This window comes from Enterobacter cloacae complex sp. 2015409, from assembly GCF_041365315.1.
Lineage (GTDB): Bacteria > Pseudomonadota > Gammaproteobacteria > Enterobacterales > Enterobacteriaceae > Enterobacter > Enterobacter pseudoroggenkampii.
This window is the reverse complement of the sequence record NZ_JBFTVM010000004.1, coordinates 57,053-169,298: the sequence shown is the minus strand read 5'-3', so window position 1 is coordinate 169,298 and position 112,246 is coordinate 57,053. Positions and strand designations below refer to the sequence as shown.

The window sequence follows — 112,246 nt, the reverse complement described above, 5'->3', positions numbered from 1 at the left end:
CGCAGCGTCATCAGCAGCTGCAGGACCAGTGGCACCTTTACTGCAACTCGCTGGTTCAGGGCATTACCCTCTCGAAAGCGCGTCTTCACCACGCGATGAGCTGCGCGGCACAGGGGGATATGAGCTTTGTCCTGTTCGGCCATTTCACCATTAACGTGACCCTGGCGGATAACTTCAACAGCCACACCATTGAGTACCACCTCGAGACAAAAGACGGCGAAAAACAGTGTATTGCGAAGGCGCAGCTGATGGCCGACGGCATGGTGGACGGCCACGTCAGCAACCGCGATCGCCAGCAGGTGCTGGAGCACTATCTGGAAAAAATCGCGCCGGTCTATAACGGCCTGTACGCCGCCGTTGAACGCGATCTCCCGGTCAACCTGAAGCAGCTGATGGACGGAAATACCTCAGCTAACGTGGCCTGACCCTTGCGTGTCGAGAAGTGTCGACAAGACAGTTTTTCGTCAAAAATGACTATCACCAGAGGATGACCCGGTGAACCGTTTTGTAATTGCCGACTCGACGGTCTGTATTGGCTGTCGAACCTGTGAGGCGGCGTGTTCGGAAACGCATCGCCTGCATGGGCTGCAGTCCATGCCGCGCCTGCACGTCATGCGTAATGAAAAAGAGTCTGCCCCGCAGCTCTGCCATCACTGTGAAGATGCTCCCTGCGCGGGTGTCTGCCCAGTGAATGCCATCACCCGTGTTGATGGCGCTGTCCAGCTGAACGAAAGCCTGTGCGTAAGCTGCAAGCTGTGCGGCATCGCCTGCCCGTTTGGCGCGATTGAATTTTCCGGCAGCCGTCCGCTGCACATTCCGGCGAACGCTAACTCGCCAAAAGCCCCGCCTGCGCCACCGGCTCCGGCACGCGTAAGCACGCTGCTGGACTGGGTGCCCGGCATCCGCGCCGTGGCGGTGAAGTGCGACCTGTGCAGCTTCGATGAGCAGGGTCCGGCCTGCGTGCGCACCTGCCCGACTAAGGCATTGATTCTGGTTAACATTCGCGACATCGCCCGTACCAGCAAGCGTAAACGCGAGCTGACCATCAACAGTGATTTTGGCGACCTTTCTCTGCTACAGGCGCTTAACGAGGGGGCGAAATGAACGCGGCAATGATGATTACCAGCGCGGTAGCCTGTTTTACTGCCGCCGCTGTTCTGGCGCTGATCTTCTCATTCCATAAAACCCTGAGCGGCGCGATCGCCGGGATTGGCGGGGCGGTCGCTAGCCTGATGACGCTGGCGGCAGGCGGCGTTGTCCTGCTCGGCGGCCAGTCCGCAGAAACCGTGATGCCGCTGATTCGGCACACCGTTGAGATCACGCCCCTGAACGCCATCTGGCTGGTGACGTTTGGTCTGTGCGGGCTGTTTATCAGCCTGTTCAATATCGACTGGCACCGCCACCCGCACGCTAAAGCCAACGGCCTGCTGGTCAATCTGCTGATGGCGACGGCGGTCTGTACCGTTATCGCCAGCAACCTCGGCGCGCTGGTGGTGATGGCGGAAATCATGGCGCTGTGCGGCGTGTTCCTGACGGGCTGCAGCGCCTCCGGCAAGCTGTGGTTTGCGCTGGGACGCCTGGGGACGCTGCTGCTGGCGCTGGCCTGCTGGCTGGTGTGGCAACGCTTTGGCACGCTGGATTTCTCTGCGCTCAACGGGCATCCGCTGGGGAATGACGTCTGGCTGCTGGGCGTTATCGGCTTTGGCCTGCTCGCTGGCATCATCCCGCTGCACGGCTGGGTGCCGCAGGCGCATGCGAATGCCTCCGCGCCCGCCGCCGCGCTGTTTTCGGTGGTGATGATGAAAGTGGGTCTGTTCGGAATTTTGGCGATTACGCTGACCGGCGGACAACCGCCGCTGTGGTGGGGCGTTGTGCTGCTGATCGCCGGAATGATTACCGCGTTCGTCGGCGGCCTGTACGCGCTGATGGAGCACAATATCCAGCGTCTTCTGGCGTACCACACGCTTGAAAATATCGGCATCATCCTGCTCGGTATTGGCGCGGGCGTAACCGGGCTGGCGCTAAATCATCCGGCGCTAATCGCGGCCGGTTTTATCGGCGGTCTTTATCACCTTGTTAACCATAGCCTGTTTAAAAGCACCCTGTTCCTCGGGGCGGGCAGCGTCTGGTTCCGCACCGGCCATCGGGATATCGAAAAGCTGGGCGGGATTGGCAAAAAGATGCCGGTAATTTCACTGGCGATGCTGGTCGGGCTGATGGCAATGGCCGCGCTGCCGCCGCTGAACGGCTTTGCCGGGGAGTGGGTGATCTATCAGTCCTTCTTCGCGCTCGGTCAGAGCGATCTCTTTATCGCGCGTTTGCTCGGCCCGCTGCTGGCGGTCGGGCTGGCAATTACCGGGGCGCTGGCGGTGATGTGCATGGCGAAAGTCTACGGCGTAACCTTCCTCGGTGCGCCGCGCACCCGCGAAGCTGAAAACGCCTGTTGCGCACCGTTGTTGATGGGCGTGAGCGTGGTCGCGCTGGCGCTGTGCTGCATCGCGGGCGGCGTCGCCGCACCGTGGCTGCTGCCGCTGCTGGGCAACGCCATTCCGCTGCCGCTGACCGTGGCGAATACCACCGTCTCTCAGCCTATGATCGCGCTGCTGCTGATTGGCGCACCGCTGCTGCCGCTCGTCCTGATGCTGTTCTTCAAACGCGACAGGCTCACCTCCCGCGCGCGCGGTGCGGCGTGGGCCTGTGGCTACGAACACGAACAGTCGATGGTTATCACCGCCCACGGTTTCGCCATGCCGGTGAAGGAGAACTTCGCCGCCGTGCTGAAGCTGCGCCACTGGTTGAATCCGGTGGCCTGGGTACCCGGCTGGCAGAGCGCCGCTGCGCCCGCGCTGTTCCGCCGTCTGGCGGTCATCGAGCTGGCGGTGCTGGTGGTCATTGTGATTTCACGAGGAGCCTGACATGAGTTTGTTACTGGCAATTCTTCAGGCGCTGGTGCTGTTCGCCGCCGCGCCGCTGCTGTCGGGCATCACGCGCGTGGCGCGCGCCCGGATGCACAACCGTCGCGGGCCTGGGGTGCTTCAGGAGTACCGCGATCTCTTCAAACTGCTTTCTCGTCAGAGCGTGGCGCCGGATGCCGCAGGCTGGGTCTTCCGCCTGACGCCGTTCGTGATGGTGGGCGTGATGCTCACCATCGCCACCGCGCTGCCGGTGGTGACGGTGGCTTCGCCGCTGCCGGCGCTCGGGGATCTGATTACGCTTATCTACCTCTTTGCCATCGCCCGTTTCTTCTTTGCGATTGCGGGCCTCGACACCGGGAGCCCGTTTACCGGCATCGGCGCCAGCCGCGAGGCGATGCTCGGCGTGCTGGTTGAGCCGATCCTGCTGCTGGGGCTGTGGGTCGCCGCGCAGGTGGCGGGTTCCACCCACATCAGCTTTATCACCCACACCGTTTACCACTGGCCGGTGGCGCGTTCAATCCCGCTGGTGCTGGCGCTGTGCGCCTGCGCGTTCGCCACCTTCATTGAGATGGGTAAACTGCCGTTCGACCTGGCGGAAGCCGAGCAGGAGCTGCAGGAAGGACCGCTCACCGAATACAGCGGCTACGGCTTCGCGGTGCTGAAGTGGGGCATCAGCCTCAAGCAGCTGGTGGTGCTGCAGATGTTTGTCGGCGTCTTCTTCCCGTGGGGGCAGATGACGCACTTCTCCGCGGGCGGTCTGCTGCTGGCCGTCGTGGTTGCCGTCCTCAAGCTGCTGGTCGGCGTGCTGGTCATTGCCCTGTTCGAAAACAGCATGGCGCGTCTGCGTTTTGTGGAAACGTCACGCATTACCTGGGCCGGTTTTGGTTTTGCATTTTTAGCGTTCGTCTCCTTGCTGGTGGCGTGATTAAAGAGAGTGTTTATGTCTGAAGAAAAGAAAGGTCAGCAGTATCTCGCCGCATTGCATCAGGCTTTCCCCGGCGTGGTGCTGGAGGAGTCCTGGCAAACCAAAGACCAGATCACCGTCACCGTAAAGGTGAACTATCTGCCAGAAGTGGTGGAGTTTCTCTACTACCGGCAGGGCGGCTGGCTGTCGGTGCTGTTCGGTAACGACGAGCGCCAGCTGTGCGGCAATTACGCGGTGTACTACGTGATGTCGATGGAGCAGGGCGAGAAGTGCTGGATCACCGTGCGCGTCGAGGTCGACCCGAATAAACCGGAATACCCGTCCGTCACGCCGCGCGTGCCCGCTGCCGTCTGGGGCGAGCGTGAAGTGCGCGACATGTATGGCCTGGTGCCGGTTGGTCTGCCGGATGAACGCCGTCTGGTGCTGCCGGACGACTGGCCGGACGAACTCTATCCGCTGCGCAAAGACAGCATGGACTACCGCCAGCGTCCGGCCCCGACCACCGACAGTGAAACCTACGAATTCATCAACGAGCTGGGCAGCAAGAAAAATAACGTGGTGCCGATCGGCCCGCTGCACGTCACTTCCGACGAGCCGGGCCACTTCCGCCTGTTCGTCGACGGCGAAAACATTATCGACGCCGACTACCGCCTGTTCTACGTCCACCGCGGCATGGAAAAGTTGGCGGAAACCCGCATGGGATATAACGAAGTCACGTTTCTTTCTGACCGCGTCTGCGGCATCTGCGGCTTCGCCCACAGCACCGCCTACACCACCTCGGTAGAGAACGGCATGGGGATCGTGGTGCCGGAACGCGCGCAGATGATCCGCGCCATTCTGCTGGAGGTGGAGCGCCTGCACTCGCACCTGCTGAACCTCGGCCTGGCCTGCCACTTCGTCGGGTTTGACTCCGGGTTTATGCAGTTCTTCCGCGTGCGCGAAGCGTCGATGAAGATGGCGGAGATCCTCACCGGGGCGCGTAAAACCTACGGCCTGAACCTGATCGGCGGGATCCGCCGCGACCTGCTGAAGGACGACATGATCCAGACCCGTCAGCTGGCGCAGCAGATGCGCCGCGACGTGCAGGAGCTGGTGGACATGCTTCTCAGCACGCCAAACATCGAGCAGCGCACCGTCGGCATTGGCCGCCTTGACCCGGAGATCGCCCGCGACTTCAGCAACGTCGGCCCGATGGTGCGCGCCAGCGGGCACGCCCGCGACACGCGTGCGGATCACCCGTTCGTCGGCTACGGCCTGCTGCCGATGACCGTGCACAGCGAGCAGGGCTGTGACGTCATCTCGCGGCTCAAGGTGCGCATCAACGAGGTGTTCACCGCCCTGAACATGATCGACTTTGGTCTGGACAACCTGCCGGGCGGCCCGCTGATGGTGGAGGGCTTCACCTACATCCCGAACCGCTTTGCCCTTGGCTTTGCCGAAGCGCCGCGCGGGGACGATATCCACTGGAGCATGACCGGCGACAACCAGAAGCTCTACCGCTGGCGTTGCCGCGCGGCCACCTACGCCAACTGGCCAACCCTGCGCTACATGCTGCGCGGTAACACCGTCTCTGACGCGCCGCTGATCATCGGCAGCCTCGACCCGTGCTACTCCTGCACCGACCGCATGACCGTAGTCGATGTGCGCAAGAAGAAAAGCCAGGTGGTGCCGTACAAAGAGCTTGAGCGCTACAGCATCGAGCGTAAAAACTCGCCGCTGAAATAAGGACTCGCCATGTTTACCTTTATCAAAAAAGTGATCAAAACGGGCACGCAGACCAGCAGCTATCCGCTGGAGCCGATGCCGGTGGATAAAAACTTTCGCTGCAAGCCGGAACATAACCCGCAGCAGTGCATCGGCTGCGCGGCCTGCGTCAACGCCTGTCCGTCGAACGCCTTAACGGTGGAAACGGATCTCAAAACCGGCGAGCTGGCCTGGCAGTTTAACCTCGGGCGCTGCATCTTCTGCGGCCGCTGCGAGGAGGTCTGCCCGACGGTCGCCATTCGCCTGTCGCAGGAGTACGAGCTGGCGGTGTGGAAGAAAGAGGACTTCCTGCAGCAGTCGCGCTTTGACCTGTGCAACTGCCGCGTCTGCAAACGCCCGTTCGCCGTGCAAAAAGAGATCGACTACGCCATCGCGCTGCTGCAGCACAACGGCGACGCCCGTGCGGAGCATCACCGCGAAAGCTTTGAAACCTGCCCGGCGTGCAAGCGTCAGAAGTGCCTGCTGCCGTCCGACCGTATTGATATCACCCGCCATATGAGAGAGGCCAGCTGATGGAAAACCTACTGGGCCCGCGCGACGCTAACGGCATTCCGGTGCCGATGACGGTGGACGAATCCATCGCCAGCATGAAGGCGTCGCTGCTGAAAAAAATCAAACGCTCCGCCTACGTCTACCGCGTGGACTGCGGGGGCTGCAACGGCTGCGAGATTGAGATCTTCGCTACGCTGTCGCCGCTGTTTGACGCGGAGCGCTTCGGCATCAAAGTGGTGCCGTCCCCGCGTCATGCGGACATCCTGCTGTTCACCGGGGCCGTCACCCGCGCAATGCGCTCGCCCGCGCTGCGCGCCTGGCAGTCCGCGCCGGACCCGAAAATCTGCATCTCGTACGGCGCCTGCGGCAACAGCGGCGGCATCTTCCATGACCTCTACTGCGTCTGGGGCGGCACCGACAAAATCGTGCCGGTGGACGTCTACATTCCGGGCTGTCCGCCGACGCCCGCCGCCACGCTGTACGGCTTTGCGATGGCGCTCGGCCTGCTGGAGCAGAAAATCCACGCCCGCGAGCCAGGCGAGCTCGACAACCAGGCTGCGGCCATTCTGCACCCGGACATGGTGCAGCCGCTGCGGGTGAAGGTCGATCGCACGGCGCGCAGGCTGGCGGGCTATCGCTACGGCCGTCAGATTGCCGACGACTATCTGCGCCTGCTGAGCCAGGGCGAGCATCAGGTCGCACGCTGGCTGGAGGCGGAAAACGATCCGCGCCTCAATGAGATTGTGGCGAACCTGAACAGCATCGTCGATGAGGCGCGTATCCGATGAGTGAAACGGTGGTGTTCAGCCAGCTGAGCCGTAAGTTTATTGATGAGAACGATGCCACGCCGGATGCGGCGCAGCAGGTGGTCTATTACAGCCTGGCGATTGGGCATCACCTCGGGGTGATTGACTGCCTGGAGGCGGCGCTGAGCTGTCCGTGGTCCGAGTATCTGGCGTGGATCGCCACGCTGGAGGAGGGCAGTACGGCGCGGCGCAAAATGGAGGGCGTGCCGAAGTACGGCGAGATCGTGATCGATGCGAACCACATTGCGATGCTCGCCAACGCCTTTGACGCGGCGCTCGGCAGGCAAACCCCCGGGCAGCAGGCGTGGAGCAAAACGTTGCTCGGCATGCTGCATGATATTCATCAGGAGAGTGCCATCTACCTGATGGTGAGGAGATTACGTGACTGACGTTTTACTGTGTGTCGGCAACAGCATGATGGGCGATGACGGCGCGGGTCCGCTGCTGGCGGAGATGTGCGCCGCGAACCCACAGGGCAGCTGGGTGGTGATTGACGGCGGCAGCGCGCCGGAAAACGACGTGGTCGCCATCCGCGAGCTGCGTCCGGACAGGCTGTTAATCGTCGATGCCACCGATATGGGACTCAACCCCGGTGAGATCCGCCTGATTGACCCGGACGACATCGCCGAGATGTTTATGATGACCACCCACAATATGCCGCTGAATTATCTGGTGGATCAGATCAAAAGTGACGTGGGCGAGGTGCTCTTTTTGGGGATTCAGCCGGACATTGTCGGGTTTTATTACCCGATGACGCCGCCGGTGAAGGAGGCGGTGGAAGTGGTGTATTCACGGCTTGCGGAGTGGGTTGGGGACGGGGATTTCTCCCGGCTCTGAGCAGTGCCGGGTGGCGGCTTCGCCTTACCCGGCCTATCAAACCCATCTCCCTCTCCCTGTGGGAGAGGGCTGGGGTGAGGACAACAGGCTATTCGAGATCCGCCCCGTTACTCGCAATCACCTTCTTATACCACCAGAACGATTTCTTGCGTTTGCGCTCCAGCGTGCCGTTCCCGGCGTCGTCGCGGTCGACGTAGACAAACCCGTAGCGCTTGCTCATCTCCCCGGTTGAGGCAGAGACAAGGTCAATACAGCCCCAGGTGGTGTAGCCCATCAGCGGCACGCCGTCCTCAATCGCGTCGCCCATCGCGCGGATATGCTCGCGCAGATAGCTGATGCGGTAGTCGTCGTTAATCTCGCCGTTTTCATCAACGACATCTTTCGCTCCCAGGCCGTTTTCCACCAGGAACAGCGGCTTCTGGTAGCGGTCGTACATCATGTTCATGGTGATGCGCAGGCCGAGCGGGTCGATGCCCCAGCCCCATTCGCTCACCTGAATATGCGGGTTGCGCAGGGATTTGACGATGTTCGCCGCATTGGTATTGTTCGCGTTCATATCCGCCGAGGCGCAGCGCGAGGCGTAATAGCTGAACGAGACAAAGTCGACGGTGTTTTTCAGAAGTAGATCATCGCCCGGGTCTTTCACAATCACCACGCCTTTCTCGCGGAACACGCGGGCAGAATAGGCCGGATAGCTGCCGCGCGCCTGCACGTCGATAAAGAACAGGTTCTCGCGGTCTTTCTCCAGCGCCATCCACACGTCTTCCGGCTTGCAGGAGTACGGATAGAAATTTCCGCCCGCCAGCATGCAGCCGACCTGGTTTTCCGGGTTCACCTCGTGAGCAATTTTAGTCGCCAGCGCGCTCGCCACCAGCTCGTGGTGCGCGGCCTGGTATTTCACCTGATCTTCATTTTCGCCTTCCTCAAACACCAGCCCCGCGCCGGAGAACGGGCTGTGCAGCATGATGTTGATTTCGTTGAAGGTCAGCCAGTATTTCACCAGCCCGTTAAATTCCTCAAAGCAGGTGCGGGCATAGCGGGCAAAGAAATCGACCATCTTACGGTTGCGCCACGAGCCGTACTCCGTCACCAGGTGCATCGGCACGTCGAAGTGGCAGAGCGTTACCAGCGGCTCGATGTTGTACTTTTTGCACTCTTCGAATACCGCGCGGTAGAAGGCAATACCCTCTTTGTTCGGCAGCGGTTCGTCGCCGTTCGGATAGAGGCGGCTCCAGGCGATCGAGGTGCGGAACACCGTAAAGCCCATCTCCGCCATCAGGGCGATGTCTTCTTTATAGCGATGGTAAAAATCAATCGCCTCGTGGCTCGGGTAGAATTCGTCGTCACGCAGCGAAAAACGCTTTTCCTTACCGAGCTTCACCGCCAGGCGGTTCGCGCCGTGGGGGATCATATCGACCGTTGTCAGCCCTTTGCCGCCCTCACGGTAAGCGCCTTCACTCTGGTTGGCGGCAAGCGCGCCGCCCCATAAAAATCCTTGTGGAAAAACAGACATTCTTACCTCGCTTTCAATTTATGCTTTTGCTGCGTTGTTCTGTACCGGTGCGGTCTGCAGGGCGCGCGCTTTTTCGGCGTCGTCTTCGACCGGAATATCCTCAAAGCCCAGTATCAGGGTCAGAACAAACGACAGCACGACTGCCAGACCCATCACGCCAAACACCCAGACGATGGTCATCGGGTTCGCCGGGTCGAAGAACTGTACGCTGGTAAACAGCCCCGGTGCCGCCATCGAGTGGCTGGCAAGACCCGCGATACCGGCAACCGCGCCGCAGATAAAGCCGCTGATCAGGCTCGCGATCAGCGGACGTTTCAGACGCACCGCCACGCCGTACAGGGCCGGTTCAGAGATCCCCGCCATGATGGCGGAGGCCGCCGCCGCCAGCGCCGTCTGGCGCAGATCCGGGTTTTTGGTTTTCCACGCCACCGCCAGCGACGAACCGCCGAGCGACAGGTTGGCGCCAATTTCCGACGGCATCACCATCCCTTCCTTGCCCGTCTCGGCAATGGTCTGAATGATGGTTGGCGTAAACACGCGGTGCATCCCGGTCATGACCAGCAGCGGCCACAGCGCGCCCATGATGGCCACGGAGAGCCAGCCCAGATAGCCGTGAATGGTGTAAACCAGCGCGGAGATGGCGCTACCGATCCAGATGCCCAGCGGCCCAATCAGCACGATGGCGAGCGGGGCGGCAATCAGCACGATCAGCATCGGCTTGAGGAAGTTTTTGGTTACCGCCGGGGTGATGCGATCCACCCAGCGCTCGATGTATGACAGGCACCAGGTCATCACCAGAGCCGGGATGACGGTGTAGGTGTATTTCACCGCCGTCACCGGGATAAAGGCGAACTCAACGTGTTCGCCCTGCGCGGCTTTCGCCATCAGCTCGATAAAGCTCGGGTGCACCAGCACGCCCGCAATGGCGATGGCCAGCGACATGTTGGTTTTGAACTTCACCGCCGCCGAGGCCGCCACCATCAGCGGCAGGAAGAAGAACGCGCCGTCGCCGATGACGGTCAGAATAGTGAGCGTCGGCGCGCCTTTTGGCAGCACGCCGGTCATCTCAAGGATCATCGCCAGCAGCTTGACCATTGAGCCGCCGATGATCGCCGGGATCAGCGGGGACATGGTGCCGATCAGCGCGTCGAGGATCCCGGCGCCAATGCGACGCAGCGTCAGCTTTTGCGGGCCTTCCGGTACGGCAGGCTGCAGGCTGGTTGGCAGCAGGCTCACCACTTCGCGGTACGCCTGCGAAACGGTGTTGCCGATGATGACCTGGCACTGGTTGTCGGTGCGCACCACGCCGAGCACGCCGCTGATGCTTTTCAGGCGCGCGGTATCGGTAAGGCTTTCGTCTTTCAGAACGAAACGAAGTCGCGTCATGCAGTGGGTGACGGCGACGATGTTCTCTTTGCCACCCAGCGCGCTGACAACGTCGTTCGCCAGCGCAGCGTAATTTTTGGCCATCGGATGTGATCCTGTTATCGTTGTGAGAAATGTAGGAAACCGGTTCCACATAATCATCATGAGTTTCTTTTGATGAAACAAGATCGCTTTTTGACCATTTTTTTATTTCGTGACGACGATCACCAGCAGGAGCCAAAAGCGTGATTTCACCGCTGCGACAATTTTTCTGCAGTGCAGTACACTGCGCTCCATCAGATGCAGACGGAATAACAACATGACCACGATGCTTGAAGTGGCGAAGCGGGCAGGCGTTTCGAAAGCCACGGTGTCCCGGGTGCTGTCGGGAAATGGCTATGTCAGCCAGGAGACCAAAGACAGGGTTTTTCAGGCCATTGAAGAGAGCGGCTATCGCCCAAATTTGCTGGCGCGCAACCTGGCGACCAAACGTACCCAGACGCTGGGCCTGGTGGTGACGAACACCCTTTATCACGGCGTCTACTTTAGCGAGCTGCTGTTTCACGCCGCGCGCATGACGGAAGAGAAAGGGCGGCAGCTGATCCTCGCGGACGGCAAGCACAGCGCGGATGAAGAGCGCGAGGCGATCCAGTATCTGCTCGATATGCGCTGTGACGCGGTGATCATCTATCCGCGTTTTCTGAGCGTGGAAGAGATGGATGAGATCGTCGAGAAGTGCGAGCAGCCCATTATGGTGCTCAACCGCCGCCTGCGTAAAAACAGCAGCCACTGCGTGTGGTCGGATCATAAAGCCTCCAGCCAGGACGCGGTGTCACAGCTGATTGCGAAAGGGCATCGGGAGATCGCCTTTATCACCGGCTCGCTGGATTCTCCCACCGGGGTTGAGCGTCTCTCCGGCTATAAGGACGCGCTGGCGCAGCACGGTATTCCGCTGCGCGAGGGGCTGATTGCGCAGGGGAAGTGGAACCCCGCCAGCGGCGCGGCGGCGGTGTCCGAACTGCTTGCTCGCGGTGAACGCTTTACGGCGCTGGTGGCGAGTAATGACGACATGGCAATTGGCGCCATGAAGCAGCTGCACGACAGCGGCGTAGCCGCACCGGACGCGGTGTCGGTGATCGGTTTTGACGACGTGGCCATCGCGCCTTACATTGTGCCGTCGCTTTCCAGCGTACGCATCCCGGTAACGGAGATGATCAAAGAGACCATCAGCCGCCTGATCTTCATGCTCGACGGCGGTGAGTTTAAATATCAGCAAATTTTCTCCGGCGAGCTTGTCCTGCGCGACTCGGTTATTGACGGCCCGCACCGCTGATGTCGACAGCTGTCATCGTCATAAGTGACGATGACAGCACCGCTTTAATTTTTAAAATCAATTAAAATCAATAAGTTAATTATTGGCACGGTTTATGAATATCTCCGGGCATAACTGTAATGCTGGAGAAGCAGATGAACCGTTTTATTATGGCCGATGCCAGTAAGTGTATTGGTTGCCGTACCTGTGAAGTGGCGTGCGTGGTTTCCCATCAGGCGGAGCAGGACTGCGCGTCGCTTACCCCTGACACGTTTTTGCCGCGCATCCACGTCATCAAAGGCGTGAATATTTCCACCGCCGCCATCTGTCGCCAGTGCGAAGACGCACCGTGCGCCAACGTCTGCCCGAACGGGGCGATTAAACGCGAGAAGGGCTTTGTGCACGTGATGCAGGAGCGCTGCATTGGCTGCAAAACCTGCGTGGTCGCCTGCCCGTACGGCGCGATGGAGGTGGTGGTCCGTCCGGTGGTACGCAACAGCGGTATGGGACTGAGCGTGCGCGCGGACAAAGCCGAAGCCAACAAATGTGACCTGTGCTACCACCGCGACGCCGGCCCGGCCTGCATGGAAGCCTGCCCGACGCACGCGCTGGTCTGCGTGGATCGCGACAAGCTTGAGCAGATGAGCGCCGAAAAGCGGCGTCGCGCGGCGTTCGACACCTCGTCATCGCTGCTGTTCTGAACCGTATGAGCAGCAACGGCGTTCAGCTGCGCGTGCGCGGCAAGGTGCAGGGCGTCGGGTTTCGTCCCTTCGTCTGGCAGCTGGCGCAGGCGCTTCAGTTGACCGGTGACGTCTGCAATGACGGAGAGGGCGTGCTGGTGCGCCTCGTGGGTAATGGGGGGGCCTTTACCGCGAGGCTGCATCAGGACTGCCCGCCGCTGGCACGCATTGACCGCGTGGAAGCGCAGCCGTTTACCTGGGCGCACGTACCGGAGGACTTTACCATCCGCCACAGCGCGGCCGGGACGATGGACACCCAGATTGTGCCGGATGCCGCCACCTGTCCGGCGTGTCTGGCTGAGATGTGCGACCCACTCGAACGCCGTTATCGCTATCCGTTTATCAACTGCACCCACTGCGGGCCGCGGTTTACCATTATCCGCGCCATGCCCTATGACCGTCCGGCCACGGCAATGGCGCCGTTCCCGCTCTGTGGGCCGTGTGAAGCCGAGTACCGCAATCCTGCCGACCGCCGTTTTCACGCCCAGCCGGTCGCCTGCCCGGACTGCGGGCCCGCGCTTACGTGGCGTGCGGGCGACATGACTGCTGAGCGCGAGGCTGCTCTGCGCGCAGCGGTAGCGATGCTGAAAAGCGGCGGTATAGTCGCGGTTAAAGGGCTGGGTGGCTTTCACCTCGTCTGTGACGCGCGTAACCCGCAGGCGGTCGCGACGCTTCGGTCGCGCAAGCAGCGGCCCGCGAAGCCGCTGGCGGTGATGATCCCGCATGCGGATGACCTGCCGGAGACGGTTCAGGCGCTGCTATGCTCACCCGCCGCACCCATTGTGCTCACGCCAAAAGCCTGGCTGCCCGCGTTCCCGGAAGGTATCGCGCCCGGTCTGGATTCCGTGGGCATCATGCTTCCTGCGAACCCGCTGCAGCACCTTCTTATGATGGACTGCCAGCGACCGCTGGTGATGACTTCCGGCAACCTCAGCGGCAGGCCGCCTGCCATCAGTAATCAACAGGCGCTGGATGAACTGGGCAACATTGCGGACGGCTTCCTGCTGCACAATCGCGATATTCTTCAGCGGATGGACGATTCGGTGATGGATCGGGACGGCACGATGCTGCGCCGGGCGCGCGGTTTTGTGCCGGATGCCATCACGTTGCCTGCGGGATTCGAGAATATCCCCGCCATGTTGTGCACCGGTGCGGAGATGAAAAACACCTTCTGCCTGGTGCGTGGCAACCAGGCGGTGCTGAGCCAGCATTTTGGCGATCTCGGTGACGAGGGTGTCGAAGCGCAGTGGCACGGCGCGCTCTCGACGATGCAGGACATCTATGCCTTCCGTCCTGAGCGCGTGGTGTGCGACGCCCATCCGGGGTACCGTGCGCGCCAGTGGGCGCAGGCGCAGGGGCTGCCCGTTGAAACCGTGCTGCATCATCACGCCCACGCGGCGGCGTGCCTGGCCGAAAACGGCTGGCCGCGCGATGGCGGAGATGTTATCGCCCTGACGCTGGACGGGATCGGCATGGGGGAAAACGGCGCGCTGTGGGGCGGGGAGTGCCTGCGTGTCAACTATCTCGAGTGCGCGCATTTAGGTGGCTTGCCTGCCGTTGCGCTGCCGGGGGGCGATCTGGCGGCGCGGCAGCCGTGGCGCAACCTGCTCGCCCAGTGTCTGGCGTTTGTCCCTGACTGGCAGCAGTACCCGGAAACGCGCGCGGTACAGCGTCAGAACTGGCCGCTGCTGGCGAAGGCTATCCAGCGCGGCGTCAACGCGCCGCGGGCGTCGTCGTGCGGTCGCCTGTTTGATGCCGTCGCCTGCGCGCTGGGTATCGAAACCCAATCCTGGGAAGGTGAAGCGGCCTGCAGGCTGGAAGCGCTGGCGGCACAGTGCAACGGCGTCGAACACCCGGTTACGCTGTCGGTGGAAGACTTCGCGCTTTTCTGGCAGCAGTGGCTGAGCTGGCAGGCAGAGCCCTGCGAGCGCGCGTGGGCGTTTCACGACGCGCTGGCAAAAGGGCTGGCGGAGCTCGCTGCGTTCCATGCCCGGCGCTTATCGCTGTCGACAATCTGTCTCAGCGGCGGTGTGTTGCACAACCGTCTGCTGCGCGCGCGCCTGCGTCATTACCTTTCTGACTTTACGCTTCTTTTTCCTTCGCGCCTGCCCGCAGGTGACGGAGCGATCTCCTTCGGGCAGGCGGTGGTCGCCGCTGCCCGGTCATGTTTACAAAGGACTAAAAATGTTACGACTGTTACGCAATGAACCTCGCGCCGCGCTCCTGCTGCTGGCTCTGGTAATGGCAAACCTGCTGGCCTGGGGATGGGCATGGCACACCTTTAGCGGCAGCACGGCGCTGATGGCGGCAAGTCTGCTGGCGTGGTGTTACGGGCTGCGACACGCGGTGGACGCTGACCACATTGCCGCCATTGATACCGTGACGCGTAAGATGATGCAGCAGGGCAAACGCCCGTCCGGCGTGGGGGCGTGGTTCTCGCTGGGCCACTCCACCATCGTGGTGCTGGCCTCCATTGCCATCGCCGCTACAGCCACGGCGTTTCAGAAAAACATGGAATGGTTCCACGAAACTGGCAGCCTGATTGGTACCGCCGTTTCCGCGACCTTCCTGCTGGCGATGGCGCTGGTGAATATGGTGATCCTGCGCGGCGTCTGGCGCAATTTTCAGGCGCTAAAACGCGGCAGGCCCGTGCAGGGCGACATCACGCTCCCTGCCCAGGGAGGCGTCATGAACTGGCTGTTTGGCAAAACCTTCCGCCTGGTGAATAAAAGCTGGCAGATGTACCTGGTCGGTTTCCTGTTTGGCCTCGGCTTTGACACGGCCACCGAGATTGGCGTGCTGGGGATCTCTGCCGCCAGCGCCTCCAGCGGGATGTCGGTGTGGTCAATCATGATCTTCCCGGCGCTCTTCGCCAGCGGCATGGCGCTGGTGGATACCCTCGATAACCTGCTGATGGTCGGTGCCTACGGCTGGGCGTTTAACAAGCCGCAGCGCAAGCTCTATTACAACATGACCATCACCGGCACCTCCGTGGTGGTGGCGCTGTTTATCGGCGGGCTGGAAGCGCTGGGTCTGCTGATGGATAAATTTGCCCTCAGCGGCGGCGTCTGGGATCTGATTGGCGCGGTAAACGACAACCTGGGCAACGCCGGGTTTGTGGTGGTCGGGCTGTTCGTTGCCTGCTGGCTGATCTCCATGGTCAACTACCGCTGGCGCGGCTACGACGCGCTGGTGGTGCGATCCTGAGCAGGGGGTAGCCAGGCGCGGGTAAAATCAAGCCAGCCGCTGGCGGTCAGCACAATGTCCTGCACGTTTTCCAGGGTGTTAAGACGGTAGCGGTAGTGGAAAAGCGGCGTACAGGCGCCGCTTTCCAGCAAGGAATGAAAGAAGGAGGGCAGGTGATTATTCAGGGTCTCCTCACTTTCACAATAACCCATCAGTTTCTGCTTCTCTTCTTGCCAGGTGTCCTCGCCTAAGGCCGTGGCCCACGCAGGCTCATCAAAAAACCACTCCACCAGGGCAAAGCCTGGCAGTTCACCCGCCAGATAGTCACCCAACAAAAGATCGGCCTGATCCAGCGCGTTATGACCATGCCACTCTTCGCGATCTTTCCATTTCACCGTCACGTTGCAGCTGTGCTTTTTCAGGCGCGCGCGCAGAATATCGGCCAGTTCGCACAGTTCAGGTGTGTGGTAGCAAACCAGCGAAAGCGTGGCGGGAAGCATCGTTTCCGAAGCCTGCGGGTATTGCGGTGGTGTCAGGCCTGGCAGTATTTCCGTTTGGGTTTCTAAATCATCCCGATGGAGAAACTGTTGATGAGTCATGCTCTGAATTTCCTGACGTAGCCAGGCCGCAAGCGGCTCGGGTAACCTTGCGTTTACCATTAGCCAGGCGAATCCGCCGCTGGTGGACGTTACCGCTGCCTGCGCATTTTGTCCTTTCCCGACGGTGATCCACGCCGGCTTTTGCGCCTCCGTACGGGTTCGCCAGAACTCTATCGCATGCAGTAGCGGATGGGCAGCAAAATACCAGGGCTGGCGCTCCAGGCGCAGGTAGTGAGAATGGTGGTGCGCAATGGCAAAGGGCCCGGCACCGATGTCCGGTTGCTGTGGATGTGGCAGGCGGCATACGTGGTGCGCGAGACGATGCGCCAGCATCGCATCGGGGACGGTCAGCTGTATCTCCAGACACCAGGGGGCAATAAGCAACGCCCTGCAGACGTGAGTCAGACCGGCATTGCGTGCCGGATCGGCCAATACATGTTGCAGCGCAATGAGGATATCTTCATCGCTGATAGCTTGCCCATTGTGCCAGTGCGCACCGCTGCGCAGGTAAAAACGCCAGCGGCGTTTGTCTTCGTTGAATTCCCAGTGATGGGCTAGATCAGGTACTGGATGCGGCTGACCGGGCATATAGCGCGTTAATCCCGCGTGTACGGCGCAAATAATGTGCTGCTCAGCGCGACGACGCTGAAGCGCCGGATGAAGCGACGTCAGTGGACGATACCAGGGAATACGCAGGGTTGGCTGGTGCTTAAGCCACTTTCCACCTAAAAAGGGTGTGATGATGTGATGCAGGCTGGCTGGATCGCCATCAGCCAGCTGCAGCGCGCTCTGGTAATCCCCCTTCTCCAGGCAGGCGTGCATCAGAGGGGCGCTGAGTTCGCTGGTGGTTGTCAGGCAGTGCAAGATGGCGCGATGTCCCCGTCCCGGCTGAGCATTCCAGCTTAACCATCCGCTCTGCGCCAGCTGGCGCAACAGGGTACGTGCATGACGTTCACTGCACAGCGCCACCTCGGCGACTTCAGCAATAGTCGTCGGCTTTGGCTCTGCGCCATAGTGTTGATAAAGCCGTTGATACTGAAGGATTTTCTGAAGCTGGCGCATGTCGACGTACCCAGGATAAAAGGTGGATGGTGAGAGTGTAGGTTTTTTTGCGGAATAATTAAGGTCTGGATTGATAAAGTGTTCCGGTTTTGTTCCCCCTCCAGGGCGGAGAGGGAACCGGATTATGCAGCGTCAGATTTCAAGCTGTGCCCGAATCTTTAGCGCAATGCTTTCTGCCTGCGGGCCCAGAATAACCTGCGCATTCTGCGTACCCATTTTGAGAATACCTTTCGCGCCCAGGGATTTCAGCACGGGCTCATCCAGCACGCTGTTATCAACGAGCGTCAGGCGCAGGCGGGTAATGCAGGCATCGACAATCCTGAGGTTGTCTTTGCCACCCAGTGCCGCGATGTATTGTGCGATGGCTTCGCTTTGATCGTCAGAGTTACCCGCTACAGCCTCGTCGTCTTCGCGGCCCGGCGTTTTCAGCTTAAAGAAGCGGATCGCGAAGGTAAATACGACAAAGTAGATCGCGAAGAACAGCACGATCAGTGGGATCAGGATCCACGGCTTAGTAGCCAGTCCCCAGTTGAGAACGAAGTCGATAAGCCCGGCAGAGAAACCAAAACCGTGCAGTACGCCGAGGCTGTTGGTGATCACCATGCTCACGCCCGCCAGTACCGCATGCAGCGCATACAGAGCAGGGGCAAGGAACAGGAAGGAGAACTCGATGGGCTCGGTAATGCCGGTCAGGAAAGCGGTCAGAGCCACAGAAAGCAGCATCCCCCCTACGGTAGCGCGACGTGCTTTCGGTGCGGCGAAATACATCGCCAGCGCGGCACCCGGCAGGCCTCCCATAAAGATCGGGTAAGCCCAGGCCATGTAAACGCCTGCATGCGGGTCACCGGCGAAGAAGCGGTTAAGGTCGCCACGGGTCAGGTCGGTTGCAATCTGCGTGATGCTGGAACCGTCAATACCCGGTACAGCACCGCCAACCACCAGCCCTTTTACCACGTCAGGGGCCAGACAGATATTGTGTACGGCGCTGGCGGCATCGTAAGTCACTTTCAGGCAGTCGCCGAGACTAAACCAGAAGACGGAGTGCAGAATGTAATGCAAACCGAAGGGGATTAGCGCGCGGTTCAGGACACCATAAATAAACCATCCCGGTTCGCCGCTGCGAGAGACAAACAGGCTGAAGGTATCAATACCGTGCTGCACGGAAGGCCAGACATACCCGCAAATCCAGGCGATGAACAGGCAAATAAGCCCGGTTACGATCGGCACCAGGCGTTTGCCCGCAAAGAAGGCGAGAAAGTCCGGAAGTTTGGTGTTTGAGAAACGGTTGTAGCAGTGACCCGCGACGACACCGGCAATGATCCCGGCGAAGAAGGACATGTTAATGGATGAGTTTATGACGGCCGTGGCTTTGGTAAGCACCAGAAAACCCACCGCCCCTGCGAGGGCTGCAGCACCGGCGTTGTCTTTTGCCAGACCAATGGCGATCCCTAAGGCAAACAACAAAGGTAGACTGTCAAAGATACCGCCACCGGCGCTGGCTATAAACGGAATATTAAAAACATCAGGCTGCCCGAGGCGTAATAATATCGCTGCAACGGGCAGGGTGGCGATTGGCAACATCAGGGCTTTACCCAGACGTTGCAGATAACTAAATGCGTTCATGAGAGTGGATTCCAAAAAGGACTTAATTCACGACGAAAAATAACACCTTTTATTTTAATGCGAAAGTCCCTGTAATAAAAATGTGATGCGGAATAAATTAATTTTTATTATATTTTATCAGCGAATTGTTCACGGCATAAACAATGATGAAGTAACTAATTTGTTCCGGTTTTAACCTGGTCGTGCTTCAGTTATCACGTTTACTCACCGGCATCATCAGTTCTCGCAGGCGCTCTATGCGCGCCTCCGGGCTGAGGTAGAGCCAGCGAAACAAAATATGTTCTGATTTTTTAGCCTGTTTAAAATAGGCGGAAAGGTAGTTGAGTTCTTTGCTAAAGGTGGTCATGGGATGTCTCCGGCTAATGGGTCTATTTTTAGGATAAGCCGAAAACAGGGAATAAAACAGGCTGGTGTTTATCAGGTGTTCCGTATTTAAATATTGATGGATGTTATGGTTAAGGGATTAATGGTGATGATTTATCTTATTTGTATTTATGTCCTGAATAGAATTCGCAAAAAAAAAAGCCCCGGGACATCGGGGCTACGGATAATATAATCCAATGGTTAAGTGAGCGTGGCAAGAGATTACGGGTTACGCGGGCAGCGATTTCAGCAGAGCGAAAGCCTCCTTCATCCGATCTTCGCTAACCACAAAGGCGCGTACCTGACCTTCTGCGTCAGAGCCGCGTGCAACCATTCCGTGAGGTTCAATGGCAATCTGCCAGCTCAGATCCATGCGCTGCGTCTCCCCCGCAAGATGTAACGGTAACTCTGGCGTTTTAACCTTCACCAGCATGGCGGGGAGTTTCAGCGGTGCGCTGCCGCCGAGCAGGTTTTTCGCCAGATACATGGCGCTCAGCTGTATCGGCTGCAGGAAAGGCAGCACCTGACCGTTGATTTCAGCGCAGTCGCCTAACGCGTAAATATCGGGCTGCGTGGTTTGAAGGTAGCTATTTACCTTCACGCCACGGCCTGTTTCGGCGCCTGCACGATGCGCCAGCGCAGTTTCCGGGCGCAGGCCCGTCGCCGCGATAACCACATCCACCTCAATGCTGCGGCTGCGGTCGAGCGTGGCACGAATACCGCCTTCGGTTTTGCGCAGGCTTTGCAGCTGCGATTTCAGCAGCAGATGCACCCCCATGTCGGTCAGACGATGCTGTAAGCGACTGCTTACTTCTGCGGGCATCAGCGCCGACAGAATGCTCGCCGCATGGTCGACCAGGGTCACCGATTTGCCCGCCCGGCAGAAATCCATCGCCAGCTCGGTGCCGATCAGCCCCCCGCCGACAATCATTACCCGCTGTGCGTCGCGAAGCGCCGTTTCGCTGGCCTGATACGCCTGCTGGCTGTTGAGGGTGAGCATCAGCTCGTGCCCCTCAATCGGCGGCACGAAAGCAGAGGCACCCGTGGCGAGCACCAGCCTGTCGTACTGCCAGGTCTTCTCTTTTGCTTTCACCACGTGGGCGGCGGCGTCGATATCGGTGACCCAGGTGTACGGGAACAGGCGCAGGTTAAACTGCTCTGCAAACTCCCCCGCCGTCTGGCGGGTGAGTTCTTCGGCGCGCTGATTCTGGCTGATGACGTGGCTTAGATCAGGCTTGTTGTACTCGTCCATGCTGTCGGCGGCAATCACCGTCAGCGGCACGCTGGCATCCTGCTTGCGGATGTTTTTCACCAGCTGACGGGCGGCAAAGCCCGAGCCGATGATGACGATACCGTTGCTCATTTTGCCTCCGTACCCAGTTCGTCAAAGACGTCCTTACCGAGGGAACATTCCGGGCAGAGGAAATTGTCCGGCACGTCGCGCCACGGCGTGCCCGGGGCAACATCCTGCAGCGGTTCGCCCAGGTCAGGATCGTAAATCCACTGGCAGACGCTGCACTGCATGCGCGGGCCGAGATCGGCGGCTGCCGCGGCGGCACAGGCGCAGGCTTCCTGCTGTTCGGGTGCATTTGCCGCCACTTCCGGCAGCGGAGCGAGCGCCCACTGACGGGCAATGTCGCGGCCGTGCTGGCGACAGATCTCCAGGGCGTCGATATCCGGGCGCCACTTGGCCTTCAGGCTCATGGACATCTCAAAGCCCGCATCCTGTAAGCGGGTGGAGAGACGGTCTACCGCGCCGCCGCTCCAGCCGTGGGAGCCAAAGGCGCTGGCGCGCTTGTTGCGAAAGCGCAGGCCGGTCATCTCTTCTACCAGACCGGCAATTTTCGGCATCATCACGTTGTTCATGGTGGAGGTGCCCACCAGCACGCCCTTAGAGCGGAACACGTTGGTTAACACCTCATTCTTATCGCTGCGCGCCACATTGAAGATTTTCACCGCCACGTTCGGGTCCACTTCGTTGATGCCCTGGGCAATGGCGTCCGCCATCATGCGGGTGTTGTTGGACATGGTGTCGTAGAAAATAGTGATGCGGTCTTCCTGATAGTCCGCCGCCCATTTCAGGTACAGCTCGACGATCTGGGTCGGGTTCTCACGCCACACCACGCCGTGGGAGGTGGCAATCATCTCCACCGGCAGGTTGAAGCCGAGGATTTCGGTGATTTTTGGCGTGACCAGGCGGCTGAACGGGGTAAGGATGTTGGCATAGTACCGCTGGCACTGCTCGAACAGCTCTGTCTGATCCACTTCGTCATTAAACAAACGTTCGTCGCAGTAGTGCTGGCCGAAGGCGTCGTTGCTGAACAGCACCGCGTCACCGGTCATGTAGGTCATCATGCTGTCCGGCCAGTGCAGCATCGGGGTTTCCACGAAGATCAGCTGCTTGCCATTACCGATATCCAGCGCGTCGCCGGTTTTCACGGTGTGGAAGTTCCACTCCGGATGGTGGTGGTGGCCGTTGATCGAGTCGATGGCGTTGGTGGTGCAGTAGACAGGTGTGTTCGGGATGTAAGACATCAGCTCGGTCAGCGCCCCGGCGTGATCTTCTTCCGCGTGGTTGATGATGATGTAATCGATGGCGTCGAGATCGATTTCGCTGCGCAGGTTCTGCACGAACTCGCGGCTGAACTTGTGATCGACGGTATCGATCAGCACGTTTTTTCCTTCGCGGATGAGATAGCTGTTGTAGCTGCTGCCGCGCAGCGTTTTGTATTCCGTCCCGTGGAAATCGCGCACTTCCCAGTCACGTTGACCGACCCAATGAATGTTATTTTTAACCAGAATAGACATAGCAACCTCTACGTGATACAGCATTTTCAAATAAGATGGTTTGCTTATATCAAGTTGCGTGCCAACTTTTAATTTGTTGATTTTAATTAATTAATATTTTTATGATCCGTAATGGGTAGTCATTATGACTATTCAACACAGTGTCACTATGACAATATGCATTGTCAAAATGACAGCGAGGCAGACATGAGCTTTTCCGTAGACGTGCTGGCGAAGATCGCCATTGAGCTGCAAACCGGTATCGGCCATCAGGACCGCTTTCAGCGGCTGATCTCCACGCTGCGCCACGTGCTGGCGTGCGACGCCTCGGCGCTGCTGCGCTACGAAGGACGGCAGTTTATTCCCCTGGCGATCGACGGGCTGGCGAAGGACGTGCTCGGACGGCGCTTTACCCTTGAAGGCCATCCGCGTCTGGAAACTATCGCCCGCGCGGGTGACGTGGTGCGCTTCCCGGCGGACAGCGACTTGCCCGATCCGTACGACGGGCTTATTCCCGGCCAGGAGAGCCTGAAGGTGCACGCCTGTATCGGCCTGCCGCTGTTTGCCGGGCAAAACCTGATTGGGGCGCTGACCCTCGACGGCCTGTCGCCGGACCAGTTCGATACTTTCAGCGATGAAGAGTTGCGCCTCATTGCGGCGCTGGCCGCCGGGGCGCTTAACAACGCGCTGCTGATTGAACAGCTGGAGAGCCAGAATATTCTTCCCGGCAGCCCGGCGGCGTTTGAGCAGATAACGCACACAGAGATGATTGGCCTCTCGCCGGGCATGGCTCAGCTCAAAAAAGAGATTGAGATTGTTGCCGCGTCCGATTTGAACGTGCTGATCTTCGGGGAGACCGGCACCGGCAAGGAGCTGGTGGCGAAATCCATTCACGAAGCCTCGCCGCGCGCGATTAACCCGCTGGTGTACCTCAACTGCGCCGCGCTGCCGGAGAGCGTGGCGGAAAGCGAGCTGTTTGGTCACGTTAAGGGAGCGTTTACCGGGGCCATCAGCAACCGCAGCGGCAAGTTTGAAATGGCCGATAACGGCACGCTGTTTCTGGATGAGATTGGTGAGCTTTCCCTTTCGTTACAGGCCAAGCTGCTGCGCGTGCTGCAGTACGGCGACATCCAGCGCGTGGGGGATGACCGCAGTCACAGAGTGGACGTTCGCGTGCTGGCGGCGACCAACCGTGACCTGCGTGAAGCGGTGCTGGCCGGGCAGTTCCGCGCCGACCTGTTCCACCGCCTGAGCGTGTTCCCACTTACCGTGCCGCCGCTGCGCGAGCGCGGGGACGACGTGGTGCTGCTGGCGGGCTATTTCTGCGAGCAGTGCCGTCTCCGGATGGGGCTTTCCCGCGTGGTGCTGAGCCCGGGGGCGAGGGCGCATCTGTTGAGCTACGGCTGGCCGGGCAACGTGCGCGAGCTGGAGCATGCGATCCACCGTGCGGTGGTACTGGCGCGGGCGACGCGCTCGGGTGACGAAGTGGTGATCCACGCGCGGCATTTTTCGCTGCAGGATGAAACCGCACCGGCTGTCGTGCAGGCGGCGCCAGAAATAGCGAATGAAAATCTGCGTGAAGCCACGGAGACGTTTCAGCGTCAGATGATTACCCGCGCGCTGGAGCAGAATAACCGTAACTGGGCGGCGTGCGCCCGGGCGCTGGAGATGGACGTCGCCAACCTGCACCGGCTGGCGAAGCGTCTCGGACTGAAGGGTTAGATAATCCCGGCCTGATAGAAATCCTGCAGGTTGATGGCACCGCACAGTCTGCCGGCGTCATCCACCACCGGCGCGGCGGTGATTTTGCGCTTCATCAGCACCTCTTTGGCTTCAATGGCGCGGCTCTCGGCGTTCAGCGTCAGCCCGCCCTGGGTCATGGCGTCCGACACTTTGGTTTCCAGCTTGCCGCCGCCCACCAGCCAGCGGCGCAGGTCGCCGTCGGTGAACACGCCTTTGACGTACCCGTCGTCATCGCACACCGCTACCAGCCCCAGGCCGGTGCGGCTCAGCTCCAGCATCGCGTCCATGACGCTGGTATCGAGTTTGACCTGCGGAATAGCATCGTCGGTGCGCATCAGGTGGTGAACCTTGTTGAGCAGGCGTGCCCCGAGCGCCCCCGCCGGATGCGAGCGGGCGAAATCTTCTTCGTTAAACCCACGCGTCTGCATCACCGCCATCGCCAGCGCGTCGCCCATCATCAGGGTATTCACGGTGCTGGAGGTCGGGGCGAGGTGCATCGGACAGGCTTCACGCTCAACGGAAATATCCAGCGTCGCTTTGGCGGCCAGCGCCAGGGGCGAGCGGGATTTCCCGGTCATCGCCAGCAGGGCGACCGATTTTTCCTGCAGACGTGGAATGATTAGATCCAGCTCTTTCGCCGAACCGGAGTAGGAGATAAACAGCATCACGTCGCGGCTCTCAATCATTCCCAGATCGCCGTGCAGCGCCTCTGCAGGATGCACGAAGAAGGCCGGGGTGCCGGTGCTGGCCAGCGTCGCGGCAATCTTTTTGCCGATGTGACCGGATTTACCGATGCCCGCCACGATCACTTTGCCTTCGCAGTGGATAATGGTGTTGGCGGCACGGACAAAATCCTCGCCCAGACGTTCCGGCAGGCGGCTGGCTTCCTGCAGCTCCAGCATCAGCGTCTGGCGGCCCGTTTCTAACAGAAAATCACTCATCTCTCTCTCCGGTTACAATCACGTCGATGCCTTTCTCTTCCAGCGCTTTCCTGAACGCCGGGTCGATACCCGCGTCGGTAATCAGCTTATCAACGCTTTCCAGGCTACAGACAATGTTGGGGCTTTTGCGGCCAAACTTCGACGAGTCTGCCATCAAAATTACTTCCCGCGCGGCGTTGCACATGGCTTTACTGACGCTGAACACCTCGTTGAACGTCGTAACGCCCGCGTTCAGGTCGATGCCGTCGGTGCCCATGAATAGTTTATCAAAGCTGAAGTGGTCGAAGGCGTTCTCCGCCAGCTGGCCGTGAAATGAGGCGGATTTTTTGCGAAAGGTGCCGCCGGGCATCAGGATGGTCTGCTCGCTGTCGAATTCCGACAGGGCGTTGACGATGTGCAGGCTGTTGGTCATCACCGTGATGTTGTTAAAGCGGCTGAGCAGCGGGATCATCTGCAGGACGGTACTGCCGGCATCCAGAATGATGGAGTCGCCATCGTGGATAAATTTTACGGCGGCTTCGGCAATCAGCGCTTTCTGGTGGGTATTGATCAGCGTTTTGTGATCGATAGGCGGGTCCGCTTCATCCTTATTGAGCACCACGCCGCCGTAGGTTCGAATGACGGCGCCAGAGTTTTCGAGCAATACCAGGTCCTTGCGTATCGTCGTGCCGGTGGTGTCAAAGTAGTGGGCCAGATCGTCTACCGAGCATTTTCCCTGCTTTTGCAGATGCTCAAGAATGGCCGCCTGGCGCTGACGAGGTTTCATAGGCGCTTCGTTCCTTAGGTTGCGAAATGATAATTTCGCAAGTCTATATCTTTCACAACGAAATTATCCATGTTTCAGATTAAGCGCTAATGATAGTGCATTCTGACAGAGTGGATCATGGGGAAAGATCACATCAGGCTGCAATTCCTGCAACGAAATGCCGTTAATTGCCTGGATTTTCACCGGACGGGCAAAGACGGTCATGCCGCGCATGAGCAGTGAATCGCAGACGTTATTGTTTTCATCCAGCGCAATAGCCACGACGACGCGTGGTTTAAAGCGTCCGCCGGAACGTCCGACGCCCACGCGGCCTTTCTGACACAGGGCATCAAACGCGCGGTTAAACTGGTGGATTTGCCAGCCGCCGAACGCCATCTGGCAGAGCCAGGCGAGGGCGGCGACGGTGATGAGTGCGGTGACCATATCGGCTCCTTATTGTATTCCCTCTCCCTGTGGGAGAGGGTTAGGGTGAGGGCATCAGGCCGCTCGATCAGAACATGACCTGCCCACCGGTGATGTTAATCGACTGTCCGGTGCAGTACGAGGCTTTCGGGCTGGCGTAAAACAGCAGCATATTCAGCACGTCCTGATAATCGCACCCGCGCTTCAGCGGCACTTTATCGATGTAGTACTGCTCCACCTCTTCCGCTTTGATGCCAAGCTTGGTGGCGTACTGCGGCAGCAGGGACTGGAACATCGGCGATTTCAGCAGGTTGCCCAGCATCAGCGAGTGAACGGTAATGCCGTATTCGGCCAGATCCAGCGCCAGAGACTGCGTCAGCCCCACGCCGCCAAACTTCGCCGCGCTGTAGCCGGAGTTATGCTTGCTGCCCACTTTCCCTGATTTTGAGTTGATCTGAATGATGCGCCCCTGAATGCCGTCGCGGATCATCAGACGGGAAAACTCGCGGGCGCAGAGGAAATAGCCCACCAGATTCACCTGCAGCGAGCGGTCAAAATCCCCCAGTTCGAAATCGCTGATAAAGGCCGCTTTCGCAATCCCCGCGCTGTAGACCAGCAGATCGGTACGCCCAAAAATCTCGTCCACGCCGCGGGCCAGCGCCATCACGCTTTGCTCGCTGGTGGCGTCGGCACCAAAGCCATACGCCATCCCTTCGCCAAACTCGGTGTTAATGGTGTCCGCCACGCGGGCGGCTTTTTCACTCTGAATGTCCACTACCGCCACGCGGTAACCTTCTGCGGCAAGCCCACGGCAGAGGAACTCGCCTAAGGTTTGTCCCCCACCAATGACAACGGCAACCTGACTCATGTGTTTCTCCTTAATTACGCAACAAATTTTAACGTGCAGCCTGGGGTGACAGCCTGCGGAACCGGACCATCAACGTGAACCGTGCCGGGATACTCCGCCTGCGGCTGGCCGTCGAAACGCAGGGTGATGTGGCCCAGCTCGCGCAGGTTTTGTTCAGCGACGTCGCCGACGGCGGTGACGGCATAGCGTGCCTCGCCCAGCTCCAGCTGGCTTCCTGCCTTCAGCTCGCCCTTCAGCTCGCCGTGGCAGTGGATAAAGCAAAACTCTTCGATATCCGCAGGCGCCCCTTCGCGGAAGGTGATTAGCATCTGGTCGCTCAGCGCGTCGGCCGCGCTCTGGCCGATGCGGGTAATGGTGGTCTGGTAAATCACGGTCATCGCAGGAACCTCTTATTGATAAATAAAGCCGGAGACAAACCAGGCAATCAGCACAGTCGGCGCGCCCGTCAGGAAGCGGCTGACCAGCACGGACGGCACGCCCACGCGCACGGTGTCCTGGCGCGCTTCCGCCAGCGACAGCCCCACGGGGATGAAATCGCACGCCGCCTGGGCGTTAATGGCAAACAGGGCGGGCAGGGCGAGGTGCGGAGGGATGTTCCCCAGACCAATCTGCACGCCAATCAGCACGCCGATGACCTGGGCAATCACCGCGCCCGGGCCGAGGAACGGCGACAGCAGCGGGAAGGAGCAGATCAGCGCCAGCGTTACCAGCCCGAGCGGGTGGCTGGCGAGCGGGGCGAGGCCGTGGGCAATCCAGTCGCCCAGGCCGGAGGCCATAATGATGCCGATCAGCGCCGAGACGAACGCCATAAACGGCAGAATGGTCTTCAGCACCGTGTCGATGGTGTCGCGCCCGGACTGGAACAGCACCGCCACGGCGGAACCCATGCCCATCCCGACCTTCGCCAGCAGGCCGTCGCTCTGCTCGGTGATTTTCTTGCTGGTGTCGTACTCGCGCGGGGCCGCTTTTTGCGGCGCGGGGTTGCCATTCACCAGCGTGATGTTGTCCTCCTTCACGCCTGAGACATAAATGTCTTCAAGAATGTACTGCGCCAGCGGGCCGGATTTTCCGGTGGAGTGAATGTTCACCGTCGGAATGCGGCGCTTCGGGTAGATGCCGCAGCGCAGCGTGCCGCCGCAGTCGATCACCGCCACGCCGATTTCCGCTTCCGGCGGTTCCCCTTCCTTGAAGCCGTCGACCGCTTCCCAACCGGTTAGCTCGCGCAGCCTGTCGACGATCGCCGGGCGCGTCCCCGCGGTGATGTAAACAATCTTTTTGCCTTCGGTGGCGTCGAACTCCAGCGGGCCGCCCCAGCCGCCCGTGCCTTTCTCAATGCGGATCCGGTTCATGCTGTGGCTCCTGAAAGATGGACTTTCTGTTCAAGCTGGATGCCCATTTTTTTCTCAAAAATGGCGGTGGTGAGGTCCGTCACCCAGCCGCGGAAAAAGTTGGTGACCAGGCCGACCAGCAGGTAGCTCACCGCCAGCGGGCCGAGCGGCAGGCCAAGCGTGGTGAGACCGCTGGCGATCCCGAGGTAAACAAACAGCTCGCCGGGGTTAATGTGCGGGAACAGGCCGTTCATCGAATGGCAGCTGTAGGAGGCGGCTGCGTAATAGCTCGGCTTGTACTTCTCTGGCATAAAGCGACCGAGGCTTAAGGTCATCGGGTTGCAGAACACGAAGGTGCCGATAAAGGGCAGTATCAGGTAGCGGGACAGCGGATTCCCGGCACAGCGCTGGGCGAAGCGTTCAATACGCTGCTGGCCGATAAAGTTGATCAGCGCGTTCATGATCACCAGCAGGCTGATCAGCAGGGGCAGGATCCCGGTCACCATGCCGGTGAACACTTCTCCGCCTTTCTGAAACAGCCCGATGAACCACTCGGCGCCGTGGGTGATGGTTTCTATCATTCTTCTCTCCTGTGGGGCGTTTGTTTTTGTCTATCTGCGGCTAATAATAATCACTTTGAAAGGTTTTAAAGTGTTAGTTAGATCTCACAATGAAAGAAAAATAGATTATTTTGAAAGTTAATTGGAGTGGTGAATGATTTTCGGTGTAAAAAAGCGCGGATTTGCGTGGGGGAGGTGCGTACCGCTTCCTTGAGGTGTTGCGGATGCTTTACCATACTGGGTTCTTATCGAACCCGTTAAATGGATGTCTCATGTTCAAGCGTCGTTATGCAGCGCTGTTGCCTGCGCTTATTCTGCTGTCTGCCTGTAGTAGCAAACCTAAGACCGAAGCCGTTCAGCAAACGGCGGGCGCGCCTTCCGGAGGATTCCTGCTGGAGCCGCAACACAATATGATGCAGATGGGCGGCGACTTCGCGAATAACCCGGCGGCCGAGCAGTTCATCGATAAAATGGTGAGCAAACACGGCTTTGACAGACAGCAGCTGCACGAAATTTTGTCTCAGGCCAAGCGTCTGGACTACGTGCTGCGCCTGATGGACAGGCAGGCGCCGACGGCCCAGGTGCCGAGCGGGCCAAACGGCGCGTGGCTGCGCTATCGCAAACAGTTTATTACCCCGGACAACGTGCAAAACGGCGTGGTGTTCTGGAATCAGTATGAAGATGCGCTCAACCGCGCGTGGCAGGTGTACGGCGTACCGCCTGAAATCATTGTCGGGATTATTGGCGTGGAAACCCGCTGGGGCCGCGTGATGGGTAAAACCCGCATCCTGGATGCGCTGGCGACGCTCTCCTTTAACTACCCGCGCCGCGCGGAGTATTTCTCTTCCGAGCTGGAAACCTTCCTGCTGATGGCGCGCAACGAGCAGGACGATCCGCTCGATCTGAAAGGGTCGTTTGCCGGCGCGATGGGCTACGGCCAGTTTATGCCGTCGTCCTATAAACAGTATGCCGTCGACTTTAACGGAGATGGTCACATCAACCTGTGGGATCCGGTGGATGCCATCGGCAGCGTGGCGAACTACTTCAAAGCGCACGGCTGGGTGCCGGGCGGCCAGGTGGCGGTGCAGGCGAACGGTCAGGCGCCGGGGCTGGAAAATGGCTTCAAAACCAACTACAGCATTTCGCAGCTGACCGCGGCAGGCTTAACGCCAACGCAGCCGCTGGGTAATGCGCAACAGGCGAGCCTGCTGCGTCTGGATGTCGGAACGGGCTATCAGTACTGGTACGGCCTGCCGAACTTCTACGCCATTACCCGCTATAACCACAGCACTCACTATGCGATGGCGGTGTGGCAGCTGGGGCTGGCTGTATCGCAGGCCCGCGTGCCGGCGGCGTCACCGTTTAGTCAGTAAGCTGCTCCGACGGGTAGGCCGGGTAAGGCAACGCCGCCACCCGGCATGGCGGCGCGCACGGTGCGGCCTGATGCCCTCACCCTGACCCTCTCCCACGGGAGAGGGAAGTTTTGCAGAAACATTTCGCCACACTCCCTTTTAAACCCTCCATTTACATCTTAACCGTCTTTCATTATTGTTATGTTATAACATTTAATGCGGTATCGACATGTCAACGTCCCTTTTTTCTCTGTCTGCTCTGGTTCGGCTTTTGCTGGCGCTGGTGCTTGTTGTCTTTATCGGGCTGGCCGTGCGCTGGGCGGTGGCATTGCCATGATCGTGATGAATGAACTGGTCGCGGGTTATGAACGCCTGCCCGTTACGCGACCCCTCTCGGGCACGATTGAGCGCGGAAGCATGACCGCCATTATCGGCGCTAACGGCTGCGGGAAATCCACGCTGCTGAAAACGCTGGCGGGATTTATCCCGCCCGTCAGCGGTGGTTTCCGCTGGCAGGGTAAGCGTCCGGTAATCGGCTGGCTGGCACAGCGTCACGCGCTGGAGGCGCAGTTTCCGCTGACCGTACAGGACGTCGTAAGCATGGGCTGCTGGCCGGGCATTTCGCTTTTCTCCGGGTTTCGTCGCGAAACGCGGCTGCGCATTGCCAGTGCGCTTGAGCGCGTTGGGCTGGCATCCATGGCGTTATCCACCATTGATGAACTCTCCGGCGGTCAGTTTCAGCGCATGCTGTTTGCCCGCGTCCTGGTGCAGCAGGCGCCGCTGGTGATGCTGGATGAACCCTTTACCGGGGTCGATGAGGCCACCTGCAACGTGCTGATGGATGTGATGCTGGAGATGTATATGCAGGGGCAAACGCTGCTCGCGGTACTGCACGACAGCGAGCGCGTGTCGCGCCATTTCCCGCAGACGTTGCGGCTGGATGCTGACGTTCCCCAGTGGAAAACCGAGCGGGTGAGGGTGGCATGATCTGGCATCTCTTTTTTCAGCCGTTTATTGAGTACGGCTTTATGCGTCGCGCGCTGGTGGTTTGCCTGGCGCTCTCCGTCAGCACTACCGCGCTTGGCGTGTTTCTTCAGCTGCGCCGGATGAGCCTGATGGGCGATGCCCTTTCTCACGCCATTTTACCGGGTGTTGCCGTGGGCTATTTGCTCAGCGGTATGTCACTGCTGGCGATGAGTATCGGCGGTTTTATCGCGGGAATTACCGTGGCGCTGCTGGCCGGCCTGGTCAGTCGCCGCACGCCGCTGAAAGAAGATGCCAGCTTTGCCGGGTTTTATCTTGGCTCACTGGCGCTGGGGGTCACGCTGGTGTCGCTTCGCGGGTCGAATGTCGATCTGCTGCATCTGCTGTTTGGCTCCATCCTCGCCGTGGACAACGACGCCGCGCTGTTTGTCACGGGCGTGTGTATGTTCACCCTTATCGTGCTGGCAATGTTTTATCGCGGACTGGTTACCGAAGCGTTTGACACCGCCTGGCTACAGGTGAACGCCCGCTGGCTGCCCGGCCTGCTGCACGGACTGTTTCTGGCGCTGCTGGTCCTTAACCTGGTGGCCGGTTTTCAGGTGCTCGGCACGCTGATGGCCGTCGGGCTGATGATGCTGCCGGCCGTGGCGGCACGATGCTGGGTACGCACGCTACCGGCGTTACTCCTGATGGCGGGTATCAGCGGTATTTTCTGCGCATGGCTGGGGCTGAGCCTTTCCTGGGCGATGAGTCTACCGGCCGGGCCATCCATTGTGCTCACCGCCAGCGCGCTGTTCTTTATTTCCATTTTATTGGGTACGCGAAGCAGGCTCGCTGGCAGTCTGCGGGCGTATTTTTAACGCAAGGGGAAACGATGAAACGTACAGGATTAGTAGTGGCGCTTGCGCTGGGGATGATGTCGCACGGCGTGATGGCGAAAACGCTGAATGTGGTCACCAGCTTTTCGATACTGGGGGACATCACCCAGGAGGTGGGCGGTGACCATGTGAAGGTGACGACGCTGGTCGGGCCGGACGGCGATCCGCATACCTTCGAACCATCGCCGAAAGACAGCGCGGCGCTGAGCAAGGCCGATGTGGTGGTGGTGAACGGTCTGGGGCTGGAAGGCTGGCTTGACCGTCTGGTAAAAGCCTCCGGATTCAAGGGGCAGCTGGTGGTGGCTTCAGCCGGGGTGAAAACCCACACCCTGGAAGAGGACGGCAAAACCGTCACCGATCCGCACGCGTGGAACAGCGCGGCAAACGGGGCGCTCTATGCACAAAATATCCTGAACGGGCTGGTGAAAGCAGATCCGGATGACAAAGCCGCGCTGGAAGCCTCCGGTAAACCGTATATCGCGCAGCTTAGCCAGTTGGATAACTGGGCCAAAACGCGCTTTAGCCAGATCCCGCCGGCGAAGCGTAAAGTGCTGACCAGCCATGACGCGTTCGGCTATTTCAGCCGCGCCTACGGCGTGACGTTTATGGCGCCGCAGGGGCTGTCGTCTGAGAGCGAAGCCAGCGCGGCGCAGGTCGCTGAGATTATCAATCAGATCAAAGCCGACGGCGTAAAAACCTGGTTTATGGAAAATCAGCTCGATCCGCGTCTGGTTAAACAGATTGCGTCGGCGACGGGCGCGCAGCCTGGGGGCGAACTTTATCCGGAAGCGTTGTCGGCAAAAGGTGGGGTGGCAGACACCTACGTTAAGGCGTTTCGCCACAATGTGAACACTCTCGCTGACAGCATGAAATAACCTTTCCACCGCCGGTGCGTCCGTACCGGCTTTTTTCTGAAGCCCCCTCGTAAAACCTGAAGTGCATCCCCACATCTGACGAGAAAGTGCTATCTTGTGCAGCACGTTTTTCTGATGCCTGGAGCGAGAATGACTGACCATGAATTGATGCAGCTTAGCGAGATAGTGGGCCTTGCGCTGAAGCAGCGTGGCGCGACAATCACCACTGCGGAGTCCTGCACCGGCGGCTGGGTGGCGAAAGCGATTACCGATATTGCCGGCAGTTCCGCCTGGTTTGAACGCGGTTTTGTGACCTACAGTAACGAAGCTAAAGCACAGATGATTGGCGTGCGCGAATCCACGCTGGAACAGCACGGCGCGGTCAGCGAACCGGTGGTCATCGAGATGGCGATTGGTGCGCTCAAAGCGGCGCGGGCCGATTACGCGATTTCCATTAGCGGCATTGCGGGCCCGGACGGCGGCAGCGACGTGAAGCCTGTTGGCACCGTCTGGTTTGGGTTCGCCACGTCCAAAGGGGAAGGGATCACCCGCCGGGAGTGCTTCAGCGGCGATCGCGAAAGCGTGCGTCGTCAGGCAACCGTTTATGCGTTAAAAACGCTCTGGCAACAATTTCTACAAAACACTTGATACTGTATGACCATACAGTATAATTGCACCAACAGAACAGAAATCCACGGTGAAGCACAGTCGCTTCTCCCGGCATGACAGGAGTAATAATGGCTATCGACGAAAACAAACAGAAAGCGTTGGCGGCAGCACTGGGCCAGATCGAAAAGCAATTCGGTAAAGGCTCCATCATGCGCCTGGGTGAAGACCGTTCCATGGATGTGGAAACCATCTCCACCGGTTCGCTTTCTCTGGATATCGCGCTGGGCGCTGGCGGTCTGCCTATGGGCCGTATCGTAGAAATCTACGGGCCAGAGTCCTCCGGTAAAACCACCCTGACGCTGCAGGTGATTGCCGCGGCACAGCGCGAAGGTAAAACCTGTGCGTTTATCGATGCCGAGCACGCGCTGGACCCTGTTTATGCCCGCAAACTGGGTGTAGATATCGACAACCTGCTGTGTTCTCAGCCGGACACCGGTGAGCAGGCGCTGGAAATTTGTGACGCGCTGGCGCGTTCTGGTGCCGTTGACGTTATCGTGGTCGACTCCGTTGCCGCACTGACGCCAAAAGCCGAAATCGAAGGTGAAATCGGCGACTCTCACATGGGCCTCGCGGCACGTATGATGAGCCAGGCGATGCGTAAGCTGGCCGGTAACCTGAAGCAGTCCAACACGCTGCTGATCTTCATCAACCAGATCCGTATGAAAATTGGTGTGATGTTCGGTAACCCGGAAACCACGACCGGTGGTAACGCACTGAAATTCTACGCCTCTGTCCGTCTGGATATCCGCCGTATCGGCGCGGTGAAAGAGGGCGAGAACGTGGTGGGTAGCGAAACCCGCGTGAAGGTTGTGAAGAACAAAATTGCCGCGCCGTTCAAACAGGCCGAGTTCCAGATCCTCTACGGCGAAGGGATCAACTTCTTCGGTGAGCTGGTTGACCTGGGCGTAAAAGAGAAGCTGATTGAAAAAGCGGGCGCCTGGTACAGCTACAACGGTGACAAGATTGGTCAGGGTAAAGCGAATGCCATCTCCTGGCTGAAAGAGAACCCGGCTGCGGCGAAAGAGATCGAGAAGAAGGTACGTGAGCTTCTGCTGAACAACCAGGACTCCACGCCAGATTTCGCGGTTGATAGCGCGGATGCTGAAGAAACTAACGAAGACTTTTAATTCTTTCGTTTAACAATGAAGGGCTGCTGATGCGGCCCTTTTTGCATTTCTGAATCAGCAGGTTTTTTATGAGTGAACCGACAACACGTCGACCCGCGTATGCACGCCTACTGGATCGCGCGGTGCGCATCCTGGCCGTTCGTGACCACAGTGAACAGGAGCTGCGGCGAAAACTGTCGGCACCGGTGATGAGTAAAAACGGCCCGGAAGAGATTGATGCCACTGCGGAAGATTATGACCGCGTCATCGCATGGTGCTATGAGCATCGCTATCTTGATGACGAGCGTTTTGCCTCGCGGTTTCTCGCCAGCCGTGGCCGCAAGGGATACGGGCCCGCGCGCATCCGGCAGGAGCTAAACCAGAAAGGGGTGGCCCGGGAGTCCATCGAAAAAGCGATGCGCGAATGCGACATTGACTGGTGCGAGCTGGCAAAAGAGCAGGCCATTCGTAAGTACGGCGAACCGCTGCCGCGTGAATTTTCAGAAAAAGTCAAAATCCAGCGCTTTTTGCTCTACCGCGGCTTTCTGATGGAAGATATTCAGGATATCTGGCGTAATTTTGCCGATTGAACGCATGCGGGATTTTACTTCCCACTAAAGAAAACTTATCTTATTCCCACTTTTTCCAGTAGCTGGTCTGTCCAACGGTTTACCGATACAGGCTGGCTACGACATTTCGTTAGCTTGATTTCAGGATAATTATGAGCAAGAGCACCGCTGAGATCCGTCAGGCGTTTCTCGATTTTTTCCATAGTAAGGGACACCAGGTTGTTGCCAGCAGCTCCCTGGTACCGAACAACGATCCGACTCTGCTGTTTACCAACGCCGGGATGAACCAGTTCAAGGATGTGTTCCTTGGTCTCGACAAGCGTAATTATTCCCGCGCCACAACCTCACAGCGTTGCGTGCGTGCGGGCGGTAAACACAACGACCTGGAAAACGTCGGTTACACCGCGCGTCACCACACCTTCTTCGAAATGCTGGGTAACTTCAGCTTCGGCGACTACTTCAAACACGATGCCATTCAATATGCGTGGGAACTGCTGACCGGTGAAAACTGGTTCAACCTGCCGAAAGAGCGTCTGTGGGTTACCGTCTATGAAACCGATGACGAAGCCTACGAAATCTGGGAAAAAGAAGTCGGGATCCCGCGCGAGCGTATTATTCGCATCGGTGATAACAAAGGCGCGCCATACGCGTCTGACAACTTCTGGCAGATGGGTGATACCGGTCCTTGCGGCCCGTGCACCGAGATCTTCTACGATCACGGCGACCACATCTGGGGCGGCCCTCCAGGCAGCCCGGAAGAAGACGGCGATCGCTACATTGAGATCTGGAACATCGTCTTCATGCAGTTCAACCGTCAGGCCGACGGTACGATGGAGCCGCTGCCGAAACCTTCCGTTGATACCGGTATGGGTCTGGAGCGTATTGCCGCGGTACTGCAGCACGTTAACTCCAACTATGAGATTGACCTGTTCAGCACTCTGATCAAAGCCGTTGCCGAAGTGACCGGTGCGACCGATCTGAACAACAAATCGCTGCGCGTTATCGCAGACCACATTCGTTCCTGCGCGTTCCTGATTGCCGACGGCGTTATCCCGTCGAATGAAAACCGTGGCTACGTGCTGCGTCGTATCATTCGTCGTGCCATCCGTCACGGCAACATGCTGGGCGCGAAGGACACCTTCTTCTATAAACTCGTTGGGCCACTGATTGGCGTGATGGGTGCTGCCGGTGATGAGCTGAAACGCCAGCAGGCGCAGGTAGAGCAGGTTCTGAAAACCGAAGAAGAGCAGTTTGCGCGTACACTGGAGCGCGGTCTGGCGCTGCTGGACGAAGAGCTGGCGAAACTTAAGGGCGACACGCTGGATGGCGAAACCGCTTTCCGCCTGTACGACACCTACGGCTTCCCGGTTGACCTGACGGCGGACGTTTGCCGCGAGCGCAACATCAAAGTTGACGAAGCGGGCTTCGAAGCCGCGATGGAAGAGCAGCGTCGTCGCGCGCGCGAGTCCAGCGGTTTCGGTGCAGACTACAACGCGATGATCCGCGTTGATAGCGCGTCAGAATTCAAAGGTTATGAGGCGCTGGAACTGACCGGCAAAGTGACCGCCCTGTTTGTTGACGGTAAAGCTGTGGACAGCATCAGCGCGGGTCAGGATGCGGTGGTCATTCTGGACAAAACGCCGTTCTATGCGGAATCCGGCGGTCAGGTTGGCGATAAAGGCGAGCTGAAAGGCAATGGTTTCAGCTTCAGCGTCAGCGACACCCAGAAATACGGTCAGGCGATTGGTCACCAGGGCAAACTGGTTTCCGGTTCTCTGAAAGTGGGCGAGGGCGTCCAGGCTAACGTGGATGAAGCTCGCCGCGCGCGCATTCGTCTGAACCACTCAGCAACCCACCTGATGCACGCTGCCCTGCGCGACGTACTCGGTACTCACGTTGCACAGAAAGGTTCTCTGGTTAACGACAAAGTGCTGCGTTTCGACTTCTCGCATTTTGAAGCGATGAAACCGTCTGAAATCCGCGCGGTGGAAGATCTGGTGAACGCGCAGATCCGTCGCAACCTGCCAATCGAGACCCATGTCATGGATCTCGAGGACGCGAAGAAAAAAGGTGCGATGGCGCTGTTTGGCGAGAAATATGACGACCGCGTTCGCGTGCTGAGCATGGGCGACTTCTCTACCGAGCTGTGCGGCGGTACGCACGCCTCGCGCACCGGTGATATCGGCCTGTTCCGCATTGTTTCCGAGTCGGGTACGGCGGCAGGTGTGCGTCGTATTGAAGCGGTGACCGGTGAAGGTGCGATTGCCAGCCTGCATGCGCAGAGCGATCAGCTGCACGACATCGCGCAGCTGCTGAAAGGCGATAGCCAGAACCTGGGCGAGAAAGTGCGCGTTGCGCTGGATCGCACGCGTCAGCTGGAAAAAGAGCTGCAGCAGCTGAAAGAGCAGGCTGCGGTGCAGGAGAGTGCAAACCTCTCCAGCAAGGCTGTAGACATTAAGGGCGTCAAACTGCTGGTCAGCGATCTGGCGGGCGTTGAGCCTAAGATGCTGCGTACTATGGTCGACGATCTCAAGAACCAGCTTGGTTCGACCGTTATCGTGCTGGCGACAGTGGCAGAAGGTAAGGTTTCTCTGATTGCGGGCGTCTCTAAGGATGTGACTGACCGCGTAAAAGCAGGGGAACTGATTGGTATGGTCGCTCAGCAGGTGGGCGGCAAGGGTGGCGGTCGTCCGGACATGGCGCAAGCCGGTGGTACGGATGCGGCGGCACTTCCTGCGGCATTAGCCAGCGTTGAAAGCTGGGTAAGCGCGAAACTGTAATAACTACAAAGCACAAGCAGACGCCATAGCGGTAACGTTATGGCGTCTTGTTCACTGTGCTATCGATAACGATAAAGTCAGGTTGAGTTTGTGTATATCGGCTAAACTTACGTTTAACAGAATGTGATGCCGTGACTGCTTACACTTTACGTGTTTGTCATCGCTTACTTTTTGGCGTTATATGATGGATAATGCCGGGATACAAGAGACCCGACTCTTTTAATCTTTCAAGGAGCAAAGAATGCTGATTCTGACTCGTCGAGTTGGTGAGACCCTCATGATTGGGGATGAGGTCACCGTGACAGTTTTAGGGGTAAAGGGTAACCAGGTACGTATTGGTGTTAACGCTCCTAAAGAAGTATCTGTCCACCGTGAAGAGATCTACCAGCGTATCCAGGCTGAAAAATCCCAGCAGTCCAGTTACTGATATTGTCGCGTCTCGCTGTCGGGCGAGACGCAACCCTCCCGCTATTTTTCCTGCTCAACGTTACCGTTTAATTTCAACGCTCTCTTTTTAACCACTCCGCTACCCTTATCTCGTCCCAACACTGTCCTTTCTGCATCAGTTTTCTGTGAAGATGTCTGCAAAATCCGCTTATAAAACACCCTCTTTGCGGCTTTTACATGCGAATTGCGTGTGATTTGTGCAAACGATAAAAGCTTTTGGAAAATTGTTTGACTTATAAGTCCCAGAAAGTAATATATGCGCCACGCAGCGACGAGAAGCTCTTAACGAGTTCCTCGAAGCACTCGAAAGAGGCGTTGTGTGGTGAGGTGGCCGAGAGGCTGAAGGCGCTCCCCTGCTAAGGGAGTATGCGGTCAAAAGCTGCATCCGGGGTTCGAATCCCCGCCTCACCGCCATTTTGCATCCGTAGCTCAGCTGGATAGAGTACTCGGCTACGAACCGAGCGGTCGGAGGTTCGAATCCTCCCGGATGCACCATCTATTACTTCATATTGCTTTAGAAGTGATATGAATATCGAGCAGTACAGTAGTAAATCCCGATGCATCCGTAGCTCAGCTGGATAGAGTACTCGGCTACGAACCGAGCGGTCGGAGGTTCGAATCCTCCCGGATGCACCATTTACTATTTCTGAAAGCAGTACCCTGATGCATCCGTAGCTCAGCTGGATAGAGTACTCGGCTACGAACCGAGCGGTCGGAGGTTCGAATCCTCCCGGATGCACCATATTCTCCGAGATAATAGCCACGCTGTTGTTTCAAGGTCTGCGGGTTAATCGCAAGCACCAGGGAGGATAACGTTGCTTTAGCAACGGCCCGAAGGGCGAGGCGCAGCCGAGTAATCCTCCCGGATGCACCATTTACTGTTTCTAAAAGCATTTCCCGATGCATCCGTAGCTCAGCTGGATAGAGTACTCGGCTACGAACCGAGCGGTCGGAGGTTCGAATCCTCCCGGATGCACCATCTTCTCCTTCTTTGTTTATTCCTTCGACGTTCCGTCAGCAATCACACTCTCTGTCAGCGACAAAAACCACCATTTACGATAAAGTAATGCTTTGTTAATCGGTTAGTGAGAGCACGATGTACGCACAGTATGACGGTTTGATCTTCGATATGGATGGTACTCTTCTGGATACCGAACCCACGCATCGTCAAGCCTGGACCGACGTCCTGGGCCGCTACGGTATGCGTTTCGACCTTCAGGCGATGATCGCCCTCAACGGCTCCCCAACCTGGCGTATTGCACAGGCCGTGATTGAACTGAATCAGGCCGATCTCGACCCGCACCTGCTCGCACGCGAAAAAACCGATGCGGTAAAAGCCATGCTCTTAGATACCGTACGTCCTTTGCCGCTGATTGATGTGGTAAAAGAGTGGCACGGGCGTCGCCCGATGTCGGTGGGGACGGGCAGCGAAAGCGCGATTGCAGAGGCATTACTCAACCATCTTGGCCTGCGCCACTATTTTTCTGCCGTGGTCGCCGCCGATCATGTTAAACATCACAAGCCCGCACCGGACACCTTCCTGCTCTGCGCAGAATTAATGGGCGTCCCTGCGGCAAAATGTGTTGTGTTTGAAGATGCCGATTTTGGTATCCAGGCCGCGCGTGATGCCGGAATGGATGCGGTGGATGTGCGCTTACTGTGAGTGACGCACTGTCACTCGCCTCATTATTCGCCAGCAGTTTTTTAAGCGCCACGCTGTTACCGGGCAATTCGGAAGTGGTGCTGGTGGCGATGCTGTTGTCCGGCGTGAGTCAGCCCTGGCTGCTTGTATTAATAGCAACAATGGGTAATAGCCTTGGAGGGCTGACTAACGTTATTCTTGGGCGTTTCTTTCCGCTGCGCGAAAAATCGCGCTGGCAGGAAAAGGCAGTCGGCTGGCTAAAACGCTATGGCGCTGCCACGCTGTTATTAAGCTGGATGCCTGTAATAGGCGATTTACTGTGTCTGCTGGCGGGATGGATGCGCATCTCCTGGGGACCGGTGCTCTTTTTTTTGTGCCTTGGCAAGGCGTTGCGCTATGTTCTCGTGGCGTGGGCAACACTACAGGGTATGACGTGGTGGCACTAATTGGTGGAATGAATACGCGACCTTCAATCGTCAACCATTACAATTATGCTGAGTAACATTACTTTGACAGGCGGGAGGTCAATTTGATCCCGGACGTATCTCAGGCGCTGGCCTGGCTGGAAAACCACCCTCAGGTATTGAAGGGTATTCAGCGTGGTCTTGAGCGTGAAACGCTGCGCGTTAACGCGGACGGCAGTTTAGCGACGACGGGTCACCCGAAGGCGTTAGGCTCGGCGCTGACACATAAATGGATCACAACCGATTTCGCTGAAGCGCTGCTGGAGTTCATCACCCCAGTAGAGGGTGATATTGATCATATGCTGACGATCATGCGCGATATCCATCGCTACACCGCGCGCAACATGGGCGACGAACGTATGTGGCCCCTCAGCATGCCGTGCTATATCGAGCAGGGGCAGGAGATCGAGCTGGCGCAGTACGGCACGTCAAATATTGGTCGGCTGAAAACGCTCTACCGTGAAGGGCTGAAAAACCGCTACGGCGCGTTGATGCAGACCATCTCTGGCGTGCACTACAACTTCTCGTTGCCGATGGCTTTCTGGCAGGCGAAATGTGGTGAAACGGATAAAGACGCGATCTCTGAAGGCTACTTCCGCCTGATCCGCAACTACTACCGTTTCGGCTGGGTGATCCCGTATCTGTTTGGTGCCTCCCCGGCGATCTGTTCTTCGTTCCTGCAGGGGAAACCGACCACGCTGCCGTTCGAGAAGACCGACTGCGGAATGTACTATCTCCCGTACGCCACCTCTCTGCGCCTGAGCGATCTCGGTTATACCAATAAATCGCAAAGCAATCTCGGTATTACGTTTAACGAATTGCACGAATATGTGGCAGGATTGAAGCGGGCGATCAAAACCCCGTCGGAAGAGTACGAGAAAATCGGCCTCGAAAAAGACGGCAAGCGCCTGCAAATCAACAGCAATGTGCTGCAGATTGAAAACGAGCTGTATGCGCCTATTCGTCCTAAGCGCGTAACCCGCAGCGGTGAAACCCCGTCGGATGCGCTGCAGCGCGGCGGGATTGAATACATTGAAGTGCGCTCGCTGGATATCAACCCGTTCTCACCGATTGGCGTTGATGAACAGCAGATTCGCTTCCTGGATCTGTTTATGGTCTGGTGCGTGCTGGCGGATGCGCCGGAAATGAGTTCAGACGAACTGCTCTGCACCCGTACAAACTGGAACCGCGTGATTCTGGAAGGGCGTAAACCGGGTCTGACGCTGGGTATCGGCTGCGAAACGGCACAGTTCCCGCTGACCACAGTCGGCAAAGATCTGTTCCGTGACCTGAAGCGTGTTGCCCGGACAATGGACAGCATCGACGGCGGAGAGGCGTATCAACTGATCTGCGACCAGCTGGTGGAATGTTTTGATAACCCGGAACTGACGTTCTCAGCGCGCATTCTGCGTTCTATGATTGATCAGGGCATTGGTGGTACGGGGCGTTCACTGTCGGCGGAGTACCGTGAGATGCTGATCCAGGAGCCGTTAGAAATCCTGAGCGAAGCGGATTTTGTAGCGGAACGCGATGCGTCCGTTGTGCGTCAGAAAGAGGTTGAAGCGGCGGATACCGAGTCGTTTGAGGCGTTTCTGGCGAAGCAGGCTTAAGCAGAAAAGAAAAAGGCCACATCGCTGTGGCCAAAATATACATCTCTGAATTCAGGGATGATGATAACAAATGCGCGTCTTTCATATACTCAGACGCGCATTCTGTAGAAGAGTTCAGTTTATTTTAAAAAAAATCACTATCGGAGGTGACGTATGCCGTTATTAGATAGCTTTACTGTCGACCATACCCGTATGGAAGCACCTGCAGTCCGCGTGGCGAAGACCATGCACACCCCGCACGGCGACACGATCACCGTCTTCGATCTGCGTTTCTGCGTGCCAAACAAAGAAGTGATGCCGGAGAAAGGCATTCATACGCTGGAACATCTGTTCGCCGGCTTCATGCGTGACCACCTGAACGGCAACGGCGTTGAGATCATCGATATCTCTCCGATGGGCTGCCGTACCGGTTTCTACATGAGCCTGATTGGCGTGCCTGATGAGAAGCGCGTCGCGGATGCCTGGAAAGCGGCGATGCAGGACGTGCTGAAGGTGAAAGAGCAGAACCAGATCCCTGAGCTGAACGTTTACCAGTGCGGTACCTACCAGATGCACTCTCTGGAAGAAGCGCAGGAGATCGCGCGCCACATCATCGAGCGTGATGTTCGCGTGAACAGCAACGAAGAGCTGGCCCTGCCGAAAGAAAAACTGCAGGAACTGCACATCTAGTGCACCTTTTCCCTCTCCCTCAGGGAGAGGGTAGGGTGAGGGTGGTTTAATTCCATGACCACAACCGCAACCTTCTCCTTTACCCACCGTCCCCTCGTTCCGTTCGCCCATGATTACGCTCATGGTGACAGCGAGCCGTGGCATGAGCACGACTGCGCACAGCTGCTGCACACCCTGAGCGGCGTGGTACGGGTGGATACCGCATCGGGCTGTTGGGTTGTGCCTCCCGGTCGCGGCGTCTGGCTGCCTGCGGGCACGCAGCATTCCCTGCGCATTACCGGCAACGTGGCGGCGCGAACGCTATTTATCGATCCGCTGGCGCGGGCCGATCTCCCGGCCACCTGCCAGATCGTGCAGATCGCGCCGCTGCTGCGCGAGCTGATCCTCGTCTCCCTTGCTTTACCTGAGTCGTACTCACCCGGAAGCCGGGATGAGCGCGTCTATGAGCTCATTCTCGATGAAATCCGCACTATGCCGGTGCTGCCGTTTCACCTGCCGGAGCCGGAAAGTGAGGCGTTACGTCGCCTGTGCCTGCAAATCCGGCAAAGCCCGGGTGAAAGCTGGAGCAGCGCGCAGGCTGCGAGCGTGATGAACATGAGCGAGCGCACCCTGAACCGCCATTTTCAGCAGCAGACGGGATTAAGCTATGGAGAGTGGCTGAGAAGGGCGCGCCTTCTGGAAGCCTTAGTGCGGCTGGCGCAGGGCCAGCCGGTATTGCGCGTGGCGCTGGATCTGGGCTACGGCAGCCACAGCGCCTTTACGGCGATGTTCCGCCGCGTGATGGGCGTCTCCCCCAGCGATTACTTTAAGAACGACTGACGGCGTTAAAGAGCGCCTGAAGCGACGCGCGCGCTACGTCGCTGTCAATGCCCACGCCCCAGCGGCTGCTGCCGTCCTGGAACAGGCAGCGGATGTAGGCCACCGAGCGGCTGTCGCTGCGCTCGCCTAACGTATGCTCGTGATAATCCTTAATCACGAACGGGGCGTTGACCCAGCGGCTCAGGCCGTGAGCGGCGGCGGAGAGCAGACCGTTACCCTGACCTTCCAGCTGACGCGTTCCCCCCTGCGTAGCGATGCTTGCCGTCAAACGCAGCTGGCCGTCCTGCTGGCTGTCGCTGCGGTAGGATTGCAGCGCATAGTGCGGCGTGGCCACCAGGCCGTAGCGGGTGCGGAACAGCTGCCACAGTGCATTCTGCGTCATCTCTTTTCCATGGCGATCGGTTTCCTGCTGCACGTGCTGGCTAAAATCCTGCTGCAGGGCGCGGGGCAACTTCAGACCATGGTTCTGTTCGATCAGCCACGCGCTGCCGCTTTTTCCTGACTGGCTGTTCACGCGGATCACCGCTTCGTAGGTGCAGCCAATATCCTGCGGATCGACAGGCAGGTAGGGCATCTCCCAGCGATCGCCAGGCCTGCGGGCATCAAAGCCTTTTTTGATCGCGTCCTGGTGTGAGCCGGAGAAGGCGGTATAGGCCAGCCGTCCTGCCCACGGATGGCGCGGATGCACCGGCAGCTGATTGCAGGTTTCCACCACTTCCACCACCCGGTTCATATCGCTAAAGTCCAGATTCGGGCTAACCCCCTGGCTGTAGAGGTTCATTGCCAGCGTCACCAGGCAGACGTTGCCCGTACGTTCCCCGTTACCAAACAGACAGCCCTCCACGCGGTCAGCCCCCGCCATTACGGCCAGCTCCGCGCAGGCGACGCCGGTACCGCGGTCATTATGCGGATGCACGCTGATGCAGACATCGCGGCGGCGGCTAAAGTGGCGACAGAAGTACTCGATCTGGTCGGCATAGACGTTCGGCGTGCTCACTTCGACGGTGGCGGGTAAGTTGATCACCATTGGCCGTTCGTCGCACGGCTGCCAGATCTCCGCGACGGCTTCACAAATCTCCAGCGCAAACTCTGGCTCGGTAAAGCAGAAGGTTTCCGGGGAGTATTCATACTGCCATCGGGTGTCCGGGTTCTCTTCACACAGCTGACGAATAAGCCGCGTGGCGCGCGTCGCCAGCTCGACGACTTGCGCTTTCTCCATGCCGAACACCAGGCGGCGGAACAGCGGGGCTGTGGCGTTGTAGAGATGGACGGTGGCCTGCTTCGCGCCGCGCAGGGATTCAAAAGTGCGATGGATGAGATCTTCCCGTGCCTGAGTGAGCACCTGAATCGTCACGTCATCCGGGATGCGGCTCTCTTCAATCAGCTGGCGAACAAAGTTGAAATCCGTCTGCGAGGCGGAAGGAAAAGCGACCTCGATCTCTTTGAATCCGCAGCCCAGCAGCAGGTCCCAGAACTGCAGCTTGCGCGCGCTGTCCATCGGCTCGGCAAGGGCCTGGTTGCCGTCGCGCAGGTCGGTTGAGAGCCAGCGCGGCGCGCGGGTGATGCGTTGCTCCGGCCAGCGGCGGTCGGGCAGGGAAAGGGTCGGATAGGGTTGGTACTTGTCGGCGGGTGTGTTCAGCATGATGCGCTCCTGTTGTCTTTTCACTATCGTGAATCGATTTCAGGCGTGCTGCTTTATCGGAACTGACAATGGCTGTCGCGTTCTGGACACGGTGCGGTTTTTTGCCGGATGGCGGCTACGCCTTATCCGGCCTACGTTCGTAGGCCCGGTAAGCGCAGCGCCACCGGGCAACTGTCACAGAACTAGTGCGCGCCACCGCCGCCGCTACCGGCGCCAAACGGTGGTTTAGCAAACCACACCAGCCCCAGCAGGACGATAAAGATCCCCGCCGATATCCAGAAAATCTCGTTGGCCGAGATAATCAGCCCCTGGTTGGTGATCTGCTGGGCAATCCACCCTGACGCCTGCTGCTCCGTCATACCCATTCCCTGAAGCTGGTTGTACATTTCGCGGGAGTTCGGGTTGAACGGGTTCACCGCTTCGGTCAGCTGCGCATGGTGCATCGATTCACGGTTAGTCCACAGGGTGGTGGTGATCGACGTACCGATGGAGCCCGCCAGCGTTCGCGTAAAGTTCGACAGGCTCGATGCCGCCGCCATGCGTTCAGGCGGTAAACCGGAAAGCGTGATGGTGGTCAGTGGCATAAAGAAACACGCCACGGCAAAGCCCTGAATAAACTGCGGCCACGCGGACGCGCCAAAGTCCATTCCCGGTTCGAACGTATACGCGCGCCAGTAGAAGCACACGGCGTACATGATAAAGCTGAACGTCACCAGCCTGCGCATGTCGAGCTTGTGGGCGAAGCGGCCAATAATCGGCGACAGCAGAACCGGAATCAATCCAACCGGTGCCGAGGCTAAACCTGCCCAGGTTGCGGTGTAGCCGTATACCTCCTGCAACAGCTGCGGCAGCAGTACAATCGCGCCGAAGTAGAGCATGTAGGCGAGGCTGATACACAGACAGCCTATGGTGAAGTTTCGCGACTTAAACAGCGACAGGTCGACTATCGGGTTATCGTCCGTCAGCTCCCAGACAATCAGGAAGCTCAGCGACACCACCGCGACAATCGTCAGGATGATGATCTCCCGGGAGTTGAACCAGTCCAGCTCTTTGCCCTGGTCGAGCATGACCTGCAGGCTACCGATGCCGATAACCAGCAATGCCAGACCAATGGCGTCGATACGCCGCTGTTCCGTCCGGGTTTCTCTGCCGCGCAGCGTCTGGAGCGTCAGCATTACCACGATGGCGCCAATCGGTACGTTGATGAAGAAGATCCAGCCCCAGTGATAGTTGTCGCTGATATAGCCGCCTAAGATAGGCCCGCAAATCGGGGCGACAATCACGGTCATTGACCATAGCGCCAGCGCAATTGAGCGTTTGGCGGGCGGGTAGTTGTTCAGCAGTAAACTCTGCGACAGCGGAATCAACGGCCCGGCGACAATCCCCTGAATAACGCGGAAGAAGATCAGCATCGTCAGGCTGCTGGACATGCCGCACGCCCAGGAGGCAAGAACGAACAATACCGTCGACCAGAGGAACAGCTTCACTTCACCGACGCGCTTTGCCAGCCAGCCGGTAATCGGAATGGAGATGGCGTTTGCCACCCCAAACGAGGTAATGACCCAGGTCCCCTGGCTCAGCGACGAGCCAAGGTTACCGGCGATGGTCGGGATCGCCACGTTCGCGATGGTGGAGTCCAGCACCTGCATGAATGTCGCAAGAGAGAGCGCAATGGTCATGATGACCAGCTGCGCCCCTTCCAGCGGTTTTTGCGGCTTTTGCTGTTGCATAACGCTCACCTTCGGATTAACCGGCGTTTGCCTTCACGATGTCATCGATCAGCTTGTTGACCGGATCGAGGCTAATTTCACGGGCGTTACTTTCATAAGCCGGGCTGCTGCGAACCTGGCTTGCCAGGATCTGACCGTCGCGGTTGGCGGTGTCGACCGTCACCAGCGTAGAGAGGCCGATACGCAGCGGGTGATCCGCCAGCTGTTTGGCATCCAGCTCAATACGCACAGGCAGACGCTGAACCACTTTGATCCAGTTACCGGTGGCGTTTTGCGCAGGCAGCAGGGAGAAGGCGCTGCCGGTCCCCATATCCAGACCAACCACTTTCCCGGTGTACTTCACGTCATCGCCGTAGATGTCGCTGACAACCGTCGCGGTCTGGCCGATACGCATATGGGCAAGCTGCGTCTCTTTAAAGTTGGCATCTACCCACAGATTGTCTGCCGGCACGACCGCCATCAGCGGCGTGGTTGGGCTAATCTGGGCCCCTGGCTGGACGGAACGACGGGAGACATAGCCGGTCATCGGGCTGACGATTTTAGTACGCTGCAGGGCAAGCCACGCGTTGCGCACTTCAGTCGCCGCCTGCTGAACGGCGGGCTGGTTTTCCAGGCTGGTGCCCAGCACCATCGCCTGGTTGGCGTTGTACTGTTGAATGGCCACATCCAGCTGTGCCTGAGCGCTGGCCACGGCATCGCGGGCGTGCTGCAGCTCTTCACGGCCAATCAGGTTAGCCGTGCCGAGCGGCACGCGGCGGTTCAGGTCGCTCTGCGCCTGCGCCAGTGCCGTTTTCTGCACGTCGATGTTGGCCTGCAGCTGTTTGCTGTTGATCATCAGCTGGCGGGTCTGACGGACGCTGGAGGCCAGCGCGGTCTGTGCTTTTTCAAACGCCTGCTGTGCGTCGGTTGGATCGAGGGTCACCAACACATCGCCTTTTTGCACAAAGTCGGTATTGTCAGCCCAGACTTTCGTCACGCTGCCCGACACCTGCGCCATAATTTGTACCTGGTTCCCTGCCACGTACGCGTCGTCAGTCTCTTCAGCATGACGCAGTACTAAAAACCAATAGATCCCATATGCCACGGCAATAATGATAAAGAGCAAGGTCAACAGAAGAAGGGCGCTCTTACGTTTGCCTTTCTTGTTGCCCGGCTGCTGCGGGGTAGTGCTCTCCGCATTTGCGCTCATTGTAGTTCTCCACGATCTTCTTATTTTCACATCGGCTGAGCCGACCTGTTGTCAGAAAGGCCAGCAGTGTGACGTGCTGGCCTGTCGGTTTTCTTATGAATCTGGAATGGTGAGCGTGTCGTCGCGTTAGCGCAGCGCCTCAAGAACGGCGCCGTCTTCATCCATCTGGTCAAGACGGGTGAGCAGCTTGCGAGTGATGTGCTCAAGCTGGTCGCGCTCGGCGGTGCTGAGGACAGACCAGAGTTTGTGCAGGCAATTGTGCTGAGGTGGCAGCACCTCGCGCAGGAACTGGTGACCTTTATCGGTCAGTTGCAGATGCAGGCAGCGGCGATCATTGTCGCTTTCACGGCGCTCAATCCAGCCACGCTTTTCGAGTTCATCGGCAATACGGGTCGCATTGGTACGGGAAGAGCCCAGCGCGCAGCTCAGTTCGGAAGGCTGAATGCTGTGATTTTCCTGAGACTCCAGCGTAATCAACGCCATAAACAACGTCTCGTTAATCCCTTGAGCTTTCAGCATTTTATTACGGTTTTCCAGTAGCTTACCCTGCATGTGCATGCACAGGCGAGTCAGCAGGATTTCCTGGTACGGGAAGTCCTCATGGCGACTGGCGCGGAATTTAAGCATTTGTTCAATGGGCGTAAACGAACTATCCATTTGGGCATAACCTCATTAATTACAGCCGATATAGTAACGATAGTGACAAATAATGTAAATGAATTATTTGTGCGGTTATATCCGCCAAATCAATGTCACCATCAGAAAGCGCCGGGTAAGTCCGTGACCCGGTGAGCACAGAAAGCGTAGGGTGTGAACCCGCTGAAGAGAGGATGTGAGGACGGGGGTCTGAACTATTCATGCCGATTGTAAATATGTCACCCACATTAAAATTTCTGGGATAAATGATTACGTTTACATTAACAGAGTGAAAGGCCTCTTAACACCCTAAGAGGCCAACGCAATGTAAAACTTAGTGAATTGCATCCTGGCGATGGTAACCACGCCACCATACTAGCAGGTTAAGAGTGGCGACGATGGCCCCGATCGCACATACCCCCGACCAGCCTGCATGCTGCCACGCAGACGCTGAAATGAGCGAACCCGCCGCGCCGCCAATGAAGTAGCTGGTCATGTAACCGGCCGTCAGGCGGTTACGCGCCTCTGGCTTCACGCGATAGATGACGGTCTGATTGGTGATGTGAACGCCCTGAACGGTGAGATCGAGCACCAGGATGCCGACGATCAGCGCCAGCACCGAGACGTGCCCGTACCAGATTGCCGCCCAGGAGAGCAGAAGTAAAATCAGCCCTGCGGAGGTGGTCAGGTGGGATTTACCCTTGTCGGCCAGCCCTCCTGCGGGACGCGCGCCCAGTGCCCCTGCGGCACCTGCCAGACCGAACAGGCCAATCACCCCTTCGGAATAATTGAACGGCGGCGCTGCAAGCAGAAACGCCATCGACGTCCACAGAATGCTGAAGTTGGCGAAGGTGAAACAGCCCAGCAGGGCGCGGGTGCGCAGAAGCTTATCCTGGGTGAACAAACTGAAAACGGAGGCCAGCAGTTGAGGGTAGTTCAGGTGGTTTTCCTGCTTCACTTTTGGCAGCCCGCGCCACAGCGCCAGCGCCATGATAACCATCAGCACGCTCGCTACCCAGTATACGGTGCGCCAGCCGCCGAGGCTTGCCAGCAGGCCGGCAACGGTACGCGCCAGCAAAATCCCCAGCAGCAGGCCGCTCATGATGGTGCCCACCACCTTGCCGCGTTTTTCCGGGGAGGCGAGGGTCGCGGCGAGCGGGACCAGGATTTGCGCCACCACGGAGAACAGCCCCGTTAGCGCGGTACCGACGATCATCATCGTCAGCGACTGGCTGCTGGCGGTGATCAGCATCCCACCGGCGGCCAGCAGGGTCATGGAGACGATCAGCATTCGGCGTTCAAACATATCGCCGAGCGGCACCAGGAACAGCAGTCCGGCGGCATAGCCGAGCTGTGCAGCGGTAACGATAAAGCCTGCGGAGCTGGCGGAGAGATTGAACGCGCGGGCGATGGTGTCGAGAAGAGGCTGCGCGTAATAGTTGCTGGCGACCGCCAGACCCGTTGCCACGGACATTAAAAGGATGAGTGCGGGGCTAAGCCCTTGAGTGGTTTTTGTCATTAGTTTCAGGAATCGTTAGTTGAGTGATTATTTTTCCGGAAACCATAATAGCTAATGATTGTGAATGTTGGGGGATTGTTGGGTGATGGATTGTGCGGTTTAGGGGAATGGTGCGGTCTGGTGCCCCCTCACCCGGTCCTCTCCCCCAAGGGGAGAGGGTTAGGGCGAGGGGCAGGGGTTTGTTTTTACTTCTGCGCCGCAAGCGCCTCTTTCACCCAGCCGTCAAACTGCTGCTGGTGGGCTTTGATCCAGCCGTCCACGTGGCCTTTCACATCCGCTTCGGAGGATTTACCCGCGTGCATCATCGCGTTCTGGGCGTTGATGTCCGCCAGCGGCAGCTTCATCACCGAGAACAGCTTCGCCGCTGCCGGGTTTTTCTCGGCCCAGGCTTTGTTGGCCACGATATGCATGGTGTTCACCGGGAAGCCGTAGTTCATGCCGTTCGGCAGCTTGGTGTCGATGTCTTTCTGCTCGCCCGGCAGGGAGGAGAACGGTACCTGCAGCCACACCACGTCTTTTCCCGGCTTCAGCACGTCGCTCACCCAGTATGGCGTCCAGGTGTAGTAAATCACCGGTTTACCCTCTTTGAAGCGGGCAATGGTGTCGGCCATCATCGCCGAATAGTTGCCGTGGCTCACGTCGACCGTTTTCGCCAGATCGAAGGCTTTATTCTGGTGATTAATCACCGCTTCACAGCCCCAGCCCGGCGAGCAGCCCATCATGTCGGCCTTGCCGTCACCGTTGGTGTCGAACAGTTTGGCGATCCTCGGATCTTTCAGCTGTTCAATATTGGTGATGTGGTACTTATCGGCGGTTTTCTTGTCGATCAGATAACCCTGCGCCGCGCCGGTGACAAATGTGCCTTCACGGTAGAATTTCTTGTCGCCACCGGCGGCGGCATACATGTCGTCGTGCAGCGGCTGCCAGTTCACGGCGGTGAAGGTGGCGTCACCGGAGGCAATCGAGGTATAGCCCACGTTGTAATCCACTTCGCTCGGCGTGTTAACCGTGTAGCCGAGTTTTTCCAGCGCGCGGCTGACGATCAGGGTCTGGAAGCTCTCTTCCGAAATGGTGCTCTGCACCGGCTGCACGGTAATGCCTTTGCCCGGCAGATCAGCCGCGAAGGTGCTGGTGGAGACAAGGGTGGCAAACGCTGTGGCAAAAAGGACGTTATGTCGCATCGTTGTTCCTTATTTTGATTTCGTGAAAGGGCGGGTGAGTAACCCGACCGGGCCGGTGGTATACCAGCGACGGTTGCCGCGACTGCGTGAATCACGACCGACGGCCTGAGTCAGGCGGTCAAGAATAATGGCGAGGATCACGATCCCGACGCCGCCGACGGTGGCCAGCCCCATGTCGAGACGGCCAATGCCGCGCAGCACCATCTGGCCCAGTCCGCCAACAGCGATCATCGAGGCAATCACCACCATCGAGAGTGCCAGCATCAGCGTCTGGTTAACGCCCGCCATGATGGTCGGCATGGCCAGCGGGAGCTGAACCTTAAACAGCATCTGGCGCGGGCTGGCACCGAACGAGCGTGACGCTTCGATCAGGTCCGCAGGCACCTGGTTGATCCCGAGAATGGTCAGACGAATAATCGGCGGCAGGGCAAAGATAATGGTGACCACCACGCCCGGCACGTTGCCGATGCCGAACAGCATCACAATCGGCACCAGATAGACGAAGGCCGGGGTGGTCTGCATTGCATCCAGCAGCGGACGGATAATCTTCGCTGCCCGCGGGCTGCGCGCCAGCCAGATCCCCATCGGCAGGCCGATGACAATGCAAAAGAGCAGGGCGGTCAGCACAAGCGCCAGGGTGATCATCGCCTGCGACCAGGCCCCAATCGCGCCGATGGCAATCAGCGAAATCAGCGTGGCGACACCCATGCCGGCGCTGCCAAACTGCCAGGCGATCAGGGAGAACAGGATAATCGCCACCGGTGCCGGCATGCCCAGCATCAGCTGCTGGAAGCCGTTCAGGATGTAATCCACCGGGATGCGGATCCCCTGGAAAACCGGACGGAAGTGCGTGACCACCCAGTCGATCCCCTCCGTCACCCAGCTGTCCAGCGGGATCAGCGTTTTATGGAACGGATCCATGATGTTGAAGTGTTCTGGCGCAGGCGCGGGTGCGCTATTGAGCCAGTCTGCCGCGCCGCCGCCGTCGGCGGGGGCTGGCGTGGAACCCCACGCGTCGGCGGATTGCGCAGCGCTGTCCGCTGCTTCAGTGGTGCCCCACGGGTTTGATTGATCAGCCATTGTTTGCCCCCTCGCGATCTAAAGCCTGCAGCAGCATCCGTTTTGAGATGATGCCGACGTACTGTTGTTCCTCGCCCACGACCGGCACGGCGCACGGCGCCTGACCCACGTGAGAGAGCAACTCGCTGAGCGGCGTTTCGGCGTCCACGGCAAGCGGAGCGTCAATCAACGCCGCATCGATCCCCTGGTTTTCGCTGAGCGCGGTTTTCAGAGAGTCGATGGAGACAACGCCGACAAATTTATTGCCGCGTTCAACCAGATAACCGTATTCACGGTCTTCGTCCTGCAGCAGCTTAAGCGCCGAGCGCGGGCCGAAGCCTGGGGTTTTACGAATAATGCCGTTTGGCGTTCGACGGGCAATATCTTTGGCGCTAAAGACCTGGCTAATATCCACGCCGCGGAAGAAGGTACGGACATAATCGTTCGCCGGATTATTGAGTATTTCATCCGGCGTGCCGACCTGCACAACTTCACCGTTTTGCATAATGGCAATACGGTCGCCAATACGCATGGCTTCATCCAGATCGTGGGAAATAAAGACAATCGTTCGCTGATGTTTAGCCTGTAATTTTACCAGTTCATCCTGCATCTCGGTGCGAATTAACGGATCGAGGGCGGAGAAGGCTTCATCCATTAATAAAATATCTGGATTAATGGCTAATGCGCGGGCTAATCCCACGCGCTGACGCATACCGCCGGAAAGTTCATCCGGGTACGCATGCGCATAATTTTCCAGCCCGACCTGACGCAATGCATCAAGGGCTTTTTCCTGACGTTCCTGAGCCGGCGTGCCGGCTAATTCCATGCCGAAGGCGGTATTATCCAGTACCGTCATGTGCGGCATTAGCGCGAATGACTGGAACACCATTGCGATCTTCTTTCTGCGCACCTCGCGAAGCTCAGCGTCTGATATTCTGGCGATATCCACGCCGTCAATCAGCACCTGTCCGCGGGTGGGTTCAATCAGGCGATTGAGAAGGCGAACCATAGTGGATTTACCCGAACCGGATAATCCCATGATGACAAAAATCTCGCCTTCTTCAATGGCCAGACTGGCGTCTTTAACGCCAAGCGATAGCCCGGTTTTTTCCAGAATTTGCTCTTTCGTAAGGCCTTTTTCAATATATTTGAATGCGCGCTGCGGATGCTCGCCAAATACTTTATAAAGATTTTTCACTTCTAATTTAATTGCCATGCAATAGAGAGTGTCCTGTTATTTGTTTATGTCGATATGATTACCATGGTAAATTGTTAACGGGCATAACCCTAACATACTGAGAATCTGAGACAACCCTGGGTTTGCTTATGACGTGAATTTTCAGGGAAGCGAAACGGCTGAATTTCCCATGAATAAAGGGCTGAGAGCGTTTTGAATTTTTCTCAATTTTTTGCTGCTGCATCGGGGAATTTCGCCTGGATCGGAATGATTCAGGCGAATATGACTCGGAAATGACAGTGTAGTTGCTTTGTAAATATTAGAGAGGAAATTGTTGGGTTTATATTAAATTAACGAACGTTAACGTTCATTAAAAATCCCAGTCTTCATCCTCGGTTTCCACCGCTTTGCCCATCACGTACGACGAACCCGACCCGGAGAAGAAATCGTGGTTTTCGTCGGCGTTGGGCGACAGCGCGGACAGAATCGCCGGGTTCACCTCCGCCATCTCCGGTGGGAAAAGTGCGTCGTATCCCAGGTTCATCAGCGCCTTATTGGCGTTGTAGCAGAGGAAGGCCTTCACGTCTTCCTCCCAGCCGGTGCCGGCGTACAGTTCCTCGGTATAGCTCAGCTCGTTGTCGTACAGATCCATCAGCAAATCGAGCGCAAAGCCTTTAAGCTCCTCGCGCTTTGCCTCGCTGACTTTCTCCAGCCCTTTCTGATACTTATAGCCGATGTAATACCCGTGCACCGCTTCATCACGAATGATGAGCCGAATCAAATCGGCGGTGTTGGTGAGCTTGCCCCGGCTCGACCAGTACATGGGCAGCCAGAACCCGGAATAGAAGAGGAACGATTCCAGAAACACGCTGGCGATCTTCTTCTTCAGCGGCTCGTCGGCCCGATAATACGTCAGCACCAGCTCCGCTTTTCTCTGCAATGACTCGCTCGCTTCACTCCAGGCATAGGCAGCGTCGACGTCTTTGGTCTGGCACAAGGTGGAGAAAATCGAGCTGTAGGAGCGGGCGTGCACCGCCTCCATAAAGCTGATGTTCGACATTACCGCCTCTTCGTGCGGCGTCAGCGCGTCACTCATCAGCGCCGGTGCGCCGACGGTATTTTGAATGGTGTCGAGCAGCGTCAGGCCGGTAAAAACGCGGATCGTCAGCTGCTGCTCGGCGTGGCTCAGCGTTTGCCAGGCCGGAATATCGTTGGAGAGCGGGACCTTTTCCGGCAGCCAGAAGTTGCTGGTCAGGCGGTTCCACACCTCCAGGTCTTTGTCGTCCTGGATTTTGTTCCAGTTAACGGCACTCACGCGTGACAGTTTCATCCTTTCTCCTTACAGCGCGCAGGACACGCAGCCTTCAATTTCGGTGCCTTCCAGCGCGAGCTGGCGCAGGCGAATGTAGTAGAGCGTTTTGATGCCTTTCTTCCAGGCGTAGATCTGCGCTCTGTTGATATCCCGCGTGGTGGCGGTATCCGGGAAGAACAGCGTCAGCGACAGCCCCTGATCCACGTGTTTTGTCGCCTCCGCGTAGGTATCGATGATTTTTTCCGGCCCGATCTCATACGCGTCCTGATAGAGCGCCAGGTTCTCATTGGTCATAAACGGGGCAGGGTAGTAAACGCGCCCGGTTTTGCCTTCTTTGCGAATTTCAATTTTCGATACGATCGGGTGAATGCTCGAGGTGGCGTGATTGATATAGGAGATCGAACCGGTTGGCGGCACCGCCTGCAGGTTCTGGTTGTAGATGCCGTAGCGCATCACGTCGTCACGCAGCTGCTGCCACATCTCACGCGTCGGGAGGGTAAACCCCGCGCGAGCAAACAGTTCGCGCACTTTTTCGGTTTTCGGCTGCCAGTCGCCTTCCAGATACTGGCTGAAATATTCCCCGCTGGCGTAGCGGGACTGCTCAAAGCCCGCGAAGCGCTGGTCGCGCTCGCGCGCCAGCATCATTGAGGTGTGCAGCGCGTGCCAGGTGACGGTGTAAAAATAGAGGTTGGTGAAGTCCAGTCCTTCCGGACTGCCGTAGGCGATGCCTTCCCTCGCCAGATAGCCGTGGAGGTTCATCTGCCCCAGCCCGATGGCGTGCGACGCGGCGTTGCCCGCTTCAATAGACGGCACGCTGCGGATGTGGCTCATGTCCGACACCGCCGTCAGCCCGCGAATGGCGGTTTCTATCGTGCGGCCAAAGTCGGGTGAATCCATGGTGTGGGCGATATTCAGCGACCCGAGGTTGCAGGAGATGTCTTTGCCGATCTCTGCGTAGTCCAGGTTTTCGTCGTAGGCTGACGCGCTATTGACCTGCAAAATCTCCGAGCACAGGTTGCTCATGTTGATGCGCCCGGCAATCGGGTTCGCGCGGTTCACCGTATCCTCAAACATGATGTACGGATAGCCGGACTCAAACTGAATTTCGGCAAGCGTCTGGAAGAAATCGCGGGCGTTGATGGTTTTTTTGCGAATGCGATCGTCGGCCACCAGTTCGTCGTAGAGCTCGCTGATGGCCACGTCGCCAAAGGCCTTGCCGTAAATTCGCTCGATGTCATACGGCGAGAAGAGCGCCATCTCGGCATTCTCTTTGGCGAGCTTAAAGGTGATATCCGGGATCACCACCCCCAGCGACAGGGTTTTGATGCGGATTTTTTCGTCGGCGTTTTCGCGTTTGGTATCGAGAAAACGCAGAATGTCCGGATGGTGCGCGTGCAGGTAAACCGCGCCCGCGCCCTGGCGCGCGCCAAGCTGGTTGGCATAGGAGAACGCATCTTCCAGCATCTTCATCACCGGGATCACGCCGGAGGACTGGTTTTCGATGCGCTTGATCGGCGCGCCCGCTTCACGCAGGTTAGAGAGCAGAAACGCCACGCCGCCGCCGCGTTTGGAAAGCTGCAGCGCCGAGTTCACCGCGCGGCCAATCGACTCCATATTGTCTTCGATGCGCAGCAGGAAGCAGGAGACCAGCTCACCGCGCTGGGCCTTGCCGCAGTTGAGGAAGGTTGGCGTGGCGGGCTGGAAGCGTCCGGAGAGGATCTCGTCGGTGAGCTGCTCCGCCAGCGCTTCATTACCCTGCGCCAGGGTCAGCGCGACCATCACCACGCGGTCTTCAAAGCTTTCTAAGTAGCGTTTACCGTCGAAGGTCTTCAGGGTATAGCTGGTGTAGTATTTCCACGCGCCAAGGAACGTCTGGAAACGAAAGCCGCTGGCATGGGCGCGTTCAAACAGCTTCACGACGAAGGCGCGTTCATAGCGGGTGAGGACGCGCGCGTCGTAGTAGCCCTCGTTAACCAGATAGTCGAGACGTTCATTCTGGCTTGCAAAAGTCACGCTGTTGGGCCGCACGTGGGCGGCAAAAAAGGCATCCACCGCCTCACGGTCTTTATTAAACTGAATGCGTCCCTCCCGGTCATAGAGGTTAAGCATGGCGTTTAATGCGTGGTAATCCGGCGTCGCCTGCATTACCCGTTCTGCGGTTGTCGTTGCCAAAATTCGTTCACTCCTTTACGCACGTTTTCGACGTCCTGCTGCGTCCCCATCAGCTCAAAGCGATAGAGATACGGCACGCCGCACTTTTGAGAGATGACATCTCCGGCGCGGCCAAAGGCATCGCCGAAATTGCGATTCCCCGCCGCAATGACGCCGCGGATCAGCTCCCGGTTATGGGGATCGTTCAGAAAGCGGATCACCTGGCGAGGCACAGCGCCCGCCGTACCGCCTCCGCCATAGCTGGGCACCACCAGAATGTAAGGTTCCTCTACCCGGATCCGCTCCCGCTCGTTAAGGGGAATGCGCACCGCAGGCAGCCCGACGCGCTCAATAAAGCGGAGCGTGTTTTCCGAGCTGCTGGAGAAGAACACCAGTCTGCTCATGCCCGTGCGGCCTGTGCGGCGATGCGGTTGATCATGTCCGGGCGGAAGCCAGACCAGCTGGTCTCCCCGGCCACCACCACCGGAAGCTGACGGAAACCCTGCGCGCGAAGGGTATCGGCGGCCTCGGGCTGCTGGTCAATATTCACCATCTCAAACGCCACGCCGCGGCTTTCCATTGCCCGTTTGGTTGCGTGGCACTGAACACAATCGTTACGAGTGTAAATAATAATGCTCATGATTCGTATTTCCATTTAAAATGAGAGAACGGCGCGAGTCATCGCGTCAGGTTGTGTGTGTCTTGCTAAAAGGAATACTATATGTAGTTGTCTTAAGTTTCAACCATACAAGATATGGGAAATTTAGATTGATGTTGTCCCGATGATGAGCACAGCGGGGCAGGGCAGGCTATACGGGTTTTACAGGCGAGAAGGCAAAGAAAAGCCCCGGCAGCCACTGACCACCGAGGCAGATAACGGTGCGTGAGCGGGTTATTTACGCAGGCTAAGCAGAGCGCCCACAAAGATACCGACGGCCGCTACCGTGCCGAGCGTACAGAGCGGTTTCTCGCGCACGAAGGTCGTTGCGCAGCTGACCGCATCGCAGGCAGCCTGTGTCGTACGCGTGCGGCCGTTTAAGCGTGCGCGGGTTTCACGGAGCAGAGACTGAGCCTTACGTTTTGCGGCATCCGCTTCGTCCTTCGCGTCACTTCCCCAGGACTTCAGCACCTCTTCGAGCGTGTCCGCTAATTGGCTGACATCATTACGAATATCCTGAGCGTCGTCATTAATATCGTTTCGGTTCGGTCTGTTAAACATACGATCCTCCGTAATTTTGTGTTCCCGTTCAGTTTAGTTCAGAAATTTAATATCTGAAGCGCATCACGCGTTATCCGGCAGTTTATGGATTATTCTGAAAGCCCTGCTAATGCTGAATACTGTAAGGTTGCCGGGCAGGAAAAGATAACGAGGAAAAGATATGTATTTACGACCTGATGAGGTGGCGCGCGTTCTTGAAAAAGAGGGATTCACCATGGATGAGGTGACACCAAAAGCGTATGGATATCGCCGCGGCGATAATTATGTTTACGTTAATCGTGAAGCAAGAATGGGACGTACCGCTCTCATTATTCACCCGACGCTGAAAGACAGAAGTCTGTCATTTGCTGAGCCTGCCTCGGATATTAAAACCTGCGATCACTATCAGCAATTTCCGCTCTATTTGGGCGGTGAACGGCATGAGCATTATGGTATTCCGCATGGCTTCAGCTCACGCATGGCGCTGGAGCGGTTTTTGAAGGGACTGTTTGGCGACGTACAGTAAATTCGCGACTGGCGTGCGCCAGTCGCTTCACATCACGCTTTTGCCTGACTGTACTGGCTGACCTTAAACAGGCGGCGGCAGTAGTCGAGGAAATAGCCGTATACCGCACCCATCAGCATTGAAATCACAATATTCGAACTGACCGCCGCAGCGATCTGGTGCCAGTCTGCACCCACTGTCAGCAGAATGGCCACATAAACCGGCGACTGGAACGTCACATAGGCCAGAACGTCCGCCAGGTTTTTCACCCAGCCTGCGGGGCTGATACGACGCGCAAAACGCATGACGGCATCGCGGTATAAGCCGTAAGGCCATGCAATAATTATATTGACCGGGATCGCCACCAGACGAGAAGAAAGTGACTGCTCGAAGGACATTCCGGAGAGGAATATTTCGATCAGCATGTTCACAACGGAACAGTAGACAACCATCGCGAAAGTATCCGCCACGGCATGGCGAAGGCGTGATTGCGGTGAGAACATGTCTGAACTCCTTGAGAAGAACACAAAAGAAACGATTTTCCTGAAGCGATTAGTGCTTTAGGTTGGTTTGCTTGACGTGTATAGCGTATATCTCTGCGTTTGAACTAACAACTAGTGATTAATTTTTATTTAATCGCCTTTTGTCCACAAAATTCTCTAAAAGTGATTGTTTTTTATCCGGTTCGTTATAATCTGTCTCGATTGGCTGTTTTTTCAGGTAAATCAGATGGTTGGTGTTTATGGCGCCAGGGGGAGAATCGTTCCTCTTGTGCGAGGCGTAGAATGCTGAAATTTTGATTAAAGTTGACCATTTATATTGATGCGATGATTGAATCCATGCATATCCCGCAGGCGTTATAAGATAATATTCGCAGTGATATTTAAACATATTTACCCTACAGGCAGGGCGCCCCCACGGGTAGATATTTCAGCGGAAATGAATTATTCTGTCGACGATTTATCTATTTACCCTAAAGAGAAGGTTTTCAAATAATATGTCTTCGACGTTACAGAATCTTAATAATATCCGAACTCTGCGTGCCATGGCGCGTGAATTATCCCTGGACGTGCTTGAGGAAACGCTGGAAAAGGTCAGGGTCGTTACTGAAGAGAAACGGAGTGAGCTGGCGGAATTAGAGCAGCAGCGTGCTGAACAGCAGGAAAAAATTAATGCCCTGCTGGAACTGATGAAAGCCGATGGTATTTCACCGACTGACCTTCTGGGCTCTGAAAGGGCACTGACGGGTAATCCAGCGAAAAAGCGCAAGCCGCGTGAAGCAAAATATCGTTTTATTGACCAGAACGGTGAAGAGAAAACGTGGACCGGCCAGGGCCGCACGCCAAAGCCTATTGCCAACGCGCTGGCAAACGGTAAATCGCTGGATGATTTTCTGATCTGACAGGTGAGCCGGGCGGTACACGCCGCCCGGCTGGCTGTTCAGCAGACGCCGAAATCGCCTTCTTCGTTATACGGCGCCACATCGGCAGCTTTCAGAGTATATTTCTCGCCTTGCTCATTGCTGGCCTGAACCGCCACAATGCTGTCACCGTTCACTTCGAGCACTTTCAGTTTCGGGCCGCCTTTACGCGGTTGCACATAATCACCGACAGAAAACATATTACCTCCTCATCGTTTTAGCGATCTTCACCTTATCCCACGCCTGACGCCGGGTACAGCGTATTTCACCGATTACTGCTTATGAGGTACGCCGGTTCCAGGGCATTACCCTGAGCAGTCGCGCCATACCGCAAAAGCCCGTCACACCGGCGAAAAGCAGCCCGGCTCCGACAAAACCGCTGAGCAGGAAAAAGCCGCTGGAGACGCTATAGCCCAGCACTACGCCACAGAGTATCAACAGCCCGGCAGCAATTTGCACCTGACGCATCAGCGGCAGCGGCTGGGATTTGTCTTCGACGGTCGGCAGCCCGGCCTGCTTCCAGCCCTGAATGCCCCCTTCGACCACAAATGCCTGAGCGGGCGCGGCGGCCTGCGCAAGGCGGTCGGCATTGCCTGAGGTGCGGGCACCAGACTGGCAGTGAAAAATCACCGTATCCCTCGCCTGAGCGTTAAGACCGCCGGGTAAGGTATCCAGCGGCACGGACTGCGCGGCGGGAATATGCTCGCGGGCGTACTCGTCGGCATCACGAATATCAATCAGTTTTGCGCCTTCAGCGATGCGGGCGCTGGCCTCGCGCGGTGAAATAAGGGGAAGTGACATGGCGGCTCCTTACGGGCAATAAAGGGTTTTCAGGGTGCTGATGAGCTGATGCACCGCATCGTTTTTAATGAAATAGAGAATGCGCTGCGCGTCGCGGGTGCTGTCGATAAGACCTTCCTCACGCATGCGCGCCAGATGCTGCGACGTGGCGGAAGGACTTAGCCCCGTCGCGCGGGCCAGTTCCCCCGCGCTGGTGCCGGGGGCGCCGCACAGGGTGCAGAGGATTAGCAGCCGACGCGGGTTGCTCATCGCTTTTAAAAGGTTTGCGGCCTGCTCTGCGCTGGCCTGAAGCTGTTCGAGTTCGGTCATTATAGTTTAGCATTTACTTAATTAAGGTAATGCTAAAGTAATTGTACGCATTACGCCAGCGTCAAAAGCGTAAAAGAGGGTAAACGCAGGGGAGAGAACTGGCGCAGACAGGTAAACTGGCTATTCTTAGAGATAGTTCTCTTTATTATTTTCAATGGATTAGCTTGCACGGAGTTTTGATATGGGTTTTTGGCGTATTATTTTTACCATCCTGTTGCCGCCGCTGGGCGTGCTGTTGGGCAAAGGTTTCGGCTGGGCGTTTATTATCAACATTATTCTGACGCTGCTGGGTTACATCCCGGGTCTTATCCATGCCTTTTGGGTTCAGAGTAAGAACTAAGCGCGCCAGAGTAAGTCGCTGTAGATCCCGGTCAGCACGCCCTGGGGGCCAAACTGCTGTTTGATCCAGCGCGTGACCTGGCCGGTCGCGGCATGCTGCGTGGCGAGCAGCATGCGCGAGTCCTGACGCGGGTTATTGATACGCCGCGTCACCAGCAGCCCGTCTTCCACCGCTTCCCGCGCCATATACTCCGGTAAAAAACCTATCCCTTCGCCCAGGATCTGACACTGGCATTTGGTATTAAAGTCCGGCACCAGAATGGCTTCCTGTCCGTGCAGCAGCCAGCCTACCTTCTTGTTAATGGTATGCGCAGTATCTTCCACCATGATGTTGGGGTACAGGCGCAGCTGGCTCTCCGCTATCGGTTCCGGGACGAAGGCCAGCGGGTGTTCCGGCGCGATGGCAAAGACCCAGCGGATGGCGCCGATCTCGGTGTAGTCAATCCCGCCGCCGTCGAGCAGTGTGTCCGGTGCGCCGATGGCGATATTGGCCTGGTTGTTGATGATGGAGTCCCACACCCCGTTATAGACCTCCGTGGTTACGGTGATCTGACAGGTGGGAAACTGCTTTTTCAGCACCTGCAGAAGCCGCGCGGTATGGCGCGGCGTATACAACAGCTGGTTAATACAGATGCGCACCCGCGCCTCGATGCCCTGTGAGATGGTATCAATCCCGCGCTTGATGGCGTGAAAGTCGTTAAGCAGGTCGGTGGCCTTACGGTAAAAGTAAAAGCCGGACTCGGTCAGCTCAATGCTGCGCGTGTTACGCACAAACAGCACCACGTCCAGCCCGGTCTCCATGCGCTTAATGGTGTAGCTGATGGCGGACGTGGTGACGCCCAGCTCGGCGGCGGCTTTGCTGAAGCTGCCGAAGCGTGCGGCGGTAGTAAAGGCCAGCAGGTTCTCTTCGGTAAAGATGGAATTCATATCTCACTCCCTTCAGCCATCAGTTTTGAACATATTTTAACAGCGTTGTTACAACGCATTTGAAGCCGATCACAGTTCTGGATCTTTGCTTAAAGCCCTGGTGCGTAAGGCTTCATCAGGCATAAGCATAATGCAGTCTCGAGCGCTAAAAAGCGGATAAACATAAGAAAAAGGTTGCACAGACGCACGTTTTGACCGGTTTGTTGAATTTAACTCAACAATGAATTGACTGTCGATGAATCATTTTTAAGCGGATTCTTTTATGACCAGGCTGTTGCTATTCTCAGGTCAACAGAAATAAAAACATCAGGAGTCTGAATATGTCTGCAACTGAACTCGTTACTGAATTTCTGCTGGCGGCAGAGGAGGGCAATAGCGATGCGCTAAAAGCTTGTCTGGAGAAAGGCGTGGATATTAACGCCACCAACCGCCAGAAAAGAACCGCCGTTATTATTGCCAGCCTGAAAAAACATTATGCCTGCGTAGAGTTATTAATTGCCGCCGGAGCGGATATTGATAAACAGGACCAGACCTGCTTTAACCCTTTCCTCATTAGCTGCCTGACGAATGATTTAACTCTCCTGCGGCTGGTATTGCCCGCGAACCCGGATCTCGACCGCCTGACGCGCTTTGGCGGCGTGGGCATTACGCCAGCCAGTGAAAAAGGGCACGTGGAGATCGTACGCGAGCTGCTGGAAAAAACCGATATCAACGTCAACCACACCAACTTTGTTGGCTGGACGCCGCTGCTGGAAGCCATCGTCCTAAACGACGGCGGCGCAAAGCAGCAGGCGATCGTGAAGCTGCTGCTGGATCACGGCGCGAACCCGCACATGACCGACAAATACGGCAAAACCCCGCTCGGGCTGGCACGGGAGAAAGGCTTCACTGAGATTGCCGACCTGCTGCTGGCGGCGGGCGCGTAAAGCAATCGGCCAGCCATTTCCGGCTGGCCGTTAATTCAAAAGTATTTTTACCGACGTGCATTTTGCACGACGGCGGCCCCCTTTTATCCGTATTCAGGAGAAAACAATGCCAACCAAAATCGTTATAAAAAAGAATACGTATTTTGATTCGGTGTCATTAATGTCCGTTTCCACCAAAGCCAATAAATTGCCGGGCGTCGACCAGGCGTTTGTGGCCATGGCGACGGAGATGAATAAAGGCGTATTAAAAAACCTCGGGCTATTAACGCCGGAATTAGCGGAAGCCAAAAACGGCGACCTGATGATCGTGATTAAAGGCGACGCGGCGAATGATGAAACGCTGGCCGCTATTGAAGCGCTGTTCACGCGTAAAGAGAGCGCAGGTTCCCATGAAGCTCGCTACGCGACGATTGCCAGTGCCAAAACCCATCGCCCGGACAGCAACCTTGCGGTGATTTCCGTCAACGGCACCTTCGCCGCCCGCGAGGCGCGTCAGGCGCTGGAAAACGATCTCAACGTAATGCTCTTCTCCGATAACGTGTCGCTCAACGACGAGCTGGCGCTGAAGCAGCTGGCGCACCAGAAAGGGCTGCTGATGATGGGGCCGGACTGTGGCACCGCCATCATCAACGGCGCGGGGCTGTGCTTTGCTAACGCGGTGCGCCGCGGCTCGATTGGCATCGTCGGCGCATCCGGCACCGGCAGCCAGGAGTTGAGCGTGCGCATTCACGAATTCGGCGGCGGCGTATCGCAGCTGATTGGCACCGGCGGGCGCGATCTCAGCGAGAAAATTGGCGGTCTGATGATGCTCGACGCCATCGACATGCTGGAAGCCGACGAGGGCACAGAGGTGATTGCGCTGATCTCCAAACCAGCGGCGCCTGCCGTGGCAGAAAAGGTGCTGGCCCGCGCCCGCGCCTGCCGCAAGCCGGTGGTTGTTTGCTTCCTCGGGCGCAGCGAACCGCCCGCCGATGAGGACGGCCTGCAGTTTGCGCGCGGCACCAAAGAGGCAGCCCTGAAGGCGGTCCTGCTCACCGGCATCAAAAAAGAGTCCCTTGATCTGCATCCGCTCAACTGGCCTTTGATTGAAGAGGTGCGCGCCCGCCTGACTCCGCAGCAGAAGTACATTCGCGGCCTGTTCTGCGGCGGCACCCTGTGCGACGAGGCGATGTTCGCGGCGCTAGCGAAATTCGACGACGTCTACAGCAATATCCAGCCGGATCCCGCTAAACGCCTGCAGGACGTCAGCGTCAGTAAAGCCCATACCTTCCTCGACTTTGGCGACGACGACTTCACCAACGGCAAGCCGCACCCGATGATCGACCCGACCAACCGCATCGGCCGCCTACTGCAGGAGGCCCGCGACCCGGAAGTCGGCGTTATCGTGATGGACTTCGTGCTGGGCTTCGGCGCGCACGAGGATCCGGTCGGCGTGATGCTCGACGCCATTAAGGAGGCGCAGGCCATCGCGAAAGCCGATAACCGTCCGCTGGAAATCCTCGGCTACGTGTTGGGTACCGACCAGGATCCGCAGTCGCTGGCGCAGCAGTGCCAGCTGCTGACCGACGCAGGCGTCATCTGGGCCAGCAGCAGCACCAACACCGGATTACTGGCACGCGAATTTGTCTGCAAAGGGGAGAACGCATAATGACCACCTTATTCAACCAGCCGCTGAACGTCATCAACGTCGGCATCGCGATGTTCAGCGACGATCTTAAAAAACAGCACGTACCCGTCACCCAGCTCGACTGGACGCCGCCGGGGCAGGGCAATATGCAGGTCGTTGAGGCGCTCGACCAGCTGGCGGAAAAACCGCTGGCGGAGAAGATCGCCGCCGCCAACAAGCTTGCGCTTGAGCGCATTATTCAGTCCCATCCGGTGCTGGTGGGCTATGACCAGGCGATTAACGTTGTGCCGGGGATGACCCGCACCACCATTCTGCACGCCGGTCCGCCTGTCTCCTGGGAAAACATGTGCGGCGCGATGAAGGGCGCGGTCACCGGGGCGCTGGTGTTTGAAGGGCTGGCGAAAGATCTGGACGACGCGGCACGGCTTGCCGCCTCCGGGGATATTACGTTCTCGCCGTGCCACGAGCACGACTGCGTGGGCTCGATGGCGGGCGTCACCTCCGCGTCGATGTTTATGCACATCGTTGAGAACAAAACCTACGGCAACCGCGCCTTCACCAACCTCAGCGAGCAGATGGCGAAGATCCTGCGCATGGGGGCCAACGACCAGAGCGTGATCGACCGCCTGAACTGGATGCGCGACGTGCTTGGCCCGATGCTGCGCGATGCGATGAAGATTATCGGCGAAATCGACCTGCGCCTGATGCTGGCCCAGGCGCTGCACATGGGCGACGAGTGCCACAACCGCAACAACGCGGGCACCACGCTGCTGATCCAGGCGCTGACGCCGGGGCTGATTCAGGCGGGCTATCCGGTGGCGCAGCAGCGCGAGGTATTTGAGTTTGTCGCCAGCAGCGACTACTTCTCCGGCCCGACGTGGATGGCGATGTGTAAGGCCGCGCTGGACGCCGCTCACGGGATTGAGTACAGCACCGTGGTCACTACCATGGCGCGCAACGGCTACGAGTTTGGCCTGCGCATTTCCGGCCTGCCGGGGCAGTGGTTCACCGGCCCGGCGCAGCAGGTGATCGGCCCGATGTTCGCGGGCTATAAGCCGGAAGACTCCGGGCTGGATATCGGCGACAGCGCCATCACCGAAACCTACGGCATCGGCGGTTTTGCGATGGCGACGGCCCCGGCAATCGTTGCGCTGGTGGGCGGCACGGTGGAGGAAGCTATCGACTTCTCCCGCCAGATGCGCGAAATCACCCTCGGCGAAAACCCGAACGTCACCATTCCGCTGCTCTCGTTTATGGGGGTTCCGACCGCTATCGACATCACCAGAGTCGCGGGCAGCGGCATTCTGCCGGTGATTAACACCGCCATTGCCCACAAAGACGCGGGCATCGGCATGATTGGGGCGGGCATCGTTCACCCGCCGTTTAGCTGTTTTGAAAAGGCGCTGTTGACCTTCCGCGATCGCTACTTTTTATAAGGCAAGCATCCATGAAAAACATGAAGCTGGAGTGGAAAAGAGGTGACTGGGCGGCGTATTTCGGGTTGATGACCAACAACCTGACCAATTTGCTGACCATGATGGGGCTGCTCATTTTTGTCGTCGGCATCCCGAAGGAGATTGTTTATGGACGCATCGCGCCGGCCTTCGGGCTGGCGGTGCTGACCGCGAGTATTTGCTATGCCTGGTTCGGCATGCAGATGGCGCGCGCCACCGGACGAACGGACGTCACCGCGCTGCCGTCCGGCCCGAGCGCGCCGTCAATTTTTACCGTGACCTTCCTGGTGCTGATGCCGGTTTATCAGCAGACCGGTGATGCGGAGTTTGCCATCCAGATTGGCCTGGTGTGGTGCTTTGTTGAGGCGATGATCCTCGCGGGCGGCTCGTTTTTAGGGGAAACCATCCGCAAGATGATCCCGCGCACCGTGCTGCTGTCGTGCCTGTCCGGTTTGGGTCTACTGCTGCTGGCGATGAACCCGATGCTGCAGGCGTTCGAAGCGCCGACAGTGTCGTTTATCGTGCTGCTGCTGATTTTCATTAACTGGTTTGGCAAAAAGCCGATTTTCGCCCGCATCCCGACCGGCCTGCTGCTGCTGATAGCCGGTACCGCACTGGCGTGGATCTCCGGCCTGCAAAGCCCGGAAGCGATTAAAGCGTCCATGTCATCCTTCGGCTTTAACCCGCCGCAGATGCACGTGGAGGGCTTCCTGCAGGGCCTGCCGCACGCGCTGCCGTATCTTGCCTCTGCCGTGCCGCTGGGGCTGGCGAACTACATCTTTGACCTGGAAAACATCGAAAGCGCCCACGCGGCGGGGGATGAATATCCGACGCGTAAAGTCATGCTGGCGAACGGTCTGGCCTCCATGCTCGGTTGCCTGATGGGGAACCCGTTCCCGGTGACGGTCTACGTCGGCCATCCCGGCTGGAAAGCGATGGGGGCGAGCATCGGCTACACGCTGGCCTCCGGCGTGACCATGTTCATCGTGCCGCTGTTCGGGCTGGGGGCGTTTATGCTCGCCATCATTCCGATGACCGCCATCGTGCCGATTCTGGTGTTTATCGGCGTGGTCACCGCCAATCAGGTGGTAAGGGAAACGCCAAAGGTGGAGGTACCCGTGATCTTCATCTGTCTGTTCCCGTGGATCGCCAACTGGGCGCTGACCATGATGAACAGCGTGATGGGTGCGGCGGGCACCAGCGCGGCGAAGATCGGTACCGACGTGCTGCACAGCAAAGGGATCTACTACGAAGGATTAGTCCATCTGGGGAACGGGGCACCGCTCGCCAGCATGCTGTGGGGCTGTATCGCCATTTTCGCCATCATCAACAAACCGCTGCGCGGCGCCGTGGCCGCTGCGTGTGGGGCGCTGCTGGCGCTGTTTGGGGTGATCCACGCCCCGGTCGTGGGCTTTGCCGAAGGCAGCTCGCTGATGTTCGTCACCGCGTATCTGATGATGGGCGGCATGTTTGTGGTGAAGCATGTGCTGGATAGCCGCGAAGCGGCGAACGCTGCGCCGGGTACCGTTGCGAAGGAGCACGTATGAAAGAGCTTATGGTTGTCGCCATTGGCGGTAACAGCATTATCAAAGACAACGCCAGCCAGTCGGTTGAACATCAGGCGCAGGCGGTGAAAGCGGTGGCAGAGTCGGTGCTGGAAATGCTGGCCTCCGACTATGACATCGTGCTCACCCACGGCAACGGCCCTCAGGTGGGGCTGGATCTGCGCCGCGCCGAAATCGCCCACGAGCGGGAAGGACTGCCGCTGACCCCGCTGGCAAACTGTGTGGCGGACACCCAGGGCGGCATCGGCTACCTGATCCAGCAGGCGCTGAACAACCGCCTGGCCGCGCGCGGGGAGCAAAAAGCAGTTACGGTCGTCACGCAGGTGGAGGTGGATAAAAACGATCCCGGTTTTACGCGCCCGACGAAACCTATCGGTGCGTTCTTCAGCGAGGCGCAGCGCGACGAGCTGCAGCGCGCGCACCCGGACTGGCGTTTTGTTGAGGACTCCGGCCGTGGCTATCGCCGCGTGGTGGCTTCACCGCAGCCGCTGCGGATTGTCGAGGCGGATGCCATTAAGACGCTCACTCAAAAAGGATACGTGGTGATCGGCGCGGGCGGCGGCGGTATTCCCGTGGTGCGCAGCGAACAGGGCGATTACCAGAGCGTCGACGCGGTGATTGATAAAGATCTCTCCACCGCGCTGCTGGCGCGGGAGATTGGCGCCGACGTGCTGGTGATTACCACCGGCGTGGAAAAGGTGTGCGTCAACTTCGGCAAGCCAAACCAGCAGGCGCTGGACATCGTTAACGTGGCGCAGATGAGGCGTTATATGGAGGAAGGCCACTTCCCGGCAGGAAGCATGCTGCCCAAAATCGTCGCTTCGCTGGAATTCTTACACCACGGCGGCAAACGCGTGATTATCACCTCGCCGGACTGCCTGCCCGCCGCGCTGCGCGGGGAAACCGGTACCCATATTGTGAATGAAGGAAGATAAGATGAGTGAAAACAAAAGCCGCCGTGAATTTATCAGCCAGAGCGGCAAAATGGTGACCGCCTGTGCGCTGTTTGGCGCGACCGGCTCCGTCGCGTATGCTGCTGACTCCGCAAAGCCAACCTGCGAGACCGGCAAACCGATGAGCATCACCGCAAAACACTACTACCTCGACAACGTGCTGCTGGAGGCCGGGTTTAACGTCGACGGCGGCGTGGCGACGAGCACCCGCACCGAACTGAAAACGCTGGAGATTAAAGACGGGAAGATCGTCGCCCTGCGCGACAACAAGCGCCACGCCGACGCCACGCTGCCGCACTACGATGCGGGCAACAAGCTGATGCTCCCGGCGATGCGCGACATGCACATTCACCTGGATAAAACCTTCTACGGCGGTCCGTGGCGATCCCTGAACCGCCCGGCGGGCACCACGATTCAGGACATGATCCGCCTTGAGCAGAAGCTGCTGCCCGAGCTGCAGCCCTACACCCAGGAGCGTGCGGAAAAGCTGATCGATCTGATCCAGTCGAAAGGCTCCACCATCGCCCGCAGCCACTGCAACATTGAGCCGGTTTCCGGCCTGAAAAACCTGGAAAACCTGCAGGCTGTGCTGGCGCGCCGCAAAGCGGGTTTTGACTGCGAAATCGTCGCCTTCCCGCAGCACGGGCTGCTGCTGTCGAATTCTGAAAAGCTCATGCGCGAGGCGATGCAGGCCGGGGCGCACTACGTGGGCGGGCTGGATCCAACCAACGTTGACGGCGCGATGGAGAAATCTCTCGATACCATGTTCCAGATTGCGCTGGACTACGACAAAGGGGTGGATATTCACCTGCACGAAACCAGCCCGGCGGGCGTGGCGGCGGTGAACTACATGGTCGAAACCGTGGAGAAAACGCCGGAGCTGAAGGGCAAGCTGACCATCAGCCATGCCTTCGCGCTGGCGACGCTCAACGAGCAGCAGGTGGATGAGATCGCCACCCGCATGGCGGCGCAGCAGGTGACCATCGCCTCTACCGTGCCGATTGGCACCCTGCATATGCCGCTGAAGCAGTTGCGCGAGAAGGGCGTGTTCGTGATGACGGGGACCGACAGCGTAATCGACCACTGGTCGCCGTACGGTCTGGGGGACATGCTGGAGAAAGCGAATCTCTATGCGCAGCTCTATATTCGCCCAAACGAGCAGACGCTCTCCCGCGCGCTGGGGATTGCGACCGGCGACGTGCTGCCGCTGAACGACAAAGGCGAGCGCGTGTGGCCGAAAGCGCAGGATGACGCCAGCTTTGTGCTGGTGGATGCCTCCTGTTCCGCCGAAGCCGTGGCGCGTATTTCCCCGCGTACCGCAACGTTCCATAAGGGAAATCTGGTCTGGGGCGTAGTGGGTTGATGTGCATTTCTCCCTCTCCCTGTGGGAGAGGGTTGGGGTGAGGGCATCAGGCCGCAGGCAATGCTTTATACTGGGAGTCACATTCTTAAAGAGGGATCTGCCATGGCACAAAACATCTACGACAACCCGGCGTTTTTCGAAGGCTACGCCCAGCTTCCGCGCTCGGTTCAGGGTCTGGACGGCGCGCCGGAGTGGCCTGCGCTTAAGGCCATGCTGCCGGATTTAACCGACAAATCGGTTGTCGATCTCGGCTGCGGCTACGGCTGGTTCTGCCGCGCCGCGCGTGAGCTGGGCGCGGCTCACGTCACGGGGGTCGATATCTCAGAAAAGATGCTCGCCCGCGCGGCTGAACTGACTGACGACGCACGGATTCACTATCAGCGTAGCGATCTGGAATCACTCAAGCTCAACGAGAACAGTATCGATCTGGTCTACAGCTCGCTGGCGCTGCACTACCTGCCGGAGCTGGATACCCTGTTTGCGAAGGTTCAGCGCGCGCTTAAGCCCGGCGGCAGCCTGGTCTTTTCGATGGAGCACCCAATATATACCTGCGCCTCCCGTCAGGGCTGGCTGACCGACGATAGCGGCGAGCGGTTCTGGGGCGTGAACCATTATCAGGACGAAGGCCAGCGCGTCAGCAACTGGCTGGCGGACGGGGTGATCAAATACCACCGCACGCTGGGCACCACGCTTAACGCGCTCATCAGGGCTGGATTAACGATAAGCGAGGTCAACGAGTGGGGGCCAACGCAGGCGCAGATTGACGCCTGGCCCGCGCTGGCCGAAGAGGCGGAGCGCCCGATGCTGGTGCTGATCGCCGCCCGTAAGGATCAGTAGCCGACCTTGTATACGCGCCCGGTCTGCACGCCTTCCACGCTGCGACGATAGGCCTGCGCCACGGTCGCGGCGGGAACGCTTTCAAAACCCGGGAAGAAGCCATCGTACGTGTCGACCGATTCGGTGAGCACCGTCGGGCTGATCAGGTTGATGCGGATCCCGCGCGGCAGCTCGCAGGCTGCCGCGCGAACAAACCCTTCCAGCGCCGCATTCACCGTGGTGGCGTTCACGCCCTGCGCAATCGGCTCGTGCGCCACGATCCCACTTATCAACGTAATCGAGCCGCCTTCATTCAGGTAGTGCTGGCCGGTCAGCGCCAGGCGCACCTGCCCCAGCAACTTATCCTGCAGCCCCTGGTTAAAGTCGCTGTCTTTCATGGTCGCGAGCGGGCCGAAGTAGAGGCCGCCGCTGGCGGACACAATCGCATCTACCGGGCCGATTTTCTCGAACAGCGCCTGGACGCTCGCCTGCGAGGTGATATCCATCTGCTCGTCGCCCTGCGTGCGACCGACGCGGATGACCTCGTGGCGATGACTCAGCTCTTCCGTTACCGCACGACCGACCGTACCGCTGGCACCAATAATGACGATTTTCATAGCTGACTCCTTCTGTTGTGAGCCTTTATTCTTTAATAAATCAAAATACGGATAAACTGGGCTAAAGTTAGAAGATTGCTAACCAGAGATTTGGAATATGGATAAGCTCCGCAGCATGGAGACGTTTATTGCCGTGGTGGAAAGCGGCAGCTTTACCGGTGCGGCGGCACGGCTGGAGATGTCGGCGGTGATGGTGGGCAAGTACGTTGCGCTGCTGGAAGCACAGCTCGGCACCCGCCTGCTGGAGCGTAACACGCGCCGTCAGAGCCTGACGGATGCCGGACGCGTCTATTTCGATGAGGCGAAGCGGGTGCTGGAGCAGGTCTCCATTGCTGAGAATGCAGTCGAGCGGCTCCGTGCTGCACCTGCCGGAACGTTGCGCGTCACGGCACCCACGTCGTTTGGCGGCTGCGTGATTGCCCCGCTGACGGCCACCTTTTTGCAGCGCTACCCGGAGGTACGCATCGAGCTGGATCTCACCAACCGGATGGTCGATCTGGTGGAGGAGGGCGTCGATCTGGCCATTCGCATTGGTGACGTTCGCAACGACGATCTGGTGGCGAAATATCTGTGCCCCTACAACATGGTGATCTGCGCCGCACCGGACTATTTAGCGCGACACGGCACGCCGCAAACGCCAGACGATCTGGTGGATCATCTCTGTCTTTCGCACACGGTGTGGACTGCACGTAACGAGTGGCGGCTGCCGGGCGTGGAAGGAGAGGTGCGCTGGAAGCGGGATGCGATCTTAAGATGTAACGACGGCTACGGCTTACGCATGGCGGCGCGGGCCGGGGCGGGGCTGTTGCTGCAACCGGAAGTGCTGGTGGCGGAAGAACTGGCAAGCGGCAGGCTGGTGCGCGTGCTTGAGCCGTTCACGCCCGCGCCAAGGCCGGTGCATTTATTGTGGCGTCAGGATTTACGTCAACTGCCTAAGCTTACGGAATTTATCGCCCATATTCTGCTAAGATTGGGCACAATATAAAAAAGAAGGTAATCAAAGAATGTCTGCAAACAAACTCGCCAGCAGCGCGCAGGGCCTGCAATCATCTGCCATCCGTGAATTATTAAAACATAGCAAAATGGCAGGGGTGATATCGCTGGGCGGGGGTATTCCTAATCCCGATCTGTTCGATCACGAAGGGCTTAAAATTGCTGCCGATGCCGTCTTATCTCAGCATTTTAGCGAGGCGTTCCAGTACGGCCTGACGGAAGGCGTACCGGGACTGCGCGAGGAAATTAAACGCATCTGCGAGGGGCGCGGTATCGCCTGTAAGGCCGATGATGTCGTTATTACTTCCGGCTCGCAGCAATCTCTTGACGTGCTGGCGCGTGCGTTAATCAACCCGGGTGACACCGTTGTGGTTGAGCGTCCAACCTATCTTGCCGCGCTGCAGGTCTTCGGCCTGGCGCAGGCCAACTTTGAATCCGTTGGCACCGACGGCGACGGTATGAAGGTGGACGAACTTGAGGCCCTGGTGGCAAAGAAAGCCATCAAAGCGGTCTATATTGTTCCGACGTTTGGCAACCCTGGCGGGGTAACCCTTTCTGAAGCGCGCCGTAAGCAGCTGGTGGAATTATCAAAGCGCTATGACTTCGTGATTATTGAAGACGATCCGTACAGCGAAATTAATTATACCGATGAAGTCTTCCGCCCGTTAATCGCCCATGCCAAAGATATCGGCAATGAAGAGAACGTGGTGTATACCTCAACCTTCTCTAAAATTCTCGCGCCGGGGACTCGCGTAGGCTGGGTGCTGGTACCGGAATGGCTGAAGCGCGCGGTAGTGAACCTTAAGCAAACCACCGATCTGCACACCAGCACGCTGTCGCAGCTGATGACGTATGAATACCTGAAAACAGGTCGTCTGGCCGATCAGATTAAAATGATCCGCGAAGCCTATCGCCAGAAATACCAGACGTTCGCAACCGAGCTGGAGGCCGAGCTGGGCGACGTGATGTCGTTCCACAAGCCGAAGGGCGGGATGTTCCTGTGGGCGAAGATGAATAATGGTAGTAACACCACCCGCTGGCTTGAAAAAACGTTAAGCAACGGCGTAGTATTTGTGCCTGGCGAGTTTTTCTACTGCAATGAGCCAGACCCAACGACGCTGCGCATGTCATTTGTGACGCCAACGGATGAAGATCTGAAAGAGGCGGTTCAACGCCTGAAAAAATCGCTCTAAAAGAGCTGCGCATAATGGCTTTCCTGCCGTTATGCGCAATACGCGTTCAGGGCGGCACGGGCCGCTATCGTTCATGGTGAGTTCCATGTTTGAATTTCTGATCGGTGTCGTTACCCACACGCCCGTCTGGGTGTGGGTGCTGTTTATCTTCCTCATCTCTCGCGGCATTAAAGCCCGCAGGCCCGCTACCGTTACGCTGGAGAGGCTTGCCATCATTCCCGCTATCTTTCTTCTCTGGGATATCTACGATCTGGTGGTCTACCGCACGTTAACCCCCGGGTCTGTCGCATTGTGGACGGCGGGGATCCTCGCCGGGGCCGCGCTGGGGTATTTCCTGATTAAGCAGGCGGTTATCACCCGCGCAGAGGCGCCGCGCACCCTTTTCCGCCAGGCAGACTACACCGCGCTGCCGTTTATGATGCTGGCGTTCGGGGTCAAGTATGTGCTGGGCGTGATGAGCGCTGTCTCTCCCCAGACGATGCAGCAGCCCGCCATGAGCGCGCTGGCGATCGTCTCCGGCGGCGTGTTTGCCGGTGTGTTTATTGGGAAATTTGCGCGCTATATTGGCGTGTATAACAGCGCCGCACCGCGCCCGGCGGAGTGACGTTATTCTGTCGCGTGTGCCAGCGTGCGGTCTGCAGCATCGCCGCTGAGTGCTCGCGTGACTTCATGGATCCGCCAGATTTTCCCTTCACGCAGCGCGGCAAACAGGTAAACCTCGATCTCTGCCTGACGACCATCAGGATACGTGACCGTCACGATATGCCGCTCAGCCAGAAGTTCGTCATGACAGGCTATCTCCACCACGGTAAAGGCGATCGTGCGGATCTGTGAGCTTACGTGGCTCAGATGCTGGACAAAACCCCGGTAGTCAAGCGCGTGATCGTCCGTAAACTGCTGGTAATCGGGCGTAAATACCTCTTCAGGACCGATATCGCCGTTGAATAAGCAGGTTAACAGGCACGCCATCTTTTCGCGCTGCGCGGCGTTGTCGGTGTCGGCTATCAGGGACGTGATAATGCTCATGCGGGCTCCTTATGTGATTGAGTCCCCATTATCCTTGACAGCCGAAGACGTAGTTTCTGTAATGCGTCGATGAATAACGATTTTCGGTCAAAATGAGATGGTCAGTTTTGAAACGCTCCGTCATCCCGGCGGGTATCGAACGCCGTGGCATAGTCATCGCACCGGCCAGCTGTGGCGCATTGCAACGGGTCTGTTGGTCATTGAGACGCAGCAGGCGCGCTCGGTCGTACCGGCAAAACACATCGGCTGGATCCCGCCAGGTCAGCAGCACGCCGCTTTTTCTGAAAGTGAGATAGAAGGCTGCGCTATCTATCTTGAACCCGCCAGCTGTGCAGGGCTTCCCGATACGCCCGCGCTGTTCGAGCCCGACGATCTGACCCATGCTCTGTTTAGCCGTTTATGTGGTGCAGAGAGTGAGTACGATCCGCGAAAGCTGACTTTGCTGCTGGATGAGCTTGCCCTGACGCCCCAGGCTCACTTTTCTCTTCCCGTGCCGACGGATCCGCGTATGAAGAACGTGGTCAGCCATTTGCTGCAGTTTGTCGATGATAACCAGACGGTCGAGAGTCATGCTATTCATGCTGGGATGAGCGTACGTACGTTCAATCGTCGGTTTAGTGCCCAGACCGGAATGAACTTTGTTAACTGGCGGCAGCTGGCACGCGTCATGCGGGCAATGGAGTGGCTGGCGGCAGGGAAGCCGGTAGGGTGGATTGCGCTGTCCTGCGGCTACAGCAGCGTCAGCGCATTTATTGAGGTTTTCAGAGCATGGACCGGTAAAACACCGGGGCAGTGGGCGATGTTGCGGTCTGATGCCCTCCCCACGTCCCGCTGAGCTTTACAATGTAGGCCGGGTAAGGCGAAGCCGCCACCCGGCGATTGACTACCGCTCCCTCAGCGCCTCTTTCGCCCGGTTAAACGGCTTAATCAGATAATCCAGCACCGTTTTCTCGCCGGTCTTAATGTCCACCGTGGCAATCATCCCCGGCACAATCGAGAAGTGCCTGCCCGCCTTATTCACCAGGTAATCCTGGCTGGTGCGGATAAACACCCGGTAATAGAACACCTCCGGCTTGGCCTCGTCCTGGATGGTATCCGGAGAAATCGTCTCCACGACCCCGTGCAGCCCGCCGTAAATGGCGTAATCGTAGGCGGTGATCTTCACCAGCGCCTCCTGGTTCGGGTGGATAAAGGCGATGTCGCGCGGCGACAGGCGGGTTTCAATCAGCAGGTGATCGTCTACCGGCACAATTTCCATCAGCTCGCCGTTGGGCGGGATCACCCCGCCGATGGTGGTGACCTTGATGTTTTTGACGATCCCGCGCACCGGGGATTTTACCGTCAGACGGGTGACGGAATCCTGGCGGCCCTTGAGGATGGCCGAAACCATATCCACCTCCGCGTTGGCCTTGGAGAGCGCCTCGCGCGCCTGGACGTAATACTGCGAGCGCACGTCGGTGAGCTTCAGCTCCAGATCGCTTTTCTGCCGCTGCAGGCGCAGCACCTCCACGTGGCTGGCGGCCCCGGTTTTCACCAGACGCTGGGTGATGGCCAGCTCTTTATTGGCGAGATCTAACGCGGCGCGCAGCTCCCGCTGGGTATCCTCCAGCTGCGCGCGGCGCGAGTTGTACAGCCGCGTTTCGTCGGCAATCAGATCCGGCCATTTTGCCAGCGAAGGGGGAAACTTCAGCGGGAGATCGTTCACCTCGGCGTACAGGCGGGCGCTGGAGGCCAGTGAAGCCCGGTAGCGCGCCGCGCTTTCGCCGACGTTTGATTCGGAACGGGTAGGATCAAGCCGCGCCAGCACCTGTCCGGCCTGCACCTGATCCCCCTCGTGGACGTTCAGCTCGGTGAGGATCCCCCCGTCCAGCGACTGTAAAACCTGCTCGCGCGAGCTGGGGATCACTTTACCCGAGCCGGTTGACACCTCATCCAGCATGCCAAACCACGCCCAGACGCCCAGCGCCACGAACATCAGCAGCGAGAAGATCACGATCCGACGCGCGCCGGTGTAGCCGCTTTCGGAGTCGAGGGCGTTATCCAGATCGTCCATTGCCGCCACGTCACGCTGACTGATTTTCATTTTTCCACTCCCGTCCGGTTGCTGCCTGCTGCTGTTGCTGCATACGGCTGTTGTTCAGCGCCTGGGCTTTTGGCGCGTCCATCACCAGCATCCCCTCTTTCAACACCACGACGCGCTCCACCAGCTCCAGCACCGGTACGCGATGCGTGGCGACAATCAGGGTGCGGTGCCCGAGCCAGTCGCCCAGGCGCTGGATGAATTCCCGCTCGGTGTGCTCGTCGAGCGACGCGGTGGGTTCATCCATCAGCACGATATTCGGATCGCGCAGGAGCATTCGTGCCAGCAGAATCGACTGGCGCTGCCCGCCGGATAACCCCACGCCGTTTTCCATGATCGGGTAGTCCAGCCCTTTGGGCAGCTTCTGCACAAAGCCTGCCGCGCCGGTCAGCTCCAGCGCCTCAAAGATCTCTTCGTCGGTAGCGCGCGGCATGCCGAGGGTAATGTTTTCGCGCAGGGTGCCGTAAAACAGACGCGCATTCTGGGTCATAAAGCCGACGTTGCGCCGGACGTCGGCAACGTCGAGATGCGGCAGGCTGAAGTTATCAAGTCGCAGCTCGCCGGCTGCCAGATCCATCCCGCCCGCCATGGCCTGCAGCAGGGTCGATTTGCCCGCGCCGTTGCGCCCGAGGATCGCCACTTTCTCACCCGGGCGGATCTCCAGCCGGTTAATGCGCAGCGCCATACGCGGATCGTCCGGCTGATAGCGGAACTGCGCCTGCTCGAAGAGGTAGTGACCGCGCAGCACGTCCTGGCGGATCGGTGTCTCCTCGCGCTGGTTTTCGGTGGGAAGCTGCATGATGCTGTCCAGCCCCTCTTTTGCCGCTTTGACCTGCTGCCAGCGCGCCAGCACGCCGCACAGCGTCGCCATCGGGGCGATCATGCGGGAGGCCAGCATCGACGCGGCGACCACCGAGCCGGTGGTCAGGGTGCCGTCGATCACCATCGGCGCGCCGACCACAATCACTCCGGCGTAAACCAGGCTCTGGATGGTCATGCCCCAGCTGATCAGGTTCTGCGTCAGCTCGCGGGTGCGCAGGCCGGATTCGGCGGTGATCTGGATATAGCTGTTCCACTGCTGCAAAAAGCGGTTTTCCGCCTGCATCAGCTTGATGTCCTCCAGCCCCTGCACGCTCTCCACCAGCACCGCGTTGCGCAGGGTCGATTCATGAGCTGACTGTTTCGCCAGCTCCGCCAGCTTCTTTTGCAGCAGCAGGCCGGGCAGGACCATGATCACCGCCGCGACCGGGGCGATCCACGCCAGCTGCGGGGCGATGATCGCCAGCACCACCACGAACAGTAAAAAGAAGGGCAGGTCGACAATCGTCGAGATGGTGGACGAGGTGACCATCTCGCGGATCTGCTCCAGCTCGCGCAGCTGTGAGATAAAGCTCCCGGTGGAGCGGGGGATCGCGCTGTTGCGCAGCCGCAGCGCGTGGCCGAATACGCGATCCGAGACGCGCATATCCGAGCGCTTGCCCAGCAGATCCATAATGTGCCCGCGCGCCACGCGCAGCACAAAGCCAAACAGGGTGGCAATCAGCACCCCGATGGTCAGGACGTACAGCGTCGGGTAGGACTGGGCGGGGATCACCCGGTCATAGACCTGCATGGAAAAGACGATCCCGGAAAGCGACAGCACGTTGATAAACAGCGCGGCCAGCATTACCCAGCTGTAGGGGCGGAGATCGCGCATCACCAGCCGGTAGAGCCAGTCCGGTCGGTATTTTGAGATATAGGCGTCCACGCGGCTGTCCTTCAGCGCGGCGAGTGGACGCAGGGCAATAACGTGGCGGATAGCGGGCAGCATCGCCGTCATCGACAGCCGGTTGGTGTAGGTCTCATCGCCGAAAAAGCTGACTTCCAGCGTGTCATCGCCGTCGAAGTGCTCGATCGCACCGACCCGGCCGTCATTCAGCGCCACCACCACCGGCAGACGCCAGCTGTTGATCGACTGCTGGTCAGCGGTGAGCAGTTGAAACGACAACCCCGCCTCACGCGCCAGCTGGGTGAGGGCGGGTACCATCGGTTTGCCTTTCAGCCACGGTGCGCCTGCGATCAGCGCGCCGGGCGAGCAGGCGACGCGGTAGCGCGTGGCGATAAAGCCAAAGGCCTGCGCCCACTGCGCCAGCGCCTCATCCGTCATGTTTTCACCCTGCGGGATATCACGCTGCTTCATGGCTGGATCTCCACGGTCTGGATGGTGCGGTTATCAAGATCGAACGCATGACGCAGCTGCCCGGTGTTATACAGGCAGTTGAGCTGCAGCTGGTGCAGCTGACCGAGGGTCTGCTGCTGGGTGAAGCGCGCCTGATAGACCTCCTGTTCTGCGTTGAGCACGTCGAGCAGCGGGCGCGAGCCGAGGTCAAGATACTGCTGCTGGTACAGTTCGCGGGTGCGGGCGCTGAGCGCCTCCTGGCGGCCCTGGATTTGCAGCGTGCTTTGCAGGCTCATCACCTGACTGCGGGCTTCCAGCAGTTTCTGGCGAACATCAAGGCGCGTGCGCTGAATGGTGGACTGCGCCGCCTCCACCGCGTGTCCGGCAGCGTTACGCCGGGCGGTGAGGCCGCCGCCCTGATAGAGCGGCATCTGCACTTTCACCCATGCGGAATACTGGGTGCGATCCCGCGTTTCGCTGCCTGCATAGCGGTCGTTCATGTAGTGACGCACCTCCGGCTCCAGTGAGACGGTTGGCGTCATCTGCGCGTCGGCGTAGTCGAGGTTAGCCTGGGCGACGTTAGCCTGCGCCCAGGCAGCGAGAACGGCGGGAACCAGACGGTCGTCCGGCTCGGCGATATCGCAGCTCCGGCCCAGCTTTTGCGGAAAGTCATTGCTGATCGTGTTCAGGCTGTTCCAGCCGAGAAAGCTCATCAGCGTGGCGCGGGCGCTGTCCAGGCTGGCCTGGTACTGCATCAGCTGGGCGCGCGCACCTTCGATACGCGCATCGGTCTGCACCACGTCAGAGAGCGACGTGGCGCCCTCGTCGTTACGCTGGCGGGTCAGCGTGCCGATGGAAGAGAGGGCTTCAAGCTGCTCTTTGGCGGTGTCGACCATCTGCTGCCAGGTTTGCACCTGTACCATGGCGACGGCGGTATCGTGGGCGATGGTGTCGATACTCACCAGCACGTTGGCCTGCTGCTGGGCAACGCCAGCGCTTTCGGCGCGCACCTGGCTGGCTACTTTGCCAAAGTCGTAGAGCATTTGTGAGAGAGAAAGCACCAGCGACGGCGTAAAGCCGTTCTGATCGCCATCGTGGGAATAACCGTTGTCCACGCCGGCATTAATCTGCGGATAGTATTTTGATTTCGCGACGTCCACCTCTTCGCTCTGCTGGTAGAGTTTGCCCACGGCTTCGCTGATGGCCGGGTGCCAGGTAACGGCGCGGTTGACGGCCTCGCCAAGCTGCAATGAACCTGGAGCGGCGTTGCCTGCTACCGGGGCCACGCGCCCGTTGAGTGAGGGGAGTTCCTGCGTTTCGCGAAGCTGTCCGGTATTGATGGTTGCCGCCGGATTTGCGCAGAAAGCGGGCACAGATATCAGGCAGCACGAGAGCCACCAGTAAGGCATCTTCATTCCCATGTCATGTCCCTAATAAAATAAGTAAAGCTTTATTGTTATGCCCGGGCGCTGTGCGCCCGGGTCATCTCTTGCAGGTGCTATCAGGTAATGATGTGTTGCTGGTTAACAAGCTCGTCGTAGGTGGTCTGAACGTTATCAAGCGTAACGAGCGTGGTATTAGTGTAGGTGGACCCCGCACCATCACGGTCGATGGAGATCACAGTGTTGCTACCGCTTTGTGTGACATGGATATAATTCCCCAACGAGGCGGTATTACCGTCCCAGCCCACCAGCAGATCGCCAATGTCGATCTTGTCTCCCTGCGCCAGCGAGAACCCGGTCCAGTGATCGCCTCCGGCGCTGCTGACGTTACCCGCCGTGGCATTCCCCACCGTACTGTTCAGCACCTGGTAAATCAGCGTATCGCCGTAGGCCGTACCGGTGATGGCGTCGTTATGTTCCGAGCTGATGAACTGCGGCGCCATATTGATGGTCAGCGTGGCGCTGTCCGTGTTGCCGTTGGCATCGGTCAGAGTGTAGTTGAAGGTCTCCTTCGAGGTCATGGTTGAGAGCGATACCCCGCTGTTGAGGGTATAGGTGTAATGACCGTCAGCGCCGATCGCCAGGATGCCGTAATGGCCGGTGATGTTCACCGTTGCGCTGCCGGTATACGGATCCAGCGTGGTGGTCACGCCGTTGTAACCGGTCACGCTCAGACGGGTATCCACCGAGTGGAGCTGATCCAGCACGCCGCCAGAGTCGGTACCGTCAAAGATGTTGCCGTTGACGGTGTGGCTGCCTGTGACGTCAAAATCACTCAGCGAGTAGGTGGTGCCGTTCACGCTTGGCGTGATGGTGATGGTCCCCACGCTGAGCCCCGGGACGCTGCCGGTAAAGTTCAGCGTATAGGTCCCGGCGTTGAGATCCAGCCCGGTCAACGGAACGTCGATACTGCCGCCCAGCAGCGAGCCGCCGCTGAAGGAGCCGCTGCGGATCACGCCCGAGCCGTCACTGATGGACCAGTTCACCGTCAGTCCGCCCAGCGCCAGCCCCGAGGCCACGCTAAAGTGCAGCGACGCGTTGTGCAGCGCGGTGTTTGGGTCGACCACGAAGGTTCCGCTGCCGCTGCCCTGGGTTGATGAGAACAGGGCCGTCGTCCAGCTGGCGACGCCCACGGTGGTATCCGAGTAGACCGACGTGTGATGCACCGAGGTGAGGTCAATCGTGCTGCTGACATCGTTGACCGCATTCATCGCCTGCGCGGTTGGGGTGATGTTGAGCGACGCCGTATCCTTCGAGCCGTCAGGCGCGGTAACGGTGTAAACGAAGGTATCCGGCGTGCTGATATGGTCCGCCCCCACGCCGCTTCTCAGGGTATAGGTATACTGACCGGACGAATTGATGGTCAGCGTGCCGTATTCCCCCTGAATGGTGGTGGTGCCGCTGCTGTTGACCGCCACGCCGTTCACTTCGGTAACCAGCGTGCCCGCTGGAACCGGGTCATTCGCCAGCACGTCGCCCGTGGTGGTTTCGCTGATACTCGCCACGCTGTAGACATGATCCTGCAGGACGCTCAGGGTGTAACCCGTCAGTACAGCGATCCCGGACGCGGTATTCAGCAGGAACAGATACTCCCCGGCGGGCAGGTTCAGCGTCAGCTGCGGTGACGTTCCCCCCAGCAGCGGGGCGCGCAGCCAGCCCGACTCGACGCGAACCTGCTCGAAGGTCTGGGTGGCGTTGTTGAACTTATAGACGTACAGATCGAATACCGACGCCAGCGCCACGCCGCCCACGGAGGCCTGGATGGTCATGGTGCGGGTCGTGCCTTCCTCCACGTTGTAAATAATCGGGTTGGTCATGTCGTCCAGCAGGTTAAGCCCCAGCGTGTTGCCGAGATTAATGCCCACCAGGGTAAAACCGTTCTGAGACGAGGCGCCGTTATTAATTTCGTGCACGCTGGTGTCGAAGGTCAGGGCGTTGGTGTCGTCAACGGCGACAATACCGTTGACTACCGTACCGGCACCCAAGGACAGCACCAGCTGTGCCGACGCGCTGACGCCGTTATGGGTGATGGTGTAGGTGAAGCTCTCCGTGCGGCCAATGACCGCGGCGCTGGTGTCGGTCAGGCTGTAGGTGTAGCTGCCGTCGCGGTTAATGGTCAGCGTACCGTACTGGCCCTGAATCACCGTGCCGTCGGCGTTCACGCTGGTGGTGGCGCCCTGGGCGTTAGTGACCGCGGAGATAGTGGTCCCTGCCGGCGCGTTGTCGCTGCCGGCGGTTGGATCCGTATCGAGGATCACGTTGCCGTTGAGGCTGGTTTCACCGGTGACCGTACCCGGACCGGTCTCTTTCACCGCCACGTCGAGGCTGGTGTAGGAGCCGGTCGCCAGCAGGTTGGTGTTGTAGCTGAGCACGCGATAGTTGCCGTCAGCCAGCCCGGTCAGGTTCAGTGAGACGCCGGTTGCGCCGAGGGTCAGCAGATCGGCAAACTGCGGCTGGCCGGTATCCACCACGGTGGTCCAGGCGCCGTTGACGTAATGCTGAACCACCAGCTCCAGGGTATTGAGCAGAGAGAGCACCGCCCCCGTGGCGTTGGCGTTCACCACGATATCCGCGCTGCCGCCGCTGCCCACCGTGAAGTTCACCTGGGCGGTATCGTTGCCCAGCAGCGTCAGGACGTTGCCGACGGCGCCGACCAGCAGGAAGCCGTAATCGCTGTACTGGCTGTTGGTCACGGTTGCCGTGGTGCTGAGGTTCAGCTCTTCGACGTTATTGCTGGCGGAGAGCGGCACCACCGGCGCAAGGGCAGAGCCCGGCAGCGAGGTGTTGCCAGCGGCGTCGGTGGCGGTGATCTGCAGCGTCTGGCCTTCGGTCTGTTTGTTAATGAAGGTGTAGCTGTAGGTGCCGTTGCTGCCCGCAGTGGCGGTCACCGTCGAGCCGTCCGCAAGGCGGATAGCGACGGTGCTGCCTGCTTCCGCAGTCCCGGTCAGGACGCTACCGTCAGCGTTGAAGGTCCCGGTCGGTGCCGTTGGCGCGATCGTATCGACGATAATCATCGTCACGGCGGACGCCACGCTGGTGTTGCCCGCCGCATCGGTGGCCGTGGCGGTGAAGTTATGCGTGCCTTCCGCCAGCGCGGTGGTAGTTTGCGGCAGGGTCCAGTTGCCGCTGCCATCGGCGGTCACCGTACCCACCAGCGTGATGCCATCGTAGATCCGCACCGTGGCATTCGCTTCGGCTGTCCCGCTCAGCGTTGGGCGCGTGTCGTTGGTCGGATTCGTACCGGTCACCGGCCCGGTGACGCTGCCGACATCATCAATGACCGAACTAATGACCGGCGCGGCTGGCGGGAGGGTATCGACGTTAATCACATACCCGGCGGTGGGCGCGCTGGCGTTGCCTACCGTATCGGTAGCGGTAAAGGTCAACGTGTGCGCGCCGTTGCTCAGCGCCGGAGATGGCGTAAAGCTCCACGCCCCACCGGTCGCCGTCACGCTGCCGATTTGCACGCCGTTATCAAAGATTTTCACCGTGGAACCCGATTCCGCCGTGCCGCTGAGCGTTGGCTGCGCGTCGTTGGTGATCCCGCCGTTGGCAATCGGCGTCGCCGCATTGCCCACGTCATCCACGATGCTGGTCAGCACCGGCAGCGCAGGCGGCGCGGTGTCGACAGTGAGGCTGAAGCTGGTGGAGGACACGCTGGTGTTGCCTGCCGCATCCGTGGCCTGCGCGGTAAAGCTGTGCGGACCACTCGCCAGCGTGGTGGTGAGCAAGATACTCCAGCTCCCGCCGCTATCCGCGGTACCCGTTCCGACAAGCGTAGTTCCCTCATAGATCTTCACGGTGGCAAACGGTTCACTGGTCCCGACAAGGCGCGGTAGGGTGTCGTCGGTTGTCTGCCCGGACGTGAGCGGGCCGGTGATGCTGCCCACGTCGTCTATCGCCTGGCTGATAACCGGCGCGTTCGGTGCCGCGGTATCAATAATCAGGGTAAAGTCCGGCGAGATCGGGCTGACGTTACCCGCAGCATCGGTGACCGTGGCGGTCCAGGTATGGCTGCCGCTGGCCAGCGGCGCTGACGGCGTAAAGCTCCATGCCCCGGTACCGTCCGCCTGAACGGTGCCGACCGGCTGCCCGTTCTCATAAACGGTGACCGTGGCGTTGGCGGTCGCGGTGCCGTTCAGCGTCGGCGTGGTATCGTCGGTGCTCTGCCCGGAAGAGAGCGGGGTTTGAATGCTGCCCACGTTGTCACCCGCGGTCGAAATGACCGGCGCCGACGGTACGCCCGTATCCACCGTCAGGTTAAACGGCGTCGTCGTGCTGCCGGTATTGCCTGCCACGTCGGTGGCGTTGAAGGTGATTGCGTGCGGCCCGTCGCCCAGATCGGTGCCCGGGGTGAAGGTCCAGTTGCCCTGGGCATTCACCACCGCCGTGCCAATTTCGCTGCCATCAACGATCACGTGCACTGTGGCACCCACGTCGCCCGTGCCGTTGAAGGTCGGACGCGCGTCGTTGGTCGTGTTGCCCGACGTGAGCGTCCCGGTGACGGGCGCGACATCGTCAATTACGCTGGTCACCACAGGTACGCCAGGGGCTGTGGTATCAACGGTAAAGGCGAACACCGATGAGTTCGCCGAGGCGTTGCCTGCCGCATCCGTTGCATAGACGCGAAGGGCGTAGCTGCCATCGCCCAGCGGCGCGGTCGGCGTAAAGGACCAGTTCCCGCTTCCGTCAACAACCGCAGTACCAATCTGCGTGCCGTTATTCATGATGTGAACAGTGCTGCCTGCCAGCCCGGTGCCGCTGATGGTTGGGGTGCTGTCGTTGGTCACCTGCCCGCTGGTGAGGTTGCCCGTAATGCCGCCAGGGACGTTGTCGTTTACCGTATCCAGCGTCGGAACCGTCGGTGCCGTCAGGTCAACCACCACGCTCCAGGGGGCTGAGACCGCGCTGACGTTGCCCTGCGGATCGGTCGCCCGAACGGTGAAGCTGTGCGAGCCTTCGCCGAGCGCGGTGTCAGGGGTAAACGTCCATGCACCGTTGCTATCAGCGGTCACCACTGCGATCTGCGTGCCGCCATCGAAAATAGTCACCACGCTGTTTGCGTCCGCTGTCCCCGAAAGGGTTGGCGTGGCGTCGTTCGTTTCGCTGCCGCTGACCACCGTGGTGGCAGCGTTACCGACATTGTCCGTAACGTTGGTGATGACCGGCGTGGCGGAAACGGAGTCCACCACGACGGTGAAGCCCGCAGAAGGACCGCTCTGATTCCCCGCCGGGTCTGTCTCGCGGATGGTCAGGACGTTATTCCCCTCAGCCAGAGGCGGCGTGGTGTAGCTCCAGGTGCCGGTATTGCCGATCACCACGCTGTCCAGCAGCACGCCGTTGTTGTAGATGGAGATGGTATCGCCTGCTGCGCCGGTGCCGGTGAGGGTCGGCTGGTTGTCGTTGGTGGTCTGCCCGCTGGTCAGCGGACCGGTGCCGGGGCCGACGTCGTCAATCACGGCGCCGATGGTCGGCGTGCCCGGTGCGGTGAGGTCAACGGTAACGCTGGCCGCCGGAGAGCGGCCGCTGGTCAGGTTATTGAGGGTCGCGGTCACCTCAAAGGTGTGTTGCCCCTCGCCAAGCGCGGCTGGCGTATAGCTCCAGTTGCCGCTGCCGTCGGCAGTGACTGTCGTCAATGGCGTCGCGCTACCGTCCAGGTAGATAGCGATCTGGCTCCCCGCCTGAGCCGTACCGGTGAGGGTCGGGGTGGTGTCGTTGGTGGTTTTGTCTTTCACATCGCCTGTGATCGGGGCGACGTCATCGTTGATCGCCGTGATGACGGGCACCTGCGGCAGGTCGAGCGGTGAATCGGTAACGATAAAGGACGCGCCAGGGCTGGCATTTCCTGCGGCATCGGTAGCGCTTACGGTCAGAGTGGTCGGATCCAGCTGCGCCGGGCTCAGCGCAATGGAGAAGCTGCCGTCGCTTGCGACAACGCCGGTACCAATGACGGTCCCACCGCTGTCTTTCACGGTAACGGTGGTTCCCGCTTCGGCATTACCGGTCAACGGGGTCCCCTCCTGTGCCAGGGACATGTTGGTCGGGTCGGCAGGTGCGGCGGTGTCCACCGTCACGCTCAGCGGCGCAGAGTTTCCGGAGGCGTTACCCGCAGGATCGGTAGCAGAGACGGTGAAGGTGTGCGGGCCATCCGACAGCGTTGTGCCTGCCGTCCAGCTCCAGCTGCCGTCCGGCTGTATCGTGACCGGCACGCCCGACGGGGTACCGTCGATGGAGACGATAACGGTGGTGCCGGGTTCACTGGTCCCGGTAAGGGTCGGCGTGCCGTCGCGGGTGTAGAGCACGTTGTTGGTGAGCTGGCTGTCTGAAACGGCATTAATCTGCGGAATCTCAGGCGCAGCGGTATCGAGCGTGACGGTAAAGACCGCACTCGGCGCGCTGACGTTGCCCGCCGCATCCACGCCTGCAACGGTAATGTTCAGCGGGCCGTCCGTTTGCACTGGAAGCGTCAGGCTCCATTCTCCGTTAGCGACCACGACACGGCCCAGTTCGACGCCGTTGTTGTAGACGATCACTGTCTCACCGTTAACGCCGGTTCCGCCCACTGTCGGCGTAGTATCCGTGATGTAGCCCCCGTTCGGCTCGCCGCCCACGGCGCCAATCACTGGCGTATCCGGCGCCACGGTATCTACGGTGATCGTAATCGCTGGCGACGGGTCAGAGACGTTGCCCGCCTCATCGGTGGCGGTGGCGGTATAGACGTGGCTGCCCTCCGCAATATTACTGTCAGGGCGCCAGCTCCAGTTGCCGTTGCTGTCTACCGTGACGGTACCAACGATAGTTGGCGTGCCGCCGTTGACCGTGTCAGTGATGTTGATAACGTCGTTCGGCGTACCGGTGCCGCTCAGCACCGGGCGCGGATCGTTGGTGGTGCCGCCATCGGGAACGGGACCGGTGATCTGGGTGACGCTGTCAGTAATGACCGGTGCTGCAGGCGTAGCCGGCGGGTCGGTGTCAATGGTGATGGTGACCGGCTGCGACGGGGCGCTTTCGTTGCCCGTGCCGTCCACGTTGGTGACGGTCAGGGTGATGTCATAGGTGCCGCCGGGCAGCGGGGATGGCGGCGTCCAGGACCAGTTGCCGGTATTGTCCACGACAGCGTCACCGATTTTGACACCGTTGCCGTAGATCGTCACGGTATCGCCCGCCGTGCCGGTACCGCTCAGGGTCGGCGTGGTGTCGCGGGTGATTTCTCCCGGGTTCAGCGGCGTTTGCGTTGTGCCGCCGTCAGGATTGACGGTAATTGCCGGGATATCCGGCGTGGCAGGTGCGACGGTATCCACCGTCAATACAAACGGGCTGGAGATAGTGGTATTGCCGGCGGCATCCGTGGCGTGAACCGTCAGGGAATGCGGGCCGTCGGTGAGCGGGGTGACCGGCGTAAAGCTCCAGCCGCCGCTGCCGTCGAGGGAAGCGGTGCCGAGCAGGGTTGTGCCGTCATAGACGGTGATCACCGCATCCGCCGGAGCGGAGCCCTGCAGCAGCGGCTGGGTGTCGTCGGTGGTATCGCCGCTGGTGAGCGGGCCCTGAACGCCGCCGACGTCATCGGTCACGGTGGCAATGGTGGCAGCCGTTGGCGGTGTGGTATCGACGGTCAGGGTGAAGCCGCTTGACGGCTGGCTGGTGTTGCCCGCCGCATCGGTGGCGACAACGGTAAAGGTATGAGGCCCCTCCCCAAGCGGCACGGTGGGGGTATAGGTCCACACGCCGTTGTTGTCGACCGGGGCCGTGCCAAGAACGGTGCCATCCAGGCGGATGGTGACCGTCGAGCCTGGTTCAGCCGTGCCGTTGAGCGTCGGCGTGGTGTCGTTGGTGCTGTCGTTCGGGTTGAGCGCGCCGAGGCGCTCCGGCACATCATCCAGCACCTGGGTAATAACCGGGGCAGCAGGCGCGACGCTGTCAATTGTCAGCGTCCAGGTGTTGGAGACGCCGCTGGTGTTACCTGCCGCGTCGGTCGAGACGGCGGTCAGGGCGTGCGGACCCTCACCGATTGGCGAGGACGGCGTAAAGGTCCATGCGCCGAGACCATCGGCAACGGTTGTGCCAATTTCAACACCGTCCACGCGCAGGCTGATCGTCGCGTTTGCTTCGGCGGTACCGCTGAGCGTCGGGGTGGCGTCGTTGGTCGTGGCATTTGGGCCGAGTAAGCCAACAATTCCACCGGGCACATCGTCCACGACTTGTGAAATCACCGGGGCGTCAGGTGCCGTCCCGTCGACGTTAATTGTCCATGCGGTTGATATTCCGCTCTGGTTACCGGCGGCATCCGTCGCCGTTGCCGTCAGCACGTACGTGCCATCGGTCAGCGGTGTGGGCGGCGTAAAGCTCCACTGGCCAGAGGAGGGAACAACCACCGTACCGAGGACATCGCTACCGTTGGAGATCGTGATGGTCGAGCCAGCTTCACCCGTTCCGTTAACGGTTGGCGCCCGGTCGTTTGTAAGCCCGTTAGGGCCCACGGGGCCTGTGGTGGCCTGCACGTCATCAATCACAGATATGATAACCGGTGTCTGCGGCGGGGTAATATCCGGTGCCGCCGCGGAGGTGGTTGGACTGGTGTTGCCTGCCGTGTCGGTGGCGTCAGCGGTCAGGATTTCGCCGTTGAGCTTCGGCGGGGTCAGCGTCAGGCTGAAGTTACCCTGGCTATCGGCAACAACTGGATTGCCAACGAGTGCGCCGCCTTCACGGATAGTCACGGTGCTGCCCGGCTCTGCAATGCCGCTGATGGTGCCGCCATCATTCGAAACGACGAGGTTTCCAGGGGCTGACGGCGGGGTAGTATCCACAGTAAAGGTGACAGGTGCTGATGCCGTACTCTGGTTTCCGGCGGCATCGGTTTCAGTGACGGTTATGGAGTGTGTCCCGTCGGGGAGCGGAGCGTTTGGCGTAACGCTCCAGGTACCGTTGGGCTGCACCGTCGTTGTGCCAATCGCCACGCCGTTATCATAAATGGTGATGGTTCCTCCTGGCTCGCCCGTTCCCGCCAGGAGCGGCAGTGAAGCATCCGTAGGCGCGCCCGACGTAATGGTCCCCCTGATAAGACCTGTATCGTCGGTCAGCACAATCGCGGTCGGAGCGTCCGGCGGAGTAAGATCCACCGTAAGAGTAAACACCGGTGAGGCTGGCCCGGTGTTGCCGGCGGCGTCGGTTGCCTTCACGGTAATCTGGTGAGTGCTTTCACTCAGGTCAACTGACGGAGTAAAGGTCCAGGTGCCGTTGCTGGCGACGATTGCCGTACCAATAGCGACTCCGCCGTCATAAATCGTCACGGTCGAGCCCGCCTCGCCGGTGCCGGTAAGCTGTGGGCGCTGATCGTTGGTGCTGCCGCCGTTGGACACCGTCCCCGTCTGCGGGGCAATATCGTCGATTACACTGCCAATCGTTGGCGCATCGGGCGCGGTTATGTCCGGCGCGTTGAGCGTTGTGCCCGGGCTGGTATTCCCGGCGTTATCCGTCGCGGTGGCAGTCACCTGCTCGCCGTTGGTCAGCGGTGTTCCGAGGGAGACGGTAAAATTGCCGTCGCTGCCCGTTTTTCCGGTGCCAACGACATTGCCGTTCGCGTCTTTCAGCGTGATAGTGCTGCCGGGTTCGGCGGTACCGGTAACGGTCTTGCCATCTGAAGAGAACTTAATACCGGAAGGTGCATTCGGCGGCGTTGTGTCCGGATCGGCAGGATCGACGGGGGGGGTGGTACTATTGTTATTACCGCCATCTCCGCCACCGCCGCCGGTACTTGCCGCAGCCGCGATACCGCCTGCAGCGACAATGCCGCCGAGGGCCCATGGCCAGAAGGCGGCACCACCGGCATCACTTCCTGACGCCGCAAGCAGTACGTTCGTAGACGCGATAGATTCGTACGTGGCGGCCCCGGCTGGATCTTCAATCCACCATAACGCGCCGTTGCTGTCCTGCAGTACCAGCTGGCTCACGCCCTGCGCGTCCGTGACGTAGAAATTTTTTACAGTGATCACCTCGCCGGAGTGCAGCGTAACCAGCAGATCGTTACCACTTCGCGCGAAGTGGGAGACACTCGCTCGCTCGACGTGAAGCTCAACGATGGAGGAATGGCTCAGCGTGACCTGTGTGCCTTCCATTTTCGTTTCTACGCCAGTAAGTTTCGAGATTACAGAGATTTGGCTCATTTAGTTATTACTCCAGCAGATGTGTCATAAACGGCGAGCAAGACGAGCCATCTCTGCAGAAGGTAAAGGGCGCCCCCGGCGCAGTCGCTGTTATAACGCAGCACTGACCGTTTTTTTAGCGCGCACGATGCCCGCCAGGATTCAGAGTGGCAACATCAGAGCGAATCTAATTTTTTATGCAAGAGAACCGTTTTATTCGTGTTTTATGTTTTGTAAAACCCTGTAATTAATAGAGGAATTATTTTTGAGGATATAAAATTGATATAGACAGAAAACATGGGTTGTGCAAATTAAGCTTTCGCAAATAAGTGCGAAAACAAGGTGGAAGGCATTGGTATAGTGATGTCGTCAATAATTAGGATGATGCAATCAGTTGTTTTATATGGCTTTAATTTTAGTATGTAATGTTTTTTCTTAGCGTGGTTTACGCACTGCGATAATTGGTAGGGAATGTTTTGAATATAATGTAAAACGATATTCTTTAGGTTTGCTTAATGTTCATTTAAGTTAAGGTAACGTTTTTGATATAAAATATATTATGTCACTTGCACTATAAAATATATTCTTATGTGAAGTTAAAACTCTGCTATCACGCGAAATAATAACGTTAAGGAGAGGATGAGATAACCTGATTTATTTTCATTGGGCTACAACGTCAGCATGATTTCGCGGCAGCAAAAAAATGACGCGGAGAATGAATAAAACTCATCAGTCGGACGTTTACTGACGTCACTCCCAACTCACCCTGGAGCTTTATATGAACACGACCTCGTTTCGTTTGATCCCGGTGCTGATTTTTTCCCTGCTGTCCCCACTGGCGCTGGCGATGGGCAATAATAGTACCGAGAGCAAAACGCCCGACTGTCCTGCCGGACAGGTGTATGACAGCGCTACTCAGAAATGCGTGCCGGACAAGAGCAGCAGCCTCAGCGACCAGGACAAAACCAACTATGCGTACCATCTCGCGAAGAAAGGAGAGTACCAGGCGGCGCTGAATCTGCTTGATTCGCTGAAAAATGGCAATACGGCTGAAGCGTGGAACTATCGCGGGTTCGCCACGCGCAAACTTGGTCGTACGGACGAAGGCATTGGTTACTATCAGCGTGCGCTGGCTATCGCCCCGGATTATGCCAAAGCCCGGGAATATCTCGGTGAAGCGTGGATGGTAAAAGGACGTCCTGACCTCGCGAAAGAACAGCTGAAGGTCATTGCCGGTATTTGTGGCCAGTCCTGCGAGGAGTACCGTGACCTGCAGGCCGCCATTAACGGACATCCGGAATCCTGATTTTCTCGTGGAGGGAAAGCCCATCGCTACCAGTGAGGTTCGTCAACAGTTAGCCGCACATCTGTCGCGTCTCTGGCGCTATGGGCTGGTGCTGTCGCGAAACAGGGATATCGCCGAAGAGCTGGTTCAGTCCACCTGCGTGCGTGCGCTTGAAAGGAGTAGCCAGTATATGCCGGGCACACGCATCGACAGGTGGCTGTTCGCGATACTGCACTCCATCTGGATCTCTGAGCTTCGGGCTCGACACGTGCGTCAGGGGCAGGGATTTGTGGCCAGCGACGAGCTTCTGGCACCGGACACCCGCGAACAGGATGAGACGCGTCTGCATTACCTTAAGGTGATGCAGCGCGTCAACACGCTGCCTGAAGCCCAGCGCAACGCGGTATTTTTGGTTTATGTCGAAGGATTTACCTACCAGGAGGCGGCGGACACCCTGGCGGTGCCGATCGGTACCGTGATGAGCCGGCTGGCAACGGCACGGGCGGCGCTTGCCAGGTCCGCTGACGCACTGCCTCCGGTAAAGGAGAAACGCTATTGAACGCGCACCGTTTTGCACCGCCCTATAACGACGACGCTATCGTGGCATGGATAGATGGCGAGATGTGCCGCGCCGACGCGCAGCATTTTGAAGAACAGTTGAAACGTGATGAACGCCTCGCCGGGCGAACCAACGAACTGATGAAAAGCAGCCAGGATTACGCCGGGGCGTTTGCCTCCCTGCTGGATGACGCGCCTCTGGAGACAATGCAGGCGCGTCTGGCTGCTATTCCCGAACCACAGTCCTCCACGGCGCCTGGCGTTAGCAGGCGGTCGCTGATTGCCGCATCGATCAGCTTTTTGATGATCGGCTCCGGGCTGGGCTATCTGCTGCGGCCCGCTTCCGCGCCAGCGGATGAGAACGCCCATATTCGCGACCTCGAAGCGCAATATATGTCCCTGTACAGCGTCGAGACGCTGCTGGATATGGACAGCGCAACGCCGATCCTGCAGCGCGGGCTGGAACGGGCCGCACAGGATATCGGCATAAAGCTGCACATGTCGCAGCTAGTCCTGCAGGGGGCAGAGTTGAAGATGGTGCGAATGCTGCGCTATGAAACCACCTCTATCGCGCAGATTGCCTGGATCAACGCCGACTTCGGCCCGATGGCGCTCTGTATTTCTCCTGTTGACGAGAAGACCAGGGCCTCTCTGCGCCAGGAGCAGCGGCACAGCATGAACCTGGCGTGGTGGCAGGAGGCGGGCTACCAGTTTGTCCTGATTGGTCGCAATCCGCCGTCTCACCTGCGGGGAAATGCGGAGCAGCTACAGCGGCTCATTTCAGGATGACGGCACGTCGTTTGTCTTAATCGCAATGGCGATGGCAATACGATCGTCCACGACCAGCGCAAACTTATCCATCCCGTAGGACGCGCGCGAGATCGCCGTGGTGGCATCCAGGGTGAGGACTTGCGCATGCGGGTCTTTCACCACGGCCTCCAGGAGCACCGGGCGGGCAATGTTACGCACGGTCAGCGTGCCGAACACCCTGAACCGCCCGTCACCCAGGGCGACCACGCGAGAGCTGATGAACTCGATAGTCGGGTAGTGCTCAGAATCAAAAAACATATCGCTTTTCAGCTGCCAGGTAAGCAGCTTGTTTGAGGCCACCAGAGTTGCTACGGGAATGGTGACGTGAATATGATCGTCGACGTCGTTTTCCGGGTTGAGCGTCACGGCGCCCGTCACGCCGCTGAACGTCGCCCAGGAGAGGATGCCGCCGAAGGCATGCCACGATAGCCGAATGGCGGTGTTATCGGTGTCGATAATGTAGCTTTTTGGGGCAGCTAATGCCCACGGACAAAACAAAATCAGCACTATCACCAGGCGTCGCAGCATCTCAGGATCTCTTTTAAGGGGGCAGGGAGTAAACGCGTCACCCCCGGGATCTATTCGACTTTTGTGCGTCAGGGTGTTTTAACGATATCCACCGAGATTTCGACGGCGGCGATCGGGCCCCGATTTTCCAGCCAGTGGACCGTATTATGGTCTTCCGGCCACCCGACGCCGGGACCGTAATCGGTGGCGATACCGTTACGATGATCGGTGATGGTCCCCTCAAGGATAAAAACGGTACCGGGGCGATCGATATGATCGTGCACTGGACCAAAGACCGCGCCGGGGGCGAGCGTCACCCTGCGCATGCGAAGCTGTCGACCGTCCATGCCTGCGATCTCCGGGCCCAGATCGACGATGGAAAGCAGTTCAACGGTAACGCCCTGGGTTTCTGGTGCGGTTTCTTTGTGGCTCATGGCGGTGTCCTCCTGAAACAAGTTTAGCCTTCAGGAAGCAGGGCGGGAGGGAATAAAAAAGGCCGCGTATGCGGCCTTTCGAAGGGATTACTCAGTGACTTTCTTTTCCAGTTCGCTGGCACCTTCTTTGGTTTTGTTCCAGCCTTTCTCTGCGCCTTCTTTGGTGGCATCCCACCCTTTCTCGGTGCCTTGTTTGGTTTTATGCCAGGCTTTCTGGGAATCTTCGCTGACCTTGCTGCCAAAGCTTTCGCTTTTACCTTCCGCAGCATGCTTCTGTTTCAGCTTCAGCTCTTCACCTTTATTCTGCTCTTCGTGCAGTTTTTGCTTTGCCTCGTTGGCGTTTGCGTTCGCCGCCGCGACGGTATCGTCAGTTGCATGTGTGGTCGCAGCAAATACTGGGGAAGCCAGCAGAACGGCAGATAATGCGATAATTGTTTTTTTCATAATATCCTCATTTAACGTTATCGGTTATGAGCGTGATTCAGCATGGCACAGGCGAAGCGGGATGGCTTTAGGAAAAAACTGTAATGAGATCAATGTGCCCTGATGAGGGGGATTTCGCCTGAGGATTATCCAAAGGATAAAAAGCCTATTTCCGCGAGGGCGGCGAGCGTCAGGAGAATGAATATTATGACGGTTATAGGTCTGTACATGGTGGAGTTCCTTCCGGGTTGAGCGGCTATTCCGTAGCGCTGGGTGGTGTGGGTAATTTTGCACAGGAGGGAGAGAGAGGGTGTTGATATTTGTCAATGTCAGGAGGTTAACAATATCAACTACTGGCCCGTTGGTCGGTTTTTTTGCAAAGACCACAGTATACTGGCTCTGATTAGAAGGAGAGGAATGTTATGGCGATAACAGAAGAAGCGTTGCTTAGGTCGGGTTTCACAAAAGAAGAGCTGCAAAAGCTTAAACGTTATGTGGATACTCAGCATTCGACGCTGGATATTTTGCTTCCTGCGCTTTCAAATCGGTTTAAAGGGACAATCATTCTTTCCGTCGTACTTACGGTTCTGTTCATCCTGGGGGTATGCTTTGCTTCCCGAGAAAATATCATCTCATCATGCATTGCTGTAGTGTTTATCTTTGGTATCTTCTGTTGGATGACCCCCCTCAAATTAACGTATAAAGCCTGGCGTTTTAAGCAGGATTATTATCAATAGACAGCAAGTCAAAAACAATTTTTGCGTTTATGCCATATCCAATGATTTTCATGGTGAGTTTTGGCCGACTCATAGAGTCCATATAATCTCATAAGGACTGCTTTGATGCCTTTACTGGTACGACTATGTTAGTCAGATATCCGAGTAATCGACGATGGTCAGAAATTTCTCCGAATTTACAGGGCAATATAACGCATCGGGAGAACCCTCTTAGGACATTATTGTTCCTGCAAAAAATATCTGGCCTGCCTGTTCACTGCGCGATATCCTGTAATGCTTTGTCTTTTTTGTGAACAGGAAAAAGTATGCTTAGTACGTTACCCGATTTACACAGAAGTTTTGCAGAGCAACTTAAGCTTAAATTTCAGGCTGATTCGCGGATTCACTCCCTTCTCGCTGGCGGCTCGCTTGTTCATGGCGGGTTTGATAAATACTCCGATCTTGATTTTGTCGTTGTGGTAGAGCCTCTCTACTATGACGAAATCATGGCTCAGCGTATTGTGTTCGCCGGAACACTGGGTCACCTGCTCCATGCTTTCACCGGGGAACATGTGGGAGAGCCTCGTCTGCTTATCTGCCTGTATGGTCCCGAACTCCTTCATGTCGATCTGAAATTTGTCACCCTGGAAATGCTCACTCAGCGCGTTGAGGAGGCCGTGGTGTTATTTACCCGTGATAACACCGCTCTGGAGCGCCAACTGGCAAAATTTAGCGCTAACTGGCCTGATATGACGCCGGAGTGGTTTGAGTCCCGAGCCTGGATCTGGCTTCATTACGCGGTGGTGAAACTGGGAAGGGGAGAACTCTTTGAAGCGATAGGCATGCTGGCATTCTTCCGGGAGCAAGTGCTGGGACCTATGCTGTACCGTCGAGCAAATCTACCGCAACGTGGGGTTCGCCGCATCGAATTCCTCAGCATTGATCCTGATGACCTGTTGGCTTCCACGCTGGCAATGCACGATCGTGATTCCGTCAGCATGGCCCTCAGAAAGGCTGTTGATGCTTATATCACGCTGCGGGCTGATGCGCTGCCGGAAAATATCGCAGACGATGCGGCACGTTGGGCGGTTCTTGCCATGCTCGAAGCCAGAACCTGACCTTAAAAGGTTTGGTCTGTTCCGCTCCCCATGTTCAGACGACTTTTGCTAAAAAATGGTCGTCTGAATTTCGGTTGTGAGGTTCTTCCTGAGTGCTTAGATTCATTTTCAATCTATCGAGAGGATATGAATATGAACTTTGCAGAACGCCACTATCAGCATGAGCCTCTTCTTATCGGCAACGTCTGGGATGCCGCCAGTGCTGTCGCAGCGCAAAAAGCAGGCTACCAGGTTCTGGGAACGTCCAGTGCAGCTATAGCGTCCACACTGGGATATGACGACGGCCAGGGAATGCCGTTTGATGAGTTATTTTATATGGTCACCCGGATCCGGGCTGTCAGCAACCTGCCATTGAGCGTTGACATGGAAGCAGGGTATGGTGATTCAGCCGAAGAGATAGCAGACAATCTGCGGCGCCTTGCTCAGACAGGCGTCGCAGGCGTTAACCTCGAAGACAGCCGAGTCATAAACGGGGTTCGTCAGCTTGACGATGCTTCTGATTTTTCCCGTAACCTGAGAGCAGTGTGCAATATGCTGAGAAGGGAGGATTATCGTCTGTTTCTGAATATCCGGACTGACACGTACCTGCTCGGGCATGAAGACGCGTTGCAGGAGACGATATTACGGGGTCAACGCTATAAAGCAGCAGGTGCCGACGGCCTTTTTGTTCCCTGCCTGACGTCAGAGAAAGACATCAGCCTCATAGCAGAGGCAACGGGATTGCCCCTGAATGTCATGTGTATGCCCGATCTACCGTCATTCGACAGGCTGAAACGGGCCGGGGCAAGCCGCATTTCAATGGGCAATTTTGTTCATTCAGCGATGCAGTCAACGTTGACTGATGTCATGCATGCGATCCGAGCGCGTCAGACGTTTGAAGGACTTTTTAGTGATGAAAATAACCGATAAGAATTTATGCGATATCTGGTATCAGGCATTACTTGAACGTTCTTCAGAATATACTGGCGTGTTTTTTGTTGGCGTCAAAACCACTGGCGTATTCTGCATTTCGGTATGCCGGGCGCGAAAGCCCAAACGCGAAAATGTCGAATTTTATAAAGATGCCAAATCTGCCCTGGCGGCTGGCTTTCGTCCCTGTAAGGTCTGCAGGCCCGCTGAAAATGCGCACAGCGCGCCATTATTCGTTGAGCAGGCGCTTGCGCTTGTCAGGCGCGATATTAAATCCCGTGTAGCAGACGCGGAGCTTCGTCAGCATGGCATCAGCCCGGAGCGGGTAAGACGCTGGTTCCTGCAACATCACGGCATCACTTTTCAGGCTTTCCAGCGAATGCAGCGGGTGAACGTTGCTTTGCAGGAGCTGAAAAGCGGACGAGCGGCGACTGACGTTGCGCTGGACAATGGCTATGAATCCCTTAGCGGCTTTGGTTACACCTACAAGCGGCTTACTGGCGCAGCGCCGACTCAGGCAACCCAGGTGATAGTCATTCACCGGTTTACCACGACGCTTGGACCGATGTTTGTCTGCGCGACAGAGCGGGGAGTCTGTCTGCTGGAGTTTACCGATCGCCGGATGTTGGAAACAGAATTCCGCGATATACAGCGTTTATTTAACGCCAGAATCGTCACCGGCGAAAACAACCATACCCGACAGACAGTAAAAGAGATCGACGAGTATTTTGCCGGAACGCGCCGACAGTTTGATCTCGCTTTAGATGCCCCGGGCAGTGATTTTCAACAATCCGTCTGGCATGCGTTGCGTGCTGTTCCCTATGGACAAACTTCACACTATCAGGCCATTTCACTACGGCTTAATAAGCCAAATGCTGTGCGCGCCGTCGCTGCCGCTAACGGTGCCAACCGGATTGCGATTGTGATCCCCTGTCACAGGATAATTGGAAAAGATGGCGCGATGACAGGTTACGGAGGGGGGATTTCACGCAAAGAATGGCTCATTGAGCATGAGAGAAATAATGTTTAATGGCGTGATGTTGCTGTGTCGCCGGGATATTTTATGAACTTCGCGGGACATATTGAGGGTACAAAAAAGCCCGCAGGGCTTGCGCCATGCGGGCTTTCAGGACTTCATCAGTCGACTCTGGTGATCGCCGATGGAGAATTTTGGTGGGCTGGCGGAGTCTGAATTGGTTTTGTAATTATTTGAATTAAATAACCTAAATTCTAATTCAACTTTGTGATGGTGCCTAATGTGGTGCCTAAAAATTTTCTCACCCCTTTTTGCTCAGTAAAGAGGTTGGTTGCGGAAAGAAAACTGACACTACTTAAGTCCTCATTTCCCTCATAGCCCGTCTGGCTTTTAGAATGTCTACAGCAGTAATAAAAGGCGACTGTTCTTGCCAGCTGAACCCCTTACGATCGATGCGAACCAGTTCGTATTTTTCCACCAGAAAATTAACAGCATCGGCTAAAGAGATACCGGCATCGATATGTTCCTTAATCACAGTTTCATCACTGAATGGCGTGTCATTCAGTGTCAGGCCATAGTGCTGATCTAGCAGGCGTGAAAGAAGCGTTTGCCATACGATCACTGGTGACGGGCATGGTTTAGCCGCCCGCAAAGTCGTTGCAGGTAGAGTTTTCATGTTTGTTCTCGTGAATTTAGTTATCGTTGAGTGGGATAAACGGTGATGTATACGTAGCCGCAACTGCCAAGGCTATCGGCTTCGCAGGTAAAACCGTTGTGGTACAGGATGACGCAGTGGGTATGGCGGGGATTCAGTTCATCGGTGGTTAGCATCGACTCCATCTGGCTGATAAAGTGCGGGAATGTTTCATCTAGCTTCCGGCATTCGACGTCACTGAATTTACCGGTGATGCTGGCCCGATCAGCCAGATAATGCAGCCGGTTACCCTCCTGCACAAGGCGGGCTTCCAGGCGCGGCGTGATATCCCGCTGCAGGCCCCATGTGATGTTACTCATTGATAACCTCCTTTATTGTCAGTTCAGGGTAATACTCATCAGGCAGGCATAAGGCCCGTTGCGGTCCTGGCGGCGTTCGGTGTACACAGCCAGGACTCTGTGATATCCGGAACATCCCTGCCGGTGTAATGACAGACGCTACCGTGCCACTGATATTTTCCGGTGCAGTAGCGAAAGATTCGGGACTCAGGATGCTGGCGGTATATCGTCATTGCCCGGGGTTTACTGATAATTTTCATGTAATACCTCACAGCAGACCGTGTTCTGCGAACGAATAGATTTGCCTGCCACCAACAATCAGATGGTCAGGGACACGGATATCCACCAGTTGAAGTACCTGAGTCAGTCGCTGCGTGAGGGCTTTGTCAGCCTGGCTGGGCGTCGCCTCGCCGGAAGGATGGTTATGCGCCAGTATCACCGCCGCCGCATTGAAGTGCAGTGCACGTTTGACCACTTCCCGGGGATGGACCTCGGTGCGGTTAATCGTGCCACTAAAGAGCGTCTCATGGGCGATAAGCTGGTTCTGATTATTCAGATACAACACCCGGAACTCTTCCCGCTCAAGTGCGGCCATATGCAGTCGCAACCACTCCCGAACGGCGTGAGTGGAGGTGAAGGCTACCCCTAGCTCATGCAGGTGCCGCTCCAGAGCCCTGAGCGCCCGCTGAATGAGACGCCGGTCCTGTGGCGTCATCTCGCCGGGTAAAAAGGAGAGCTGTTTCATCCGTTGTTCCTCCGTTCAGTCGATGATACGCAGAATGGCGTGAGCTTCAGGATGCTGCAGGGCATAGTCCCGCAGACGATAATAGTGTGCGGTCATCGCGTCACATTCTGTACGGCAGGCATGTTGGCTGTATTCAATCAGGCAGACAGCGATACCAGCGGCTTCTGCGCTCATTTCCGCACCATTGTCGTTCATGCTGTTAAACAGATGCCATTTATCGCCACTATCAGCATCAGGTGCCATAAACGCGCCGCCATTACTAAGCGTGTAAAAGGACCAGATACCACCACTGTACTCATCACAGAAGCGGTCCATCCAGGCGAAAATACGCGGTTCCAGCGTTATCCACTGCGGGGTAGTGCCAAAGTACAGCGGCCAGAAATCGAGACGCTGTTTGTCAGGTACTGCTGTTGCAGTGAGGTCAAATTGAGGTTCATTAGCGGGTACCAATTCGCATTGAGTTTGTGTCGTCATGGATTTTCTCCGTCAATAAAAACGCCAGCGATGGTGGCTGGCGTATGGGGATATGCAGGAATGATGAATGGGCGTGATCAGCAGGAGGATGCTCTGAGGATGCCATACTGACGGATATAGTGATTAAGTCCTTCACTGGCATCGGTTTCAAAGCTCCACGCCCGCCAGACCATTCGACCGTCAGAGTCACGAACTACCAGGCGGAAGTGACTGCACTGGTCATCTTCTATAGCGACGTTTTGATACCGGCTGGTAATAGCGTCGGCCTGCTGTCGGGTGAAAGGGCCCGACGGCAGTAATTGAGATTCAGGCATTCGGTGCACCATAAAAGCAAAAACCCCCTGACGCAGATGCGTCAGGGGTTTTCAGTTAGTGTTGTTATGCAGATCCAGTCAGAACCCCGTCTGTACCTTACACAGGCGCAAAGTTTTGCTGCCCCGGACAATCTTCACATACAGGGCATTATCTTTTGTGCCACGCACAAACCCGGCCTTTACATCTCCCTTGCAGTCACCACCGACATAAGAGATGTTAAGTCCAGTGTTAAATACCAGGTCAATAACCCCAAAGCTTAAATCTTCACAGGCTGGACCAGGCAGGTCCTGAATCAGGGCAAACTTACGGTCATCGCTGACATCGGTCAACGAGCAGATGGTAGTGTTGATGTCGTTCCCCTGGCACCAGTATTCCTGGCCGGGGTTGTCTTTGTCCATCAGACTTTCCGGAAGCTGCGCGGCACTGGCACTGAAGGCAGCAAGTGAGAGAATGAAAGTAGGGATAACAGCTATTATCATTTTTAGCATGATCTTCTTCCTGAATAAATGGGAACCGGATTACGCCAGATATGCATGTAAACCATCTGGCGTGGTTTAAAACATCTGTAATCAGATCTTCAACAGTTACCGGTTCGGCGGCAGAGTTCAGCCATACTCTCCTTTGCCACCCATTGCTGCAGCTCCCTGTCTTTTTGAGTACGCTTGGCCTCCAGAGCGGCCTGTTGTTTGGGATTGACACAGTTATCAGCCACGACCATTAGGGTGTTCGGTTTAAATTTTGACCGGGCTACTCGCACTGCCTCTGTCGGGTCATCAGTTCCACTCGCTCGCTGCTGTGCTTCGTCAAGCAATGCCGCCTGCGTATCAATCAGAACGAAACCACATGCCTTTCCCTCACCCTGATAGACAGATGTCAAATCTGAGGAAGAACCACTGGCCGTTTTAAGCGACAGTTTGCGTACCGTTTTAGTATTTTTATCGGCTATAAAATAACCTCCGTTGTATCCCTGACGTAGCAGGAATTGCCGGGTCCAGGGATAATTATCGATCACTCTGGCACCATACAGCGCATTGCTAAGGGTATGGTTGTCCAGACCATCAGCTGATTTCCAGCCGTCTGCCTGCATGTATTGCCAGGCCTTAACAGTACCCACAACATTTTCAGCGGCTACAGGCATAATTGTTCCGACGCACAGACTAAGCGCCAGCGTGGTTGCAGTGAATAATTTCATCTTTGCTCCTTATAGGGTGAAAAACCGTCGTCGCCGACAACGAGAAGTGAATGGAAAGTTTGAAAGTGAGGTAAAACCCGAAGAAAATCGGGGTGTGACAACAGATTACGTACCTGTGTATCCGGGACAAAAAGCGCAGGATTGAATGTCACCGTGTGAATATCACCAAGTGTGAAAACCGATATATGTCCTTCATGTTCACCGGTCAGGTACCAGCAGCCGTCGCTGCACACCAGTCGATAGGGGGCCAGACCTGTGCAACGATGACCTTCTGCCAGTAGCGTAACCCGACGGTGTTCAGTGATGGCGCGAATCAGTCGCGTAAAAACTTCACTCCGTGCCTGTGTTCTGGCGTTGGTGCTGTGCCAGATAAGGCAGGGAGATTCGCTGGCACTCAATAGTGAGTTGACCAGCTGGTTGTCTATCTCCGGAAAAAGCGCCTCCACACCGGACTGACGGACGAAGGTCTGCACCGTCAGCTCCCTCTGACGGCTGCCGGACAGCAGACGACATTGCCCGTTACGGAACTCCAGGTCGAGATAGGCCAGACGCTCGCGAAAATCCCGACGCAATGTGCGCACTGACACGCCAAATTCGGCGGCCAGTGTCTGTATGGCCAGCGTTTCACCCGCTACAAGACGGCTGATAATCAGCGACAGGCGGACCGCAAGGCGCTCATGGCGGCGCTCAGACTGAGACATGAGAGGCGTTCTCCACCCTGTTAATGGACTGAAAATTAAGTGATTAGTGTAACGAGAGGGCAGGACAGGATACGGACATCGGAAGCGGTATTTTTTCTGCAGGATGAATGTAATCAGAATGCGGCTTCATAGTCTTTTTGAGGAAAAGCTGCCTGGAAATTAATCAGCGAACGGACAGGAGGTGTCCGCATACTGCCGAAGTTAACACCCGTTTGCCTCAAATCCGAAGAGCATCGCTTCCGCCATCACCCACAGTGCGCGGTTAAGCTTCACATCACCGTCAATACCGCGCACCGCACGGGTATGCGTTCGTCCGCCTTTCGCACTCCGTCCACTGAGCCCGCCCTTAATCAGGTTCTCCTGAATACGCTGGTATGTGGTCCACAGATCATTGCTCTCATCCTGCCAGCGGCGTGGGGAGAGTATCTGAGGTGCTGTCACCGGCTGGTGGTCCTCACCGAAACGGTACGTCAGTGCAGCCTGTGCTAGAGCCTGTTGTGCAGGTGGCGGCAGCATCAGCGATTGCATGGCATCCCGCTTCTCTTCCACATGGTCAAAAATACCCAGCACTTCATACGCCCCCTCAATCACCTGACTCACGACATCTCCTTTGTGCGGCACCCGCACTTCGCCAAACGACTCGCCGCAGACGAGTCCGTTCTGGCATACCGCACGGAATAATCCCGGCAGCATCTGATACGAGCTGGAGCCATCGTGAGAATTGAGCAGAATAATTTCCGGGACCTGTTTGCCGGTAATTTGCCCCTCCCTACGCAGGCGCAGCATGTGCTTTGTATGCTCGCGGCGACTTGGGTCTCTCACTCGGGTCTGGCAGGCAAAGAAGGGCCGAAAGCCTTCGCGCTGCAGACTGTCCAGCAGGGATATGGTGGGTATGTAGGTGTATTTTTCACTACGTGACTCGTGTTTGTCCTCACTGAACACACTAGGTACCGCGCGATACAGCTCTTCACGGGTTAGCGGACGATCACGACGAATAAGGTTTGATGCGCCAAAGCGCGAAGCTAGACGGGTCATAAGCAGACTCCTCATGATGGATAAATAAAAGTAAAAAAGCCCTGCCGCAAAATGGCGGCAGGGCTCAGAAAACTACGGGTTAGAAGGGTTAATGTTCAGAAGAAGATGTTCCAGACTGCGCGAGCGACCGATACCACGATGTCTCGCACAGACTGGATAACTGCTCGAACCGGGGTTGGTATCAGGGGCATGCTGCTTATCGTGTCCAACATCGAGCCGACCGTTTCACCAAAATCGTCACGGGCTTTTTTATTAACGGCATCGGTACGAAGTGGAGCACTAAGCTGTACAGCCACCGGACTACTGGCCTCCCGTGGCAGGCAACGAATCATTCGTTCAGCCATCACCCGCAGCCCCCACTGCAGCCGAACCGACACCGCACATACCGGATGCACGGGCTGGAACAGTTCATGCAGAAGGCTGATTTTTCGGCTGATATTCTGCTTCTGCGCCGTGGACAATTGACCACTACCGCTGGTGGGTTCAGTCTTATCTGACTGGCTGATAATAAACAGCACCTTATGCCGGTAAGCTTCCCCAATCACCTGATGATAAAAGTGCTCATCCACCGCCAGCGCCCGGTCATCAGCCTTAATCAGCCACAGCACCAGATCGAGCCGGGGGAGTTGTTCGCGATACAGTGCAGCATACTCGATATCGCGAGCGCCACTTTCGCCAATTCCGGGCAGATCCACAATGGTCATAAATCGCTCACCGACCTGCAGACGAAAGCGCAATGACTCATGGGTACAGGCCGCGACATCGCTGACCGGGGATACCTCACCAGCAAAAAGGGCATTGCAAAGGCTACTCTTTCCCGCCCCGGTTTTACCCAGAATACCTATCACTGGCTCGTAGTCTGTTAACTGGTTTATTTGCTGCAGAATCCGCTCTGATGCCCATTGTGGCAGACCAGAAAGCGATTGCTGAAATGACTTCAAACCTTCAGAATTGTTCATTACTACTCCTCTGAAAAATAATACAAAAACGGCAGAGTCGTGAGATTCTGCCGTTAATCAGGTATGTTCAGAAGAATGATATATATCTGAAAATAATTTGAATTAAGGTAGGTGACGAGCCACTGCCGCCTGTGCTCTCGGTCCCTGAGTCGTTAGGTAATACTGGTATCGCTCATCCCCAGACCAGAACAGTAGATAAGGGCAAATTGCCTGAGGGGGCTATAGGTCATTGGGCAGCAAGGTTTTATATTTGGATGGCATAAATATAACGGTATAGAAGCATCAGCCTATACGATGACTGTCTACGTTTAAGACATAAATTCTTACTGCTACAATAAGTATTAATATTGATTATCATCAAATTGATGATAATCATGGCACTTTATGGATTACCATATTAAATATCCATTTTTCCCTATGATGATGATTCATGCCTAGTTCCCCTTCTAAGCGGCTTGAAGACTTGAGTTTGGTCCAGCGCGATCGGTTGGCCTACATCGATTTTCGGCTCTACTTCTTCGGTGAGATCGGTCGCCCAGATCTGATTGAGCGCTTCGGTGTGGCTCCGGCAGGGGCGACACGCGATTTGGCTTTATACCGGGAAATTGCACCGCATAACATCACCTTCGATGGTAGCAACAAGATCTATCGCATCGGTCAGGAGTTCTCTCCGTTGTTCGAGCACGCATCGCAGCGCGTTCTGTCGGCGCTGTCTCTCGGTTTTGGTGATGGCGTGAACGGCTCAATGCAGGCGCTGCTACCATGCGAATCCCCCGCACCCCTAAGCATTCCCAAGATGGATGTGTTAGCCACGATTTGCCGAGGGATCCACGCTAAGCGACCCGTCGCCATCCGCTACCACTCGATGAGCAGCGGCGAGTCCAAGCGGGTAATTGTGCCCTTTGCCTTGGTTGATACCGGCCTGCGCTGGCACGTCCGAGCCTTTGATCGCAAGAGTAGAGAGTTTCGGGATTTCGTCATCACCCGCATCGAAGAACCAACATTGCTCGACGAGGAGCCACAGGCCAACGAACGACAGGATAACGACATCCAGTGGACGCGCATCGTCGAGCTGGATTTCGTGCCGCACCCGAGCGTTGAGCGGCCCGATATTATCAAGATGGACTACGGGATGACAGATGGTTCGATCAGGATGCGCGTTCGCGCTGCGGTGGTGGGCTATATGTTGCAGCGCTGGCGGGTGGACTGCTCACTCGATCATTGCCTTCGTGGACCGGAGTACCGGTTATGGCTCAAAGATCATCTCGCAATTTACGGCGTAAAAAATGCCTTGCTGGCACCAGGCTATAGCGCCACTAAGAAGGCTGACTATTAATGGAACTGATCGACAATATCAACCGTCTACTCGGAGACGACCTAAAGGAGACGCTCAAACCTGGTGCTCGCCTGAAGATCGCCGCCTCCTGCTTTTCGATGTACGCGTTTGAAGCGCTCAAAGCAGAGCTGGAAAAAATCGACGAGCTGCAATTCATCTTTACCTCGCCGACGTTTACCGCTAACGAGGCTACAGACAAGATTCGCAAGGAACGCAGAGAATTCCACATACCGAAGGCTGACCGCGAACGGAGCTTGTACGGGAGTGAGTTCGAAATTCAGCTGCGTAACAAACTGACCCAGCGCGCAATTGCAAAAGAGTGCGCGGACTGGATGCGGCGCAAGGCAACATTCAAGTCCAATCGCAGCAAGGCACCGATGCAGCAGTTTACTTGCATTCAGGCTGCTGCCGCAGATACTGCCTACATGCCACTGCACGGCTTTACCGCCGTCGACCTCGGCTACCAGCAGGGCAACGCTGTCTCCAATTTCGTCAACAAGATGGACGAGCCGACATTTACGGCGACCTACCTCAGTCTGTTTAACCAGATCTGGCAGGACCCCGAGAAGCTGGAGGATGTAACGGCGCAGATCTACGACCACATTGCATCCGTCTACCAGGAAAACTCGCCCGAGAGCATCTACTTCCTGATGCTCTACAATATCTTCAATGAGTTTCTGGACGACATCAATGAGGATGTCCTGCCGAACGACCGCACGGGCTATCAAGACACGCTCATCTGGAACAAACTCTTCAATTACCAGAAAGATGCTGCCACCGGGATCATCAACAAACTTGAAAGCTACAGCGGCTGCATCTTGGCCGACAGCGTGGGGTTGGGAAAGACTTTTACCGCGCTGGCCGTGGTAAAGTATTACGAACTGCGCAACAAGTCAGTTTTGGTGTTATGTCCTAAGAAGCTGGCGGACAACTGGCTGAACTACAGCCGCAACCTCAAGACCAACATATTTGCACGCGACCGATTCAACTACGAGGTGCTTTGTCATACCGACCTCAGCCGTACGAGCGGTGAGTCGTTCGGCACACCGCTGAATCGCATCAACTGGGGCAACTACGACCTCGTCGTCATCGACGAGTCGCACAACTTCCGCAACAATGACGTCTATAAGGACAGGGAAACCCGCTACCAGAAGCTGATGAACAAGGTTATCAAAGAGGGAGTGAAAACCAAGGTACTGATGCTTTCGGCCACCCCTGTGAACAACCGCTTCAACGACCTGCGCAACCAACTGGCGCTGGCCTACGAAGGCGACTCCGAAAACCTCAGCAAGAAGCTGCGTACCGGCAAGACGGTAGAGGAGATTTTCCGTGGTGCACAGGCCAGCTTCAATGCGTGGGCAAAGCTTCCATCCGAAGAGCGCACAGCGCGGGCCATCCTGGATTCGTTGGACTTTGACTTCTTCGAATTGCTCGATAGCGTCACCATCGCACGTTCGCGCAAGCATATTCAAACCTTCTACGATACCAAGGAAATCGGCCAATTCCCTGAGCGCCGCAAACCCTTGTCGTTCCATAGCCCGCTCACGCAGCGAACGGATGTGATGAGCTTCAACGAAATTTTCGAGCAGTTGTCTTTACTCAAGCTCGCTGTTTACGCGCCGATCAGCTACATCCTGCCCAGTCGGCTCAAGAAGTACGAGGAAATGTATGACACTCAGGTTGCAGGGAAAGGCAAGCTTAAACAAGTCGACCGCGAAAAGAGCCTGCAGGCATTGATGACGACCAACCTGCTCAAGCGCCTGGAAAGCTCTATTGAGTCTTTCCGCTTGACGCTCAAGTCCCTGCGTGCGAACCACACGAATATGCTGGCCAAGATCAGCACTTTCAATGAGACTGGCGGCCTCAGTGGCATTGACAGCAGAATCAATGACCTCACCGACCAGTTAGAAAACCTCGACGCGGACGACGACCTGCCAAGCGATGGCGACAGTGAGATCGGTGGCAAGGTCAAAATCAGCCTCGCCGATATGGACTTGCCTTCTTGGGAGCACGAGCTGAAGGTTGATCTGGAAATCATTGATGCCTTACTGACGTCGATGAACAAGATCACGGCTGCCGATGATGCCAAACTGCAGCATCTCAAGACACTTGTTTTGGAGAAGATCGCAGCACCGCTGAATCCCGGCAACAAGAAGGTGCTGATCTTCACCGCCTTCGCCGACACCGCTGACTATCTGTATGCCAATTTGGCTCCGGAATTGCTGGCCACACAGACCTTGCACAGTGCGAAAGTCACCGGCAAAGGGGCGCCGAAGAGCACACTCAAGAAGAGCTATGACTTCCAGGAACTGCTCACCCTCTTTTCGCCACACTCGAAAGATAAAGCCATCGTGCTGCCAAATGAGGCGGCAGAGATAGATTTGTTGATCGGCACCGATTGTATCTCTGAAGGTCAGAATCTGCAGGACTGCGACTTCCTCATCAACTACGACATCCACTGGAATCCCGTGCGCATCATCCAGCGCTTCGGCCGTGTGGATCGCATCGGCTCACCTAACAGCAGCATCCAACTGGTTAACTACTGGCCAGACATCTCTCTCGACGAATACATCAACCTGAAGGAACGGGTTGAGAGCCGAATGATGATTGCCGATGTCACCGCCACCGGTGACGACAATGTGCTGAGCGCCCAAGCCAACGATGTGTCTTATCGCAAAGAGCAATTGCGACGTTTGCAAGAGGAAGTGATTGAGCTGGAAGACCTGAAAACCGGAGTGTCGATTACTGATCTCGGGCTCAATGACTTTCGAATGGACTTGCTCAACTATGTGAAGGTCAATGGCGAATTGAGCAACGTGCCAAGCGGGATGCACGCCGTAGTGCCTGCCAAGCCGGAGATGGGCCTGCGCCCGGGTGTGATCTTCACGCTACGCAACCGGAATCCAAGCGTCAACGTCAGTCAACACAACCGCCTGCACCCTTATTACCTCGTCTACATTAATCGCGAGGGGGAAGTCATTCACGATCACACCGAAGTCAAACGTTTGCTGGATCTGGTTCGCACATGCTGTAAGGGACAAGCCCAGCCTATTACAGATGCCTGTCTCTTGTTCAATAAGGAAACGGCTGATGGCCGCAAGATGCAGATGTATTCGGACCTGCTTGGCAAGGCCATCCGCTCAATGATCGAGGTGAAGGAAGAGAAGGATCTGGACAGCCTCTTCTGCAGCGGAAAGACCACCGCGTTGGTCAATACTATCGTCGGACTGGACGACTTCGAACTGATTACCTTCCTCGTGATTCAGGAGGCCGGATGAGTCAGTCTGCGCGATTTGAGTCGAATACCGCCTTCATTAACTATCCGAAGCAGGCTGTCTTTGGTCGTACCCTGCCAAAGAATAAGATCTACGAACACAGCGGCGCTAATACAAGGCTGAAGGACTTGTTCGTCGAGCAGGTGGAGCAAATCGTCTGGCAATACAAGTTGGCCCCAGAAACGGTCAACCTGCCCGCCAGGCCGGGAGTACCAGAGCTTCAGATTTTCTCAATTCAGCTCAAGACATTGGAGCTGAATATGGACGTTTTGCGTTGCATCGATGGTGCGGTGCAGTTTCCCGTCATCTTCGAGCTGAGCTTTGATGAGCGAACAAAGGTGATCGCTGCATACAAACGCCCCAATGAGTCAGACGCCAGTCGTTGGGTCTTGAGTGACTACTTTGCCACAGCCTGGTTGTCGAGTGACTATGAGCGCGCCGCCATGCCCTTAGCACTCGACCTGGGCAGCTTGTATGAGCAGGTGCTTCACCGTCTGATCCCCATGCCTGCGCGCCCACAAGAAACTCTCGCTGACTTGGTTTCACGCGTGGAACTGGTTGCAGCCAAGCAGCGTGAGGTTGAGAAAGCTGCGAGCAGACTTGCCAAAGAAAAACAATTCAACCGCAAAGTAGAGATCAACGCGCACTTGCGGCGGCTCAAAAATGAACTTGAAGAATTGACTGGGAGAGAGAGTGCATGACGCAAAGCCTGAATGAAGAGTCAAGGAAACACATTGAACAATTCGCTGATGAAGCGTTGGCGCAACTCGAAAGCATCGCTGAAACCGCCAAGGGTAAACTGTACGATGGGCGGACACCTGGTTCCGATGCGCTGGCAAACATCAACACAATGACTTCCAGTTCAGCCATACAAAGGCTGGATAAGATCGGTCAGGAGAACCGTGAAAGCTATCAGGTACTAGTGGCGGAGCCTGCCATCGCTCGTGTTGTGGTGGTCGATGAAGAGGGTGAAGAGAAAACCTACTACATCTGCCGCACGACGCCGGTATCGGGCTTCCCCAATTTGGCCAGCTACCGCGCACCGGTTGGACGCTTGGCCTCGTTGGCAATAGGCACAGAGTTCACGCTTCCCAATGGAACCGTCGTTGAGGTTCTTGAGCGAGCCCAGCTTCGGCCCAATGCGCTTGCCGGTGGGTGGGATTCACGCGACACCGTAGTTGAAGCCGAGCATTTTGGGCCGTTCACTATCGAGTCGCTGCGTGCGCTGCTGACCGCGGTTGCGGGAGAAGAAGTCACCGAAGATATTCTTGGCCAATTGCTGGCCGAGGAGTCAGTCAAGGCCAACATCATCGACGGTGTTCGCCGCAGCGTCATCACCAAGATGGGACTGCGTGATCAGCCTATCCTCGATCAATATCAAGATGAGATTTTCCGTCGCCCTATCGACAATCGTCTTTTGATCCTGGGCCCGCCAGGTACAGGCAAGACGACCACCCTGATCCGCCGCCTCGGCCAAAAACTCGACACCGCCTACCTGGATGAAGGCGAACAACGTCTGGTTGAAACAATCGCTTCAGCCCAAGGCATTGCGCACACCAACAACTGGCTGATGTTCACGCCCACGGAATTGCTCAAGCAGTACCTCAAGGAAGCATTTGCGCGTGAAGGTGTTCCCGCCTCGGATCAGCGCATCAGAACGTGGCAAGACTATCGACGCGAGCTGGCCCGAAACGTATTCGGCGTCCTCAGAAGGGCTTCCGGTAGCGGTACCTTTGTTCTGAAAGACGGACTGACCAGCATGACCGATGCCGCACTAGAGCGCCCCATTCAATGGTTTGACGATTTCGATGAATGGCAGCGCAAGGCCTATGTGCAGGAACTGCATGAAGCAGCAACCCTGCTCCACGATGCCAAAACGCCCGACGTCCTAAGTCTCGGCGCACGTCTGCAAGACATCTTGTCGCGCGCGGCCGATGGCGCACTGGCGGCGATGTTTGGCTCACTGTCGGTGGAGATTGCCAAAGTGCAGGCACTCGTCAGCAGCCTGAAGGAAGGCTCGGACGCCAAGATCAAAGCCGCACTCAACCTGCAGCTCAAACGCAACCGAGCTTTTCTGGATGAGTTGGCCCGCATGATCGACAGCCTCCAACAAGGGCAAGCGACTGAAGAGGACGACCAGGACGACCCGGATGCCGATGAAGAAGAAGACATCACAGCATCCCGCACAGGCCGTACCTCGGCGCTCAATGCCTACATGCAAGCGGTACGCGCCCAAGCCCGGGCAGCAGCATCCAAGCGCACAGTCAGCAAAACCTCTCGCAATGGCAAAATCATCGA

104 protein-coding genes, 5 tRNA genes and 1 pseudogene (2 of these 110 cut by a window edge) are annotated in these 112,246 nt (G+C 57.6%); 58 read left to right on the top strand and 52 right to left on the bottom strand.

Features of this window, described 5'->3' with window-relative positions; all coding sequences use genetic code 11:
- The 9 genes from hycA to hycI all read left to right on the top strand — a co-directional run.
- On the top strand, window positions 1–425 hold the 3' portion of the coding sequence (gene hycA, locus ACDO57_RS18750; protein WP_024909233.1) for a formate hydrogenlyase regulator HycA. 40 nt of this gene lie to the left of the window's left edge; the window shows 425 of its 465 coding nt (coding positions 41–465); the start codon falls outside the window, past its left edge; the stop codon is at window positions 423–425.
- Window positions 426–495: 70 nt separating this feature from the next.
- Window positions 496–1,104: a 4Fe-4S dicluster domain-containing protein gene (locus ACDO57_RS18745; RefSeq protein ID WP_023308971.1), complete on the top strand. Its 609-nt coding sequence runs from the start codon at window positions 496–498 to the stop codon at window positions 1,102–1,104.
- Window positions 1,101–2,915 (top strand): formate hydrogenlyase subunit 3, encoded by a 1,815-nt coding sequence (gene hycC, locus ACDO57_RS18740; RefSeq protein WP_370884418.1) that lies wholly within the window; start codon window positions 1,101–1,103, stop codon window positions 2,913–2,915. Before ACDO57_RS18745 ends, hycC begins: the two co-directional genes overlap by 4 nt.
- A 1-nt stretch (window position 2,916) precedes the next feature.
- The gene (locus ACDO57_RS18735) at window positions 2,917–3,840 is read left to right on the top strand and encodes a respiratory chain complex I subunit 1 family protein (protein WP_370884417.1); all 924 of its coding nucleotides are present in this window, start codon (window positions 2,917–2,919) and stop codon (window positions 3,838–3,840) included.
- A gap of 15 nt (window positions 3,841–3,855) precedes the next feature.
- On the top strand, window positions 3,856–5,565 hold the full coding sequence (hycE, locus tag ACDO57_RS18730) for a formate hydrogenlyase subunit HycE (RefSeq protein ID WP_045908505.1): 1,710 nt from the start codon (window positions 3,856–3,858) through the stop codon (window positions 5,563–5,565).
- 9 nt (window positions 5,566–5,574) lie between these two features.
- A complete protein-coding gene (locus tag ACDO57_RS18725; protein ID WP_370884416.1) occupies window positions 5,575–6,117 on the top strand; it encodes a formate hydrogenlyase complex iron-sulfur subunit in 543 nt (180 codons plus the stop codon).
- Window positions 6,117–6,884 (top strand): NADH-quinone oxidoreductase subunit B family protein, encoded by a 768-nt coding sequence (locus ACDO57_RS18720; RefSeq protein WP_148769289.1) that lies wholly within the window; start codon window positions 6,117–6,119, stop codon window positions 6,882–6,884. The genes ACDO57_RS18725 and ACDO57_RS18720 overlap by 1 nt, the downstream gene beginning before the upstream one ends.
- Window positions 6,881–7,291: a formate hydrogenlyase maturation HycH family protein gene (locus ACDO57_RS18715; protein WP_048993001.1), complete on the top strand. Its 411-nt coding sequence runs from the start codon at window positions 6,881–6,883 to the stop codon at window positions 7,289–7,291. The genes ACDO57_RS18720 and ACDO57_RS18715 overlap by 4 nt, the downstream gene beginning before the upstream one ends.
- Complete coding sequence (gene hycI / locus ACDO57_RS18710; RefSeq protein ID WP_370884415.1) at window positions 7,284–7,739, top strand: hydrogenase maturation peptidase HycI; 456 nt, start codon at window positions 7,284–7,286, stop codon at window positions 7,737–7,739. The genes ACDO57_RS18715 and hycI overlap by 8 nt, the downstream gene beginning before the upstream one ends.
- Window positions 7,740–7,827: 88 nt before the next feature.
- Here hycI and ACDO57_RS18705 read toward each other — a convergent pair whose 3' ends face one another.
- Together ACDO57_RS18705 and ascF are read right to left on the bottom strand one after the other, a co-directional pair.
- A complete protein-coding gene (locus tag ACDO57_RS18705; RefSeq protein WP_032648036.1) occupies window positions 7,828–9,252 on the bottom strand; it encodes a 6-phospho-beta-glucosidase in 1,425 nt (474 codons plus the stop codon).
- A gap of 18 nt (window positions 9,253–9,270) precedes the next feature.
- On the bottom strand, window positions 9,271–10,722 hold the full coding sequence (ascF, locus tag ACDO57_RS18700) for a PTS cellobiose/arbutin/salicin transporter subunit IIBC (protein ID WP_048992998.1): 1,452 nt from the start codon (window positions 10,720–10,722) through the stop codon (window positions 9,271–9,273).
- A 214-nt stretch (window positions 10,723–10,936) separates the two neighbouring features.
- Here ascF and ACDO57_RS18695 point away from each other — a divergent pair, with 214 nt between their 5' ends.
- The 4 genes from ACDO57_RS18695 (at window position 10,937) to ACDO57_RS18680 (ending at window position 15,876) form a co-directional block, all read left to right on the top strand.
- Window positions 10,937–11,950, top strand: a complete 1,014-nt coding sequence (locus ACDO57_RS18695) for a LacI family DNA-binding transcriptional regulator (RefSeq protein ID WP_157189647.1) — start codon at window positions 10,937–10,939, stop codon at window positions 11,948–11,950.
- Window positions 11,951–12,084: 134 nt separating this feature from the next.
- Window positions 12,085–12,630, top strand: a complete 546-nt coding sequence (gene hydN / locus ACDO57_RS18690; protein WP_029739520.1) for an electron transport protein HydN — start codon at window positions 12,085–12,087, stop codon at window positions 12,628–12,630.
- A 5-nt stretch (window positions 12,631–12,635) separates the two neighbouring features.
- Complete coding sequence (gene hypF / locus ACDO57_RS18685; RefSeq protein WP_370884414.1) at window positions 12,636–14,876, top strand: carbamoyltransferase HypF; 2,241 nt, start codon at window positions 12,636–12,638, stop codon at window positions 14,874–14,876.
- A complete protein-coding gene (locus tag ACDO57_RS18680; RefSeq protein ID WP_370884413.1) occupies window positions 14,854–15,876 on the top strand; it encodes a HoxN/HupN/NixA family nickel/cobalt transporter in 1,023 nt (340 codons plus the stop codon). The genes hypF and ACDO57_RS18680 overlap by 23 nt, the downstream gene beginning before the upstream one ends.
- On the opposite strand, the gene ACDO57_RS18675 is transcribed toward ACDO57_RS18680, so the two are convergent.
- The 5 genes from ACDO57_RS18675 to norV all read right to left on the bottom strand — a co-directional run bounded on the left by ACDO57_RS18675 (window position 15,849) and on the right by norV (window position 22,310).
- The gene (locus ACDO57_RS18675) at window positions 15,849–17,516 is read right to left on the bottom strand and encodes an SgrR family transcriptional regulator (RefSeq protein WP_370884412.1); all 1,668 of its coding nucleotides are present in this window, start codon (window positions 17,514–17,516) and stop codon (window positions 15,849–15,851) included. The genes ACDO57_RS18680 and ACDO57_RS18675 overlap by 28 nt on opposite strands.
- 132 nt (window positions 17,517–17,648) lie before the next feature.
- On the bottom strand, window positions 17,649–19,139 hold the full coding sequence (nagE, locus tag ACDO57_RS18670) for an N-acetylglucosamine-specific PTS transporter subunit IIBC (RefSeq protein ID WP_032648026.1): 1,491 nt from the start codon (window positions 19,137–19,139) through the stop codon (window positions 17,649–17,651).
- A gap of 187 nt (window positions 19,140–19,326) precedes the next feature.
- The gene (locus ACDO57_RS18665; RefSeq protein WP_162837374.1) at window positions 19,327–19,485 is read right to left on the bottom strand and encodes a hypothetical protein; all 159 of its coding nucleotides are present in this window, start codon (window positions 19,483–19,485) and stop codon (window positions 19,327–19,329) included.
- A gap of 246 nt (window positions 19,486–19,731) precedes the next feature.
- Window positions 19,732–20,865 carry an NADH:flavorubredoxin reductase NorW gene (gene norW / locus ACDO57_RS18660; protein WP_370884411.1) on the bottom strand — a complete coding sequence of 378 codons (1,134 nt, stop codon included), beginning with the start codon at window positions 20,863–20,865 and terminating at the stop codon, window positions 19,732–19,734.
- The gene (gene norV / locus ACDO57_RS18655) at window positions 20,862–22,310 is read right to left on the bottom strand and encodes an anaerobic nitric oxide reductase flavorubredoxin (protein WP_370884410.1); all 1,449 of its coding nucleotides are present in this window, start codon (window positions 22,308–22,310) and stop codon (window positions 20,862–20,864) included. The genes norW and norV overlap by 4 nt, the downstream gene beginning before the upstream one ends.
- A 186-nt stretch (window positions 22,311–22,496) precedes the next feature.
- On the opposite strand from norV, the gene norR reads away from it, so the two are divergent.
- Window positions 22,497–24,011: a nitric oxide reductase transcriptional regulator NorR gene (norR, locus tag ACDO57_RS18650; RefSeq protein ID WP_370884409.1), complete on the top strand. Its 1,515-nt coding sequence runs from the start codon at window positions 22,497–22,499 to the stop codon at window positions 24,009–24,011.
- On the opposite strand, the gene gutQ is transcribed toward norR, so the two are convergent.
- The 7 genes from gutQ to srlA all read right to left on the bottom strand — a co-directional run bounded on the left by gutQ (window position 24,008) and on the right by srlA (window position 28,918).
- Window positions 24,008–24,973 (bottom strand): arabinose-5-phosphate isomerase GutQ, encoded by a 966-nt coding sequence (gene gutQ, locus ACDO57_RS18645; RefSeq protein WP_370884408.1) that lies wholly within the window; start codon window positions 24,971–24,973, stop codon window positions 24,008–24,010. The genes norR and gutQ overlap by 4 nt on opposite strands.
- Complete coding sequence (locus ACDO57_RS18640) at window positions 24,966–25,739, bottom strand: DNA-binding transcriptional repressor (protein WP_104950247.1); 774 nt, start codon at window positions 25,737–25,739, stop codon at window positions 24,966–24,968. The genes gutQ and ACDO57_RS18640 overlap by 8 nt, the downstream gene beginning before the upstream one ends.
- Before the next feature lie 63 nt (window positions 25,740–25,802).
- Window positions 25,803–26,162 (bottom strand): transcriptional regulator GutM, encoded by a 360-nt coding sequence (gutM, locus tag ACDO57_RS18635; RefSeq protein ID WP_032648019.1) that lies wholly within the window; start codon window positions 26,160–26,162, stop codon window positions 25,803–25,805.
- 67 nt (window positions 26,163–26,229) lie between these two features.
- Window positions 26,230–27,009, bottom strand: coding sequence for a sorbitol-6-phosphate dehydrogenase (gene srlD / locus ACDO57_RS18630; RefSeq protein ID WP_290093813.1), 780 nt, complete (start codon window positions 27,007–27,009; stop codon window positions 26,230–26,232).
- 14 nt (window positions 27,010–27,023) lie between these two features.
- Complete coding sequence (srlB, locus tag ACDO57_RS18625) at window positions 27,024–27,386, bottom strand: PTS glucitol/sorbitol transporter subunit IIA (protein ID WP_024907705.1); 363 nt, start codon at window positions 27,384–27,386, stop codon at window positions 27,024–27,026.
- A gap of 12 nt (window positions 27,387–27,398) precedes the next feature.
- A complete protein-coding gene (locus ACDO57_RS18620) occupies window positions 27,399–28,358 on the bottom strand; it encodes a PTS glucitol/sorbitol transporter subunit IIB (RefSeq protein ID WP_024907704.1) in 960 nt (319 codons plus the stop codon).
- Complete coding sequence (gene srlA, locus ACDO57_RS18615; protein ID WP_003862164.1) at window positions 28,355–28,918, bottom strand: PTS glucitol/sorbitol transporter subunit IIC; 564 nt, start codon at window positions 28,916–28,918, stop codon at window positions 28,355–28,357. Before srlA ends, ACDO57_RS18620 begins: the two co-directional genes overlap by 4 nt.
- Before the next feature lie 251 nt (window positions 28,919–29,169).
- On the opposite strand from srlA, the gene mltB reads away from it, so the two are divergent.
- From mltB to ACDO57_RS18520, 19 genes are all read left to right on the top strand, one after another.
- Window positions 29,170–30,270, top strand: coding sequence for a lytic murein transglycosylase B (gene mltB, locus ACDO57_RS18610; protein ID WP_193745671.1), 1,101 nt, complete (start codon window positions 29,170–29,172; stop codon window positions 30,268–30,270).
- Window positions 30,271–30,582: 312 nt separating this feature from the next.
- The gene (locus ACDO57_RS18605; protein WP_048991903.1) at window positions 30,583–31,236 is read left to right on the top strand and encodes a metal ABC transporter ATP-binding protein; all 654 of its coding nucleotides are present in this window, start codon (window positions 30,583–30,585) and stop codon (window positions 31,234–31,236) included.
- Window positions 31,233–32,093 (top strand): metal ABC transporter permease, encoded by an 861-nt coding sequence (locus ACDO57_RS18600; RefSeq protein ID WP_024907701.1) that lies wholly within the window; start codon window positions 31,233–31,235, stop codon window positions 32,091–32,093. Before ACDO57_RS18605 ends, ACDO57_RS18600 begins: the two co-directional genes overlap by 4 nt.
- Before the next feature lie 14 nt (window positions 32,094–32,107).
- Window positions 32,108–32,986 carry a metal ABC transporter substrate-binding protein gene (locus tag ACDO57_RS18595; RefSeq protein WP_370884407.1) on the top strand — a complete coding sequence of 293 codons (879 nt, stop codon included), beginning with the start codon at window positions 32,108–32,110 and terminating at the stop codon, window positions 32,984–32,986.
- Between the two features lie 129 nt (window positions 32,987–33,115).
- Window positions 33,116–33,613 carry a nicotinamide-nucleotide amidase gene (pncC, locus tag ACDO57_RS18590; protein ID WP_024907699.1) on the top strand — a complete coding sequence of 166 codons (498 nt, stop codon included), beginning with the start codon at window positions 33,116–33,118 and terminating at the stop codon, window positions 33,611–33,613.
- A gap of 89 nt (window positions 33,614–33,702) precedes the next feature.
- On the top strand, window positions 33,703–34,761 hold the full coding sequence (gene recA / locus ACDO57_RS18585; RefSeq protein WP_024907698.1) for a recombinase RecA: 1,059 nt from the start codon (window positions 33,703–33,705) through the stop codon (window positions 34,759–34,761).
- A 68-nt stretch (window positions 34,762–34,829) separates the two neighbouring features.
- Window positions 34,830–35,330: a recombination regulator RecX gene (gene recX / locus ACDO57_RS18580; protein ID WP_032640869.1), complete on the top strand. Its 501-nt coding sequence runs from the start codon at window positions 34,830–34,832 to the stop codon at window positions 35,328–35,330.
- Window positions 35,331–35,461: 131 nt separating this feature from the next.
- Window positions 35,462–38,089, top strand: coding sequence for an alanine--tRNA ligase (alaS, locus tag ACDO57_RS18575; protein WP_370884406.1), 2,628 nt, complete (start codon window positions 35,462–35,464; stop codon window positions 38,087–38,089).
- A 241-nt stretch (window positions 38,090–38,330) separates the two neighbouring features.
- Entirely contained in the window at window positions 38,331–38,516 is a 186-nt protein-coding gene (csrA, locus tag ACDO57_RS18570) for a carbon storage regulator CsrA (protein WP_000906486.1), read from the top strand.
- A 341-nt stretch (window positions 38,517–38,857) separates the two neighbouring features.
- Window positions 38,858–38,950: transfer RNA gene (locus ACDO57_RS18565), tRNA-Ser, on the top strand.
- A gap of 4 nt (window positions 38,951–38,954) precedes the next feature.
- Window positions 38,955–39,031, top strand: a tRNA-Arg gene (locus tag ACDO57_RS18560).
- A gap of 64 nt (window positions 39,032–39,095) precedes the next feature.
- Window positions 39,096–39,172 (top strand) — tRNA-Arg (locus ACDO57_RS18555).
- Window positions 39,173–39,201: 29 nt separating this feature from the next.
- Window positions 39,202–39,278: transfer RNA gene (locus ACDO57_RS18550), tRNA-Arg, on the top strand.
- A 160-nt stretch (window positions 39,279–39,438) separates the two neighbouring features.
- A tRNA-Arg gene (locus tag ACDO57_RS18545) sits at window positions 39,439–39,515 on the top strand.
- A gap of 117 nt (window positions 39,516–39,632) precedes the next feature.
- The gene (gene yqaB, locus ACDO57_RS18540; RefSeq protein ID WP_032648006.1) at window positions 39,633–40,199 is read left to right on the top strand and encodes a fructose-1-phosphate/6-phosphogluconate phosphatase; all 567 of its coding nucleotides are present in this window, start codon (window positions 39,633–39,635) and stop codon (window positions 40,197–40,199) included.
- Complete coding sequence (locus tag ACDO57_RS18535; RefSeq protein ID WP_008499541.1) at window positions 40,196–40,624, top strand: YqaA family protein; 429 nt, start codon at window positions 40,196–40,198, stop codon at window positions 40,622–40,624. The genes yqaB and ACDO57_RS18535 overlap by 4 nt, the downstream gene beginning before the upstream one ends.
- Window positions 40,625–40,707: 83 nt before the next feature.
- Window positions 40,708–42,252: a glutamate--cysteine ligase gene (gene gshA, locus ACDO57_RS18530; protein WP_024907694.1), complete on the top strand. Its 1,545-nt coding sequence runs from the start codon at window positions 40,708–40,710 to the stop codon at window positions 42,250–42,252.
- A gap of 153 nt (window positions 42,253–42,405) precedes the next feature.
- Window positions 42,406–42,921 (top strand): S-ribosylhomocysteine lyase, encoded by a 516-nt coding sequence (luxS, locus tag ACDO57_RS18525; RefSeq protein ID WP_024907693.1) that lies wholly within the window; start codon window positions 42,406–42,408, stop codon window positions 42,919–42,921.
- Window positions 42,922–42,975: 54 nt separating this feature from the next.
- A complete protein-coding gene (locus ACDO57_RS18520; RefSeq protein WP_061714572.1) occupies window positions 42,976–43,740 on the top strand; it encodes a helix-turn-helix domain-containing protein in 765 nt (254 codons plus the stop codon).
- On the opposite strand, the gene leuA is transcribed toward ACDO57_RS18520, so the two are convergent.
- From leuA to ACDO57_RS18455, 13 genes are all read right to left on the bottom strand, one after another.
- The gene (gene leuA / locus ACDO57_RS18515) at window positions 43,727–45,382 is read right to left on the bottom strand and encodes a 2-isopropylmalate synthase (protein ID WP_061714573.1); all 1,656 of its coding nucleotides are present in this window, start codon (window positions 45,380–45,382) and stop codon (window positions 43,727–43,729) included. The genes ACDO57_RS18520 and leuA overlap by 14 nt on opposite strands.
- 182 nt (window positions 45,383–45,564) lie before the next feature.
- Window positions 45,565–47,112, bottom strand: coding sequence for a multidrug efflux MFS transporter permease subunit EmrB (gene emrB, locus ACDO57_RS18510; RefSeq protein WP_024907690.1), 1,548 nt, complete (start codon window positions 47,110–47,112; stop codon window positions 45,565–45,567).
- Between the two features lie 16 nt (window positions 47,113–47,128).
- Window positions 47,129–48,301, bottom strand: coding sequence for a multidrug efflux MFS transporter periplasmic adaptor subunit EmrA (gene emrA, locus ACDO57_RS18505; protein WP_029742047.1), 1,173 nt, complete (start codon window positions 48,299–48,301; stop codon window positions 47,129–47,131).
- Between the two features lie 126 nt (window positions 48,302–48,427).
- Window positions 48,428–48,958 (bottom strand): transcriptional repressor MprA, encoded by a 531-nt coding sequence (gene mprA, locus ACDO57_RS18500; RefSeq protein WP_023333174.1) that lies wholly within the window; start codon window positions 48,956–48,958, stop codon window positions 48,428–48,430.
- A gap of 313 nt (window positions 48,959–49,271) precedes the next feature.
- Complete coding sequence (locus ACDO57_RS18495; RefSeq protein WP_032647999.1) at window positions 49,272–50,456, bottom strand: MFS transporter; 1,185 nt, start codon at window positions 50,454–50,456, stop codon at window positions 49,272–49,274.
- 185 nt (window positions 50,457–50,641) lie between these two features.
- Window positions 50,642–51,637 carry a glycine betaine/L-proline ABC transporter substrate-binding protein ProX gene (gene proX / locus ACDO57_RS18490; protein ID WP_370884405.1) on the bottom strand — a complete coding sequence of 332 codons (996 nt, stop codon included), beginning with the start codon at window positions 51,635–51,637 and terminating at the stop codon, window positions 50,642–50,644.
- Window positions 51,638–51,646: 9 nt separating this feature from the next.
- A complete protein-coding gene (proW, locus tag ACDO57_RS18485; RefSeq protein ID WP_048990878.1) occupies window positions 51,647–52,717 on the bottom strand; it encodes a glycine betaine/L-proline ABC transporter permease ProW in 1,071 nt (356 codons plus the stop codon).
- Complete coding sequence (gene proV, locus ACDO57_RS18480; protein WP_127732090.1) at window positions 52,710–53,912, bottom strand: glycine betaine/L-proline ABC transporter ATP-binding protein ProV; 1,203 nt, start codon at window positions 53,910–53,912, stop codon at window positions 52,710–52,712. Before proV ends, proW begins: the two co-directional genes overlap by 8 nt.
- A gap of 331 nt (window positions 53,913–54,243) precedes the next feature.
- Window positions 54,244–55,203: a class 1b ribonucleoside-diphosphate reductase subunit beta gene (gene nrdF / locus ACDO57_RS18475; protein WP_370884404.1), complete on the bottom strand. Its 960-nt coding sequence runs from the start codon at window positions 55,201–55,203 to the stop codon at window positions 54,244–54,246.
- A gap of 9 nt (window positions 55,204–55,212) precedes the next feature.
- Window positions 55,213–57,357, bottom strand: a complete 2,145-nt coding sequence (gene nrdE, locus ACDO57_RS18470) for a class 1b ribonucleoside-diphosphate reductase subunit alpha (RefSeq protein WP_370884403.1) — start codon at window positions 57,355–57,357, stop codon at window positions 55,213–55,215.
- Window positions 57,330–57,740 carry a class Ib ribonucleoside-diphosphate reductase assembly flavoprotein NrdI gene (gene nrdI, locus ACDO57_RS18465; protein ID WP_024907682.1) on the bottom strand — a complete coding sequence of 137 codons (411 nt, stop codon included), beginning with the start codon at window positions 57,738–57,740 and terminating at the stop codon, window positions 57,330–57,332. The genes nrdE and nrdI overlap by 28 nt, the downstream gene beginning before the upstream one ends.
- Window positions 57,737–57,976: a glutaredoxin-like protein NrdH gene (nrdH, locus tag ACDO57_RS18460; RefSeq protein ID WP_008502570.1), complete on the bottom strand. Its 240-nt coding sequence runs from the start codon at window positions 57,974–57,976 to the stop codon at window positions 57,737–57,739. Before nrdH ends, nrdI begins: the two co-directional genes overlap by 4 nt.
- A gap of 252 nt (window positions 57,977–58,228) precedes the next feature.
- Window positions 58,229–58,555 carry a DUF883 domain-containing protein gene (locus ACDO57_RS18455; protein ID WP_008502569.1) on the bottom strand — a complete coding sequence of 109 codons (327 nt, stop codon included), beginning with the start codon at window positions 58,553–58,555 and terminating at the stop codon, window positions 58,229–58,231.
- 160 nt (window positions 58,556–58,715) lie between these two features.
- On the opposite strand from ACDO57_RS18455, the gene ACDO57_RS18450 reads away from it, so the two are divergent.
- Window positions 58,716–59,060, top strand: a complete 345-nt coding sequence (locus ACDO57_RS18450; RefSeq protein WP_024907681.1) for a DUF2002 family protein — start codon at window positions 58,716–58,718, stop codon at window positions 59,058–59,060.
- 32 nt (window positions 59,061–59,092) lie between these two features.
- Here the strand turns inward: ACDO57_RS18450 and alaE are convergent, their stop codons facing one another.
- Window positions 59,093–59,542, bottom strand: a complete 450-nt coding sequence (gene alaE, locus ACDO57_RS18445) for an L-alanine exporter AlaE (RefSeq protein WP_008502567.1) — start codon at window positions 59,540–59,542, stop codon at window positions 59,093–59,095.
- 494 nt (window positions 59,543–60,036) lie between these two features.
- Between alaE and stpA the strand changes: the two genes are divergently transcribed.
- Window positions 60,037–60,441: a DNA-binding protein StpA gene (gene stpA / locus ACDO57_RS18440; protein ID WP_370884402.1), complete on the top strand. Its 405-nt coding sequence runs from the start codon at window positions 60,037–60,039 to the stop codon at window positions 60,439–60,441.
- A 38-nt stretch (window positions 60,442–60,479) separates the two neighbouring features.
- Here the strand turns inward: stpA and ACDO57_RS18435 are convergent, their stop codons facing one another.
- The 3 genes from ACDO57_RS18435 to ACDO57_RS18425 form a co-directional block, all read right to left on the bottom strand.
- Window positions 60,480–60,659, bottom strand: coding sequence for a hypothetical protein (locus ACDO57_RS18435; RefSeq protein ID WP_024907679.1), 180 nt, complete (start codon window positions 60,657–60,659; stop codon window positions 60,480–60,482).
- Between the two features lie 79 nt (window positions 60,660–60,738).
- Window positions 60,739–61,260, bottom strand: a complete 522-nt coding sequence (locus ACDO57_RS18430) for a rhodanese family protein (RefSeq protein WP_370884401.1) — start codon at window positions 61,258–61,260, stop codon at window positions 60,739–60,741.
- Between the two features lie 9 nt (window positions 61,261–61,269).
- Complete coding sequence (locus tag ACDO57_RS18425) at window positions 61,270–61,569, bottom strand: helix-turn-helix transcriptional regulator (protein ID WP_024907677.1); 300 nt, start codon at window positions 61,567–61,569, stop codon at window positions 61,270–61,272.
- A gap of 181 nt (window positions 61,570–61,750) precedes the next feature.
- Between ACDO57_RS18425 and ACDO57_RS18420 the strand changes: the two genes are divergently transcribed.
- Window positions 61,751–61,909 carry a YqaE/Pmp3 family membrane protein gene (locus ACDO57_RS18420; protein ID WP_370884400.1) on the top strand — a complete coding sequence of 53 codons (159 nt, stop codon included), beginning with the start codon at window positions 61,751–61,753 and terminating at the stop codon, window positions 61,907–61,909.
- Here the strand turns inward: ACDO57_RS18420 and ACDO57_RS18415 are convergent.
- Window positions 61,906–62,835, bottom strand: a complete 930-nt coding sequence (locus ACDO57_RS18415; protein WP_025759721.1) for a LysR substrate-binding domain-containing protein — start codon at window positions 62,833–62,835, stop codon at window positions 61,906–61,908. The genes ACDO57_RS18420 and ACDO57_RS18415 overlap by 4 nt on opposite strands.
- A 320-nt stretch (window positions 62,836–63,155) precedes the next feature.
- Here ACDO57_RS18415 and ACDO57_RS18410 point away from each other — a divergent pair, with 320 nt between their 5' ends.
- The 7 genes from ACDO57_RS18410 to ACDO57_RS18380 all read left to right on the top strand — a co-directional run bounded on the left by ACDO57_RS18410 (window position 63,156) and on the right by ACDO57_RS18380 (window position 71,560).
- Complete coding sequence (locus ACDO57_RS18410; protein ID WP_370884399.1) at window positions 63,156–63,761, top strand: ankyrin repeat domain-containing protein; 606 nt, start codon at window positions 63,156–63,158, stop codon at window positions 63,759–63,761.
- A gap of 106 nt (window positions 63,762–63,867) precedes the next feature.
- On the top strand, window positions 63,868–65,409 hold the full coding sequence (fdrA, locus tag ACDO57_RS18405) for an acyl-CoA synthetase FdrA (protein ID WP_024907674.1): 1,542 nt from the start codon (window positions 63,868–63,870) through the stop codon (window positions 65,407–65,409).
- Complete coding sequence (locus tag ACDO57_RS18400) at window positions 65,409–66,824, top strand: DUF1116 domain-containing protein (RefSeq protein WP_370884398.1); 1,416 nt, start codon at window positions 65,409–65,411, stop codon at window positions 66,822–66,824. Before fdrA ends, ACDO57_RS18400 begins: the two co-directional genes overlap by 1 nt.
- Window positions 66,825–66,835: 11 nt before the next feature.
- On the top strand, window positions 66,836–68,389 hold the full coding sequence (locus tag ACDO57_RS18395; protein ID WP_370884397.1) for a xanthine permease: 1,554 nt from the start codon (window positions 66,836–66,838) through the stop codon (window positions 68,387–68,389).
- Window positions 68,386–69,342 carry a carbamate kinase family protein gene (locus ACDO57_RS18390; protein WP_370884396.1) on the top strand — a complete coding sequence of 319 codons (957 nt, stop codon included), beginning with the start codon at window positions 68,386–68,388 and terminating at the stop codon, window positions 69,340–69,342. The genes ACDO57_RS18395 and ACDO57_RS18390 overlap by 4 nt, the downstream gene beginning before the upstream one ends.
- Before the next feature lies 1 nt (window position 69,343).
- Complete coding sequence (locus ACDO57_RS18385) at window positions 69,344–70,723, top strand: amidohydrolase family protein (protein ID WP_370884395.1); 1,380 nt, start codon at window positions 69,344–69,346, stop codon at window positions 70,721–70,723.
- Between the two features lie 102 nt (window positions 70,724–70,825).
- The gene (locus tag ACDO57_RS18380; protein ID WP_370884394.1) at window positions 70,826–71,560 is read left to right on the top strand and encodes a class I SAM-dependent methyltransferase; all 735 of its coding nucleotides are present in this window, start codon (window positions 70,826–70,828) and stop codon (window positions 71,558–71,560) included.
- Here ACDO57_RS18380 and ACDO57_RS18375 read toward each other — a convergent pair.
- Window positions 71,554–72,156 carry a short chain dehydrogenase gene (locus ACDO57_RS18375; protein ID WP_370884393.1) on the bottom strand — a complete coding sequence of 201 codons (603 nt, stop codon included), beginning with the start codon at window positions 72,154–72,156 and terminating at the stop codon, window positions 71,554–71,556. The genes ACDO57_RS18380 and ACDO57_RS18375 overlap by 7 nt on opposite strands.
- A gap of 97 nt (window positions 72,157–72,253) precedes the next feature.
- Here ACDO57_RS18375 and ACDO57_RS18370 point away from each other — a divergent pair, with 97 nt between their 5' ends.
- From ACDO57_RS18370 to ACDO57_RS18360, 3 genes are all read left to right on the top strand, one after another.
- Window positions 72,254–73,141 carry a LysR family transcriptional regulator gene (locus ACDO57_RS18370; RefSeq protein ID WP_061714585.1) on the top strand — a complete coding sequence of 296 codons (888 nt, stop codon included), beginning with the start codon at window positions 72,254–72,256 and terminating at the stop codon, window positions 73,139–73,141.
- A 19-nt stretch (window positions 73,142–73,160) separates the two neighbouring features.
- Window positions 73,161–74,342: a PLP-dependent aminotransferase family protein gene (locus ACDO57_RS18365; RefSeq protein WP_061714586.1), complete on the top strand. Its 1,182-nt coding sequence runs from the start codon at window positions 73,161–73,163 to the stop codon at window positions 74,340–74,342.
- 85 nt (window positions 74,343–74,427) lie between these two features.
- Window positions 74,428–74,946 (top strand): DUF6622 family protein, encoded by a 519-nt coding sequence (locus tag ACDO57_RS18360; protein WP_024907665.1) that lies wholly within the window; start codon window positions 74,428–74,430, stop codon window positions 74,944–74,946.
- A gap of 2 nt (window positions 74,947–74,948) precedes the next feature.
- On the opposite strand, the gene ACDO57_RS18355 is transcribed toward ACDO57_RS18360, so the two are convergent.
- Complete coding sequence (locus ACDO57_RS18355; RefSeq protein ID WP_370884392.1) at window positions 74,949–75,368, bottom strand: nuclear transport factor 2 family protein; 420 nt, start codon at window positions 75,366–75,368, stop codon at window positions 74,949–74,951.
- A 97-nt stretch (window positions 75,369–75,465) separates the two neighbouring features.
- Between ACDO57_RS18355 and ACDO57_RS18350 the strand changes: the two genes are divergently transcribed.
- Window positions 75,466–76,203, top strand: a complete 738-nt coding sequence (locus ACDO57_RS18350) for a helix-turn-helix domain-containing protein (protein WP_370884391.1) — start codon at window positions 75,466–75,468, stop codon at window positions 76,201–76,203.
- Between the two features lie 48 nt (window positions 76,204–76,251).
- Here the strand turns inward: ACDO57_RS18350 and ACDO57_RS18345 are convergent, their stop codons facing one another.
- The 4 genes from ACDO57_RS18345 to ACDO57_RS18330 form a co-directional block, all read right to left on the bottom strand.
- Complete coding sequence (locus tag ACDO57_RS18345) at window positions 76,252–77,421, bottom strand: HlyD family efflux transporter periplasmic adaptor subunit (RefSeq protein WP_152680680.1); 1,170 nt, start codon at window positions 77,419–77,421, stop codon at window positions 76,252–76,254.
- Between the two features lie 10 nt (window positions 77,422–77,431).
- Complete coding sequence (locus tag ACDO57_RS18340; protein WP_024908316.1) at window positions 77,432–79,627, bottom strand: type I secretion system permease/ATPase; 2,196 nt, start codon at window positions 79,625–79,627, stop codon at window positions 77,432–77,434.
- Complete coding sequence (locus ACDO57_RS18335) at window positions 79,624–81,027, bottom strand: TolC family outer membrane protein (protein ID WP_032647949.1); 1,404 nt, start codon at window positions 81,025–81,027, stop codon at window positions 79,624–79,626. The genes ACDO57_RS18340 and ACDO57_RS18335 overlap by 4 nt, the downstream gene beginning before the upstream one ends.
- Before the next feature lie 80 nt (window positions 81,028–81,107).
- Window positions 81,108–91,208, bottom strand: a complete 10,101-nt coding sequence (locus tag ACDO57_RS18330) for a BapA/Bap/LapF family large adhesin (RefSeq protein ID WP_370884390.1) — start codon at window positions 91,206–91,208, stop codon at window positions 81,108–81,110.
- Window positions 91,209–91,965: 757 nt separating this feature from the next.
- Here ACDO57_RS18330 and ACDO57_RS18325 point away from each other — a divergent pair.
- Genes ACDO57_RS18325 through ACDO57_RS18315 form a run of 3 tightly spaced genes read left to right on the top strand, consistent with a single transcriptional unit; the run spans window position 91,966 to window position 93,819 of the window.
- Window positions 91,966–92,493, top strand: a complete 528-nt coding sequence (locus tag ACDO57_RS18325; protein ID WP_024908319.1) for a tetratricopeptide repeat protein — start codon at window positions 91,966–91,968, stop codon at window positions 92,491–92,493.
- Between the two features lie 7 nt (window positions 92,494–92,500).
- Window positions 92,501–93,031, top strand: coding sequence for a sigma-70 family RNA polymerase sigma factor (locus ACDO57_RS18320; protein WP_370884389.1), 531 nt, complete (start codon window positions 92,501–92,503; stop codon window positions 93,029–93,031).
- On the top strand, window positions 93,028–93,819 hold the full coding sequence (locus ACDO57_RS18315; protein WP_048992703.1) for an anti-sigma factor: 792 nt from the start codon (window positions 93,028–93,030) through the stop codon (window positions 93,817–93,819). The genes ACDO57_RS18320 and ACDO57_RS18315 overlap by 4 nt, the downstream gene beginning before the upstream one ends.
- On the opposite strand, the gene ACDO57_RS18310 is transcribed toward ACDO57_RS18315, so the two are convergent.
- The 3 genes from ACDO57_RS18310 to ACDO57_RS18300 all read right to left on the bottom strand — a co-directional run bounded on the left by ACDO57_RS18310 (window position 93,811) and on the right by ACDO57_RS18300 (window position 95,225).
- Entirely contained in the window at window positions 93,811–94,368 is a 558-nt protein-coding gene (locus ACDO57_RS18310) for a YceI family protein (protein ID WP_032645317.1), read from the bottom strand. The genes ACDO57_RS18315 and ACDO57_RS18310 overlap by 9 nt on opposite strands.
- A gap of 68 nt (window positions 94,369–94,436) precedes the next feature.
- Entirely contained in the window at window positions 94,437–94,781 is a 345-nt protein-coding gene (locus ACDO57_RS18305; RefSeq protein ID WP_024908323.1) for a cupin domain-containing protein, read from the bottom strand.
- An 87-nt stretch (window positions 94,782–94,868) separates the two neighbouring features.
- Window positions 94,869–95,225: a hypothetical protein gene (locus tag ACDO57_RS18300; protein WP_047348115.1), complete on the bottom strand. Its 357-nt coding sequence runs from the start codon at window positions 95,223–95,225 to the stop codon at window positions 94,869–94,871.
- A gap of 401 nt (window positions 95,226–95,626) precedes the next feature.
- Between ACDO57_RS18300 and ACDO57_RS18295 the strand changes: the two genes are divergently transcribed.
- The 4 genes from ACDO57_RS18295 to ACDO57_RS18280 all read left to right on the top strand — a co-directional run bounded on the left by ACDO57_RS18295 (window position 95,627) and on the right by ACDO57_RS18280 (window position 98,977).
- Window positions 95,627–95,941: a hypothetical protein gene (locus ACDO57_RS18295; protein ID WP_061714591.1), complete on the top strand. Its 315-nt coding sequence runs from the start codon at window positions 95,627–95,629 to the stop codon at window positions 95,939–95,941.
- A 305-nt stretch (window positions 95,942–96,246) separates the two neighbouring features.
- Entirely contained in the window at window positions 96,247–97,038 is a 792-nt protein-coding gene (locus ACDO57_RS18290) for a hypothetical protein (protein WP_061714592.1), read from the top strand.
- 132 nt (window positions 97,039–97,170) lie between these two features.
- Window positions 97,171–97,947, top strand: a complete 777-nt coding sequence (locus tag ACDO57_RS18285; protein ID WP_061714593.1) for an isocitrate lyase/phosphoenolpyruvate mutase family protein — start codon at window positions 97,171–97,173, stop codon at window positions 97,945–97,947.
- The gene (locus ACDO57_RS18280) at window positions 97,931–98,977 is read left to right on the top strand and encodes a bifunctional transcriptional activator/DNA repair enzyme AdaA (RefSeq protein ID WP_061714594.1); all 1,047 of its coding nucleotides are present in this window, start codon (window positions 97,931–97,933) and stop codon (window positions 98,975–98,977) included. Before ACDO57_RS18285 ends, ACDO57_RS18280 begins: the two co-directional genes overlap by 17 nt.
- 301 nt (window positions 98,978–99,278) lie before the next feature.
- Here the strand turns inward: ACDO57_RS18280 and ACDO57_RS18275 are convergent, their stop codons facing one another.
- From ACDO57_RS18275 to ACDO57_RS18225, 11 genes and pseudogenes are all read right to left on the bottom strand, one after another.
- Window positions 99,279–99,599, bottom strand: coding sequence for a TA system toxin CbtA family protein (locus tag ACDO57_RS18275; protein WP_370884388.1), 321 nt, complete (start codon window positions 99,597–99,599; stop codon window positions 99,279–99,281).
- 20 nt (window positions 99,600–99,619) lie between these two features.
- Window positions 99,620–99,937, bottom strand: a complete 318-nt coding sequence (locus ACDO57_RS18270) for a type IV toxin-antitoxin system YeeU family antitoxin (RefSeq protein WP_370884387.1) — start codon at window positions 99,935–99,937, stop codon at window positions 99,620–99,622.
- 18 nt (window positions 99,938–99,955) lie between these two features.
- Window positions 99,956–100,176, bottom strand: a pseudogene (locus tag ACDO57_RS18265) (DUF987 domain-containing protein).
- A gap of 8 nt (window positions 100,177–100,184) precedes the next feature.
- Window positions 100,185–100,661, bottom strand: a complete 477-nt coding sequence (locus ACDO57_RS18260) for a RadC family protein (RefSeq protein ID WP_370884386.1) — start codon at window positions 100,659–100,661, stop codon at window positions 100,185–100,187.
- 15 nt (window positions 100,662–100,676) lie between these two features.
- Window positions 100,677–101,135, bottom strand: a complete 459-nt coding sequence (locus tag ACDO57_RS18255; protein WP_370884385.1) for an antirestriction protein — start codon at window positions 101,133–101,135, stop codon at window positions 100,677–100,679.
- Between the two features lie 77 nt (window positions 101,136–101,212).
- Window positions 101,213–101,449 carry a DUF905 domain-containing protein gene (locus ACDO57_RS18250; protein WP_370884384.1) on the bottom strand — a complete coding sequence of 79 codons (237 nt, stop codon included), beginning with the start codon at window positions 101,447–101,449 and terminating at the stop codon, window positions 101,213–101,215.
- Between the two features lie 78 nt (window positions 101,450–101,527).
- Window positions 101,528–101,938 (bottom strand): hypothetical protein, encoded by a 411-nt coding sequence (locus ACDO57_RS18245; RefSeq protein ID WP_370884383.1) that lies wholly within the window; start codon window positions 101,936–101,938, stop codon window positions 101,528–101,530.
- An 89-nt stretch (window positions 101,939–102,027) separates the two neighbouring features.
- Window positions 102,028–102,642 carry a hypothetical protein gene (locus ACDO57_RS18240; protein ID WP_370884382.1) on the bottom strand — a complete coding sequence of 205 codons (615 nt, stop codon included), beginning with the start codon at window positions 102,640–102,642 and terminating at the stop codon, window positions 102,028–102,030.
- Window positions 102,639–103,343, bottom strand: coding sequence for a WYL domain-containing protein (locus tag ACDO57_RS18235; protein ID WP_370884381.1), 705 nt, complete (start codon window positions 103,341–103,343; stop codon window positions 102,639–102,641). Before ACDO57_RS18235 ends, ACDO57_RS18240 begins: the two co-directional genes overlap by 4 nt.
- Before the next feature lie 201 nt (window positions 103,344–103,544).
- Window positions 103,545–104,378 (bottom strand): DUF932 domain-containing protein, encoded by an 834-nt coding sequence (locus tag ACDO57_RS18230; protein ID WP_370884380.1) that lies wholly within the window; start codon window positions 104,376–104,378, stop codon window positions 103,545–103,547.
- Window positions 104,379–104,473: 95 nt separating this feature from the next.
- On the bottom strand, window positions 104,474–105,337 hold the full coding sequence (locus ACDO57_RS18225) for a GTPase family protein (RefSeq protein ID WP_370884379.1): 864 nt from the start codon (window positions 105,335–105,337) through the stop codon (window positions 104,474–104,476).
- Between the two features lie 430 nt (window positions 105,338–105,767).
- Here ACDO57_RS18225 and ACDO57_RS18220 point away from each other — a divergent pair, with 430 nt between their 5' ends.
- The 4 genes in view from ACDO57_RS18220 to ACDO57_RS18205 are tightly spaced (each overlapping or abutting the next) and all read left to right on the top strand, a layout consistent with a single transcriptional unit that may run on beyond the window.
- Window positions 105,768–106,673: a helix-turn-helix transcriptional regulator gene (locus ACDO57_RS18220; protein WP_370884378.1), complete on the top strand. Its 906-nt coding sequence runs from the start codon at window positions 105,768–105,770 to the stop codon at window positions 106,671–106,673.
- Entirely contained in the window at window positions 106,673–109,951 is a 3,279-nt protein-coding gene (locus tag ACDO57_RS18215) for a helicase-related protein (RefSeq protein ID WP_370884377.1), read from the top strand. Before ACDO57_RS18220 ends, ACDO57_RS18215 begins: the two co-directional genes overlap by 1 nt.
- Window positions 109,948–110,649 carry a DUF4391 domain-containing protein gene (locus ACDO57_RS18210; RefSeq protein ID WP_370884376.1) on the top strand — a complete coding sequence of 234 codons (702 nt, stop codon included), beginning with the start codon at window positions 109,948–109,950 and terminating at the stop codon, window positions 110,647–110,649. The genes ACDO57_RS18215 and ACDO57_RS18210 overlap by 4 nt, the downstream gene beginning before the upstream one ends.
- Window positions 110,646–112,246, top strand: the 5' portion of a protein-coding gene (locus ACDO57_RS18205; RefSeq protein WP_370884375.1) for an ATP-binding domain-containing protein. Its footprint extends 1,102 nt past the window's final position; the window shows 1,601 of its 2,703 coding nt (coding positions 1–1,601); its start codon is at window positions 110,646–110,648; its stop codon lies beyond the right edge, outside the window. Before ACDO57_RS18210 ends, ACDO57_RS18205 begins: the two co-directional genes overlap by 4 nt.

What these genes read in the sequence shown, in the direction of transcription:
- ACDO57_RS18720 (WP_148769289.1), top strand. Translation starts at nt 6,117, where the DNA reads ATGGAAAACCTACTGGGCCCGCGCGACGCTAACGGCATTCCGGTGCCG.
- ACDO57_RS18260 (WP_370884386.1), bottom strand. Translation starts at nt 100,661, where the DNA reads ATGAAACAGCTCTCCTTTTTACCCGGCGAGATGACGCCACAGGACCGG.
- leuA (WP_061714573.1), bottom strand. Translation starts at nt 45,382, where the DNA reads ATGCTGAACACACCCGCCGACAAGTACCAACCCTATCCGACCCTTTCC.
- srlD (WP_290093813.1), bottom strand. Translation starts at nt 27,009, where the DNA reads ATGAGTCAGGTTGCCGTTGTCATTGGTGGGGGACAAACCTTAGGCGAG.
- yqaB (WP_032648006.1), top strand. Translation starts at nt 39,633, where the DNA reads ATGTACGCACAGTATGACGGTTTGATCTTCGATATGGATGGTACTCTT.
- ACDO57_RS18330 (WP_370884390.1), bottom strand. Translation starts at nt 91,208, where the DNA reads ATGAGCCAAATCTCTGTAATCTCGAAACTTACTGGCGTAGAAACGAAA.
- proV (WP_127732090.1), bottom strand. Translation starts at nt 53,912, where the DNA reads ATGGCAATTAAATTAGAAGTGAAAAATCTTTATAAAGTATTTGGCGAG.
- ACDO57_RS18240 (WP_370884382.1), bottom strand. Translation starts at nt 102,642, where the DNA reads ATGAAATTATTCACTGCAACCACGCTGGCGCTTAGTCTGTGCGTCGGA.
- ACDO57_RS18425 (WP_024907677.1), bottom strand. Translation starts at nt 61,569, where the DNA reads ATGACCGAACTCGAACAGCTTCAGGCCAGCGCAGAGCAGGCCGCAAAC.
- ACDO57_RS18340 (WP_024908316.1), bottom strand. Translation starts at nt 79,627, where the DNA reads ATGAAGCAGCGTGATATCCCGCAGGGTGAAAACATGACGGATGAGGCG.
- ACDO57_RS18435 (WP_024907679.1), bottom strand. Translation starts at nt 60,659, where the DNA reads ATGTTTTCTGTCGGTGATTATGTGCAACCGCGTAAAGGCGGCCCGAAA.
- nagE (WP_032648026.1), bottom strand. Translation starts at nt 19,139, where the DNA reads ATGAACGCATTTAGTTATCTGCAACGTCTGGGTAAAGCCCTGATGTTG.
- emrB (WP_024907690.1), bottom strand. Translation starts at nt 47,112, where the DNA reads ATGCAACAGCAAAAGCCGCAAAAACCGCTGGAAGGGGCGCAGCTGGTC.
- csrA (WP_000906486.1), top strand. Translation starts at nt 38,331, where the DNA reads ATGCTGATTCTGACTCGTCGAGTTGGTGAGACCCTCATGATTGGGGAT.
- nrdI (WP_024907682.1), bottom strand. Translation starts at nt 57,740, where the DNA reads ATGAGCAGACTGGTGTTCTTCTCCAGCAGCTCGGAAAACACGCTCCGC.
- ACDO57_RS18310 (WP_032645317.1), bottom strand. Translation starts at nt 94,368, where the DNA reads ATGCTGCGACGCCTGGTGATAGTGCTGATTTTGTTTTGTCCGTGGGCA.
- recX (WP_032640869.1), top strand. Translation starts at nt 34,830, where the DNA reads ATGAGTGAACCGACAACACGTCGACCCGCGTATGCACGCCTACTGGAT.
- ACDO57_RS18365 (WP_061714586.1), top strand. Translation starts at nt 73,161, where the DNA reads ATGTCTGCAAACAAACTCGCCAGCAGCGCGCAGGGCCTGCAATCATCT.
- mltB (WP_193745671.1), top strand. Translation starts at nt 29,170, where the DNA reads ATGTTCAAGCGTCGTTATGCAGCGCTGTTGCCTGCGCTTATTCTGCTG.
- ACDO57_RS18520 (WP_061714572.1), top strand. Translation starts at nt 42,976, where the DNA reads ATGACCACAACCGCAACCTTCTCCTTTACCCACCGTCCCCTCGTTCCG.
- alaS (WP_370884406.1), top strand. Translation starts at nt 35,462, where the DNA reads ATGAGCAAGAGCACCGCTGAGATCCGTCAGGCGTTTCTCGATTTTTTC.
- ACDO57_RS18675 (WP_370884412.1), bottom strand. Translation starts at nt 17,516, where the DNA reads ATGCGCCAGCTTCAGAAAATCCTTCAGTATCAACGGCTTTATCAACAC.
- ACDO57_RS18305 (WP_024908323.1), bottom strand. Translation starts at nt 94,781, where the DNA reads ATGAGCCACAAAGAAACCGCACCAGAAACCCAGGGCGTTACCGTTGAA.
- ACDO57_RS18595 (WP_370884407.1), top strand. Translation starts at nt 32,108, where the DNA reads ATGAAACGTACAGGATTAGTAGTGGCGCTTGCGCTGGGGATGATGTCG.
- srlA (WP_003862164.1), bottom strand. Translation starts at nt 28,918, where the DNA reads ATGATAGAAACCATCACCCACGGCGCCGAGTGGTTCATCGGGCTGTTT.
- ACDO57_RS18225 (WP_370884379.1), bottom strand. Translation starts at nt 105,337, where the DNA reads ATGAACAATTCTGAAGGTTTGAAGTCATTTCAGCAATCGCTTTCTGGT.
- proX (WP_370884405.1), bottom strand. Translation starts at nt 51,637, where the DNA reads ATGCGACATAACGTCCTTTTTGCCACAGCGTTTGCCACCCTTGTCTCC.
- mprA (WP_023333174.1), bottom strand. Translation starts at nt 48,958, where the DNA reads ATGGATAGTTCGTTTACGCCCATTGAACAAATGCTTAAATTCCGCGCC.
- recA (WP_024907698.1), top strand. Translation starts at nt 33,703, where the DNA reads ATGGCTATCGACGAAAACAAACAGAAAGCGTTGGCGGCAGCACTGGGC.
- norR (WP_370884409.1), top strand. Translation starts at nt 22,497, where the DNA reads ATGAGCTTTTCCGTAGACGTGCTGGCGAAGATCGCCATTGAGCTGCAA.
- ACDO57_RS18665 (WP_162837374.1), bottom strand. Translation starts at nt 19,485, where the DNA reads ATGACCACCTTTAGCAAAGAACTCAACTACCTTTCCGCCTATTTTAAA.
- ACDO57_RS18295 (WP_061714591.1), top strand. Translation starts at nt 95,627, where the DNA reads ATGGCGATAACAGAAGAAGCGTTGCTTAGGTCGGGTTTCACAAAAGAA.
- ACDO57_RS18210 (WP_370884376.1), top strand. Translation starts at nt 109,948, where the DNA reads ATGAGTCAGTCTGCGCGATTTGAGTCGAATACCGCCTTCATTAACTAT.
- emrA (WP_029742047.1), bottom strand. Translation starts at nt 48,301, where the DNA reads ATGAGCGCAAATGCGGAGAGCACTACCCCGCAGCAGCCGGGCAACAAG.
- ACDO57_RS18370 (WP_061714585.1), top strand. Translation starts at nt 72,254, where the DNA reads ATGGATAAGCTCCGCAGCATGGAGACGTTTATTGCCGTGGTGGAAAGC.
- norV (WP_370884410.1), bottom strand. Translation starts at nt 22,310, where the DNA reads ATGTCTATTCTGGTTAAAAATAACATTCATTGGGTCGGTCAACGTGAC.
- gutQ (WP_370884408.1), bottom strand. Translation starts at nt 24,973, where the DNA reads ATGAGTGATTTTCTGTTAGAAACGGGCCGCCAGACGCTGATGCTGGAG.
- ACDO57_RS18255 (WP_370884385.1), bottom strand. Translation starts at nt 101,135, where the DNA reads ATGACGACACAAACTCAATGCGAATTGGTACCCGCTAATGAACCTCAA.
- ACDO57_RS18680 (WP_370884413.1), top strand. Translation starts at nt 14,854, where the DNA reads ATGTTACGACTGTTACGCAATGAACCTCGCGCCGCGCTCCTGCTGCTG.
- ACDO57_RS18300 (WP_047348115.1), bottom strand. Translation starts at nt 95,225, where the DNA reads ATGAAAAAAACAATTATCGCATTATCTGCCGTTCTGCTGGCTTCCCCA.
- hypF (WP_370884414.1), top strand. Translation starts at nt 12,636, where the DNA reads ATGAGCAGCAACGGCGTTCAGCTGCGCGTGCGCGGCAAGGTGCAGGGC.
- ACDO57_RS18400 (WP_370884398.1), top strand. Translation starts at nt 65,409, where the DNA reads ATGACCACCTTATTCAACCAGCCGCTGAACGTCATCAACGTCGGCATC.
- ACDO57_RS18250 (WP_370884384.1), bottom strand. Translation starts at nt 101,449, where the DNA reads ATGCCTGAATCTCAATTACTGCCGTCGGGCCCTTTCACCCGACAGCAG.
- ACDO57_RS18360 (WP_024907665.1), top strand. Translation starts at nt 74,428, where the DNA reads ATGTTTGAATTTCTGATCGGTGTCGTTACCCACACGCCCGTCTGGGTG.
- alaE (WP_008502567.1), bottom strand. Translation starts at nt 59,542, where the DNA reads ATGTTCTCACCGCAATCACGCCTTCGCCATGCCGTGGCGGATACTTTC.
- ACDO57_RS18245 (WP_370884383.1), bottom strand. Translation starts at nt 101,938, where the DNA reads ATGCTAAAAATGATAATAGCTGTTATCCCTACTTTCATTCTCTCACTT.
- hycC (WP_370884418.1), top strand. Translation starts at nt 1,101, where the DNA reads ATGAACGCGGCAATGATGATTACCAGCGCGGTAGCCTGTTTTACTGCC.
- ACDO57_RS18430 (WP_370884401.1), bottom strand. Translation starts at nt 61,260, where the DNA reads ATGTCACTTCCCCTTATTTCACCGCGCGAGGCCAGCGCCCGCATCGCT.
- ACDO57_RS18705 (WP_032648036.1), bottom strand. Translation starts at nt 9,252, where the DNA reads ATGTCTGTTTTTCCACAAGGATTTTTATGGGGCGGCGCGCTTGCCGCC.
- pncC (WP_024907699.1), top strand. Translation starts at nt 33,116, where the DNA reads ATGACTGACCATGAATTGATGCAGCTTAGCGAGATAGTGGGCCTTGCG.
- ACDO57_RS18215 (WP_370884377.1), top strand. Translation starts at nt 106,673, where the DNA reads ATGGAACTGATCGACAATATCAACCGTCTACTCGGAGACGACCTAAAG.
- ACDO57_RS18450 (WP_024907681.1), top strand. Translation starts at nt 58,716, where the DNA reads ATGTATTTACGACCTGATGAGGTGGCGCGCGTTCTTGAAAAAGAGGGA.
- ACDO57_RS18600 (WP_024907701.1), top strand. Translation starts at nt 31,233, where the DNA reads ATGATCTGGCATCTCTTTTTTCAGCCGTTTATTGAGTACGGCTTTATG.
- ACDO57_RS18695 (WP_157189647.1), top strand. Translation starts at nt 10,937, where the DNA reads ATGACCACGATGCTTGAAGTGGCGAAGCGGGCAGGCGTTTCGAAAGCC.
- ACDO57_RS18410 (WP_370884399.1), top strand. Translation starts at nt 63,156, where the DNA reads ATGTCTGCAACTGAACTCGTTACTGAATTTCTGCTGGCGGCAGAGGAG.
- ACDO57_RS18725 (WP_370884416.1), top strand. Translation starts at nt 5,575, where the DNA reads ATGTTTACCTTTATCAAAAAAGTGATCAAAACGGGCACGCAGACCAGC.
- ACDO57_RS18325 (WP_024908319.1), top strand. Translation starts at nt 91,966, where the DNA reads ATGAACACGACCTCGTTTCGTTTGATCCCGGTGCTGATTTTTTCCCTG.
- ACDO57_RS18350 (WP_370884391.1), top strand. Translation starts at nt 75,466, where the DNA reads ATGGTCAGTTTTGAAACGCTCCGTCATCCCGGCGGGTATCGAACGCCG.
- ACDO57_RS18285 (WP_061714593.1), top strand. Translation starts at nt 97,171, where the DNA reads ATGAACTTTGCAGAACGCCACTATCAGCATGAGCCTCTTCTTATCGGC.
- ascF (WP_048992998.1), bottom strand. Translation starts at nt 10,722, where the DNA reads ATGGCCAAAAATTACGCTGCGCTGGCGAACGACGTTGTCAGCGCGCTG.
- ACDO57_RS18375 (WP_370884393.1), bottom strand. Translation starts at nt 72,156, where the DNA reads ATGAAAATCGTCATTATTGGTGCCAGCGGTACGGTCGGTCGTGCGGTA.
- hydN (WP_029739520.1), top strand. Translation starts at nt 12,085, where the DNA reads ATGAACCGTTTTATTATGGCCGATGCCAGTAAGTGTATTGGTTGCCGT.
- ACDO57_RS18235 (WP_370884381.1), bottom strand. Translation starts at nt 103,343, where the DNA reads ATGTCTCAGTCTGAGCGCCGCCATGAGCGCCTTGCGGTCCGCCTGTCG.
- ACDO57_RS18230 (WP_370884380.1), bottom strand. Translation starts at nt 104,378, where the DNA reads ATGACCCGTCTAGCTTCGCGCTTTGGCGCATCAAACCTTATTCGTCGT.
- ACDO57_RS18495 (WP_032647999.1), bottom strand. Translation starts at nt 50,456, where the DNA reads ATGACAAAAACCACTCAAGGGCTTAGCCCCGCACTCATCCTTTTAATG.
- ACDO57_RS18415 (WP_025759721.1), bottom strand. Translation starts at nt 62,835, where the DNA reads ATGAATTCCATCTTTACCGAAGAGAACCTGCTGGCCTTTACTACCGCC.
- ACDO57_RS18455 (WP_008502569.1), bottom strand. Translation starts at nt 58,555, where the DNA reads ATGTTTAACAGACCGAACCGAAACGATATTAATGACGACGCTCAGGAT.
- ACDO57_RS18355 (WP_370884392.1), bottom strand. Translation starts at nt 75,368, where the DNA reads ATGAGCATTATCACGTCCCTGATAGCCGACACCGACAACGCCGCGCAG.
- ACDO57_RS18420 (WP_370884400.1), top strand. Translation starts at nt 61,751, where the DNA reads ATGGGTTTTTGGCGTATTATTTTTACCATCCTGTTGCCGCCGCTGGGC.
- gutM (WP_032648019.1), bottom strand. Translation starts at nt 26,162, where the DNA reads ATGGTCACCGCACTCATCACCGTCGCCGCCCTCGCCTGGCTCTGCCAG.
- stpA (WP_370884402.1), top strand. Translation starts at nt 60,037, where the DNA reads ATGTCTTCGACGTTACAGAATCTTAATAATATCCGAACTCTGCGTGCC.
- ACDO57_RS18605 (WP_048991903.1), top strand. Translation starts at nt 30,583, where the DNA reads ATGATCGTGATGAATGAACTGGTCGCGGGTTATGAACGCCTGCCCGTT.
- ACDO57_RS18640 (WP_104950247.1), bottom strand. Translation starts at nt 25,739, where the DNA reads ATGAAACCTCGTCAGCGCCAGGCGGCCATTCTTGAGCATCTGCAAAAG.
- ACDO57_RS18735 (WP_370884417.1), top strand. Translation starts at nt 2,917, where the DNA reads ATGAGTTTGTTACTGGCAATTCTTCAGGCGCTGGTGCTGTTCGCCGCC.
- nrdF (WP_370884404.1), bottom strand. Translation starts at nt 55,203, where the DNA reads ATGAAACTGTCACGCGTGAGTGCCGTTAACTGGAACAAAATCCAGGAC.
- hycE (WP_045908505.1), top strand. Translation starts at nt 3,856, where the DNA reads ATGTCTGAAGAAAAGAAAGGTCAGCAGTATCTCGCCGCATTGCATCAG.
- luxS (WP_024907693.1), top strand. Translation starts at nt 42,406, where the DNA reads ATGCCGTTATTAGATAGCTTTACTGTCGACCATACCCGTATGGAAGCA.
- ACDO57_RS18390 (WP_370884396.1), top strand. Translation starts at nt 68,386, where the DNA reads ATGAAAGAGCTTATGGTTGTCGCCATTGGCGGTAACAGCATTATCAAA.
- ACDO57_RS18345 (WP_152680680.1), bottom strand. Translation starts at nt 77,421, where the DNA reads ATGGACGATCTGGATAACGCCCTCGACTCCGAAAGCGGCTACACCGGC.
- ACDO57_RS18335 (WP_032647949.1), bottom strand. Translation starts at nt 81,027, where the DNA reads ATGGGAATGAAGATGCCTTACTGGTGGCTCTCGTGCTGCCTGATATCT.
- ACDO57_RS18620 (WP_024907704.1), bottom strand. Translation starts at nt 28,358, where the DNA reads ATGAACCGGATCCGCATTGAGAAAGGCACGGGCGGCTGGGGCGGCCCG.
- nrdH (WP_008502570.1), bottom strand. Translation starts at nt 57,976, where the DNA reads ATGAGCATTATTATTTACACTCGTAACGATTGTGTTCAGTGCCACGCA.
- ACDO57_RS18385 (WP_370884395.1), top strand. Translation starts at nt 69,344, where the DNA reads ATGAGTGAAAACAAAAGCCGCCGTGAATTTATCAGCCAGAGCGGCAAA.
- ACDO57_RS18275 (WP_370884388.1), bottom strand. Translation starts at nt 99,599, where the DNA reads ATGAAAACTCTACCTGCAACGACTTTGCGGGCGGCTAAACCATGCCCG.
- ACDO57_RS18290 (WP_061714592.1), top strand. Translation starts at nt 96,247, where the DNA reads ATGCTTAGTACGTTACCCGATTTACACAGAAGTTTTGCAGAGCAACTT.
- ACDO57_RS18395 (WP_370884397.1), top strand. Translation starts at nt 66,836, where the DNA reads ATGAAAAACATGAAGCTGGAGTGGAAAAGAGGTGACTGGGCGGCGTAT.
- ACDO57_RS18380 (WP_370884394.1), top strand. Translation starts at nt 70,826, where the DNA reads ATGGCACAAAACATCTACGACAACCCGGCGTTTTTCGAAGGCTACGCC.
- fdrA (WP_024907674.1), top strand. Translation starts at nt 63,868, where the DNA reads ATGCCAACCAAAATCGTTATAAAAAAGAATACGTATTTTGATTCGGTG.
- srlB (WP_024907705.1), bottom strand. Translation starts at nt 27,386, where the DNA reads ATGACCGTGATTTACCAGACCACCATTACCCGCATCGGCCAGAGCGCG.
- norW (WP_370884411.1), bottom strand. Translation starts at nt 20,865, where the DNA reads ATGAGCAACGGTATCGTCATCATCGGCTCGGGCTTTGCCGCCCGTCAG.
- ACDO57_RS18270 (WP_370884387.1), bottom strand. Translation starts at nt 99,937, where the DNA reads ATGAGTAACATCACATGGGGCCTGCAGCGGGATATCACGCCGCGCCTG.
- proW (WP_048990878.1), bottom strand. Translation starts at nt 52,717, where the DNA reads ATGGCTGATCAATCAAACCCGTGGGGCACCACTGAAGCAGCGGACAGC.
- ACDO57_RS18280 (WP_061714594.1), top strand. Translation starts at nt 97,931, where the DNA reads ATGAAAATAACCGATAAGAATTTATGCGATATCTGGTATCAGGCATTA.
- ACDO57_RS18715 (WP_048993001.1), top strand. Translation starts at nt 6,881, where the DNA reads ATGAGTGAAACGGTGGTGTTCAGCCAGCTGAGCCGTAAGTTTATTGAT.
- ACDO57_RS18220 (WP_370884378.1), top strand. Translation starts at nt 105,768, where the DNA reads ATGCCTAGTTCCCCTTCTAAGCGGCTTGAAGACTTGAGTTTGGTCCAG.